The 114532-nt window shown below is 61.2% G+C and carries 108 protein-coding genes and 1 riboswitch (1 of these 109 cut by a window edge); of the genes, 53 read left to right on the top strand and 55 right to left on the bottom strand.

Features of this window, described 5'->3' with window-relative positions:
• The 8 genes from AWB64_RS07630 to AWB64_RS07595 all read right to left on the bottom strand — a co-directional run.
• Positions 1-608, bottom strand: partial view of an SDR family oxidoreductase gene (locus AWB64_RS07630; RefSeq protein WP_060818092.1) — the 5' portion only. The gene continues 97 nt to the left of window position 1, outside the view; the window shows 608 of its 705 coding nt (coding positions 1-608); its start codon is at positions 606-608; its stop codon lies beyond the left edge, outside the window.
• 69 nt (positions 609-677) lie between these two features.
• Positions 678-1109, bottom strand: a complete 432-nt coding sequence (locus tag AWB64_RS07625) for a MarR family winged helix-turn-helix transcriptional regulator (protein ID WP_060818091.1) — start codon at positions 1107-1109, stop codon at positions 678-680.
• A gap of 71 nt (positions 1110-1180) precedes the next feature.
• A complete protein-coding gene (locus AWB64_RS07620; protein WP_060818090.1) occupies positions 1181-2221 on the bottom strand; it encodes an ABC transporter ATP-binding protein in 1041 nt (346 codons plus the stop codon).
• A 9-nt stretch (positions 2222-2230) separates the two neighbouring features.
• On the bottom strand, positions 2231-3883 hold the full coding sequence (locus tag AWB64_RS07615; RefSeq protein ID WP_060818089.1) for an ABC transporter permease: 1653 nt from the start codon (positions 3881-3883) through the stop codon (positions 2231-2233).
• Positions 3884-3887: 4 nt separating this feature from the next.
• Positions 3888-4913: an iron ABC transporter substrate-binding protein gene (locus tag AWB64_RS07610; RefSeq protein WP_060818088.1), complete on the bottom strand. Its 1026-nt coding sequence runs from the start codon at positions 4911-4913 to the stop codon at positions 3888-3890.
• A gap of 72 nt (positions 4914-4985) precedes the next feature.
• A complete protein-coding gene (efeB, locus tag AWB64_RS07605; RefSeq protein ID WP_060818087.1) occupies positions 4986-6257 on the bottom strand; it encodes an iron uptake transporter deferrochelatase/peroxidase subunit in 1272 nt (423 codons plus the stop codon).
• A 38-nt stretch (positions 6258-6295) separates the two neighbouring features.
• A complete protein-coding gene (locus tag AWB64_RS07600) occupies positions 6296-7423 on the bottom strand; it encodes an NHL repeat-containing protein (protein WP_060818086.1) in 1128 nt (375 codons plus the stop codon).
• A gap of 51 nt (positions 7424-7474) precedes the next feature.
• Entirely contained in the window at positions 7475-8974 is a 1500-nt protein-coding gene (locus AWB64_RS07595; protein WP_060818085.1) for a carbohydrate porin, read from the bottom strand.
• A gap of 688 nt (positions 8975-9662) precedes the next feature.
• Between AWB64_RS07595 and AWB64_RS07590 the strand changes: the two genes are divergently transcribed.
• Entirely contained in the window at positions 9663-10820 is a 1158-nt protein-coding gene (locus tag AWB64_RS07590; RefSeq protein ID WP_060818084.1) for a branched-chain amino acid ABC transporter substrate-binding protein, read from the top strand.
• A gap of 44 nt (positions 10821-10864) precedes the next feature.
• On the opposite strand, the gene AWB64_RS07585 is transcribed toward AWB64_RS07590, so the two are convergent.
• Complete coding sequence (locus AWB64_RS07585) at positions 10865-11779, bottom strand: LysR substrate-binding domain-containing protein (RefSeq protein WP_060818083.1); 915 nt, start codon at positions 11777-11779, stop codon at positions 10865-10867.
• A gap of 126 nt (positions 11780-11905) precedes the next feature.
• Here AWB64_RS07585 and AWB64_RS07580 point away from each other — a divergent pair, with 126 nt between their 5' ends.
• The 3 genes from AWB64_RS07580 (at position 11906) to AWB64_RS07570 (ending at position 15631) form a co-directional block, all read left to right on the top strand.
• Entirely contained in the window at positions 11906-13060 is a 1155-nt protein-coding gene (locus tag AWB64_RS07580; protein WP_060818082.1) for a methionine aminotransferase, read from the top strand.
• 38 nt (positions 13061-13098) lie between these two features.
• Positions 13099-13896, top strand: a complete 798-nt coding sequence (locus tag AWB64_RS07575; RefSeq protein ID WP_060818081.1) for a transporter substrate-binding domain-containing protein — start codon at positions 13099-13101, stop codon at positions 13894-13896.
• A gap of 163 nt (positions 13897-14059) precedes the next feature.
• On the top strand, positions 14060-15631 hold the full coding sequence (locus tag AWB64_RS07570) for a DHA2 family efflux MFS transporter permease subunit (protein WP_060818080.1): 1572 nt from the start codon (positions 14060-14062) through the stop codon (positions 15629-15631).
• A 21-nt stretch (positions 15632-15652) separates the two neighbouring features.
• Here AWB64_RS07570 and AWB64_RS07565 read toward each other — a convergent pair whose 3' ends face one another.
• Positions 15653-17158, bottom strand: a complete 1506-nt coding sequence (locus AWB64_RS07565) for an MFS transporter (protein ID WP_060818402.1) — start codon at positions 17156-17158, stop codon at positions 15653-15655.
• Positions 17159-17400: 242 nt separating this feature from the next.
• Here AWB64_RS07565 and AWB64_RS07560 point away from each other — a divergent pair, with 242 nt between their 5' ends.
• The 3 genes from AWB64_RS07560 to AWB64_RS07550 all read left to right on the top strand — a co-directional run bounded on the left by AWB64_RS07560 (position 17401) and on the right by AWB64_RS07550 (position 20172).
• A complete protein-coding gene (locus AWB64_RS07560) occupies positions 17401-17868 on the top strand; it encodes a universal stress protein (protein ID WP_060818079.1) in 468 nt (155 codons plus the stop codon).
• A gap of 157 nt (positions 17869-18025) precedes the next feature.
• A complete protein-coding gene (locus AWB64_RS07555; protein ID WP_060818078.1) occupies positions 18026-18760 on the top strand; it encodes a helix-turn-helix domain-containing protein in 735 nt (244 codons plus the stop codon).
• A gap of 89 nt (positions 18761-18849) precedes the next feature.
• Positions 18850-20172: an SUMF1/EgtB/PvdO family nonheme iron enzyme gene (locus AWB64_RS07550; protein ID WP_060818077.1), complete on the top strand. Its 1323-nt coding sequence runs from the start codon at positions 18850-18852 to the stop codon at positions 20170-20172.
• Between the two features lie 85 nt (positions 20173-20257).
• Here AWB64_RS07550 and AWB64_RS07545 read toward each other — a convergent pair whose 3' ends face one another.
• Positions 20258-20800 (bottom strand): glycine zipper family protein, encoded by a 543-nt coding sequence (locus AWB64_RS07545; protein WP_060818076.1) that lies wholly within the window; start codon positions 20798-20800, stop codon positions 20258-20260.
• Between the two features lie 314 nt (positions 20801-21114).
• On the opposite strand from AWB64_RS07545, the gene AWB64_RS07540 reads away from it, so the two are divergent.
• The 6 genes from AWB64_RS07540 to AWB64_RS07515 all read left to right on the top strand — a co-directional run bounded on the left by AWB64_RS07540 (position 21115) and on the right by AWB64_RS07515 (position 28287).
• The gene (locus AWB64_RS07540; protein WP_060818075.1) at positions 21115-22704 is read left to right on the top strand and encodes a sugar ABC transporter ATP-binding protein; all 1590 of its coding nucleotides are present in this window, start codon (positions 21115-21117) and stop codon (positions 22702-22704) included.
• Positions 22701-23699 (top strand): ABC transporter permease, encoded by a 999-nt coding sequence (locus AWB64_RS07535; RefSeq protein ID WP_060818074.1) that lies wholly within the window; start codon positions 22701-22703, stop codon positions 23697-23699. The genes AWB64_RS07540 and AWB64_RS07535 overlap by 4 nt, the downstream gene beginning before the upstream one ends.
• Positions 23700-23814: 115 nt before the next feature.
• The gene (locus AWB64_RS07530) at positions 23815-24951 is read left to right on the top strand and encodes a substrate-binding domain-containing protein (RefSeq protein WP_060818073.1); all 1137 of its coding nucleotides are present in this window, start codon (positions 23815-23817) and stop codon (positions 24949-24951) included.
• 125 nt (positions 24952-25076) lie between these two features.
• Positions 25077-25814, top strand: a complete 738-nt coding sequence (locus AWB64_RS07525) for a DeoR/GlpR family DNA-binding transcription regulator (protein ID WP_060818072.1) — start codon at positions 25077-25079, stop codon at positions 25812-25814.
• A 121-nt stretch (positions 25815-25935) separates the two neighbouring features.
• The gene (locus AWB64_RS07520; RefSeq protein ID WP_060818071.1) at positions 25936-26613 is read left to right on the top strand and encodes an alpha/beta hydrolase; all 678 of its coding nucleotides are present in this window, start codon (positions 25936-25938) and stop codon (positions 26611-26613) included.
• Between the two features lie 51 nt (positions 26614-26664).
• Entirely contained in the window at positions 26665-28287 is a 1623-nt protein-coding gene (locus tag AWB64_RS07515; RefSeq protein WP_060818070.1) for an ATP-binding protein, read from the top strand.
• A gap of 25 nt (positions 28288-28312) precedes the next feature.
• Here the strand turns inward: AWB64_RS07515 and AWB64_RS07510 are convergent, their stop codons facing one another.
• The gene (locus tag AWB64_RS07510) at positions 28313-28879 is read right to left on the bottom strand and encodes a TetR/AcrR family transcriptional regulator (protein ID WP_060818401.1); all 567 of its coding nucleotides are present in this window, start codon (positions 28877-28879) and stop codon (positions 28313-28315) included.
• 179 nt (positions 28880-29058) lie between these two features.
• On the opposite strand from AWB64_RS07510, the gene AWB64_RS07505 reads away from it, so the two are divergent.
• Entirely contained in the window at positions 29059-29730 is a 672-nt protein-coding gene (locus tag AWB64_RS07505; protein WP_060818069.1) for a glutathione S-transferase family protein, read from the top strand.
• A gap of 80 nt (positions 29731-29810) precedes the next feature.
• Here AWB64_RS07505 and AWB64_RS07500 read toward each other — a convergent pair whose 3' ends face one another.
• Together AWB64_RS07500 and AWB64_RS07495 are read right to left on the bottom strand one after the other, a co-directional pair.
• Positions 29811-30119, bottom strand: coding sequence for a putative quinol monooxygenase (locus tag AWB64_RS07500; protein ID WP_060818068.1), 309 nt, complete (start codon positions 30117-30119; stop codon positions 29811-29813).
• Positions 30120-30208: 89 nt separating this feature from the next.
• Positions 30209-31159: an AraC family transcriptional regulator gene (locus AWB64_RS07495; protein WP_060818067.1), complete on the bottom strand. Its 951-nt coding sequence runs from the start codon at positions 31157-31159 to the stop codon at positions 30209-30211.
• Between the two features lie 232 nt (positions 31160-31391).
• Between AWB64_RS07495 and AWB64_RS07490 the strand changes: the two genes are divergently transcribed.
• A complete protein-coding gene (locus AWB64_RS07490) occupies positions 31392-32237 on the top strand; it encodes an oxidoreductase (protein ID WP_060818066.1) in 846 nt (281 codons plus the stop codon).
• A 57-nt stretch (positions 32238-32294) separates the two neighbouring features.
• Here the strand turns inward: AWB64_RS07490 and kynB are convergent, their stop codons facing one another.
• Positions 32295-32936, bottom strand: a complete 642-nt coding sequence (gene kynB / locus AWB64_RS07485) for an arylformamidase (protein WP_060818065.1) — start codon at positions 32934-32936, stop codon at positions 32295-32297.
• 279 nt (positions 32937-33215) lie between these two features.
• Between kynB and AWB64_RS07480 the strand changes: the two genes are divergently transcribed.
• Entirely contained in the window at positions 33216-33500 is a 285-nt protein-coding gene (locus AWB64_RS07480) for a hypothetical protein (protein ID WP_060818064.1), read from the top strand.
• Positions 33501-33515: 15 nt separating this feature from the next.
• The gene (locus AWB64_RS07475) at positions 33516-33986 is read left to right on the top strand and encodes an AraC family transcriptional regulator (RefSeq protein ID WP_060818063.1); all 471 of its coding nucleotides are present in this window, start codon (positions 33516-33518) and stop codon (positions 33984-33986) included.
• On the opposite strand, the gene AWB64_RS07470 is transcribed toward AWB64_RS07475, so the two are convergent.
• Positions 33983-34897, bottom strand: a complete 915-nt coding sequence (locus AWB64_RS07470; protein ID WP_060818062.1) for a LysR family transcriptional regulator — start codon at positions 34895-34897, stop codon at positions 33983-33985. The two genes, AWB64_RS07475 and AWB64_RS07470, sit on opposite strands and share 4 nt — an antisense overlap.
• Before the next feature lie 148 nt (positions 34898-35045).
• Here AWB64_RS07470 and AWB64_RS07465 point away from each other — a divergent pair, with 148 nt between their 5' ends.
• Together AWB64_RS07465 and AWB64_RS07460 are read left to right on the top strand one after the other, a co-directional pair.
• On the top strand, positions 35046-36140 hold the full coding sequence (locus tag AWB64_RS07465) for a tartrate dehydrogenase (protein ID WP_060818061.1): 1095 nt from the start codon (positions 35046-35048) through the stop codon (positions 36138-36140).
• Positions 36141-36289: 149 nt separating this feature from the next.
• Positions 36290-37075 carry a Crp/Fnr family transcriptional regulator gene (locus AWB64_RS07460; RefSeq protein WP_060818060.1) on the top strand — a complete coding sequence of 262 codons (786 nt, stop codon included), beginning with the start codon at positions 36290-36292 and terminating at the stop codon, positions 37073-37075.
• Here the strand turns inward: AWB64_RS07460 and AWB64_RS07455 are convergent.
• From AWB64_RS07455 to AWB64_RS07440, 4 genes are all read right to left on the bottom strand, one after another.
• On the bottom strand, positions 37050-37706 hold the full coding sequence (locus AWB64_RS07455; protein WP_060818059.1) for an aspartate/glutamate racemase family protein: 657 nt from the start codon (positions 37704-37706) through the stop codon (positions 37050-37052). The two genes, AWB64_RS07460 and AWB64_RS07455, sit on opposite strands and share 26 nt — an antisense overlap.
• A 28-nt stretch (positions 37707-37734) precedes the next feature.
• The gene (locus tag AWB64_RS07450; protein WP_060818058.1) at positions 37735-39243 is read right to left on the bottom strand and encodes a sugar ABC transporter ATP-binding protein; all 1509 of its coding nucleotides are present in this window, start codon (positions 39241-39243) and stop codon (positions 37735-37737) included.
• A 23-nt stretch (positions 39244-39266) separates the two neighbouring features.
• Positions 39267-40187 carry a sugar-binding protein gene (locus AWB64_RS07445; RefSeq protein WP_099050505.1) on the bottom strand — a complete coding sequence of 307 codons (921 nt, stop codon included), beginning with the start codon at positions 40185-40187 and terminating at the stop codon, positions 39267-39269.
• A gap of 80 nt (positions 40188-40267) precedes the next feature.
• On the bottom strand, positions 40268-41269 hold the full coding sequence (locus AWB64_RS07440) for an ABC transporter permease (protein WP_060818056.1): 1002 nt from the start codon (positions 41267-41269) through the stop codon (positions 40268-40270).
• Between the two features lie 211 nt (positions 41270-41480).
• Between AWB64_RS07440 and AWB64_RS07435 the strand changes: the two genes are divergently transcribed.
• Positions 41481-42374, top strand: coding sequence for an NAD-dependent epimerase/dehydratase family protein (locus tag AWB64_RS07435; RefSeq protein WP_060818055.1), 894 nt, complete (start codon positions 41481-41483; stop codon positions 42372-42374).
• Positions 42375-42419: 45 nt separating this feature from the next.
• Here AWB64_RS07435 and denD read toward each other — a convergent pair whose 3' ends face one another.
• Genes denD through AWB64_RS07400 form a run of 7 tightly spaced genes read right to left on the bottom strand, consistent with a single transcriptional unit; the run spans position 42420 to position 49140 of the window.
• Positions 42420-43370: a D-erythronate dehydrogenase gene (gene denD, locus AWB64_RS07430; RefSeq protein WP_060818054.1), complete on the bottom strand. Its 951-nt coding sequence runs from the start codon at positions 43368-43370 to the stop codon at positions 42420-42422.
• 8 nt (positions 43371-43378) lie between these two features.
• On the bottom strand, positions 43379-44176 hold the full coding sequence (gene otnI, locus AWB64_RS07425; RefSeq protein WP_060818053.1) for a 2-oxo-tetronate isomerase: 798 nt from the start codon (positions 44174-44176) through the stop codon (positions 43379-43381).
• Positions 44177-44196: 20 nt separating this feature from the next.
• A complete protein-coding gene (locus AWB64_RS07420) occupies positions 44197-45537 on the bottom strand; it encodes an MFS transporter (protein WP_060818052.1) in 1341 nt (446 codons plus the stop codon).
• Positions 45538-45578: 41 nt separating this feature from the next.
• Positions 45579-46232, bottom strand: coding sequence for a 3-oxo-tetronate 4-phosphate decarboxylase (gene otnC, locus AWB64_RS07415; RefSeq protein ID WP_060818051.1), 654 nt, complete (start codon positions 46230-46232; stop codon positions 45579-45581).
• A gap of 2 nt (positions 46233-46234) precedes the next feature.
• The gene (gene otnK / locus AWB64_RS07410; protein ID WP_060818050.1) at positions 46235-47509 is read right to left on the bottom strand and encodes a 3-oxo-tetronate kinase; all 1275 of its coding nucleotides are present in this window, start codon (positions 47507-47509) and stop codon (positions 46235-46237) included.
• Positions 47509-48411, bottom strand: a complete 903-nt coding sequence (ltnD, locus tag AWB64_RS07405; protein ID WP_060818049.1) for an L-threonate dehydrogenase — start codon at positions 48409-48411, stop codon at positions 47509-47511. Before ltnD ends, otnK begins: the two co-directional genes overlap by 1 nt.
• 24 nt (positions 48412-48435) lie before the next feature.
• Positions 48436-49140 (bottom strand): FadR/GntR family transcriptional regulator, encoded by a 705-nt coding sequence (locus AWB64_RS07400; RefSeq protein WP_060818048.1) that lies wholly within the window; start codon positions 49138-49140, stop codon positions 48436-48438.
• 318 nt (positions 49141-49458) lie between these two features.
• Here AWB64_RS07400 and AWB64_RS07395 point away from each other — a divergent pair, with 318 nt between their 5' ends.
• A complete protein-coding gene (locus tag AWB64_RS07395) occupies positions 49459-50289 on the top strand; it encodes an alpha/beta hydrolase (RefSeq protein ID WP_082850392.1) in 831 nt (276 codons plus the stop codon).
• 364 nt (positions 50290-50653) lie between these two features.
• Here AWB64_RS07395 and AWB64_RS07390 read toward each other — a convergent pair whose 3' ends face one another.
• Positions 50654-51103 (bottom strand): GNAT family N-acetyltransferase, encoded by a 450-nt coding sequence (locus AWB64_RS07390; RefSeq protein ID WP_060818047.1) that lies wholly within the window; start codon positions 51101-51103, stop codon positions 50654-50656.
• 55 nt (positions 51104-51158) lie between these two features.
• Between AWB64_RS07390 and AWB64_RS07385 the strand changes: the two genes are divergently transcribed.
• Positions 51159-52076, top strand: coding sequence for a recombination-associated protein RdgC (locus AWB64_RS07385; RefSeq protein WP_060818046.1), 918 nt, complete (start codon positions 51159-51161; stop codon positions 52074-52076).
• Positions 52077-52080: 4 nt separating this feature from the next.
• Here AWB64_RS07385 and AWB64_RS07380 read toward each other — a convergent pair whose 3' ends face one another.
• The 7 genes from AWB64_RS07380 to AWB64_RS07350 all read right to left on the bottom strand — a co-directional run bounded on the left by AWB64_RS07380 (position 52081) and on the right by AWB64_RS07350 (position 60119).
• Entirely contained in the window at positions 52081-53955 is a 1875-nt protein-coding gene (locus AWB64_RS07380; RefSeq protein WP_060818045.1) for a DUF3857 domain-containing transglutaminase family protein, read from the bottom strand.
• Between the two features lie 97 nt (positions 53956-54052).
• The gene (locus AWB64_RS07375) at positions 54053-54925 is read right to left on the bottom strand and encodes a DUF72 domain-containing protein (protein ID WP_075643255.1); all 873 of its coding nucleotides are present in this window, start codon (positions 54923-54925) and stop codon (positions 54053-54055) included.
• A 66-nt stretch (positions 54926-54991) separates the two neighbouring features.
• Complete coding sequence (locus tag AWB64_RS07370; protein WP_060818044.1) at positions 54992-55945, bottom strand: LysR family transcriptional regulator; 954 nt, start codon at positions 55943-55945, stop codon at positions 54992-54994.
• Between the two features lie 64 nt (positions 55946-56009).
• Positions 56010-56786 carry a hypothetical protein gene (locus AWB64_RS07365; protein ID WP_060818043.1) on the bottom strand — a complete coding sequence of 259 codons (777 nt, stop codon included), beginning with the start codon at positions 56784-56786 and terminating at the stop codon, positions 56010-56012.
• Positions 56783-57676, bottom strand: coding sequence for a substrate-binding domain-containing protein (locus AWB64_RS07360; RefSeq protein ID WP_060818042.1), 894 nt, complete (start codon positions 57674-57676; stop codon positions 56783-56785). The genes AWB64_RS07365 and AWB64_RS07360 overlap by 4 nt, the downstream gene beginning before the upstream one ends.
• Positions 57677-57711: 35 nt before the next feature.
• Entirely contained in the window at positions 57712-58125 is a 414-nt protein-coding gene (locus tag AWB64_RS07355) for a c-type cytochrome (RefSeq protein ID WP_060818041.1), read from the bottom strand.
• A gap of 185 nt (positions 58126-58310) precedes the next feature.
• Positions 58311-60119: a methanol/ethanol family PQQ-dependent dehydrogenase gene (locus tag AWB64_RS07350; RefSeq protein ID WP_060818040.1), complete on the bottom strand. Its 1809-nt coding sequence runs from the start codon at positions 60117-60119 to the stop codon at positions 58311-58313.
• A gap of 431 nt (positions 60120-60550) precedes the next feature.
• On the opposite strand from AWB64_RS07350, the gene AWB64_RS07345 reads away from it, so the two are divergent.
• The 9 genes from AWB64_RS07345 to AWB64_RS07305 all read left to right on the top strand — a co-directional run bounded on the left by AWB64_RS07345 (position 60551) and on the right by AWB64_RS07305 (position 68268).
• The gene (locus AWB64_RS07345) at positions 60551-60937 is read left to right on the top strand and encodes a 4a-hydroxytetrahydrobiopterin dehydratase (RefSeq protein ID WP_060818037.1); all 387 of its coding nucleotides are present in this window, start codon (positions 60551-60553) and stop codon (positions 60935-60937) included.
• A gap of 72 nt (positions 60938-61009) precedes the next feature.
• Positions 61010-62059 carry a beta-ribofuranosylaminobenzene 5'-phosphate synthase family protein gene (locus AWB64_RS07340; protein WP_060818035.1) on the top strand — a complete coding sequence of 350 codons (1050 nt, stop codon included), beginning with the start codon at positions 61010-61012 and terminating at the stop codon, positions 62057-62059.
• A gap of 69 nt (positions 62060-62128) precedes the next feature.
• Complete coding sequence (locus AWB64_RS07335) at positions 62129-63067, top strand: NAD(P)-dependent methylenetetrahydromethanopterin dehydrogenase (protein ID WP_060818034.1); 939 nt, start codon at positions 62129-62131, stop codon at positions 63065-63067.
• Positions 63064-64281 (top strand): ATP-grasp domain-containing protein, encoded by a 1218-nt coding sequence (locus AWB64_RS07330; protein ID WP_244163974.1) that lies wholly within the window; start codon positions 63064-63066, stop codon positions 64279-64281. Before AWB64_RS07335 ends, AWB64_RS07330 begins: the two co-directional genes overlap by 4 nt.
• Entirely contained in the window at positions 64256-65287 is a 1032-nt protein-coding gene (gene mch, locus AWB64_RS07325) for a methenyltetrahydromethanopterin cyclohydrolase (protein WP_244163973.1), read from the top strand. The genes AWB64_RS07330 and mch overlap by 26 nt, the downstream gene beginning before the upstream one ends.
• Positions 65284-66252, top strand: coding sequence for an ATP-grasp domain-containing protein (locus AWB64_RS07320; RefSeq protein ID WP_060818030.1), 969 nt, complete (start codon positions 65284-65286; stop codon positions 66250-66252). Before mch ends, AWB64_RS07320 begins: the two co-directional genes overlap by 4 nt.
• Positions 66236-67090, top strand: coding sequence for a triphosphoribosyl-dephospho-CoA synthase (locus AWB64_RS07315; protein ID WP_060818029.1), 855 nt, complete (start codon positions 66236-66238; stop codon positions 67088-67090). The genes AWB64_RS07320 and AWB64_RS07315 overlap by 17 nt, the downstream gene beginning before the upstream one ends.
• A 127-nt stretch (positions 67091-67217) precedes the next feature.
• Entirely contained in the window at positions 67218-67727 is a 510-nt protein-coding gene (gene fae, locus AWB64_RS07310; RefSeq protein WP_060818027.1) for a formaldehyde-activating enzyme, read from the top strand.
• Between the two features lie 133 nt (positions 67728-67860).
• On the top strand, positions 67861-68268 hold the full coding sequence (locus AWB64_RS07305) for a hypothetical protein (protein ID WP_060818025.1): 408 nt from the start codon (positions 67861-67863) through the stop codon (positions 68266-68268).
• Between the two features lie 30 nt (positions 68269-68298).
• On the opposite strand, the gene AWB64_RS07300 is transcribed toward AWB64_RS07305, so the two are convergent.
• The gene (locus AWB64_RS07300; protein WP_060818023.1) at positions 68299-68757 is read right to left on the bottom strand and encodes a dihydroneopterin aldolase; all 459 of its coding nucleotides are present in this window, start codon (positions 68755-68757) and stop codon (positions 68299-68301) included.
• Between the two features lie 309 nt (positions 68758-69066).
• Here AWB64_RS07300 and AWB64_RS07295 point away from each other — a divergent pair, with 309 nt between their 5' ends.
• The 3 genes from AWB64_RS07295 to AWB64_RS07285 are packed head-to-tail and all read left to right on the top strand — an operon-like array spanning position 69067 to position 73156.
• Entirely contained in the window at positions 69067-71169 is a 2103-nt protein-coding gene (locus AWB64_RS07295) for a sigma-54-dependent Fis family transcriptional regulator (RefSeq protein ID WP_060818397.1), read from the top strand.
• A 5-nt stretch (positions 71170-71174) separates the two neighbouring features.
• A complete protein-coding gene (locus tag AWB64_RS07290) occupies positions 71175-71792 on the top strand; it encodes a flavoprotein (RefSeq protein ID WP_060818021.1) in 618 nt (205 codons plus the stop codon).
• Positions 71771-73156, top strand: coding sequence for a DUF6513 domain-containing protein (locus AWB64_RS07285; RefSeq protein ID WP_060818019.1), 1386 nt, complete (start codon positions 71771-71773; stop codon positions 73154-73156). The genes AWB64_RS07290 and AWB64_RS07285 overlap by 22 nt, the downstream gene beginning before the upstream one ends.
• Before the next feature lie 11 nt (positions 73157-73167).
• Here the strand turns inward: AWB64_RS07285 and fba are convergent, their stop codons facing one another.
• Genes fba through AWB64_RS07250 form a run of 7 tightly spaced genes read right to left on the bottom strand, consistent with a single transcriptional unit; the run spans position 73168 to position 81285 of the window.
• On the bottom strand, positions 73168-74205 hold the full coding sequence (fba, locus tag AWB64_RS07280) for a class II fructose-bisphosphate aldolase (protein WP_060818017.1): 1038 nt from the start codon (positions 74203-74205) through the stop codon (positions 73168-73170).
• A gap of 53 nt (positions 74206-74258) precedes the next feature.
• Positions 74259-76313, bottom strand: coding sequence for a transketolase (gene tkt, locus AWB64_RS07275; protein ID WP_060818015.1), 2055 nt, complete (start codon positions 76311-76313; stop codon positions 74259-74261).
• 34 nt (positions 76314-76347) lie between these two features.
• Positions 76348-77220: a phosphoribulokinase gene (locus tag AWB64_RS07270; RefSeq protein ID WP_060818013.1), complete on the bottom strand. Its 873-nt coding sequence runs from the start codon at positions 77218-77220 to the stop codon at positions 76348-76350.
• 40 nt (positions 77221-77260) lie between these two features.
• Complete coding sequence (locus AWB64_RS07265; protein WP_060818011.1) at positions 77261-78358, bottom strand: class 1 fructose-bisphosphatase; 1098 nt, start codon at positions 78356-78358, stop codon at positions 77261-77263.
• 23 nt (positions 78359-78381) lie between these two features.
• The gene (cbbX, locus tag AWB64_RS07260) at positions 78382-79317 is read right to left on the bottom strand and encodes a CbbX protein (RefSeq protein ID WP_060818009.1); all 936 of its coding nucleotides are present in this window, start codon (positions 79315-79317) and stop codon (positions 78382-78384) included.
• Positions 79318-79332: 15 nt separating this feature from the next.
• Positions 79333-79746: a ribulose bisphosphate carboxylase small subunit gene (locus AWB64_RS07255; protein ID WP_060818007.1), complete on the bottom strand. Its 414-nt coding sequence runs from the start codon at positions 79744-79746 to the stop codon at positions 79333-79335.
• Positions 79747-79782: 36 nt separating this feature from the next.
• Positions 79783-81285: a ribulose-bisphosphate carboxylase large subunit gene (locus tag AWB64_RS07250; protein ID WP_060818005.1), complete on the bottom strand. Its 1503-nt coding sequence runs from the start codon at positions 81283-81285 to the stop codon at positions 79783-79785.
• A gap of 384 nt (positions 81286-81669) precedes the next feature.
• Between AWB64_RS07250 and pqqA the strand changes: the two genes are divergently transcribed.
• The 3 genes from pqqA to AWB64_RS07235 all read left to right on the top strand — a co-directional run bounded on the left by pqqA (position 81670) and on the right by AWB64_RS07235 (position 83226).
• Positions 81670-81744, top strand: a complete 75-nt coding sequence (gene pqqA, locus AWB64_RS32510) for a pyrroloquinoline quinone precursor peptide PqqA (protein WP_013342881.1) — start codon at positions 81670-81672, stop codon at positions 81742-81744.
• A 142-nt stretch (positions 81745-81886) separates the two neighbouring features.
• A complete protein-coding gene (locus AWB64_RS07240; RefSeq protein ID WP_060818003.1) occupies positions 81887-82510 on the top strand; it encodes a DUF447 domain-containing protein in 624 nt (207 codons plus the stop codon).
• A gap of 17 nt (positions 82511-82527) precedes the next feature.
• Positions 82528-83226 (top strand): (5-formylfuran-3-yl)methyl phosphate synthase, encoded by a 699-nt coding sequence (locus AWB64_RS07235; RefSeq protein ID WP_060818002.1) that lies wholly within the window; start codon positions 82528-82530, stop codon positions 83224-83226.
• Between the two features lie 9 nt (positions 83227-83235).
• On the opposite strand, the gene AWB64_RS07230 is transcribed toward AWB64_RS07235, so the two are convergent.
• Genes AWB64_RS07230 through AWB64_RS07220 form a run of 3 tightly spaced genes read right to left on the bottom strand, consistent with a single transcriptional unit; the run spans position 83236 to position 85953 of the window.
• Positions 83236-83826 carry an amino acid kinase family protein gene (locus AWB64_RS07230; protein WP_060818000.1) on the bottom strand — a complete coding sequence of 197 codons (591 nt, stop codon included), beginning with the start codon at positions 83824-83826 and terminating at the stop codon, positions 83236-83238.
• A gap of 31 nt (positions 83827-83857) precedes the next feature.
• Positions 83858-84940, bottom strand: coding sequence for a hydantoinase/oxoprolinase family protein (locus tag AWB64_RS07225; protein ID WP_060817998.1), 1083 nt, complete (start codon positions 84938-84940; stop codon positions 83858-83860).
• Complete coding sequence (locus tag AWB64_RS07220) at positions 84937-85953, bottom strand: ATP-grasp domain-containing protein (protein ID WP_060818396.1); 1017 nt, start codon at positions 85951-85953, stop codon at positions 84937-84939. The genes AWB64_RS07225 and AWB64_RS07220 overlap by 4 nt, the downstream gene beginning before the upstream one ends.
• 10 nt (positions 85954-85963) lie before the next feature.
• On the opposite strand from AWB64_RS07220, the gene AWB64_RS07215 reads away from it, so the two are divergent.
• From AWB64_RS07215 to AWB64_RS07165, 11 genes are all read left to right on the top strand, one after another.
• Entirely contained in the window at positions 85964-86695 is a 732-nt protein-coding gene (locus tag AWB64_RS07215) for a HisA/HisF-related TIM barrel protein (RefSeq protein WP_060817996.1), read from the top strand.
• A gap of 246 nt (positions 86696-86941) precedes the next feature.
• Positions 86942-88309: a molybdopterin-binding domain-containing protein gene (locus tag AWB64_RS07210; protein ID WP_060817995.1), complete on the top strand. Its 1368-nt coding sequence runs from the start codon at positions 86942-86944 to the stop codon at positions 88307-88309.
• Positions 88306-89994 carry a formylmethanofuran dehydrogenase subunit A gene (locus AWB64_RS07205; protein WP_060817992.1) on the top strand — a complete coding sequence of 563 codons (1689 nt, stop codon included), beginning with the start codon at positions 88306-88308 and terminating at the stop codon, positions 89992-89994. Before AWB64_RS07210 ends, AWB64_RS07205 begins: the two co-directional genes overlap by 4 nt.
• Before the next feature lie 12 nt (positions 89995-90006).
• Positions 90007-90948 carry a formylmethanofuran--tetrahydromethanopterin N-formyltransferase gene (gene fhcD / locus AWB64_RS07200; RefSeq protein WP_060817990.1) on the top strand — a complete coding sequence of 314 codons (942 nt, stop codon included), beginning with the start codon at positions 90007-90009 and terminating at the stop codon, positions 90946-90948.
• Positions 90945-91769, top strand: a complete 825-nt coding sequence (locus AWB64_RS07195) for a formylmethanofuran dehydrogenase subunit C (protein WP_060817989.1) — start codon at positions 90945-90947, stop codon at positions 91767-91769. Before fhcD ends, AWB64_RS07195 begins: the two co-directional genes overlap by 4 nt.
• A 48-nt stretch (positions 91770-91817) precedes the next feature.
• The gene (locus AWB64_RS07190) at positions 91818-92384 is read left to right on the top strand and encodes a cytochrome b (protein WP_060817987.1); all 567 of its coding nucleotides are present in this window, start codon (positions 91818-91820) and stop codon (positions 92382-92384) included.
• 25 nt (positions 92385-92409) lie between these two features.
• Positions 92410-93330: a pyrroloquinoline quinone biosynthesis protein PqqB gene (pqqB, locus tag AWB64_RS07185; protein WP_060817984.1), complete on the top strand. Its 921-nt coding sequence runs from the start codon at positions 92410-92412 to the stop codon at positions 93328-93330.
• A 30-nt stretch (positions 93331-93360) separates the two neighbouring features.
• Positions 93361-94101 carry a pyrroloquinoline-quinone synthase PqqC gene (gene pqqC / locus AWB64_RS07180; protein ID WP_060817982.1) on the top strand — a complete coding sequence of 247 codons (741 nt, stop codon included), beginning with the start codon at positions 93361-93363 and terminating at the stop codon, positions 94099-94101.
• Positions 94098-94376, top strand: coding sequence for a pyrroloquinoline quinone biosynthesis peptide chaperone PqqD (gene pqqD, locus AWB64_RS07175; protein ID WP_060817980.1), 279 nt, complete (start codon positions 94098-94100; stop codon positions 94374-94376). Before pqqC ends, pqqD begins: the two co-directional genes overlap by 4 nt.
• Complete coding sequence (gene pqqE, locus AWB64_RS07170) at positions 94373-95569, top strand: pyrroloquinoline quinone biosynthesis protein PqqE (protein WP_244163972.1); 1197 nt, start codon at positions 94373-94375, stop codon at positions 95567-95569. Before pqqD ends, pqqE begins: the two co-directional genes overlap by 4 nt.
• Positions 95566-96264, top strand: coding sequence for a response regulator (locus AWB64_RS07165; RefSeq protein WP_060817976.1), 699 nt, complete (start codon positions 95566-95568; stop codon positions 96262-96264). The genes pqqE and AWB64_RS07165 overlap by 4 nt, the downstream gene beginning before the upstream one ends.
• Here AWB64_RS07165 and AWB64_RS07160 read toward each other — a convergent pair.
• Positions 96198-97259, bottom strand: a complete 1062-nt coding sequence (locus AWB64_RS07160) for an ATP-binding protein (RefSeq protein ID WP_060817975.1) — start codon at positions 97257-97259, stop codon at positions 96198-96200. The genes AWB64_RS07165 and AWB64_RS07160 overlap by 67 nt on opposite strands.
• 175 nt (positions 97260-97434) lie before the next feature.
• On the opposite strand from AWB64_RS07160, the gene AWB64_RS07155 reads away from it, so the two are divergent.
• Positions 97435-99723 carry a TonB-dependent receptor gene (locus AWB64_RS07155; RefSeq protein WP_060817973.1) on the top strand — a complete coding sequence of 763 codons (2289 nt, stop codon included), beginning with the start codon at positions 97435-97437 and terminating at the stop codon, positions 99721-99723.
• Between the two features lie 49 nt (positions 99724-99772).
• Here AWB64_RS07155 and AWB64_RS07150 read toward each other — a convergent pair whose 3' ends face one another.
• From AWB64_RS07150 to mntP, 3 genes are all read right to left on the bottom strand, one after another.
• Positions 99773-100852: a YVTN family beta-propeller repeat protein gene (locus AWB64_RS07150; RefSeq protein ID WP_060817971.1), complete on the bottom strand. Its 1080-nt coding sequence runs from the start codon at positions 100850-100852 to the stop codon at positions 99773-99775.
• Positions 100853-100998: 146 nt separating this feature from the next.
• Complete coding sequence (locus tag AWB64_RS07145) at positions 100999-101532, bottom strand: DUF3280 domain-containing protein (RefSeq protein ID WP_075643262.1); 534 nt, start codon at positions 101530-101532, stop codon at positions 100999-101001.
• Positions 101533-101745: 213 nt separating this feature from the next.
• A complete protein-coding gene (mntP, locus tag AWB64_RS07140) occupies positions 101746-102315 on the bottom strand; it encodes a manganese efflux pump MntP (protein WP_060817970.1) in 570 nt (189 codons plus the stop codon).
• Between the two features lie 88 nt (positions 102316-102403).
• Positions 102404-102509, bottom strand: a riboswitch (yybP-ykoY riboswitch).
• 343 nt (positions 102510-102852) lie between these two features.
• On the opposite strand from mntP, the gene AWB64_RS07135 reads away from it, so the two are divergent.
• Positions 102853-104346 (top strand): sensor domain-containing diguanylate cyclase, encoded by a 1494-nt coding sequence (locus tag AWB64_RS07135; RefSeq protein ID WP_244163971.1) that lies wholly within the window; start codon positions 102853-102855, stop codon positions 104344-104346.
• 112 nt (positions 104347-104458) lie between these two features.
• A complete protein-coding gene (locus AWB64_RS07130; protein ID WP_060817968.1) occupies positions 104459-105055 on the top strand; it encodes a transglycosylase SLT domain-containing protein in 597 nt (198 codons plus the stop codon).
• An 18-nt stretch (positions 105056-105073) separates the two neighbouring features.
• Here AWB64_RS07130 and AWB64_RS07125 read toward each other — a convergent pair whose 3' ends face one another.
• The 4 genes from AWB64_RS07125 to AWB64_RS07110 form a co-directional block, all read right to left on the bottom strand.
• Entirely contained in the window at positions 105074-107239 is a 2166-nt protein-coding gene (locus AWB64_RS07125) for a hybrid sensor histidine kinase/response regulator family protein (protein WP_060817967.1), read from the bottom strand.
• Positions 107240-107575: 336 nt separating this feature from the next.
• Positions 107576-107929: a hypothetical protein gene (locus AWB64_RS32035; protein ID WP_060817966.1), complete on the bottom strand. Its 354-nt coding sequence runs from the start codon at positions 107927-107929 to the stop codon at positions 107576-107578.
• Between the two features lie 264 nt (positions 107930-108193).
• A complete protein-coding gene (locus AWB64_RS07115) occupies positions 108194-108526 on the bottom strand; it encodes a hypothetical protein (protein ID WP_060817964.1) in 333 nt (110 codons plus the stop codon).
• 127 nt (positions 108527-108653) lie between these two features.
• Complete coding sequence (locus tag AWB64_RS07110; RefSeq protein ID WP_060817961.1) at positions 108654-109403, bottom strand: response regulator; 750 nt, start codon at positions 109401-109403, stop codon at positions 108654-108656.
• Positions 109404-109652: 249 nt separating this feature from the next.
• On the opposite strand from AWB64_RS07110, the gene AWB64_RS07105 reads away from it, so the two are divergent.
• The gene (locus AWB64_RS07105) at positions 109653-110393 is read left to right on the top strand and encodes a response regulator (RefSeq protein WP_060817959.1); all 741 of its coding nucleotides are present in this window, start codon (positions 109653-109655) and stop codon (positions 110391-110393) included.
• A 47-nt stretch (positions 110394-110440) separates the two neighbouring features.
• Positions 110441-111799, top strand: coding sequence for an ATP-binding protein (locus tag AWB64_RS07100; RefSeq protein ID WP_082850409.1), 1359 nt, complete (start codon positions 110441-110443; stop codon positions 111797-111799).
• Here the strand turns inward: AWB64_RS07100 and AWB64_RS07095 are convergent.
• On the bottom strand, positions 111786-114029 hold the full coding sequence (locus tag AWB64_RS07095) for a hybrid sensor histidine kinase/response regulator (protein WP_060817958.1): 2244 nt from the start codon (positions 114027-114029) through the stop codon (positions 111786-111788). The genes AWB64_RS07100 and AWB64_RS07095 overlap by 14 nt on opposite strands.
• Positions 114030-114532 lie beyond the last annotated feature (503 nt).

Below are 114532 nucleotides of genomic sequence, written 5' to 3'. Positions count from 1 at the left end.
TCCAGCCCTTCCAGCACCTGACGCACGACTTCTTGCGGCGTGGTTTTCGGCGCATCGATGCCAGCGGTCATGTCGGTATCGATAAAAGCCGGATGCACGCCGACCACCAGCGTGTTCTGACCGCGCAATTCGGTGCGCAAACCGTTCGTGATCGCCCACGCGGCGGATTTGGACGCGCTGTAAGGCCCCGTTCCATCGATAGTCAGCCAGCTCAGCACGGACAAAATATTCACCACCGCGCCGCCGCCATTGCGCTTCAAAGCCGGCGCAAATGCCTGCGTGACGGCGAGCGGGCCGATTACATTGGTTTCGACAAGAGCGCGCACGGCATCGGCCGCGCCTGCGTCCAGCAGCGAACCGCCGACAATCACGCCTGCATTGTTGATGACGATCTGCACGTCGGTCAGCCGGTCGGCTGCCGCAGCAATGCTCGCTGCGTTGGTCACATCGAGTTGAACCGCTTCCACGCCGGGAATCTTGACGGCGGACTGATCCCGCGCAGTTGCATAGACCTTCGATGCGCCCGCTGCCAGCAGCGACTTCGCGAACTGCTCGCCCAGGCCGCGATTCGCGCCCGTTACAAGAACCACCTTGCCTTTGATTTCCATGTCAAACTCCGTTTGTGTATATGCACTATCTGGATTAAAAAAACACCCGGCGACATGCCGGGCGCGCCTTCATTCCATCGATGTCAGTTCCAGCAGCGACTTCCTCAGTTCGGCGGCGCGTTCTCGGCCAAACTTCTCTTCGAATTCCTTTTGCGCCTCGATCCACCGCAACGAGGCCTCATGAAGCGTTGTCCTGCCGGCATCCGACAGGTTAAGCGCAACCGCGCGCGTGCTCGCGTCTTGCTGTTCAGCCGTGACCAGACCGTCGCGCTGCAAAGGCTTCAACGCGCGAACGAGCGTGGTGCGTTCCATCACCATTGCGTCTGCGAGTTCGGCCATGGTCGTGCCGGGCCGCCGGTGAATTGCCGCGAGCAACGTGAATTGCGCGGCAGTCACGCCCGCCTGCCCGACGTGCCGCTCATACAGTTGCGAGACAAAACGCGCCGCCTGGCGAATGGCAAAACAGTTGCAGTCGAGATAGGTCGGTTCAGATGAAGTCATGTCCACAGGTTAATTTGTGCATATGCACTTTGTCAAGCTGGCACTATTTCAAATGGTGGTTCTGATCTCGGCTAAATCCCCGGATAAACCACCACATCGCCTTCTACCGAAAGCGCCACGCGCTCGCCCACGCGCGGATACGAATGCCCCGCCACGCGAATCTGCAGCACGTGCGAACCCGCGTCGGAACGCAGCATGACGCTGGCATCGTGTCCGTAGAACACGACTTTTTCGACGCTCGCATGGACCTCGCCATCGTCCGTGATACGGATTTGCTCCGGGCGAATCATCACGTCCACCGCGCCTGCGTCGATTGAGCACGCAATGGGCAACGTTCCGAATTGGCAGCGCACATGCGTCGAGTCGCCGGGAATGACCGATCCCGGCACGATCACCGCATCGCCGACAAAACTCGCCAGCTCCCGCGACACCGGCCGCCGATACACCGCTTCCGGCGTGTCCATCTGCACGAGCCGCCCCTGCCATAACACAGCGACCTCGCGCCCGAGCGACAACGCCTCGGACTGATCGTGCGTGACCAGCACGGCGGTTGCGCCGGTCGCGGCAAGCGCGGTTGCCACGGCCTCGCGTGTCTCGATACGCAACGCGGCGTCGAGCGAGGAAAACGGCTCGTCGAGCATCACAAGCGACGGCGACGGCGCCAATGCGCGCGCCAGCGCAACGCGCTGCTGCTGGCCACCCGACAAAGCCTGCGGCGCGCGCTCGCCATACGCGGCGGGCAGACCGACCAGCGCCAACAGCTCGTCCACGCGATACCGCGCCCGCCGCTGCGCACGCGGCAAACCGAAGACGATGTTATCGGCGACCGAAAGATGCGGAAAAAGCGCGCCTTCCTGTGGCACGTAGCCAATGCGGCGCGCTTCGGACGGTACATGCACGCCCGGCCCGGCGACGCGCACGCCATCGATTTCCACCGTGCCGCCATCGGCGCGTTCGAAACCGCACAGCACGCGCAGCAAGGTGGTTTTGCCGCTGCCCGAAGGTCCGAGCAGGGCCAGCAACGTCCCCTTTTCCACCGATAAATCCACGCCGTGGAGCACGGGTTGACCATCGAATGATTTGGTGAGGCTCGTGACGCGGAGTTCGCTCATGGAGTTTTACTAATCTGACGGCGAACCGGCCTGCGAATTGAACTGGACGCCTGCCTTGATGCCGGTGGCACGGCCCGCGACGGCGGATCGTCCGAGCAAGGCGAACAACGTTCCCGACGCCAGCAGCGAGATTCCGACCAGCAACGCGGCATACGGCGCGGCGGCGGCGAACGCGAGCGTGGAGGTATCGATCCAGACTTGCGTGGCGAGCGTGCGCGTGCCAATTGGCGATAACAGCAGCGTGGAGTTGAGTTCGGTGACGACCGAGATGAAGACCATCGTCGCGCCCGCGCCCAGGCCTGGACCGGCGAGCGGCAGCAGCACGCGCCGCACGGTTTCTCGCCAGTTCAGGCCAAGCGAGCGCGCAGTGTCTTCCAGCCGCGGCTGCGCCTGCGTGAACGCGGCGCGCACGCTCACCAGCGCCAGCGGCAAAAACAGGATGGCATACGCCACGACCAGCAAGGTCGCGCTTTGATACAGCGGCCGCAAAGCATGAACCGCCAGCGACACGATTGCCAACGCGACCACGAGGCTTGGCAAGCCTTGCGCGAGGAACACGGTGCGCTCGAACAGGGTTGCGAGACGACTCGGAAAGCGCACGAGCAAAAACGCCAGCGGCACGCACGCGAGCGTGGTGACGATAGCCGCAGCAAACCCGTAACTTAGCGACGCCAACGTCGACTCCAGCAACAATTCCGGAGAGACTTCGGCCGGCGTGATCGCGGCAGCGCCGCTTTGCGTCAGCCAGAATCCAATCATGCCGATAGGCACGCCCAGCGTGACCACGGCCAGCGCGGCGAAACCTGACGCGACAATCCATCGCCCGCGGCCAAGTTCGTAACGCAAGGCCGCGCGGCGAACCCCGCGATCCACCCGTTCATAACGCGCGCCGCCGCGCACGCGCATTTCGAGCGTGAGACAGAGCAGGCACATCGCTATGAGGATGCAGGCGAAAACCGAAGCGCCGCTGCTATCGAAGCTCGTGCGATATTCAGCGTAGATCTGCGTGGTGAAGGTACGAAAGCGCAGCAATGTGAACGCGCCGAATTCCGACAGCACGCCGAGCGCGACAAGCAGCATGCCGCCAAGCAGCGCGGGCCGCAATTGCGGCAGCACCACGCGCAAGAAAACGCCTGCACGTCCGCATCCGAGCGATCGCGCGCTTTCTTCGAGCGCCGGGTCCATGCCGCGCAGTGCCGCAGCAACGGGCAAATAAACCAAAGGAAAATATGCCGTCGATATCACGAGCAGCGCACCCGCAAAGTCCTGCAGATCCAGACTCAACGACACCCACGCATAACTTGTGATAAACGCGGGCATGGCAAGCGGAGCAACAGTGAGCACGGCCCAGATCCGTCTTCCAGGCACGCGCGTTCGTTCTATAAACCATGCCGCCGCCGTGCCAACAATCGCCGAGACCAGCGTCGCGCAAATTGTTATGGATAACGTATTGATCAGCAACTCGCCAACGAGCGGCCTGAAGATCAGTTCAAGCGCGTCGTCCCAGCCAAACGTCACCGCACGATAGACCGTGAACGCAAGCGGCATCAGCACGAGCAACGCGCAGGCTCCCGCCGCAACAAGCAAACCCCGTGGCGCACGTTTGCGGCCAAGGCGCGCGGGCAACGCCGGCATTGCAGCGGCGTTCACGGCATCGCTCATGCGCTTACAGCAAGCCGGCCTGACGCATCAGCTTTGCAGCCTTGCTGTCGTCGCCGAGTTGTTCAATGCTCAGCGACGGCGGGCTCAACTGCTCAAAAGGCTTGAGCATCGGGTCCGGCGCAACGCCTGCATGCAGCGGATATTCATAGGCAATCTTGCCCTTCGCAATCAGTTCCTGCGCCCGCTCGCTGACAAGATAAGCCAGAAACTGCTGCGCGGCCTGCTGGTTCTTGCTCGACTTCAACACCGCCGCGCCCGATACGTTCACGAGCGCGCCCACATCGCCATTGCCAAAGTGATAGATGGCGCTGCGCGTGGCGCTGTCGCCGAGTTGCGTGTGCAGGCGCGCCCAGTAGTAGTTGTTGACCACGCCCGTCGCCACGCCGCCGCGATTCACGGCCGCGACCACACCTTCGTCGTCATCGAAGATCTGCGCGTTTTTCTTCAGGCCCTTGAGCCATTGCAGCGCTTGTTCGTCACCCTTCATGGCGATGACCGCACTCACGACCGGCAGGAAATCGCCGTCGCTCGGCGCAATGCCGACCCGGCCCTTCCACTCGGGCTTGGCAAGATCCATCAGCGACGCCGGCAGTTGCGCCGCATCGACCTTCTTCGTGTTGTAGGCCAGCACGTTCTCACGCGCGAGCACGCCGACCCAGTCGCCCTGCGGCGAGTTGAAGCGTGAAGGGATCACGGCGAGCGTGGACGCATCCGTTTTCGCGAGCAAGCCCTTTTCGTCGAGCAGCACGAGTTCGGGCGAGTTCTCGGTGAAATAGACATCGGCGGGAGAAGCCGATCCTTCGGCAACGAGTTGCGCGGCCATTGCCGGGCCTTCGCCGTTGCGGATCTTCACAGACACGCCGCTTTGGGCCTCGAAGTCCCTGGCAAGCGCCGCCACGACCTGTTCGTGCTGCGCGTTGTACAAGGTCAGCGTGGCGGCGGCCGAACTGAGCGGCAGCGCGGCGGACGCGGACAGCACCGCGAGGCCGCATAGCGCACGCAGTGCGGTCATGGAGCGTGTGGTCTTCATTGCATTCGTTCCTGTTATGTTTTTTGACGTTGAGCGGCGTCGCATTCGAGCGGCATTGCCCGTTGCTGACGACTAGGCTTCAAACAATCCAGCACCAATAAACGATCCCGGCCGCGCGCCTGGCGGGCACGCGAACACGCCGCTGCCTACGTGTGTGGTGAACTGATTCATCATGTCGAACTTCGCGAGCCGGTCGTTGATCGGAATAAAGCCGGTGCGCGGATCGCTCTGGTGCGCGATGAAAATCAGCCCCGCGTCGTACTCGGTTTCCTGACGCCACGGCGGCCAGCGTTCTATATAAAAATCCGTACCGTCGTTGTACGAATACGAGCGGCGCAGGATCTGCGCACCCTTGTTCGTTGCCTGATTCGACAAGCGCACGTGCGAGTTGTCAGGGATCACGGGGTTGCCGTCCTTATCGGCGGCGTCGAGATCGAGCGCGTCGAATTCGTTCTTCTTGCCAATCGGCGCGCCGCTGTATTTCTCCCGGCCCATGACCTGCTCCTGAAACCCGCGCTCCATCTGGTCCCAGTGCTCGATGGTGATGCGGATACGCCGCACGACCGTGTACGTGCCGCCGTTCATCCATGGTGCGTCGGGCGCATTGGCCCAGACGAACTGGTTCATCAACGCGGGCTGCGCCGTCGACGGATTGTTCGTGCCATCCTTGAAACCCATCAGGTTGCGCGGCGTTTGTCCGCGCGGTCCCGAGAGAAAACCGGCCTGCCCCCAACGCATCGCGACCGCGCCGTAACCCATGCGTGCAAGTTGCCGCACCGCGTGGAACGCGACTTGTGCGTCGTTCGCGCAAGCCTGAATAAGAATGTCGCCGCCGGTTTTCTGCGGCAGCAACTGATCCCCGTTGAAGCGCGGCAGATCGACGAGCGCGGCCGGCCGATGCTTTGCAATGCCGTAGCGATCGCGGCCTTCGTGTTCGAACATGCCCGGGCCGAAGCCAAACGTGATTGTCAGGCCAGCCGCGCCGATGCCGAGGATATCGCCGGAATCGGGCGCGGATTTATCGTCGGCGGGCAGCGGTTTTGCCGTCTCGCCGCGCGACATGCGGGCCGCCGCATCGGTCCATTGCTTGAGTAGGTTGATGACGTCGTCGCGCTTGTCGGTCGTGAGATCGAGCGCGGCCACGTAAGTGTGGCTCTGCTGCGGCGTCACGATACCCGCCTGATGCTCGCCAAAAAACGGCTCGACCACGGTCATCGGGTCGATGGGTTGCCTGAACTGCGCCTTGGTCGCCGCGTGTGCGACCGAACCCGCGCCCAATGCCGCGCCCGCTGCAACGCCCGCTTTCAAGAAGCGCCGGCGTGGTGGATCCTGATCGTTTGCCATGATGTCGCCCTGCCTTGTTGCTTGTTACCCGTTGCTCGTTATTTCGCCAGAACCAGCGTGTTCACGTCGTCCTGCACGTAATAGAAACCGTCGCCCTCCGGTGTCAGCGCAATGCCGAACAAGTCACCGTTGCCCGGCGGCGATTGCGCTTTGTCGGTATCGATCCAGCGCGCGTACAGTTGCTTGCCCGTCGACGGATCGATCTCGACCACCTGCCCGTTCAACGCGTTCGTGACGAGCAAATGCCCGTTGGGCGCGGTCACCATGGCGAGCGGACGATGCAGGAAACCATCGGCGGTCAACTGGCGGCCAACGCCTGCGCTGGTATCGCGTGTCATGGGGTCATCTATTTCCGTCACGCGGTTGCCGATTGCGTCCGACGCGTACAACAACTTCTGATCCTGCGACAAGGCCAGTCCTGTCGGCCCGATCAGGAACACGCCTTTATCGGCCTGCGCGCCGAAGCCGCTTGCAATCACCGTTTCCTGCTTGACGACCGGCGCGCGGCCTTCGGGAATATCGAGGTCGAGACGCAGGATGGTCGCCTGCTTGAAGACCGGCGGCGGCGTGCCGTCCGCGCCGCCCACGCCGAAGCCCGCGTTGCTCACGAAGAGCGTGGCGTGGTCGCCGTTGTCGACGACCGCCATGTTGCCCCATGGATCGTTGATGTTAGGACTCACGATGGTCGATGCGACCTTGCCCTGGTTATCCAGCACGATCAGGCAGCCCGCGCCCTTGGTATTGGTCGTGCCGTCGTTGCTCGGCGTGCTGCCAACGATTACCCAGCCCGACTTCAGCATGGTCATTGCGGTGGACAGGCCGATTCCGCCCGGGCAACCCTTCAGGTCGCGCGGCACGGTCGCGAACAAGCTCAGTTCCTTGGTGTCCGGGTGATAGTTGACGATGGTGCTGCCGGTGCCCTGCAGGTTCGCGGCGTTATTGAAGTTGCCGACTAGCACGTCGCCCTGCTTCACGGTCCCGCTCGAGACCGGCGCGACCACGACCGCGTAGGGATTCTGGTCGCCGTTGGACGGCACCGTGTTGATGAGCGTGGTGTTCCTGTGCAGCGTTTCGAGAAATCCGATAGGCGCCGCATGCGCGACAGAGCCTGCAATCGAGCCAACAACCGCGCCCGCAAGCGCGATCGCGCCAATAAGTGTTTTCATGCGAGTGTTCCGGGTGCGTGCATTGAAGTTCATGTTCACGAGTCCCGTCGATCAGAAAGTAATGGTGGTGCGCACGCCGACCACGAAGGTATTGCGCAAGGGCGCGGTGGGGTCGTTCGGATTCTGGCCCGCGCCTGCATTGAAGGTGTATTGCAGGTCGCCCTGCAGAACCCACCACGGCGTGACCTGATACTGATAGGTGGCTTCGAGCGCCGTTTCGCTGGTGCGCACACCGTAGGGGCCGCCGCTGAAAGCCGCGCTCTGCGCGTCGAGGTCATGCACGTGATTGCCGACCTTGATATACGCGAGGCCAATGCCGACGCTGTCGTAATCACGGCCCTTGAACGGCGCTTTCGTCACGATGCCCGCGTTCGCGGAAAGACTCACGAGATTGCGGTCGCCGGGCGCGCCCATCACGCGCGCGAACACGCCAATGCTGCGTGGTTCGTCGGGGTCCGGACGCCAGATCATCTGGTCGGCGACGGCATAGAAGCTGTAGTTGCCTCGATGCGATTGCGCCGTCCCGCTGCTGGCTGGATCGGCGAGCGAGAGGCCGGTGTTGTCGATACCCTGATCGTCGAAACGTTCGTTGTTGTACCAGACGCCAATCTTGTACGTGCCCGGCAAACCGCTTTGCGGCACGCCGACCATTTCGCCATCGGACGGCTGGTTGATTGCATATTGCAATTCGCCTATGTACAGCGCGCCGTTATGCAGGTTGAAATTCGTGCCGCTGAGATTGTTCGGGTTGTTGCCGAGCGGATCGCCGTCGAACACGCCGGCCAGCGCAGTCAGGGACGGCGTGATCTGTCCGCGCACCCGCACGCCGAGCGCGGACAGCGGATACGCGGGACCGCCCGAAGGCATGTCGTAGGACGGCAAGCCGGGCCAGCCGAACATGGTGTTCACGAAGGTAGCTGCGTACGAACTGACCATGAATTCCTGGTCGATGCTCTGCTGCCCGATCTTCACGTCCACGCGCTTGTTCAAGAACGACTGCTGATACCAGAGTTCCCAGAGACGCGTGGTGTCCTGCGCTTCAATGCCGCTCGCCGTGTTGAGCGTTCCCAGGTTGTACTGGCTCAGGTTGCGGCCATGAATCTGCAGCGCGCTCGCGTTGAACGTGCCGCCTTCCCAGCCGATGGCCTTTTGGGTATCGAGGCCGAGCGTGACCGTGGTCAGGCCATCGTAGGTGCCTCCGGTCTTGAGCCCGCCGCGCACGTTCGCCAGGTATTCCGACGTTTCGGTCGCCTGCAGCGACACGCCGTATTTACCCAGAAACGAGCGGATGCCGCCCATGTCGCCAAGCAAGGTCGAACGGGTCCACACGCCCGTCCACTGCCCGGCCGGCTGCGCCTGGATGTTCAGGTCGGCCTCGGGCGCGTCCGTGGGCGTGGCATCCGGATTGACGGGCGCGCCAGCCGCCATTGCCGCCGATGAAGCCAGTGCAAGCCATGCGCCCAACAAGGCGCGCCGCAAAGGCGCGGGGCATCTGGAGGCCAAGCGCAGTGGCGCGTTGTAATCGCGCGTGTCGGGTTGGACGGGTTGCATCGGAATCCTCTTGCTTGTTGCGGACGCCGTTGCGACTCTTGACGGGCGCGGGCGCCGCATTGATTGTTCTCAGCCATACGGCGCCGGCGAGCAAATCGTATCGACCCCGCATGCTGTCGTCAACATAAACGAGAACGATTCTCATTGTAATTACATGCGGTCGATATGCACATTACAGAATCCGTTCTTCTCAAAATCCATGGCGGATGGGGTGAAATAAATCCGTAATGCTTTAGATAGATACGACGATTTTGCGCGGCGTTACGGATTCTTCAGCAACGCCACCACGTTGTGCCGCAATCTTCAATCATCGGCCAACCGCGCGCGTGTTCGCATTGACGTTGCGCAAGATCCCATCAACGCGGACGGGCATTTCATCCCAAACGTGACTTTCAGGCGGCCGAGCCATGCTGTGCCGAAATGCGCATCCCCAATGCGACGAACTGCCAAGACGCCGCTAATTTGGTTTCCTAAATTGCTGTTGGCGGCGATCCAGGCGGCCCGGAGGAACGCTCCGCTGGATCCGCCGTGATTGCACGGGGAAATCCGCCTTGTTGGCGTATATCGGCCATGTTTCAGTCGTGGTACTGAAAACGTTTCCCGTGTTTTCCGCCAATCCGCACGGAGCCTGTAAGCAACAACGAAAAGAACTGCTCGCTCGACCTGTCCAACCCGAAGGAGAAGAAAAATGCATCTTCGAACAAGCCTCAAACCGCTTGCCTGGATCATCGCGTGTGCTGCCGCCGTCGGCGCGTTGCCGCTGTCCGCGGCCGCTGACACCATCGATGTGAAAGTCGGTTTCGCCGCGCCGCTGACGGGAGCGAATGCGGGTTACGGAAAAGACCTGCAGAACGGCGTGCAGCTTGCACTCGATGAAGCCAATGCCAGGAAAATCCAGATTGGCGGCAAGACGGCCAACTTCACGATCCAGGCGGAAGACGATCAAGCCGATCCGCGCGTGGGCGTGCAAGCAGCGCAAAAACTCGTGGATGGCGGTGTCGCGGTGGTGGTTGGCCACTTCAATTCGGGCACCACGATTCCAGCGTCGCAGGTCTATCAGAACGCGGGCATTCCGGTGATCGATCCGGCAGCGACCAATCCGAGCATCACCGAGCGCGGTTTCGAAAATGTCTTCACCGTGATTTCCAGCGACGCCCAGAACGCCGGCAACGCGGGCACGTACGCGGTGAAGGTCACGAAGGCGAAGAAGATTGCGATCATCGATGACCGCACGGCTTTCGGCCAGGGCGAAGCCGACGAGTTCGAAAAGGCGGTGAAAGCGGCAGGCGGCTCGATCGTCGCGCGTCAGTACAGCGACAACCAGACCGTCGATTTCTCGGCGCAGCTAACGGCGCTCAAGGGCGCGGGCGCGGACCTGATCTTCTTCGGCGGCCTTGACCGGCAAGCCGCCGCCGTGGCCAAACGGATGAAGCAACTGGGCGTCAACGCGCAACTCGTAGGCGGCGGCGGCGTGATGGACGCCGACTTCCTGAAGCTCGCGGGCGACACGGCGGAAGGCGTGATGGCGTGGGAATACGGCAGTCCGCTTGAGAAGATGCCGCAGGGCAAGGCCTTCGCCGACAAGTTCCAGAAACGCTTTGGCGTCGCGATTCTTTCGTATGCGCCGTTTGGCTACGACGCGGCGTGGGCGGCGGTCAACGCCATGCAAAAGGCGGGTTCCATCGATCCGAAGGTGTATCGGCCGGTATTGAAGACCATCTCGTTTCCCGGAATTACCGGGACCATCGCCTTCGATGACAAGGGAGCCTTGAAGAACGCATCGTCGACGATGTACCAGGTCAAGAGCGGCGCCTGGGTGCCGATTGTCACGAAGAGCGGGACGTAAGAGGAAAACAACGGGCGCGGCGGCGAGGTATTCCAGCGAGCTATCTAAGCCTGTTCCAGATACCTCGAAAGCCCCGCCCGCGTCCGCGCGGCCTCGCCTTCCATCCAGTCGGCAAACTCGCTCAATACTTTCGAAGGCGCCGGCCGTTCCGGATAGATCAGGTAATACGAAGCGCCGCTCGGCACACAAAGCGAAAACGGCGTCACGATCCTGTGCGCCGCCAGATCTTCTTCGATCAGGGACAAATCGCCTATCGTCACGCCTAAACCCTGCATGGCCGAAGAAATTGCGAGATCCAGCGTATCGAAGTGCTGCGCTTTCGCGGACGGCAATCCGCGATATCCATAGGCCGCAAGCCATCTCAACCAGTCCCGCCGGTCGCGCGTGGGATGCAGCAAGGTCTGGTCGGCAAGATCGTCGGGCGTGATGTCGCGGGCCGAATCCGCAAGCAAGCCCGGCGCGCAAACCGGTGTCAGGACTTCATCGAAGAGATGGTGAACACTCACGCCTTTTAGCGATGGCTGGCCGAACACAACGGCGGCGTCGAATTGCTCGGCATTGAATTCGACGCCGTGCGACACCGCCGCCGTCACCTCGATCACGAGTTCCGGCCGCTCGTTTTGCAGGCGAATCACGCGCGGCAAGATCCAGCGCATGGCGCACGTCGGACATTTCACGCGCAAGGTGCCGGACTGCGCGTCGCTGCGCTCGAGCGCCTCGGCGATCTGCGCGAGCGCCTGCTGTACGGGCGCGAGCAGCATGGCGCCATTGGGCGTGAGCGCCAGCCCGCGCGGCTGACGCACGAACAGCGCATAACCCAGATGCGCTTCCAGTCCGGATATCTGCCGGCTGACAGCGCCTTGCGTGACGTTGAGCAACTCGGCGGCGCGGGTAAAGTTAAGGCGCTGCGCGACCACGGCGAAGGTCTTGAGCACATCAAGTGAAGGCAGCGGTTTCATCGGGTAACCTCGTTAGCCATGAGCGGCGTTCATGGCTAGTATGACAAACTTTCGATTGTCGGCGGTTAATGGCTGCGGTCGAATGACCTTCGATTACCCGAATTCAGTCTTGTGGAGACTCTTGTTGTGAAAAGTGCCTGGACCCCCGCGTCGAAGCTGCCGGATGTCGGCACGACTATTTTTACCGTGATCGGCCAGCTTGCCGAGGAACATCACGCGCTCAATCTCTCGCAAGGCGCGCCGAACTTCGCGCCCGACCCGAAACTCGTGGAAAGCGCCGCCCGAGCCATGCGCGCAGGGCATAACCAGTACGCGCCCATGTCGGGGGTCCACGCGCTGCGGGAAGCGCTGGCGCTAAAAACCCAAAAGCTCTACGGCGCGACCTACGACCCGGTGAGCGAGATCACGGTGGTCGCGAGCGCGAGCGAGGGTTTGTACGCGACCATCAGCGCGCTCGTCCATCCCGGCGACGAGGTGATCTACTTCGAACCGTCCTTCGACAGCTACGGCCCGATCGTCCAGTTGCAAGGCGCAACGCCGATCGCCATCAAGCTTTCGCCGGTGGATTTTCACATCGACTGGGACGAGGTTCAGGCCGCCGTCACGCCCCGCACGCGCATGATCATCGTGAATTCGCCGCACAATCCTTCGGGCAGCGCGTTCACGCGCGGCGATATCGACCGGCTCACGGCGCTCACACGCGATTCGAAGATCATCGTTTTGTCGGACGAAGTGTACGAGCACGTGGTCTTCGACGGCGCCCTGCATCACAGCATGGCGCGGTATCCGGCGCTGGCCGAGCGCAGCGTGATCGTGTCCTCGTTTGGCAAGTCGTATCACGTGACCGGCTGGCGTGTCGGCTTCACGCTCGCGCCAGCCGAGTTGACCAACGAGATCCGCAAGGTCCATCAGTTCATGACATTCTCCGCCGATACCCCCATGCAGATCGCATTCGCCGAAGCGCTCGGCGACGAGTCGAGCTATCTCGGCCTCGGCGCGTTCTATCAGGACAAGCGCGACCTGCTGGCCGCGGCGCTCGCCGGTTCGCGCTTCGAACTGCTGCCAAGCGCGGGCAGCTTCTTCATGCTGGCGCGCTTCGGCGCATTTTCGGGCGAAAGCGACAGCGATTTCGTGCTGCGGCTGATCCGTGAAACGCGGGTCGCTACAATCCCGCTGTCCGCGTTCTACACCGACGGCACCGACAACCGCATCATTCGCCTGAGCTTTGCGAAGGACGACGACACATTGCGCGAAGGTGCGCGCCGCCTGTGCGCGGTTTGAACCAACCGATATTCACCATGAGACACGAGATCCGCTCCATGAAAAAACCGTTCCACGCATTGACCGCCGCCGTGCTGCTGGCCGCATCGTTGTGCACGGCGACCGCCGCTTTCGCCGCCGACTCCGACACGCTGCGCTACGGTATCGAAGCGCAGTATCCGCCGTTTGAATCGAAGTCGGCATCGGGCGAATTGCAGGGCCTTGACATCGATATCGGCAACGCGGTTTGCGCCACGGCCAAAATGAAATGCGCGTGGGTCGAGACCTCGTTCGACGGCCTGATTCCCGCGCTGCAGGGCCGCAAGTTCGACGCGATCAACTCCGCGATGAACGCCACCGACCAGCGCCGCCAGGCTATCGACTTCACGAACGTCGTGTATCACGTGCCGACGCAACTGATCGCCAAAACCAGCAGCGGGCTCGCGCCTACGGCGACGTCGCTCAAGGGCAAGAACGTCGGCGTGCTGGCGGGTTCGGTGCAGGAGACTTTTGCAAAGGCGCACTGGGCCAACGCGGGCGTGAACGTGGTGGCGTATCAGGATCAGAACCAGGCTTATACCGACCTGAAAGCGGGACGTCTGGACGGCACGCTCGTGATGTCGGCGGCGGGACAATCGGGCTTTTTGTCGAAGCCCGATGGCGCGGGTTACGCGTTTGCCGGCGGTCCGGTCCACGATGACAAGATCCTCGGCAGCGGCATTGCATTCGGTATCCGCAAGGGTGACAACGCGCTGAAACAACGCCTGAACACAGCGATTGCCAAGCTTCAGGCGGACGGAACGATTGCCGGATTCGCAAAGAAACATCTCGGCGATATCGACGTGTCGGTTAAATGAAAGCGTTTCAGATTCGGATGAAGGCGAGTGCGGTCAGCGCGGAATTTTGAACGCTGGCACACTGTGAACTTTTGTTGCCACGACAGTCATTGTCGCGGCAGACATTATCTTCACTTCAATCGGCCGCTGAATTAACTACGCGGCCGGTTCATCCGGATCTTTCATGAGCACCGCGCCCGCCGCACCTGCCGCGCCAACGCCGCCCGCGCCCCTCAAAGGCGGGCAACTCGTTCTCGCGACCGTCGCCGTGGCGCTCGCCACGTTCATGAACGTGCTCGATTCATCGATTGCGAACGTCGCCATTCCGACCATTTCCGGCAATCTCGGCGTATCCGTCGACGAAGGCACGTGGGTCGTCACCGTGTTCGCCGCGGCCAACGCCGTGTCCATTCCGCTGACCGGCTGGCTGACGCAGCGGATCGGGCAGATCAAGTTGTTCGTTGGCGCGATTCTTTTGTTCGTGATTTCTTCGTGGCTGTGCGGCCTCGCGCCCACCTTGCCTGTGCTGCTCGCGGCGCGCGTGTTGCAAGGGGCGGTTGCCGGGCCGTTGATCCCGCTTTCACAAGCCATTTTGCTCGGTTCCTATCCGAAGGAGAAAGCGTCGATGGCGCTTTCCTTATGGGCGATGACCGCGGTCGTCGGGCCGATTGCGGGTCCGGCCCTGGGCGGCTGGATCACCGACAGCTATTCGTGGTCGTGGATCTTCTACATCAACATTCCGGTCGGATTATTCGCCGCGAGCGTGACGTGGTTCATCTACCGGAAACGGGAATCGGCTACACGCAAGGCGCCAATCGATACGGTCGGACTCATGTTGCTGATTGCGTGGGTGGCGTCGCTGCAGATCATGCTCGACAAAGGCCGCGACCTCGACTGGTTTTCGTCGCCGCTGATCGTGTGGCTCGGTATTATCGCGTTGATTGCCTTTGCGTTCTTCGTGGTCTGGGAACTGACCGAAAAGAATCCCGTGGTGGATTTGCGCCTGTTCGCGGGACGCAATTTCTTTGGCGGCACCGTCGCCATTTCCGTGGCGTATGGCGTGTTCTTCGGGAACCTCGTGCTGTTGCCGCAATGGATGCAGCAATACCTCAATTACCGTTCCGTCGATGCCGGCCTCGTGACCGCGCCGCTTGGCATCTTCGCGGTAATTCTCGCGCCGGTGATGGGCAAGGTATTGCCGCGCACGGACGCTCGCGTAGTCGCGACCCTGGCGTTTGTCGGCTTCGCGATCGTGTTCTACATGCGCTCGAAATACGTGATCGAAATCGATACATGGCATCTGGTCCTGCCCACGCTTTTGCAGGGCATTCCCATGGCGCTGTTCTTCGTGCCGCTGACGTCGATCATCCTGTCGGGATTGCCGCCCGCGAAGATTCCGGCGGCGGCGGGTCTGTCGAATTTCGCCCGGGTCTTTTGCGGCGCCGTGGGCACGTCGCTCTGCGGCAACGCGTGGACCGACCGGATTGCGCTTCATCATGAACGGCTGACGGAACAGGCGAACGCCAACAATCCGGCCTTCATGGCGTCGCTGCAGGCTTCGCAGAGTACCTTGCACGTCAACGAAGCCCAGGCGCGCGGCTTATTCGATTTCACCGTGAGCACGCAAGCCGCGATGATGGGACTCAACGATATTTTCTTCGCGTCCGCCGTGATCTTCATCCTGATCATTCCACTGATCTGGATCACCAAGCGCGCGAAAGGCGGCGGCGGCGGCGCGGCGGCGGGCGCGCATTGAGGTAGTTGGGCGCGGCGCGCATCACTTCCGGAACGTGATGTGCGACACGCGCCGCACCATCAGCACGGCCGACAGCGCCGCTACCGCCGTCAGCAACACGCCAATGTGGATCGATTGCACGAGCACCTCGCGCGCGCTTTCGATCAGCGCAGGACCGTCCAGTCCAACGGGCGCGAGATCGGCAAGCAGCTTCGAGCGCAAGGCGGAATCGATCAGGATGCGCGGATCGTCGAAGCGCGGCAGCCACGCGGTACTTGCGGGTTCGCCGAGTACGCGAAGCGTGCGCGTGATGACATCGCGATAATGATGCTGAACGATCGTCGCGACCACGCTGGTCCCGAGCATGCCGCCCACCATGCGCGTGGATTGCAACAATGCCGTGGTAATGCCGAAGCGCTCCCGCCCTGCAATCTCCTGCCCGAACACATTCAGGTTGTTCAAAATGAAGCCCAGGCCAATACCAATTCCGGCCATGGGTATCTCGATCCAGACATGCGGCGTCGACGCATTCGCGAACGAAAGCGCAATGCACGCGAACAGCAGCAGCGTGAATCCGATGGACAGGATCAGCGTCGGTTTGCGCAGATGAATCACGATCCGCGTATTGATAAAGCTGCCAATGGCGATAAACATCGCAATCGGCGTGGCGAGCAAACCGGCTTCCTGCGGCGACAATCCAAAGCCGCCCTGCAACAATAACGGCGCGAAGAAGATCAGCGAAAACATCACGAAGCCGGACAATACGGACAACGTGAACAGGGTCACAAGCTGCGGATCCTTGAACAGATCGAGCGGAATGATCGGGTGCGTGGCGCGACGCTCGCACATCAACAAGGCGACGGCCCCGATCGCCACGCACAGCGCAAGCACCACGTTGCCGGTCGTCAACCCGTGCTTGGGCACGCCTTCAATGAACGCCTGCAGGCCACCCAGAACCAGCGCGACCAGCGCCGCGCCCATCCAGTCGATTTTCACCGCGCCCTCGCGCGGCCGCCGATAGTTCGGCAAATGCGCCCAGATGAAATAAAACGCCGCAATACCCACCGGCAAGTTGATAAGAAACGTCGAGCGCCAGCCCCAGTGTTCGCTCATCCAGCCGCCAAGCGACGGACCCGCGGCGGTGCCAATGCCGTATGACGCGGCCATCACCACTTGCCAGCGCACGCGCAGCCGTGGATCAGGGAAGAGATCGGGAATCGATGCAAACGCGGTCCCCACCATCATTCCGCCGCCGACGCCCTGCAAGCCGCGCGCAATGACCAGGAACAGCATGTCGTTGGCCACGCCGCACAGTACGGACGCCACCGTGAACGTGATGACAGCGGCAATCACGAAACGCTTGCGGCCGAAATAATCGCCGAGACGTCCGAACACCGGCACCGTCACCACCGAAGCCAGCAAATATGCGCTCGCAATCCACGCGTAATACTCGAAGCCATGCAGTTCCGCGACGATGGACGGCAAGGCCGTGCTCACGACGGTCTGATCCAGTGCGACCAGCATGTTGACGAGGCCGATGCCGAGCATCGCCATGAGGGCGTGACGAAAGGGGAGCGGGGAAGCGATATGCGGATCGGTGCTGGCGGTGGCTTGAGACACGGGCTAAAGAATGGAAGATGAAAAGGCGGAAGCGCAATTGTATGACGCCATTAATTCATCGGCCGGCGTGCCCGCAACTTACGGAACGATCGGCAATTTATACAGTCGGACAATTGAAATCCGGCAATCACATCGCGGATCGCATGGCCTAACCGCTGAAGGAGAATCGCATGTTCAATCGAATCCTTGTCGCCATAGACGGTAGCCGCACGTCCGCCCGCGCATTCAACGCCGCGCTCGAACTCGCCGCCACGCATCACGCGGTGCTGCAGCCGTTCTACGTGATTGAAGAAGCGCCTATTTACTTCGACGTCCCAGGCTACGATCCGTCGATTCTGCGCACCCAGCTTGCAGACCAGGGTGCGACGCTCGCCGCCGAAACCAACGCGGCAATGAAACAGCGCGGCGTGGAAGGTCAGGTCGCGGTGAGCGAAGCGTCGTCGGTGGAAGACGTCGCGGAACTCGTGCTCAAGGCGGCGAGCGCGTTCAACGCCGACTTGCTCGTCATGGGCACGCACGGGCGCAAAGGCTTCCAGCGCGTGATTCTTGGCAGCGTCGCGGAGCGTTGCTTGAGGCATGCAACCTTGCCGGTACTGCTGATTCCATCGGCGGCGGGTGCTCAAGACGTAGCGGAATAGGTGTTACGGGTGGCCGCCATGCGGAAATCGGTGAACACGCACGAATGCAATAAATTGTCCGTGACCTTTTGACACCCGGTTTCCGTGGAGTATCAATGGGACAATTTCCTTGTTCCAGATCAAGGTTTTACACAGAAACCAGATAACCGAGCCCGCCATGCAGACCCTGCACGAGACTTCCGCCCTAGCCCCCTCCGCCTGCTCACGCCACGCCGGGCAGTGCTCGACCTGCGCGTTGCGGCAGTATTGCGTACCACAAGGCTTGTCCAATACCGACACCGACAAGCTGCAGTCCGTCATCGTCAATGCACGCGCGATCAGGCGCGGCGAGACCTTGTTCCGGGTCGGCGACACTTTCGACGCGCTCTACGCCATCCGTTCGGGCTCGATCAAGACCGTTGTGACAAGCGCAAATGGCCGCGATCAGGTCATGGGCCTGCATCTCGGCGGGGACGCGCTGGGCCTGGAGGGCTTCGACGACGGCACACACGCTTGCCGCGCTGTGGCGCTGGAAGACAGCTCGGTCTGCGTGATCCCCTTGTCCACCTTCGAGCGCGCTTGCCGCGAGACCATCGCGATTCATCGCCGCCTGCTGCAGTTGCTGAGCCGCGAAGTCGTCCGGAAATCGACACAAACCATGATTCTCGGCACCTTGCGCGCCGACGAGCGTGTCGCGGCGCTGCTGCTGGATATTTCTTCCCGGCTGACGTGCCGCGGCTATGCGGGCAACGAATTCAACCTGCGCTTCACGCGCGACGACATGGGCAGCTTTCTCGGCATCACGCTTGAAACCGTCAGCAGGACGCTGTCGCGTTTTCAGGCAAAAGGCCTGCTTCAGGCAGACGGCAAACTGATCCATATCCTTGATTTCGACGGCCTGCGCGCCGTCTGACCACAACGTTCCCAGCGGTTCAAGCGCGCTTGGCATGCCCTCTGCTACGATTTATCGTTTTGCACGGCCCCTGCCCGGAGAACAGAGCGATGAATCGCGAACCTACCCCGCTGCACCCGCTGCTCGCCCGCCTGCGCGAGGCGCGTCAAACAACGGACGCGCTGTTCGACATCGTCAAGCCTGAGTTCCTGTATGAGCGGCCGATTGCCGAGCGGCATCGGATCGTGTTTTACATCGGCCATCTGGAAGCGTTCGACCGTAATCTTTTCGATCAGCGGCTCTTCGACCTGCCCAGTCCCAATGTGGAATTCGACCAGTTGTTTGCGTTCGGTATCGATCCGGTGGATGGCGGCCTGCCGACCGATCAGCCGCATGACTGGCCAACGCTCGAAATAATTCGGGCGTACGTTCAGCGTATCCGCGATGACATCGACACGCGCTTCGACCCCGTCGAAATTACAAGCCGTGCTGATAGGAACGGCAATGCGGTCACGTCGGACGATAAACCCGAGACGCTGCTGGAGGTAGCCATCGAGCATCGGCTGATGCATGCCGAGACGCTCGCGTACATGCTGCATCAGTTGCCGCTACATCAGAAAACCGGGCCCGGCGTAACCGAGAAGGAAGCCCCGCATCCGCTCGATCCCCACGCGGCACGCGAAATGGTCCATGTGCCGGCGGGCGTGGCAACGCTCGGTCTCGCGCGCGAAAGTGAAACATTCGGCTGGGACAACGAATTTGGTGAACACAAGGTGGACGTGCCGGCCTTCGAGATGGATCGCTACATGGTCACGAATTCAGATTGGCTCGACTTCATGCAAGCTGGCGGTTATTCGAACCGCGATCTCTGGCGCGACGTCGACTGGGCGTGGTTAGAGCGTGAAGGCATCGACAAGCCCGCGTTCTGGGTACGCGATCCGTCCAACCCGGACGCGTGGAAACTGCGAACCATGTTCGACGAGATCGCGCTGCCGGCCGACTGGCCGGTGTATGTGAGCCACGCCGAAGCCAGCGCGTACGCGAAGTGGGCGGGTAAGTCGCTGCCGACCGAAGCGCAATGGCAACGTGCGTCCATTGGCGCGCCGCACGCGGAAGGAGGCAACTTCGACTTCCGCCGATGGGAACCCTCGCCCGTGCAGGGACATCCGGAAAATCGCAGTGCCGCAGGCGTCGCGGGCCAGTTTGGCAATGGCTGGGAATGGACATCGACCCCGTTCGGTCCGTTGCCAGGATTCGAGCCATTTCCGTTTTACCTCGGCTACTCGGCGAACTTCTACGACGACCAGCATTACGTGCTCAAGGGCGGTTCACCACGCACGGCCGCATGCATGCTCAGACCGAGCTTTCGCAACTGGTTCCAGGCGCATTATCAATACGTGTACGCCGGGTTCCGCTGCGCACGCGCATCCTGACCGATAAATCAAAAGCCGGCCTCCGAAGCCGGCTTTTTCCTTGCCAGGATCACGACCCGCTCCACGTGGGCCGCCACAACGCCAATCAATAATACGGATAAGGCGCGTAATAGACCGGAGGCGGCGGCGCGTAGTACTGCGGCGGCGGTGCGTAATACACCGGCTGCGGTGCATAGACTTGAGGCTGTTGAATCGTATTGCCCTTCGATGTCATGCATTGCGCATAAGCCGCGTCATATTGGCTTTGCAGACCCGCTGCCGAATACTGAGCGCCATTCGCGCCCGCCGCGCTGCCAAGCAGCAGACCGCTGCCTGCGCCAATAGCCGCACCCGCACCGGCATTTCCAGCCGCCGCCCCAATCAGGGCGCCCGCCGCCGCGCCACCCAGCGTCCCAAGCACGCTGCTATTGACACTGTTCGTGGTGGCCGCCTGCGCCGCGCCTTGCGGATTGCCCGCCTGAAACGCGTAGTTACGACATTCATAGTCGTCCGCCCGAAAAGTGGCAAGCGGTTCGCCAGAACGCGGCAACGCCACGATGCTCGGACCGCTTGGCGGCACGACCGCACATCCGCCGAGCAGGATCACGCCGCCGAGCGCGGCCACACTGAGTAACTTGCCTGAGTTCATATCGCGAAAATCCGAAGTGCTGAAGTTACGAAGTTAGAGCAATTCAGGCCTGAAATGGTTACTCAATGGTTACCAATCATTTCGCAATGCTCCGCCAACCGTTGCGCGGAGGGAGCTTTGCAAGCTAACAGGAAAGTCAGGATCTTCACATTAGAAGATGCACGTATTACATCGGAAGTGTCGGAAGCCCAAGATACGCATGAGAAATGTTACTGAACCACCATTTACACGATGGAAACGTAACAACAAAACGTGCATTTTCTCGCAACGCACAAAAATCGCCGACTTTAAATCGGGCGAAGGAGACATGCGACATGAGTGAGCCACGCGTGGCCGCTTCATCGCCCAACACCGTTGCGCCTTTGATTCGCGTAGCCGGCGTCACCAAGCGGTTTGGCGGCGTCCAGGCGCTTCGCGGCGTGAATCTCGACGTGCTTCCCGGCGAAGTGCATGCGCTGCTGGGCGAAAACGGCGCCGGAAAATCCACGCTCATCAAGATATTGAGCGGCGTGCACGCCTGCGACCAGGGCGTGATCGAAATCGACGGTGCGCGCGTGGCATTCGATTCCCCCGCCAAATCGCGCGATGCGGGCATTGCCGTGGTGTACCAGGATCTGAGCCTCGTCGAATCGATGTCGGTCGGCGCAAATTTGATGCTCGGCCGCGAACCGCGCACGCGCGTGGGCTTCGTCAAGAAGCGCGAACTCATGGCGCGCGTCGGCGAATTCCTCACCGCGCATGGCATTCCGCTCGACCCGCGCGCGATGGTCGGCTCGCTCCCGTTCGCGTATCGGCAAATGACGGAAATCTGCAAGGCGCTGATGGGCGACGTGCGCGTTCTCATCCTCGATGAACCCACGTCCGCGCTCACCGGCGGCGAGGGGGAAATCCTCTTCAAGGCGATCCGCACGGTGACCGACCGTGGTGTTGGCGTGATTTACGTGACACATCGGCTCAACGAGGTGTTCCGCATTTCACAGCGCGTCACGGTGTTTCGCGACGGCGCGAATGCGGGTTCCTACATCACCGCTGACACCAGCATGAAGGAATTGGTCGCCGCGATTGTCGGATCGGGACACGCCGCGCTGCATGCACGGGAAGTCGCGATGGGGACGCCGCGCGAGCTTGGTGGCGGCCTCGGTGCGAAGGATCAAAGCGCGCCCGTCCTTGCCATGTCCAATGTCAGCAACGACCGTCTGCGCGATGTCAGCCTGCAGGTGCGCAAAGGCGAAATCCACGGACTTGCCGGCCTGATCGGCAGCGGCCGCACCGAGATCCTGCAGACGCTGTTCGGGCTTAGGCAGGTCGACCACGGCACGCTCGCAATCAACGGGCACCGGGTCGAACGCCTGACGCCTGCCGCAGCCATAGGCCTTGGCGTTGCACTCGTCCCGGAAGACCGGCATGTGGAAGGTCTGGTGCTGGATCATTCGATTGAACGCAATCTGACGTTGCCGTGGCTCGCCCTCTTTTCACGCGCGGGCTGGCTGCAAAGCCGCGCCGCCGCGCAACAGGCGAGGAGCGCGATGAAAACGCTCGCCGTGAAAGCGCCCGGCCCCGCCACGCAGGTGAAATTTCTCTCGGGCGGCAATCAGCAGAAGGTCGTTTTCGCGAAGTGGAGTCATCCGAGGCCCTCGCTTCTTCTGCTCGACGAACCCACGGTCGGCGTAGATGTTGGCGCACGCGAGGAACTCTACGCCGTGGTCCACGACGCCGCGCGCGCGGGCACGGGCGTGCTCATTGTGTCGTCCGATCTGGACGAACTGCTGCGCCTGTGCGACCGCATTTCAATCGTTGTGGACGGCGCGGTCGTCAACACGGTCGATCGCGACAGCATAAGCAACGCGGAAGCACTGCATCACCTGATCCAACTCCCACGCTTTGAGGATGAGCACGCAACATGAACGACTCCGTTACACCGCTCGCGGCCGATCCGATCGCAAGCCAGCCGCCAAGCCGCGCGATGCGCCTCGCGCGGCTACTGCTGCAGGGCGAACGGCCGTACATGCTGTACGTGGCCTTTGCGATCCTGCTGGTCGTGTTCAGCTTCGCGTCGCCGTGGTTTCTCTCCATCGACAACTTTCTCAACATTGGCCGGCAGACCGCGCTCGTCTCGATCATCGCAATCGGCATGACGTTCGTGATCATCGCGCGGCAGATCGATCTGTCCGTGGGCTCAACGCTCGCGCTATCGGGCATGTCGGCCGCGCTCGCGATGGCGCATCTCGGCGACAACTGGATCATTGGCGCGATTGCAGGGATAGGGACCGGCGCGATAGTCGGAGCCATCAACGGCATTGTGGTCACGCGGCTGAACATTCCGTCGTTTCTCGTGACGCTCGGCACGCTCAGCGCCGCGCGCGGACTGGCGCTTCTCGTCACCACCACGAAGCCGGTCATCATCACGAACGACGCCTTCGTCGCGATCTTCGGTGAAGGCGATATCTTCGGCGTGCCCGTACCGATCCTGTGGACGCTGCTCGCGGTCGTCGGAGGCGTCCTGCTGCTGCACTACAGCGTCTTCGGGCGGCAGGTGTATGCCGCCGGCGGCAATCCGACCGCAGCGCTTTATTCAGGCATCAACATTCGGCGCGTGACGACGCTTGCGTTCATTCTCACCGGCGCACTCGCGGGGCTCGCCGCGCTCGTGCTCGCCGCGCGTTCGCACGCTGCGCGGCCCGACGTGGTGCAAGGACTCGAACTCGATGTGATCGCCTCCGTGACGCTCGGCGGCTGCAGCCTGTTCGGCGGGCGCGGGTTCGTGCTCGGGACGTTGCTGGGCAGCCTGATCATCGGCACACTCAACAACGGGCTCGTACTGCTTGGCGTCAGTTCGTCGCTTCAGCTCGTGATCAAGGGCGCGATCATCGTGGCGGCAGTGGCGTTCACCCGGAAATAACGAGGCGCACCGATGACTCGTGATGTGGGAATCATGCAAAGCGTGAGTGCACGTGACGCAAGGTTCCTTGGTGGTGTGGGTAATACTTAGTACACGAAATCAACGGAGACAAATCATGGATCATCGTCGTCATTCAACTTTCGCGACTGCGCTAACCGGTGTCGTCGCGGCGCTGTGTGCCACTTACGCGAGCGCGCAATGCGTAACCAGCCTGCCCGCGGGATCGATCGGGCCGGCGACTATCGTGGGCCAGGGACCGAATGGAGAAAAAGCCGCATCCGTCGATTCGGTGAAGCTGAGCGCCGCCGAAGCCGACAAGATCAAGGCGGGCAAATACAAGGTCGGCATTTCCATGCAGACCATGAACCTCGACTGGGCGCAACTGCAGGTGGCGGGCATCACGGACACGCTCAAGAAATACAACGTGGAAGTGATCGGCGTGGCGTCGGCTGAGTATCAGGTCGACAAGCAGATTGCGGATATCGAAAACACCATTCAACGTCATCCCGACGGCATCATTTCCATTCCCGTGGATGGCACCGCGACCGCCGCCACTTACAAAAAGGTCTCCCAGGCAGGCATCAAGCTGGTGTTCATGGACAACGTGCCCACGGGTCTCAAGCATCCCGAACAATATGCCGCCATGGTGTCGGCCGACAGCGAAGGCAACGGCCAGATCGCGGCCAAGGTACTGGCCTCGTGCGTGGCGAAGGGCGCGACTATCGGGCTGGTGAATTTCGGTGTCGACTATTTCAGCACGACGGAACGCACGAAAGCCGTCAACGACTGGATGAAGAAGAACCGTCCGGACATCAAGATCAAGCAGGTTGCGTTCACCGACCCGTCCAAGGTCGGGCAAGTTGCGGGCGACTTCCTGACCGGCAATCCGGACGTCAAGGGGCTGTTCGCCGTGTGGGACCAGCCGGCGCTCGACACGCTCACATCCATGCGCGCGCAGGGCGTGACCATTCCCATGACCACGGTCGATCTTGGTCTTGAATCGGCTATCGAAATTGCAAAGGGCGGCCCGCTCAAGGCAACTGGCTCGCAACGTCCCTACGATCAGGGCGTAGCCGAAGCCATGGCGATGATGAAGGCAATTCTCGGCCAGACACCGCCTGCGTGGATCGGTGTGCAATCCTTGCCGGTTGTCCAGTCGAATGTGCTCGAGTCCTACAAGACCGTCTTCAAGAAAGATCCGCCGGCGCCGCTCGCGGACGCATGCAAGAAGGCAGCGCCCGCGTGCGGCTGACGCACGCTTGACCCTTCCTGCAAGAGCGGCCCGACGGCACGTCTCGCGTGCTGCCGGGCACGATGGTCCAACCAGCCAGCGACTGACGCGTCTTCTTTCAGGCATGACTCACGCATGATCCACGCATGACCAAGAACGAACGACTGCGTATGCTTGCCGAGACGCTGCGCGAGCAAAGCGTGTTGCGTCTGCGCGAAGCGGCGACGCTGCTGGATGTGTCGGAGATGACAGTGCGTCGCGATATTGCCGCGAGCCCCGGCGTGTTCACGTACCTCGGTGGTTACATCGTGCGGACTTCGGACGTACCGAATCATACGATCAATCCGGGCTATACCATTGACGAGGAGAAGGACCACTTCGCTCAGGCGAAAGTGGAAGCTTCCGCAACGGCGGTTCGGCTTGTAACGGACAACGAAACAATTTTCATCGATTGCGGCACGACGCTGACCTCTTTCGCGCGCATGATCCCGGCCGAATTGCATCTCACCGTGGTCTGCTATTCACTCAACGTCGCCGAGATCCTGCGGCGAAAGTCCAATGTGCGGATGATCCTGCTTGGCGGCGTCTATGCCCCGTCGTCGGATTCGTTCGCGAGCGAGGAAAGCATCGAGACGGTCAGGCGCATGGGCATCAACAAGGCGTTCATGTCTGCGGGTGGCGTTGACGAAATGCGCGGTGTGACGTGCTGGAATTTTCACGAAGTGGCGATCAAGCAAGCCGCGATGGCGAGCGCGGTAGAAAAGCATCTGGTCATCGATACCAGCAAGATGGGCAAGGTCAAGGCCGTGCGTTTCTCACAACTCAGCGACTTCGATTCGCTGATCACGGAACGCGGCCAGGCGTTACGTCCACTCACTACCTGATCCGACAACTTCAGCACCGACCCTTTCCGGTGCGATGTCACGCTTGTCGATCGAAATGCATTGGTGATATATTACATATCAGTGCTTTCGATTTTTCATGAGGACGTCATCAGGTCTCGCAATGCTCGATCCTTCGTTGTTCGGCCGTCTCTCGTTCTCGCCTGCCGAGCCCGGCAAAGACCCGTTGCCGCCGGGCCGCAACCGGCTTCAGATATCCGGCGAGCGCGATGCCGTATTGTTCGTGCCAACCGGGCTCGACGCGCTTCAGGAAGTCCCGCTGTTCATCATGTTCCATGGAGCGGGCGGCTTCCCGGAGAAGGTGCTGCCTTTCATCGAAGAGCATGCCGAGCGCGACAAATTCCTGATCCTCGCACCTCATTCCATGTTTGCAACGTGGGACATCGTGATTGGCGGCAGCGGTCCGGACCTCGAGCGCCTGCAACAAGCACTCGAGGAAGTCGCGTCGCATTACCGGATCGATCGTCGTCATCTCGCCTTTGGGGGGTTTTCTGACGGCGCGAGTTACGCTTTGTCGATTGGCATTACGAATGGCGATATTGCGAGTCACGTGATCGCATTTTCCGGTGGCTTCATGTCGGTCTTCATGCAGGAAGGCGCGCCGGAAGTCTTTATAGCGCATGGCTTGAGCGACGAGCAATTGCCCATTGAAACCAGCGGCCGCGCGAATGCCGCCAAGCTAAGGGCGGCGGGCTACGACGTGCAGTACATCGAGTTCAACGGCTTGCACGCAATCCAGCCGGCAGTTGTGAACATGGCGATCCAAATCTTCCTCAAATAGCGAGCGCACCGGTGTTGGCCGGTTACGGACAAACGCAACGGGAGTGTACTGATGGACTTCGAAATACCCGAATCACTGGTTCACCCCTTGCTTGCAATGATCGAATCCGAGTCGCCGCTAGCAAGACAATTGAACGAGCACGGTGTATGTCATGGCAACATGCTTGTGTCGAGCAAGCTGTTCGATTCGAAGTCGCTGAATACGCTTTATTCTCTGAGCAAGGCGAATAACGAAAGCGCGCTGATGTTCCAGATGCTTGCGCTCGACAACATCTATAACGCGCCGCACGCTCGCACAATTCCCGCACTCGATCAAACCGTGCCGGGTCTTATCGCGTATCTTTCCCGCGACGTGATCGATGGCTGGTTATACCGTCGCGCCAAGGACGGCACGCTCTTGCCATGGCTCGTGCACCGCATGCGATATGTCGAACCCGAGCAGGGCGCCCCCTATGTGGTTGTCGACATGATGGCCAACACCATGCAGTCGGCCAACTCGGAACGTACCGATCCGCAGATGCGTCTTTCGGGCATGACAACTTCACTGGTTATCAACCGTCACGACATAGTCAACCGCACCATTCCGGAACTGCTGGCCGAGTTTGGATTTTATAAGGAATGCCCGGAATTCAAGCGTGAATACGAGCAACATGCGCAGCGCTTCCTTAAAATTCAGCCGCGTTTTGGCGCGCAGTTCGTCATTTCGAAGGCCGCGTTCACAGTCGATGCAAAGGGTGTTGCGCAACTCGCGCGTATTGTCGAAGGCGTCAGCGCGAAGTGCATCAATGACGAAGAAATGCTTGAACGCCGCTTCCAGATGATGGCCGACGCCGCCTTCTGGCGCAGCGCGAACGTCGAGACGGGATTCGAGAAAGTGCCGCTGCATTGCTACGTGTACCTGTTTCATCTCGAGTGGCATCGAAATATATGGGTACATGTGCAGCACATCACCGAATATCGGTATCAGCCTGAATTGCGCGACAAGCTGGTGCTGCCAAAACATCATCGCGATCTGATCGACATTCTGACTTCGAAAAATCGCGTGTTCGTACAGGACTTTGTGCCGGGCAAGTCGAGCGGCACGACGATTCTTTGCCAGGGAGCGCCAGGGCTTGGCAAGACGCTGACTGCGGAGGTCTATTCGGAAGTGGTGGGCAAGCCGCTGTACCGTGTGCATTCCGGGCAGTTGGGCACTTCGGCGGCGTCGGTCGGCGCGTCCTTGTCCGGCATTCTGCAGCGCGCGGTACGCTGGGATTCCATCCTGCTTCTGGATGAGGCCGACGTCTATATCCGGCGCCGGGACAACGATCTGGAACACAACGCTATCGTGGCGGAATTCCTGCGTACGCTCGAATATTTTAATGGTCTGCTTTTCATGACGACCAATCGTGTGGACGATGTAGACGACGCCATCCTGTCTCGTTGCATTGCGAAAATACAGTATGAAACGCCGTCGCCACCGGACGCGATTCTGCTTTGGAAATTGCTTGGCGAGCAGTTGGGCGCGGATCTCAATAACGATCTAATTGAAGCGCTGTCACGAACTTATCCGAACGCAAGCGGACGAGACGTCAAGGAACTCCTCAAGCTCACAACGCGCTATTGTCGCGCCAAAGAGATTCCGCTTTCCGAAGAGGCCTTCAGAATGTGCGCGTTATTTCGCGGACATGCCTGAAGCGCCTTGCGGTGCGACGCATTTCTCACGGAAACAGGCCGGCGGCCCGGTAGGCAGCCACCGCCTGATCAAACAAGGCGATATTTCCTCGCCCTCTCGCCACAAGCTGAGCACCTTCCATTGCCGCGAAAATCGCCAGCGCTTGTTGGCGGTTTGCTTCTTTCCCTGCCCTGGTTCTTCTACGCGAGAGCACTTCAACGAGCCATTCCACGTTGACATTGATGAAGCGATCCACCTCCGCGCGCACCTCCACAGGCAAGTCATCATGTTCGGCAGCCATCAGCCCGACAAGACACATTCTGTTGTCGTTCAATAACGCCGCCCGAAATATCCCCGCATAACTGTCGATGCAATCGCGGGCCGTCCTGGACGACGCGATTATTTGCCCAAGCGCCTCAATGCCGTCCTCCGTGTAGCGCTGTGCAAGCGCCGCGCCAAGATCGCCCTTGGTAGGAAAGTGATGGTGGATACTCGCACTGGACACACCGACTTCCTTGCCGATCTCCCGAAAGCTCAGCGCGTTATAGCCATGACCCTGCACCATGAGCCGGCCAACGCTCATGATTTTTTCCCGGGTGTCGGTAGTGACCATCAAGAATTTCCTCTTTCCATTAAACATGCGTTGTCAAGCAACTACCACGGAATTATAACCCTATCGATAGATAACTCGAATTGTCTCCTTATCTATCGATAGATTGTTGTTGACAGTTCTGCCGCCGCGTCCTAATCTTCGTTTCGCTCCATTAACCTATCGATAGATAAGGATCGGTCATGAAAATATACGACATTTCGGGTTTTCCCAATCCGGCGCGCATTCGCATTGTCCTGGCGGAGAAAGGCCTGGATGCACAAATTGAATTCGTCAAAGTGGATCTGTTTGCCGCCGAGCACAAGCAGGATGCCTTTCTCGCGATCAACCCGACCGGTACAGTCCCGGTCCTCGAACTCGACGACGGCACATTCATTTCGGAATGCGTTGCGATCACGGAATATCTCGACAACCTGGACGGCAATCCTACGCTTACCGGCAAGACGCCCAAGCAGAAGGCCGTCATTCATATGATGCAAAAGCGTGCTGACGATCAACTGATTGATGCCATCGGCATTTACTTTCACCACGCCACGCCGGGACTCGGCGCTCGCTTGGAGGCCTATAAAAGTCCAGAGTGGGCGCACAGGAAGGAATGGGGAGAACGCTATCTTGAGAAGTTCGTGCGCGGCATGCAGTACTTCGATAGCGTGCTGAAATCAAATGCCCACGTAGCAGGCAACGATTTTTCGATGGCCGACATCACAGTCTATGCGGCGCTCATGCACGCAGGTGCAGCAGGGGTTGTGATTCCCGACGATTGCACCGCACTCCTTGCGTGGCAGGCAAAGATGTCAGAGCGCCCCAGTGTAAAGAATCGAAGCGGACAAGTGATGGCGCTTCCGGCAGCGTAAAGCGCGGCAGCCTGGAACAGCCATACGCGCGTACAGGCTGCCAGACGAAAAGACCATAGCCGCCATGTGCAGTCGTTCGGCTAGACCGCCTGCAGTACGTTGATTGCACGCGCGGCGACCAGCGGCGCGGTCTGCTTGCCGTATTCCGCCATATGGGGAGATGCGGCGTGCGCTTTCAGGGCGTCAATGCTTTCCCATTGTTCGATGACCGCGAATGTATCGTCGCCAAGAGGCGTCTGGATTGCGCCAGCACCAGGCACATCGATCACGGCTTCGTAGCTGATGCATCCCGCTTCTGCCAGGACTGCGGGCCGGTTCTGACTGAACAATGCAAGCACCGTGCTACGTTGACCGGGTTTCGCAGTGATAGTGGCAATGACATGGATCATCCGATGCTCTCCAAATGAATTAAGGCAAGTGACGGCGAAAATGCCGCGCTAATCATAATCCCGATCTTGCACGGGCGTTCGATAGGCGTTCAGTGCGAGGACACATAGATTGAATCTGGCGCAGGCGCCGGCACCGCGAAATAACGCTGCATTCTTTGCACTTCTTCTATCGGGCTGCTGCCGAACAAACGCTTGAACTCGCGGCTGAACTGCGAGGAACTTTCATAACCTACATTAGCGGCCGCGGCGGCTGCAGTAAGACCGCTGCGCGCCATCAGCAGGCGCGCCTGATGTAGCCGCGTCGATTTGATGTACTGGATCGGCGATGTATCCGTCACGTCCTTGAAGTGAGCGTGGAATGTCGACACACTCATGTTGGCTTCCGCCGCCAGTTCTTCCACCGTCAGGGGTTGCGCAAACGCCTGATGAATCTTTCTAAGCGCCCGCGAGACGCTTCCGAAATGCCCCTGCCGGTTCAACGCCGCGCGCATCGACCCGCCCTGGTCGCCCATGAACACACGGAAGTATATTTCCCGCACCAGCGCCGGCCCGAGAATCTGCGCCTCAAGCGGATCGCTCACCGCCTGCAACAAGCGCAGCACCGTTTCGCTCAGGCGAACATCGAGTCGCGTTGTTGCCATGCCCCTCGGTTTTGCACGGCTCAGTGCATCGCGTTCATCGAGTTGCAGCATCAGATCAGCCGCTACATTGAAGTCGAGCCGTAAATAGATCGCGAGCATGGGTTCTCGTTCGGTCGCATCCGTTTCCATTGCAAACGGCAACGGCACGGACACAACCAGATAGTGATCGGCGTCGTACAGATAAACCTCTTCGCCAAGGTAACCGCGCTTGCGCCCCTGACAGACGATCACGATGCCAGGATCGTAGAGCACCGGCGTGCGTGTCAACGGACGATTCGAGCGCACGAAGCGCACATCCGGCAGTGCGGACAAGTTATAGCCTTCAATTGGCGCAAGCTCATATAGCAGCGCAACCGTCTCACGGCGAAGCCGTGTCAAGACTTTGAGGTCGGATTCCATGGCATCAACATGCTGTCTTCGATAACCGCCAGTGTCACATGAGACAGGAATCGGGCGAACACGATTTCTACTCGGCCAGAGGATTAGGCAACCATCGCGGACGAACCGACATTTCTGGAACAACGCTTCGCCTCTAGACTTCCCTCCGTGACGAAAAGAACGCCATCACAGTGTTCGATATTTCACACCATGCCGCGCATCGTCGCGGCCAACCGTCCAGGAGCCACGCGTCATGAGCGATTCCACCCGCAAGACTTTTTTGATCACCGGTGTCAGTTCCGGCTTTGGCCGTGCGTTTGCGCGCGCCGCACTCGATGCAGGCCACCTTGTATTTGGCACTGTCCGCAATGAACAGGCAGCCGCGGAGTTCCGGTCGCTCGATACGGCCCGCGCTCGCGCGGTCCAGCTGGATGTCACCGATTTCTCCGCGATCAGGCCGTGCATCGATAAGCTTGTTCAAGATAACAAACCGATTGACGTTCTGGTAAACAACGCTGGCTATGGCCACGAAGGGATCCTTGAAGAATCGCCGCTGGAGGAAATACAACGCCAATTCGACGTCAATGTATTCGGCGCGGTCGCCATGATCAAAGCAGTCTTGCCGGAAATGCGGCAACGGCGCAGTGGTCACATCATCAACGTCACATCAATGGGCGGCTTTGTCACCATGCCGGGTGTCGCCTATTATTGCGGCAGCAAGTTCGCGCTCGAAGGCATATCCGAGGCGCTTGCCAAAGAAGTGAAGGACCTTGGCGTCAAGGTGACGTCGATGGCACCGGGTTCGTTCCGCACAGACTGGGCAGGCCGTTCCATGACGCGCACAGACCGGACAATCGCTGATTACGACGCGCTTTTTGATCCCATTCGCCGGGCACGAGAAGAAAAAAGCGGCAATCAGCTGGGCGACCCCGCAAAGGCGGCGCAAGCGCTTTTGCGGATCGTTGAAGCACCTAATCCGCCGGTGCATTTGTTACTTGGAAGCGACGCAGTGCAGTTGGTCAAAAACAAGCTGGCGGCGCTGCAGGAAGAACTACAGCAGTGGGAAGCGCTGTCGCTTTCGACCGACTTCAGTGCGTGAAGATCGCTCGCCGCATTCATAGAAAAAGGCAACGGTCCGGCTCCTGGCAATCGGTCGTCAATACGTCCGCAAGACTGCCCGGACCGGACTGGCGTCGAGCGTGGTCAACTTCAATGGCAGCGCGATCAGCTCGTAGATTCCATCGGGCACGTCGTCGAGAATCAAGCCTTCGAGAATTGCCATGTTGTGCGCGCGCACGCGACGATGTGCGTCCATTGTTTTCGACTCCTGCGGATCGAGCGATGGTGTATCGACACCGATAAGCCCGACACCTCGCTCCGCGAGCCAGTCGATTGCATGGGCTGAGATAGCGGCAAACCCGCTATCCCATTCGGTGGTCGGCGCCTTGGCGTAAGTTCGAATCAGCACGCGCGCAGCCAGTGGCAATTGCGCGTGACGCAAAGCCGATTCGAGCTCTTCAACGCTGACATGCGAACCCGCGGGGCTGATCGAAACAACCACGCACTCGCCTATATAAACATTGAGATCGGCCGCGCCGATCGCGTCTCCCTGCTCGTCATAATGCAACGGCGCATCCGCATGAGTCCCCGTGTGCGGCGACAGCGTCATGCGCCCGACATTCACTGGGGAACCCGCCTCCATTTTCCAGACCCGTTCGAGCATAACGGGTGTATCGCCGGGCCAGACGGGCGTATTCGAGTCGATGGGGGCGCTGATGTCGAAAAGTTTTTGGGGCATGTTCTTAACCAAATTGAATTCAAACCAATCTTACGAGAAAGCCGACAATTTTGCCTCATTCCGGTGCGATTGAATGCCTTTCGCTGGTGCATAAAAAGCTTGGCACCGATCAGAACGTCTGGCATTCCATAGGACTATTACCTTTCTTGATCCCACCGGTTTACGCGAGAGATTGTGTGTTGCTACACTTGAGCTGACCGATGTCATCCATCGCGTTTCCTGATCCTGCTGACCCTTAAGACTTCCCACTCCGGTCTATTCACCCGAGGGTTCGACATCATGTCCTACATCAGCGTCGAGATCAGGGCCTACGACGAAGCACGCAAAGTAATCACTGTCGCGTTCAGCGAGAAGTGGCCGGTAGCATTGTCGTCGGCGGTGATCGCAGAATTGACGCTCGACGACTGCGACACTATTGTCCAAGATGGGGAACTCGAAGACTCCGGCCTGACAGAAGATGAAGCGTGTGTGCTGCGCATGCTGTTCGAGGACGAAGGAACAATCGAAGATTGCCTGACCGATCCCGCAAGGCTGATCGGGCGAGTGAACGAAATGGATGAATGACTTAGAGCCAATGAAATGACAGCACATGAGGTCGTCATTCGCGACATTGCGGCAATGACCGTGGCATGCGTCGATCACACCGGACCCTATATGCAGATTGGCAAGGCGTTCGACTTGCTCATCGGCGGGCTGGCAAGCCGCGGCCTGCTTTCGCCGGGGACCCGGATGGTGGGGATCTATTACGACGATCCGGGCATCGTTCCCGAAGCGGAATTACGATCGAAGGCAGGCGCAATGCTGCCGCGTGACATCGAAATCGTTCCGCCGCTGAGCCTGACGCAGATACGCGGCGGTGAATATGCGGTATTGCGCCACGCCGGCCCTTATAGCGACCTGCACGCGACTTATGAATGGCTTTATGGAACCTGGCTCGTGCAGTCGGGTCGCGAAGCCGCCGATGCACCGGCCTTCGAGGAATATCTGAACAACCCGAAAGAAACAGCGCCTGCTGATCTGCTCACGGAAATTTGCTTGCCGCTCGCTTAAGCGTCGTCGTGCAAGGCAAGTACCAGGAAATCAATAAACGCCTTCACTCGCGCCGTGGTTTGCAGGTGCTGCGGAATGACCGCATAAATGTCCGCACCCGGCGTGCGGTATTCCGGCAGCACGTGCACAAGCCGGCCATCGCGCAAGTATTCAGTAATATCCCATTCCGCACGCAGCAAGATGCCATGTCCGTCAAGCGCCCACTTCACTGCGATCTCTCCGTCGTTCGTGGTCAGGTTGCCGCGCACGCGAACGCTTTCGGTCTTCTCGGCCGCACCGTGTCCGCTTATCAGCCGCCAGATACCGTAGCCGTCGTCACCCTGGCGTATGCCGATGCAATTGTGCTGCGCCAGATCATCAGGCGTCAGCGGAAAAGGACGATCCGCGAAATAGGCGGGCGCGGCGCAAAGGAGCCGCCGGTTCGGCGCAACTTGCCGGGCAATGACGCGAGCGTCCGGCGGCTCGCCAAAACGCACGCAAACATCGAAGGAATTTTCGCTAAGCGGCGGCGGATCGACCGATAACTGCAATTGAACATCGACCTCGGGAAACTTCTTCACGAATCGCGATATTGCCGGCGCGATATGACTCCGGCCAAAACCCAGCGTTGCGTTCACACGTAAAAGACCACTTGGCGCAGCGCAAGCACCGCCTAGAAGTTGCGCAAGCTCGTCCAAGTCGCTCAGGATGCGCCGCGCTCGCGCAACATAGATTTCGCCCTCGGGTGTAAGGCTCATGCGCCGCGTGGTCCGGCTTACCAGCGCAACGCCCGCGCGAGCCTCCATTTGCGCGAGATGTTTACTGACGGCCGCAGTGCTCAGTCCCAATTCGCGGGCGGCCGCAGTCAAGCTGCCGCTACCCGCGAGGATCGAAAAAAAGCTTAGGTCTTCCGCCTGAATGGGAGATGTCATCGAGTCATTTATTTTGAGTCGCTTGGGCGCACTGCCAGGCGATCAGAATTCTTAACCTCAAGTTAAGAACGATTTAAGTCTAGCAGCGTTTGCCGGCACCATTTGCGCCTTAGGATGCGTTAGATGTTTAATCGCCAAGAGACTCGACATGAAGAATTACCGCATTGCAACCATTCCTGGAGATGGAATTGGCAAGGAAGTCGTTCCCGCTGGGCAAGAAGTGCTTGAAGTACTTGCAGCGCACACCAGCAAATTCAAATTCGAATTCGAGAACTTTGGATGGGGTGGAGATTACTATCGCGCGCATGGCGTAATGATGCCGGCCGACGGCCTTGATGCGCTGCGGGACAAGGATGCCATCCTCTTCGGTTCGGCTGGAGATCCGGATATACCCGACCATGTCACGCTCTGGGGTCTTCGTCTCAAGATTTGCCAGGGCTTCGATCAATATGCAAACGTGCGTCCCACCCGCATCCTTGCCGGCATCGATACACCACTTAAACGCTGCGGCGCGCGCGATCTCGACTGGGTGATCGTCAGGGAAAACTCCGAGGGCGAATACGCAGGCATTGGAGGGCGCGCGCATCAAGGGCATCCAATAGAAGTCGCCACTGATGTTTCCATGATGACGCGGGCCGGCGTAGAACGCATCCTGCGATTTGCGTTTCGACTTGCGGCGTCGCGTCCTCGCAAGCAATTGACCGTCATTACCAAGAGCAATGCGCAACGCCACGCCATGGTGATGTGGGACGAGATCGCGGTGCAGATCTCAGCGGAATTCCCGCAAGTAACGTGGGACAAGGAACTCGTCGATGCCGCCACCGCACGCATGGTGAATCGCCCGGCGACGCTCGACACCATCGTCGCCACCAATCTCCACGCGGATATCCTGAGCGACCTAGCTGCCGCGCTCGCCGGCAGTCTTGGTATTGCGCCGACCGCCAATCTCGATCCGGAACGCCGCTATCCGTCGATGTTCGAGCCAATCCATGGCTCCGCATTCGACATCATGGGATCAGGTCTTGCAAATCCCATCGGTACCTTCTGGTCTGTGGTGATGATGCTCGAACATCTCGGTGAAATGGACGCGGCCGGCACGCTGATGAACACAATCGAACGCGTCATGGCAGACCCTTCCTTGCATACCAGCGATCTCGGGGGCAAGGCCACGACGCGGCAAGTGACCGATGCCGTCTGTGCGTTGCTTGCATCGCATGAGGCGAATACGCCACAAACAATGTGAACTTGCGGATGCGCAGGCTTGAGCCCTTGCGCACAAGAATCGCAAGCCCTGTGTAGACTTGATGAGTCGATAAAATGACAGCGACCGCCTGCATACAAACACCTCATGACCGTCCACGGTTTTCGAGGCAAAGTTCAAGGAGACACCCAATGTGGTTTGTCGGAAAAAGCGAGCTGCTTTCGCTCATCGAACGTCATTGCCTCGATGAGGTCATGCCTGCATTCAGCGAACATCGGACCGTCAGGAAAAACACGACAATTTATCGGCCGGAAGATTCGAGCAATCATGTCTATTTGCTGAAGAGCGGCAGTGTACGCCTGTTCAGGTTGACTGAAGACGGGCAGGAAATCACGTTGTCGTTCATTAAAGCCGGCATGTTGTTCGGAGATGGCGACGTGCTGAACGAGGCCAATTATTCGCACAATGCGCAGACGCTTGCGCCAAGCATGATCTGCTATATCCGCAAGGCGGATTTCAAGCAGCTGCTCGAGCGCTATGACGTCATCAATCAGTTCGTCTTGAAGAGCCATTACCGCCGGTGGCAGGAAGCGCAACAACTCATAGAAAACCTTTCCCTGCACGACGTTCGCAAGCGGCTCACAAACATCCTGGTGATGTTCGCGAACCAGATTGGAGTGGAATTCGACTATGCGGATAGAGGCGACTCCGTACTGATCGACCTGTCGATCCCGCAAGACAAGCTTGCCGAATTCATTGGAACATCGCGCGAATCCGTCAACCGGCACTTCAACGACCTGAAGGCTGAAGGGTTGACTGCCATGCATGAACGCAAGATCGTGCTGACGCCCCTTTTCGTAACCCGCTACTTGCCGCACAAGACAGCGCCTGCGCAACGGATCTTGCCGGCGACGTTCACGGCGCCGCCTTCACCATTCAGCACCCACTATGTCAAAGCGCCTCTAGCGCGCGCTTGACCGCTGCCACGCCGCTGCGCGGACTGGACAGCACAGGTACGCGCAAGTCTCCAAGCGCGGGCACGAGACGCGCCATGGAAACCTGCGCGAGCACCACGACGTCGACTTCATCGGCAAGCGTGACGATCGTCTGCTTGAGTATGGCGTCGTGGCGCGTACCGTCTCCCGCCAGCAGTGCTTCGAACGCGCCTTCCGCGATCCGCTCCGTTACTTCCACTGTGCGCTCGAGTTCGGCGGCCTTGCGCCGGATCAGCCGCACGGTCGGGTCCAGCGTTGTCGATACCGTTGCGACCACGCCGATACGCCGCCCGATCGCGCTTGCTTCTTCGGCCATCGACTCGTCGATCTTTACTATAGGCGTGCGAATGAATGCCTTCAGCGAGTCGGATGCCTCGCCCACGGACGAACACGCGTTCAGGATGATGTCCGCGCCCATTGCCTGCGCGTTCAGCATATAGCTATAAATGCGGCTCGCGACTTCCGGCGTCAGATGGCCGGCTGCGCGCACGTCGTTCAGCAAGCTGTCGTCCATGATGTTGATCACGCGCGCGTCGGCGATCAATTCGTTGAGTTGCTCCTTGATTGGCAAAACGGTCACGGGTCCGGTGTGAATCACAGCTATCGTTGTCATGGTCTTGAGTTGGGTTTGTTGAAAAAATTCATGCGGTGGCTGCCGCCATCACGCGTTCCTGCGTGGCCTCGGCGCGCGTCATCTCGCCGTTCAATCGTCCTTCCCGAACCACCAGAATCCTGTCGCTGACTGCGAGCACTTCAAGCAGATCAGACGAGATGACAATGATCCCGATACCTTGCGAGGCCAGCCGCGCCAGCAGTGCATGCACTTCCGCTTTCGCACCGATATCGATACCGCGTGTGGGTTCATCGACAATCAGCACCTTCGGATTTCGCGCCACCCATTTGGCAATGACAATCTTCTGCTGATTGCCACCGCTCAAATTGACGACTTTCTGCTCCGTACCCGGCGTCTTGATCCCGAGACTTCGCACGAATTGCTTGCAGCTCTCTTCTTCCTTGGCGCGTTGCAAAAACTGAAAAGGCGAATAGCGTTTCAAATGCGTAAGGCTGAAGTTCTCGCGCACGCTCATTCCCAGTATCAGCCCTTGAGCCTTGCGGTCCTCAGTCACGAACCCAATGCCATGCTCAATGGCATCGTGAGGATTACGAATGCTCAGGCGTTTGCCATCGACGGCAATGCTTCCCGTGCATGGTCGAATGCCAAAAATCATTTCCATGATCTCCGTGCGCCCCGATCCAACCAGCCCCGCAACCCCGAGAATTTCTCCGCGATGCAGCGTGAAGTTGATATCCCTGATTCGCGCCTCGGCGCCCTTGGCCGCGCGCAGCGACAGATCGCGAACCTCAAGCACGGGAACCGTGCTTGCATGAGAACGGGTTGAGCCAGGATACAGGTCGCTCAGTTCACGATCGACCATCATGCGAACCAGCGAATCACGCGTAACCTCGGCTATGGGCGAGGTAGCGACGGTACGGCCGTCGCGCAAAACGCTTACGTAATCCGCCAGTTCGAATATCTCCTCGAGCCGGTGCGAGATATAGACCACCGCAATGTTGCGTTCGCGCAGCCGCTTGATCAGCCGCAGCAGCGTTCGTGTCTCGTGATGGCTGAGCGATGCAGTCGGTTCGTCCATGATGATGACCTTCGACTGATGCGCGAGCGCCTTCGCAATCTCGACCATTTGCTGCTGCCCCACGCTCAGTTCGCTGACACGCGTGGATGGATCGACATCCAGTTCGATGGTGTGGAGCATCGCGCGGGCCTCGTGCTCCATGCTTGGCCGGTCGAGCAAACCCAGGCGATTGAGCGGCTCTCGTGCAAGGAAAAGATTTTCCGCCACGCTGAGATTCTCTACGACAGACAGTTCCTGGTAAATGATGCCTATACCCAAAGCGCGCGCGTGATTGCCGTCGCGCATCTCGATCTCGTTGCCTTCTATCAGTATCTTTCCGCCCGGATCGGGCGCATAGATGCCCGTCAGGATTTTCATGAGCGTGCTCTTGCCTGCGCCGTTCTCCCCGGCGAGCGCGAGCACTTCGCCTTGCCGGATTTGAAGGTGCACGCCGTCCAGTGCTCTCACGCCGGGAAAGGTTTTGGAAATAGCGCGCATTTCCAGGAATGGCGTTGCCATGACGCTCCCTTGAGTAATGTTGCTTATTTCGTGTAGCTGCCAATATTGTCCTTGGTCACCACTGTCACGCCTGTGTCGATATCCTTGGGCGCTTCGCCCTTACCTTGAATTTGGGCGACCAGGTGATCGACCGCAAGCGAGCCCATGGTGACCGGCCGCTGGACCATGATCCCTTGAATGGAGCCGTCCTTGAGCGCCTTGAGTGTGTCGGGAAGATCGTCGAACGCGAGGACTTCCAGCTTGCCTTTCATCGCGCCAAACTCCTTCGTGTTCAGCACCTTCGATACCGCCGGGCCGCCAACCTGACTCACGCCAAAAATGCCCTTCAACTGCGGATGCGCGCGCAATGTCGTCTCGACGACCGACACACCTTTTGCAAGGTCGTCTTCCGTCCCCTGCGTTTCCACGATCTTGATGCCGGGGTACTTCGCCAAGCCCTTCTTGATGCCGGCAATGCGCTCGTTCAGGTTAACCGCGCCCAGTTGTCCGGTGATGATCGCGACCTCGCCGTTGCCACCCAGCGCTTTGCCCATGGTCTCGGCCATGGTTGCACCAGCCGATTCATTGTTCGTGCCGATATACATAGAGCGCCCGCTCTTGGGCGAATCAGAATCGAATGTCAGTACCTTGATGCCGCTTTGCTCCGCCCGTTTCATGACGCTCTCGACCGACTTGGGCTCATTCACCGAAATGGCGATACCGTCCACGTGCTTGGAAATCAGGTCCTCAATGATCTTGACCTGCGTGGACCCCTGCGTGTTTTGCGGCACGACCCATTGATATTTCACGCCGAGCTTGTCGGCAGATGTCTGCGCGCCCTTGTTGCAGTCATCGAAGAACGGAACGGCCACCTTTGGCACAACTGCAACGGAGATGTCCTTTGCGTCCTTGGCATGCGCCAACGTGCCGATACAAAGGGCAACCGTTGCCACGCCAATGCTCATTGCGCTGCGAATTGCTTGATCCATTTTCGTCTCCAAGGGTCTATTTTTAGTGGTGAAACAAAAGATCGGACGCAAGGCGCTCAACGTCCCTTTCGGCGCACGCGCCAGATATCGATACTGACCGCGAGCAGGATCACGCATCCTGTAATGGCCTGCTGCGCATAAGTATCGATATTCAAAAGAACCACACCGTTAGTGATGATCCCCGCAAGCGCCGCGCCGATAATGGCGCCCTCCACGCTGCCCGCGCCGCCGGAAAGACTCGCGCCGCCAATGGCAGCGGCCGCGATCACGTCGAGTTCGGCGCCAAACCCCGACGCAGGCTCCGCCGATACAAACCGCGAGAAGCTGACAATGCCCGCAATGGCCGCAATAAGGCCCGAGAGCGCATACACAATGAACTTGACGCGATACGTACGCACGCCGCTAAGACGCGCCGCCATTTCGTTGCCGCCTGTTGCGTAGACGTGCCGGCCGAAACGCGTTTGCCGCATCAGCACGGAGAAGCACAGGGTCATGACAATCATGATGATCACGGGGAACGGTACGAAGCCAACGTACCCCTGGCCAATGAACGTGAAACTGTCGGGAACATCCGGCGTAACCGGCACGCCCTTCGTAATCATGTACATCAGGCCGCGCCCGATGCTCAGCGTCCCCAGCGTGGCAATGAACGGCGGCAACTGAATCCATGTGATCAGCAAGCCGTTGAAGCATCCAACTGCAAGCCCGACCACGAGTCCCGCGATCACCGCGAGGACCGGACCCGCGCCATGCTGGAACGCCAACGCCGTCACAAGCGACGACAAGCCCATCACCGAACCCACCGACAAATCGATACCGCCCGTAATGATCACGAGCATCATGCCTATTGCCATGATGGCGATCAGCGAGAACGACCTGAAGACGCCCATCAAATTGTTGGTGGTGAGGAAATACGGCGAAAAGATACTGATCAGGATTCCGACCAGCAGCAATACCGAGAAGATATTCAGTTCGCGAATCTTGAGCAGGCCGCGCAAAGTGCCGGCGAATCCAGTCGCTTGCCGGTGCGGATTTTCTTTAGACGATATTGCGGCCACCGATGTCTCCTTGATCTGATTCTGGTTTGGAAGGATCGTAGGCGGCGGCGCCCGGCGCGTCTGTGACGAGCGTCATACATGTGGATCGGGGTTGTCCCTGATGCGTGACCTCGCGGGGACTATGAAGTTCGTCACAGAAGCGGCGCCCGGCCCTCTGTAACATGGTTCCTCACGATGAAACCGTCATAAAACCAGATCAGGAGCGCGAGACATGACGAAGCAAGTAATAGTGACCGGCGGCAGTGGACTGGCCGGCAAATGGGTCGTTGAAGATCTCGTGGCGCATGGCTACGAAGTATTGAATCTCGACCGCGTGCCAATGGCCAAGCCCATCGCACGCACATTGATTACCGACCTGACCGATGCAGGCCAAGTGTTCAACGCGTTGGCGTCGACGACCGTGCTCAAGGAGTTCGAAGACGATATCGAGCCCAAGCCTATCGACGCAATCGTCCATTTCGCGGCTATTCCGCGCATCCTGATCACACCCGACAATGAGGTCTTTCGCATCAACGTGATGGCGACCTATAACGTGCTCGACGCGGCATCCAAGCTTGGTATCAAGAAGGTGATCGTCGCTTCGAGTGAGACAACATATGGCGTGGTGTTCGCGCATCGGCACCGCAATCCCGAATATTTCCCTCTCGACGAAGAATATCCGGTCGACCCAATGGACAGCTACGCCATGTCCAAGGTGATCAACGAAGTCACCGCAAAAGCATTTCACGCGCGCACGGGCGCGGATATTTATTGCTTCCGGATTGGCAACGTACTGGATCCTGTCGACTATCAGAAATTCCCCGCGTGGCTGAAAGATCCGGGTCTGCGCAAGCGCATTGCATGGAGTTATATCGATGGCCGCGATCTGGCGACGGCATGCCGGCTCGGCATTGAAAAAGACGGGCTCGGATTCGAGGTCATGAACGTGGCGGCCGACGACGTTTCATCGGACCGGCCGACTGCGCAATTGCTGAACGAGTTTTATCCGGGCGTACCGGTGAAAAAGCAGATGGGCGAGTTCGAGACGCTGCTCAGCAACGAAAAGTTGAAGCGGCTGCTTGGCTGGCAGCAAAAATATAAATGGCGTGAGCAGGCAGCGCTCTAATGCGGGTGCCGGGGGTCACGCGTCATGTGCAAGCCCCGGCGTCCACTAGGACTCTTGTTTAAAGGCGCGAATGACATCGGCGAAACCGGAGTCCGCGCTCAAGCCCAGCTGCCTCCCGCGTGAAACGTCCCATGCGCCCGGCCAGCTCCCCACGATCTTCTCGATCTTCGGATCGGGCTTCCAGTCAATCAACGCAGCAACCTCTTCGCCCGCAACGTCCTTCAACGCAGCGACCATTTCCGTCACGCTGACCGACAACCCCGGCAGGTTGACCACGGGCCACAGACCTAACGCGGCTTGATCGAGCTCACAGCCGGCGATCAGCGATTCGATCGCCTTTTGCGGCGATAACAGCCACAAACGCGTGTCGCCATTGACCGGACAGATTGCACGTTCGCCGTTCAACGGCTCGCGAATGATGCCGCTTGCGAACGATGACGCAGCCGCGTTTGGCCGCCCCGGACGCACGCTGATCGTGGGCAAACGCAGCACACGTCCGTCTACAAAACCACGTCGAGAGTAATCGCACAGCAGCAGCTCGGCAATTGCCTTCTGCGTGCCATACGACGACTGCGGATTCAGCGCGGTATCGTCGCGAACCACATCCGGAAGCGTGCCGCCATACACCGCCACCGAGCTCGTGAACAGCACGCGCGGCGCATGCCCGAGCGTGCGGCATACATCGAGCAGCAAACGCGACGCGTCCAGGTTGATGCGCATGCCCAGATCGAAATCCGCTTCCGCCTGGCCGCTGACAATGGCTGCAAGGTGAAAGATCGCGTGCGTCCCGGTGCTGATGCATCGCTCGAGCACGCTTCGATCTGCTATATCGCCCGTCTCGACGCGCACGCGTTTGTCGTTCAAATCAGGCGGACGCACAACGTCGAGCAGCGTGAGCCCGGTGATTGGCTTGCCCATCAGCGTGCCGCGTTCAAGCAGGCCACGTGCGAGTCGCTGGCCAAGAAAACCGGCGCCGCCGGTAATGAGAATGTTCATGATCCCACTCACGCAGTTTGCAGATAAGGTTTAAGCCAGCCGAGGCCAGCCGAGGTCGACGCTTTCGGCCGGTACTCGCAGCCAATCCAGCCGTCATAGCCCAGCGAGTCAATCAGGTCGAAGAGATACGGATAATTCAGTTCGCCCACATCCGGTTCGTTGCGATCCGGCACGCCTGCAATCTGAATATGACCGATGCCAGCGTTCGGCCGCTTCATGTCGCGTTTGAGCTTGACTGCCAGATCGCCTTCCACGATCTGGCAGTGGTAACAATCGAATTGCACTTGCAGATTCGGCGCGCCCACTTCGTCGCAGATCGACTGCGCGTCGTCTTGCCGATTGAGGAAGAAACCAGGAATATCGCGCGTATTGATTGGCTCGATAACCACCGTGATTCCCACTGAACGCGCCGCTTTTGCGGCACGCTCCAGGTTCTTCAGATAAACCGCCCGATGCGCTTCGCGCGATTTCCCGGGACCGATCAGGCCGGCCATCACGTGCAGCGTCTTGTTACCTAGCACAGCGGTGTATTCCAGGGCTTTATCGAGCGCACGCGCAAACTCGTCCTCGCGTCCAGGCAGCGAGGCAATGCCGCGTTCCCCTGCAGCCCAGTCACCCGGCGGCGCATTGAACAGGGCCTGCGTGAGGCCATTTTCATCGAGACGGGTCCTGATGTCTGTCGCGGCGAAGTCGTACGGAAACAGGAATTCGACGCCCTTGAAGCCGTCCTTGGCAGCGGCGGCGAAACGGTCGAGGAACGCGTGCTCGGTGTACATCATCGTGAGGTTGGCGGCAAAACGAGGCATGACTATAGACTCCTTTTAGTTCAGCGATTCACGAGCTTGGCCGGCACAAGCCACGTAGCAATGGCGCCGATCACCAGCATGCCGGCGAGCACATACATGCCCGACGCAGTGCTGTGCGTCAGGTCCTTGAGATACCCGATCATGTACGGGCTCGCAAAGCCAGCAAGGTTTCCAATCGAATTGATCACCGCTATGCCGGCGGCGGCCGCCGCGCCGGACATGAAAGCCGTGGGCAGCGACCAGAAGAGCGGCGCGCAGGTCAGGACCCCGGCGGCGGCCACGGACAATGCAACAATCGATACCGCCGTGTTACCCGCGAACGACGCTGCAACCGAAAAGCCAACGGCGGCTGAAAGCGCCGGAACAATCAAATGCCAGCGGCGTTCACGGCGCTTATCAGCACTGTGACCGAGTACATTCATCACGACAATCGCAACCAGGAACGGAATTGCGCTTAACAAGCCGATATTAAACGCGCCCGTCACGCCCGTCGACTTGATGAAGGTGGGCATCCAGAACGTCAGTCCGTATTGACCCGTTACGAAGGCAAAATAAATCAGCGACATCCACCACATGCGGTTGTCGGAAAACAGCGCGCGCAGAGAATGCTTCGTGCTATCCCCTTCGTGTTTCGGCTGGGCGCTGATTTCGTGTTCCAGCAAACGCTTTTCCGGTTCCGTCAACCAAGTCGCGCTGCGGATGTTGTTGTCGAGATAAAGAATGGTCGCGACGCCGATCAGCAACGCGGGGATCGCTTCAATGAGAAACATCCACTGCCAGCCTTCGAAGTGCCGGCTATCCGAAAAGCTCTGCATGATCCAGCCGGACAGCGGATTGCCGAAGATGCCCGCGACCGGAATAGCCGACATGAATACCGCGACAATCTTCGCGCGCCGGTGCGACGGAAACCAGTAGGTCAGATACAGGATCACGCCCGGATAGAAACCGGCCTCTGCGAGACCCAGCAGAAAACGCAGGACATAGAATTGCGTGGGCGTCTTTACGAAAACGAAGAGTGCGGAAAGGATGCCCCATGTGATCATGATCCGTGCAATCCAGATCCGCGCGCCGATCTTGTGCATGAGAATATTGCTTGGCAGTTCGAACAGAAAATAACCAAGAAAAAATACGCCCGCACCGAGACCGAACACCGTTTCGCTGAACCCGAGATCCTGCGACATCTGCAGCTTGGCGAAACCTACATTCACTCGGTCAAGATAAGCGACCACATAACATAGCATGAGGAACGGCACGATGCGCCAAAAGACTTTCTTGTAGGTGCGCGCCAGATCTTTTTCGTCGTAGGGGGCAGCTACGGGCGTTCGCGCGCTGCCGGGCGGCACGGCGTGGTCAGGGGTCATGCTTGTCTCCAGGATTGAGGTGGGTGATCAGACCTGCTTCGCTACCATCGCGCGTTGAAGGTCTTGCGCAAGTCCTCGATAGCCGCTTCTGCGAGCGGCTCGGGAAGCGGTGCATCGGTCGAAAGCGCCAGCATCCAGAGCCGCGCGGTTTCCTCCAGTTCTTCCAGCGCGTAGGACGCATGGCTCACCGATTTTTCCCATACCACCGGCCCAAGCCGTTCCAGCAGCACGCCGCGCACCTTCGATGCAAGCGCCGCGACTTCTTCGGCGACGGCAGGGTCTCCTGGGCGCCGGTATGCAATCAGCGGCACATGACCGACCTTCATTACGTAGTACGGCGTAATGGGCGGCAGCACGTCCTCCTTGCGCCACACGCCCGCAAGAGTCAACGCGACGAGATGTGTGGAATGCGTGTGAACCACGCCGTGCGTTTCGCTGTTGTTCTCATAGATCCGTCGATGCAAGGCCAGCGTCTTGGAGGGCTTGCCGCCCGACACATGATTGCCCGCGCTATCGACCTTGGAGATATCGGCCGGATCGAGCCGCCCCAAGCATGCATCGGTGGGCGTGATGAGCCAGCCGTCGTCAATGCGTGCGCTGATGTTGCCTGCGCTGCCAACCGTGTACCGGCGTTCATAGAGGCTTGCGCCTGTCGTGCAGATTTCTTCGCGGATGCGGGTTTCGGTAGTCGTCACGATCAGGCCGCTCCGTCCAGCGCCTTCAACGCTTTCGCGAAGAAATCCTTCGCGCCGAAATTGCCGGACTTCAATGCAAGACCAACGGGTTCATCGCCAATGGATTGCGTCGCGGGCACGCCCGGATCGATCTGTGCGCCAATGCGCAACGACTTCACGCCCAGCGCCTGCACCACGGCGCCCGAGGTCTCGCCACCCGCAACCACGAACTTGCGCACGCCGGCATCGCGCAGCTTCCATGCGATCGATGCCAACGCCTGCTCGACCAGATGCCCCGCTTTTTCTACGCCGAGTTCCTTCTGCACGGCCTTCACTTCGTCGGGCGTCGACGTGGCATAGATCAGCACGGGTTGTGGGGAATGCTCCGCTGCAAATGCGAGCGCCTGTTCTACAACAGGCTCGCCGCGCGAAAGCGCGAGCGGATCGATGCGAAAGCCCGGCTTTGTCTCGCGCCACAATGCGACCTGTTCGTTGGTCGCCTTCGATGCACTGCCTGCCAGCACGACCGATCGTCCTTCCATCTTCGGCAAACCGGCTGCGTGTTCTGCCTCGGCCAAACCATTCGTCGCGCGGAAATTGCGCGGCAAGCCAAGCGCAATGCCCGACCCTCCCGTGATCAGTTTCAGTTCCGAACACGCTTCGCCGAGCACATGAAGATCAGCATCGGAAATGGCATCGGCGATGGCAAGCCGCACGCCATCGCGCTTCAATGCCGCGATCTTTTCGCGCACGGCTTGCGCGCCTTTCGCAATCACGTCATACGCTACGAGTCCGACCTTCGATTTTGTCTGCTGCTGCAACACGCGCACGAGATTCGCGTCGGTCATTGGTGTGAGCGGATGATTCTGCATACCGGACTCGTTCAACAGCACATCGCCGACAAACAAATATCCGCGATAAATCGTGCGCCCATTCTCAGGAAACGCGGGACATGCGATTGTGAAGTCGTCACCGAGTGCATCGAGCAATGCATCCGCGACCGGACCTATGTTGCCGTCAGCGGTGGAATCGAAAGTGGAGCAGTACTTGAACAGGAACTGCCGGCAACCTTGCGCGCGCAGCCATTCGAGCGCGGCCAGCGACTGCGCGATTGCGTCCGCTGCGGAAATTGTGCGTGACTTCAAGGCGACGATCAGCGCATCGGCTTCGATTGCCGTATCCGTCTGCGGCACGCCTATGGTCTGCACCGCGCGCATGCCGCCGCGCACGAGCATGTTGGCAAGGTCGGTCGCACCGGTGAAGTCGTCGGCAATGCAGCCTAGCAGGGCTTGGGTCATCACTTCGCTCCTTTCGGCACATCGATGCCTGGGAAAATCTTGATTACCGCCGAGTCGTCCTCGCCGCCGTGTCCGGCCGTGGACGCCATCATGAACATCTGATGCGCGGCCGCGGATAACGGCAGCGGAAATTTGGAAGCGCGCGCAGTATCGAGAACGAGGCCGAGATCCTTAACGAAGATATCGACGGCGGAAAGCGGCGTGTAGTCGCCAGCGAGAATATGCGGTACGCGGTTCTCGAACATCCATGAGTTGCCTGCGCTATGCGTGATGACGTCGTAGAGCGCGTCGGCGTCCACGCCCTCGCGCAGGCCAAGCGCCATGGCTTCGGCGGCCGCGGCAATATGCACGCCGGCAAGCAACTGGTTGATGATCTTGACCTTCGATCCCTTGCCGTGTGTTTCGCCCAATCTGTACACCTTGCCCGCAATCGCCCCGAGCACGTCCTCACATGCGGCATATGCGGCAGCGGGACCGGAGGTCATCATCGTCATTTCGCCCGATGCCGCACGGGCGGCGCCCCCCGACAAAGGCGCGTCCAGCATCTGGAGACCGGCCGCCTCCACGCGCTTTCCCAGTTCAATCGCAAACGCCGGAGACACCGTCGCGCATGCGAGCACAACGCCGCCACGCTTCATCGATGCAACCGCGCCCGGTTGTGTGTCAGTGCCGAACAGCACGGCCTCCGTCTGCGCCGCGTTGACCACAACCGTGACCACTGCGTCGCAGTGACTGCCCAATTCCGCAGACGTGGCACACGCGATTCCGCCCTCACTTGCAAAGGCTTCGAGCACTTGCGCGCGCACATCGCACGCGTGCACCTTGAAGCCCGCGCGCAATAGCGAGCGAGCGACGCCCAGACCCATGGCGCCCAGGCCGATCACCCCTACGTTTCTCGACATTTCGTCGTCCTCATAATAGCTCTGTCAGCAGATGCCGGCTTCCGCGAGGCGGCGAGCGGCGTTGTACAGGTGAGTCTGAGCGGCGCTGCGTGCGGCGAGCGGATCGCGTGCGCGAATGGCGGCGGCAATGCGTGCATGCTCCTCACGCACTTGCCGCGAAAAATCCTCGCGCAGCGCTTCATTGCGGCGCGTGACCAGCGTGCCGGCCTCAAGATACTGATTCAGGAAAGCGAGCGTGGTCAGGAAGTAGGGATTGCCCGTGGCGCTCGCGATCGCGCGATGAAACTCCACGTCCTCGGTAACACCGTCGTTGCCTTGCGCCACAGCGACATCGATTTGCGCCAGCTTGGCTTCAATGATGTCCATCTGTTCGTCGGTCCGGCGCATGGCCGCTTCGGCCGCCACTTCCGCCTCAATAGCGCGCCGCAGCGCCAATATCTGCACGACCGCGCCCGGCTCGACCGCCTGCGCGTAATCAATGCGCAGCGGCCGGATGCCCGCTCGCTCGACAATGAAAACGCCGCTGCCTTGCCGCGGCTCAACCATGCCTTCGTTCTTGAGCCGGGAAATCGCTTCGCGCACGACGGTCCGGCTGACGCCGAATTCCTGCGCCAGCACAGCTTCGGTCGGCAGTTTGCCGGTGCTGGCGAAACCACCCTTTTCGATTTGAAGCAAGAGCTGTTGCGCGACGGAATCGCTCAGCGCCCGTGCTGGAATTTTCTCGAACATGACCGCAACGAATCAGATTTGTTAGGTGATGTGGTCATCATACAAATTTTCAGCAAGACAGAGATACTGCGGAAAACCCTCGGTGAAGAGGCGCGAGATGCGACTGAGGAGCGTCATGACTAACTTACAGGTTAAAAAAGTGCCCTATTTACCTTTCGTCTCGCCGCCGCATGAAAACTGTGTGATCGATCCTTCAGCGCGAACGCGCGGCATTCTTTAACGCGGCGATCGTTTGAGAATTTTTTTCAATCGATGGGAATAGCCGGGAAGCGGCAGTGTTAGCACTTGCACGTACCACTTATATCCCGGAGTTTTAAAATGAAGGTTCCTGCAAAATTATTCTTGTCGCTGATCGCAAGCGCATTGGTTTCAACCGGCGCACTCGCGCAGCAAACACAGCAAGCGCAGGATCAGTCCGCTGCGCCCGCTGCCATGACCGCGTCCGCTGCCGCTCATGGGCCGATCAAGAACATCGTGCTCGTGCATGGCGCATTCGTGGGCGGAGCGGGATGGCGGCCTGTCTACGACATCCTGACCAAGGACGGTTATCACGTGAGCCTCGTTCAGGAGCCCTTGACATCGTTCGGGGAAGACGTCACCGCGGCCAGGCGAGTCCTCGACCGGCAGGACGGTCCGGCCGTGCTCGTGGGTCACAGCTATGGTGGCGCAATCATCACGGAAGCCGGCAACGATCCTCATGTGAAGGCGCTCGTCTACATCGCGGCGCATGCGCTCGACGTGGGTGAAACCGAAGTGAGCAACGGCAAGAAGTATCCGAACTCGACCAAGGCCGTGGTGAAGACGCCGGACGGTTTCCTGTTCCTGAACCCGGCCGATTACCCCGCTGACTTCGCCGCCGACCTTCCGCTCAAGCAAGCCCAGTTCGAAGCGAATGCGCAGATGCCCACGGCGGCGTCGGTCTTCACTGGCGAGATCGCCGACCCGGCATGGAAGACAAAGCCGAGCTGGTACATGGTCGCGAAGGCGGACAAGATCATCAACCCGGATCTGGAACGCATGTACGCCGCGCGCGCCCATAGCCATACCGTCGAAATTCCGGGGGCGAGCCACTCGGTTTATGAATCGCATCCGAAAGAAGTGGCAGCGTTGATCGAACAGGCTGCACAGCACGCGCAGGATCAGAGCTAGGCGTTCGCACGACGAACAACGAACACGCGATGCAAACATGTACAGGGCTTGCATCGCGTGATCCGGTCTTGTCAGAATTGCCCATAAAAATGCAAAACTGAATTGCCGTTTTCGGAGAGTCCTCCGCACGGCGCGGCTGCGCGCCATGGCGTGATGGTGCGCAGCCGGATAAAACGTAATTGGCGTTGAGCCACGCGCGCTTTTGAGATAAATTAAAAACAACTCGCGTTCTCCACGAAAGTTGTTGCCAAACATTTTCAGCGAGCCAGGGGTGGCAAGTACACTTGCAGCCCCGCTTCAAATACTTTCCCGTGATGGCATGCATGTTCAAGCCATCATTCGTACATCGCTTCACCTTGCGGCTTTATTGGCCGCCCAGCGCCAACGTCGCAATATCGTCGTTGCTCGCTTCGGTTTCAATTTCAGCAAACCCCATCCGCCTGTACCACCCGTATGCGACCTCGTTGCAGCGAAAGACGTGCAGGTAAAGCGGCCTCCCCAGCTTCTCCGATAACAACAGCACGTCGCCAAGCAACTGGCGGCCGATGGCTTGCCGCTGCATCGCGGGCACGATGCACAGCATGCGCAGCCACACCAGATCCGGTTCGACCTCCCAGTGAACGAACCCACAGCGCTCGCCACCCCGAAGCGCAATGCTGCATGATCCTTGCCGAAGGCTTTTCGCGAATCCGTTTCGTTGCGCATGCTCGTCCCAACCGGTCGTGCGCGTAACGAAACCAATCATGGTTTGCTTGTAGGTCTCGTACAACCACGCCGAGTCCGCCGATACAGCCTGCCGTATGTCAAGGTTCATTTGTTTAAAAGCAGGTTCACTGTCCTATAGAATAGTGCGTTTTGCCCGGATGCCTATGTGGTTCAAGAACCTTCAGATTCATCGCCTTCCGGCCCCTTGGGCCGTCACTCCCGAACAAATCGAAAAGTGGCTTACGCCTCATGCGTTCCAGCCCGGCGGCGGCGTGGAAATGCAAAGCCACGGCTGGGCGTCGCCGCGTGATGATGGCTCGCTTGTCTACGCCAACAACCGCCAGATGCTGCTCGTCGCGCGTGCGGAAAAGAAGCTGCTGCCGGCGTCGGTGGTGACGCAGTTCGTCAAGGAACGCGCCGCCGAACTCGAAGAGCAGCAGGGATTCAAGCCTGGCCGCAAGCAAATGCGCGAACTCAAGGAGCAAGTCACCGACGAACTTCTGCCGCGCGCTTTCAGCATTCGTCGCGACACGCGGGTGTGGATCGATACAGTGAACGGCTGGCTTGTCATCGATGCCGCGTCGCCCACGCTCGCGGACGACATCCTCGGCCTGCTCGTGAAATCCATCGATCAATTGCCGCTTGCAAGCGTGCGTGCAGCCATGGCGCCGGTCGCGGCAATGACCGACTGGCTGCTCTCCGGCGAAGCGCCGGGCGGCTTTTCGCTCGATCAGGACACGGAGCTGCGCGCAAGCGGCGAGGGTAACGCCACGGTGCGTTATGTCGGCCATGCGCTCGAGATCGACGACATGCGCCGCCACATAGAAGCGGGCAAACAATGCATGCGCCTCGCAATGACGTGGCGGGACAGGATCTCGTTCGTGCTGACGCCATCGCTCACCATCAAGCGCGTTACGCCGCTCGACGTCATCAAGGACGCAGCAGATCCGACCGCGCACAACGACGACGAAGTCTTCGATTCCGACTTCACGCTGATGACAGGTGAACTGGCGAAGATGCTCGCGGATATCATCGATGCGCTTGGCGGTGAGCAGGACACGCTATCCAAAGCCGCCGCGTGAACGCTTAGTCCGGTATTGAAACCGCCTTGACGACGACCTGCGATCTCGTGTCCCGTGCAATGCGTTTCAACACCGGCTGCATGGCGGCGAACTCGGCGGCCGAGCACACTTGCTTGCCGAAGTTCGCCTGCATATGACGCTCGGCCTGAAGCGTGCTGGTCGCGGGATCGAAGACATAGCGCGATGAGTATGTGAGGAACGTGTCGGCTATGCTGGTATCGGCGGGAAGGTCGGTCACGCGCACGGTCTTCGGAAGGCTGAGCTGCGCAACTTCGTTGAAGCTGCCGCCCGTGCATACGAACGGTTGGGTGCGAACGCGTTCGGCAAGCAGGTAATCGACCTGCGAGGCTATGCCGCCCGACAGGCTCGTCAACGCCGGCAACGCCGTGGTTCCGGTTGGCCATACCACATCGTCCAGCGTGCCGCGCAAGGTTGTTGTCACGGGCGTACCCGTGGCGTCCAGGTCGCTCGCCGTGAGGCTTGCCGTGCCGCGCAGCCCTGTTGCACGCAGGCGGGCATCGGCAATCTGCTGGCGGCGTTGAGGCGCGGCGTGCCGCAGGTTCGCGCGCTCGGGCCCGGCGCTCCATCCGCCATCTTCCACTTGCGACGAAAACAACGCCGATCCATCCGGCGCGACCGCGATCTGCAACCGCACATTGCGCGATAACGGCTGCGTGGACGGCGTGCGCGAGAGCGTGCCATCGCCAACAAGCAACACCGGACGATCCATTTCCGCAAGCGGCAAATATCCGAACTCGACCGTGGAAGCCGTGGCGTCGGCATACATCCCAAGACCCGGAAGCCACGTGATGATGTGATTGACCGCGGCCGCGCCATAACCGGGCACCGAGGGCAGCGTGTACACCGATCCGAGCGCAATCAGCGCGGGCTGGTTCTCGATACCCACCGCCGACAACAACGCGCCATACAGCGCAACATAGTCCTTGCAGTCCCCATAGCGGTTCGCGAGAATCTCCGTCGCCTTGTGCGGCACCGCCGGACTTTGCCCGATATAAAGCGATACGTAGCGGATATTGTGACGAACCCAGTCATAGAGTGTCGCGGCCTTTTCGCGCGGGCCGGCGTCGTTACGTGTCAGCGACTCGGCCAGGTTACGAATGGCGGGATCGTTTGCGCTCGGGTCAATCGCGGCATCGCGATAACTGGCCGCAAAGCTTTTGTAGTCGGCAAAGGTCGAGACCATCAAGCGGTCGCCATATTGCACATATCCAACCGCACCGGCTTCGACGCGGTCGTAATGCAGGTCGCTATAAGTGAATTCGTAGCGCGTGCGGCCGTTGCGCGTCACCGCGGGCAAGGCCGTGTAGCCGCGTGCATCGGCGTAAAGCGGCTTGCCTTCGGGCAGATCGAAGATCAGCGTCTGGCTTTGTACCGGGCCGCGGCTCGGTTCCACGAAATAGTCGAACTGGCCGGGAATGACGGACTTCGACAGCGTCTTGTGAAAGCGCAGATGCACGGTCGAGCCGGCATCGACGGCAGGAAAGATCACGGCTTTCAGGCGTGCATCGGCGAAGGTGGGCGCACCCGCCGAACGCGGCTCCTGGATTTCACGGATCTGGTCGGGCGCGACGTCGTGGCGGACGCCGTCCGCGCTGACGGAATACGCCTCGCTGATTTGAACCGTCGACGTGGATTTGTCGAACCAGATATAGCGCTGCGCAATATCGCCGATACCCGCCGCTGTGTTCGCCTTGAGCGTGGTTTCGTCGTCCTCGGTGAGCGAGCCATCTTCGGCCACGACGAAGACATGCACGTCGCGGATGGTGGTCGACGGCTGCTCGGTTTCCATGGCGTCGGCCGCGAAAGCGGGGCGAAGCATGCACGCGAGCAATGCGGCAAGCAGCAGATGGGAAGTCATGAACCTGGTAGCGCTCCGCCTCGGAATTGGACGCTCGAATCGTACCGTATGCCAGTGCGTAGATAAACGCGGCAAATTCAGCGATGCCCGGCCTGAATCATCCTTCGCTCAAGCGCTCGGTCAGCGCCATGGCCGCCGCCGGGTTATGCGCCTTGAACCCGCTGATCACGTAGAGATAGACGTCGCGGGCGGTATCTTCGGGGGCCGTCTTCGCGGCTGTTTCGAGTCCCTTCGGTGTAGCGCCCGATGACCATTCGCGTGCGCGTTTGGCCCACAAATCGAGCGCGGCTTTGTCGTAACCCTGCGCCTGATCTTCGGTCGTCCCCATGATGCGTGCATAGACGAACGGCGCTGTGACATCGGCGATCTGCGGGTAATGCGAATCGCCCGACATGACAATCGCAACACCGTATTTTCGAGCCAGCGCTATGAACGCTTCATCGCGGAAACTCTCGTGGCGCACTTCCACCGCATGACGGATCGCATGCCCCTCCACTTTCGCGGGCAAGAGCTTGAGAAAGCCCTCGAAGTCGTCGGCGTCGAATTGTTTGGTCGGGGCGAACTGCCAGTTGATTGGACCGAGTTTGTCCTGCAGTTCCAGCACGCCGCTCGACAGGAAACGCTCGACGGATTCGCCGGCTTCGGAAAGCACTCGCCGATGCGTGGAAAATCGCGGCGCCTTCAACGAGAACACAAAGCCGTCGGGCGTCTCGTCGCGCCACTTCGCAAACGTTGCCGGTTTCTGCGAGCCGTAGAACGTGCCGTTGATTTCAATGGAATTCAGCTTCCGGCTTGCATATTCGAGTTCACGCTTTTGCACGAGGTCTTTCGGGTAGAAAAGTCCGCGCCACGGTTCGAATGTCCAGCCGCCAATGCCGACCCGGATCACGCCTGCGTTCTTCTTCGGTGCTTTGACTGCGACCGTCTTCTTTGCCGCCGTGGTTTTCACCGCTGTCTTTCGCGTTGCCATGAACCCTCCTCACCGTGCCGTCGATGCGCTCCAGTGTATCGAATCGGCGGCCGACGCGTTCAGGCGTTATCGCGGGGAATTGGCGTGCACGGCGAATCCGGCGTATTCGCGTTCCAGAAATGGCGCGGCATGCTCCAGCAGGAAGCGCCGAAACGCAATGCATGTCGGCGATAAACGCTTCGAGCGCAAGTGCACGATCTGCCAGGTGCGCTCGACCGGCGTGCCGTTGACATCGAGCAATGCTAGCTCATTCGAACGCAGTTCGAGCGCAAGCGTATGCAGCGAAATAAGGCTCACGCCCATGCCTGCCATCACGGCCTGCTTGATGCTCTCGTTGCTGCCAAGCGTCACGCTGCGCGCCGGCATGAACAGATGCTGCCTGAACATCTGCTCGCTGACCGCGCGCGTGCCCGACCCCGGTTCGCGCAACAGGAACGTATCGCCCGCAAGTTCCTGCAGGTCGAACTGCCGCGCGTTGCAAAGCGGATGATCGACCGGGCAGATAAGCACATGCGGATGATAGGCAAGCGGCTCGGCGGTCGTGCCCAGTTCGGGAGGCGGCCTTCCCATGATGGCGATATCGGTGGCGTTATCCTGAAGCTGGCGCAGCAGCGTCTCGCGATTGCCCACGGAAAACCGTACATCGACTCGCGGATACTGGCGCGAATAGGCTGCGAGCAACTTCGGCGCAAAGTAAGTGGCAGAACTTACGATACTCACGGCAATCGATCCGCTATCCGCGAGCGACAACGAAGTCATTGCGTCTTCCGCGTCCTTGATCTCTCCAAGTATCCTGCTTGCGTGATGCGACAGCCGCTCTCCAGCTTCGGTCAACGTCAGCTTGCGTGCAACGCGCTCGAAAAGCGGCAGGCCGACCGCTTCTTCGAGCTGACGGATCTGCATTGAAATGGCCGGCTGCGTCAGATGCAACTCTTCCGCCGCGCGCGCGAAGCTCGGATACCGGCATGCGATCACGAATATCTGCAACTGCCGCAAGGTCAGCGAGCGAATGAAGTTCACATTAGGCGGCCGTCGTGCAGGACGGCAAGTTCAGACAAGCGCCGCAGCTTAAGCTCACGTGCGTTCAGTTGCTGGCGCGCGGCGCGTTCACGGACTTGTCGGGCATTTTCTTGCCCGGCGGCGGCGTCAAACTGCGCAACGCACCCTGATAGCTGAGCGTCTCGATCTGCACCGGATGTGAGAAATCATTGTTCGATCCCGGCACTTCCGTGCGAATCAGCAGGACCTGGCCCGGCACCGCGTCCGACATTACGAAGGTATAGCGCTTGCCCACGTACTGCGAAAAACGCGAACCGTTCGGGTCGTCGAGATAAGGCTGGATCACGATTTGCCGCGCGTTCACCTTCTTGCCCTGGGCGTCGCGCGTGACCGCTGTAATGGCAGGGTTCGCCGCCAGCGCAAGCCGTACGCGGCGTTGAAAATAGCGACGCTGGCCGCCGGTCAGTTGCTGCATTTCAGCGACATCGTGTTCGAGGAAATACAGGATCACCGGATTGCACGGCAAGCCTTCGCCGGACATCTCCACCGGCCCTCGATGATCGGTAATACGCGCGTCGCCGTTGGCGTTATCGGCGCTGACGACGAGCACCTTGACCGTGTCCTTCTCTTTCGCGGGCGGACCAGATCGATCAACCGAGTAGTCGAGTTCCGTTTGAGGCTGAACGCCCTTCAGGTGTGTCGATAAAAACAGCAGCCGCTCAGCCGGCGCAATGTCGGCGGCCGCAGCGCTCGCGGCATTGGGTGCATCGGTGGCGCGGGCGTAATCTAACGCAAGCCCCGCGAATGCGCTCAACGCCGCCACGCTGCATGCGCGCCGGAACCGGCTGTTCGATGACGTCATTTGGCGTTGGCCTGTGCCGGCGGCTTGTCGTTGATCGGCAGCAGCGGCACGTCGTAACTCGTGAGGATCTTGTCGATCTTCGCGTGATTCGCGCCAATCCAGTCGTCTATTTTTGTTTTCCATGGCGCTTCGCCATAACGCACGCCCATTGAAATCTCATAGTCGAAGCGCGGACCCGGCGCGGGCGGGAACGGCACGAGCCTGACCTTGTCGCCGGCCTGCTTCGCGAAGTATCCGGCTATGGGTCCCCACAGGAACACAACGTCCACGTTGCCCGCCGTGAGGTCGCGCTGGATCATTTCGCCCGGAAACTCGGCAGGGTCGCCGCTTTGCACCTTGTACGATACCGCTTGTTCGATCAGGTTATTGCCCAGCAGCCAGTCAACCGCGGGCGTGTTCGAGAAGATGCCAAGACGCAGTTTACTCAACTGGTCAGGCGGCAACCTGAGAAGATCCGCCGGTGTTGTGATGGACGCAAACTCGGGCCTGTTGGGGAAGACCATCGCGTAGGTGGAGTGCAGCCATGCGCGCGTGGTGGAAGTCATGTCGTAACCCTTCGGCACGCCTATCACAAGGTCGCATTTGTAGTCGTCGGTGTTGGGGATTTTCTCGCGCAACGTGCGGCGGATAAAACCCATGCGCTGCGGAAAGAACGTGTATTCGACCTTGTAGCCGAAGTCGCTGGCCATCTGCTCGGCGATCCTGTTTTCGAAACCCTCGCCCTTGCTGTTCGACAAAGGCATGTTGTTCGGGTCGGCGCAGACACGCAGCACGCCGTCGGCCCCGTCGTTATGCGGCAGTGCGGGTCCCTCCGCATGTGCGCCGCCCGCGCCGAGAAATGCCACGGTAAGTATCGTCAGAACCGCACGCCTTGTATTGCCATCAGACATCGAACCCTCCGGTAAAGCCCGAACCATGCGCACGGTCACTTGGCGTCGATCGCCTGCAGGTCGCCCGGCTTGATCTTGCCGTCGGAGCGCCCTTTCAGATACGCATACAGGTTCTGCCAATTCTTCTGCATCATGGGGCTCGAGCTGAAGTCGGGCATACCCTTGTCAAGGCGTCCACCGAACACGGTCCGATGAAACTCATTGGTATCGAGGGTCTTGAACGCATCGATCAGGGACGGTCCCACCATGCCTTGCTGCTGCGCGCCGTGGCACCGTTCGCATGCGAGCGCACGCCAGGTTCTCCAGCCTTGCAGCGTGTTGTTGTCGACCTTGTTGCCGTCGACCACCTGATACGCGACCGGCTTCATCTGCGCCGGATCGGTCTGGGCGTAGGAAGCGGGCAACGCGACAAGCGCTATCGCCAGCGGCAAGAGTGTTCGGCCTTTCATTGCAAATGTCTCCTTCGTTTGGAGCGTGCGCGCCCAAGCGTCGGTAAGCTCGAGCGCAGTGCGGGATTGATGGTTCGGGATGGGGGACGCGTGCGGCAAGACTTTCGGCCAGCACGCGTCTGCACTCTCAAATCTGGCGGACTGAAGCCGCCTCACGGCCTGCTACGGCAGGAATGAACTCGCGCTCAACTCGGGATGGCGAACACGAAGAGCGTGCCGCCAAGCGCGGTGTACTTCGCCAGTTCACGATACCCGCCGACCGCGCCCAGTCCTTCCGTGGACTTTTCAAGGCCCGCCGCCATGCCAATGCCCGCCCATCCGCCAATGCCCGAATAGACACCCACGAACTGCTTGCCCTGATACTGGTAGGTGAACACATTGCCAATGATTCCCGAAGGCGTCTTGAACTTCCACAGCTCCTTGCCATCCGAGATGCGCACGGCCTTAAGATAGCCTTCAAGCGTGCCGTAGAACGCAATGCCGCCAGCGGTCGCAAGCGCGCCCGACCACACCGAGAACTTCTCCGGCTTGGACCACGCAATCTTGCCCTTGCTCGCATCCCACGCAATGAAGTTGCCCATTGCACCCTTTTCGTTGGGACCGGGATACATGGACAGCGTCGCGCCAACGTAAGGCTGGCCGGACACGTATTCGACCTCGAACGGCTCGTAGTCCATGCATACGTGATTGGTCGGCACCAGGAACAGGTTGCTCTTTGGATCGAAGGCGGCAGGTTGCTGGTCTTTCGATCCCAGCGCCGCCGGGCAGATGCCCTTGACGTTGTGATCGGGACCCGCTGCCTGCGTGGAATACGCGACGTTGCGAACCGGCAAGCCGCTCTTGAGATCCACGCGGTCAGCCCAGTTCACCGCCGGATCGTACTTGTCGGCAACCAGCAACTGCCCTGTCTCGCGATTGAGCGTATAGCCGAACCCATTGCGATCAAAGTGGACGATGGCCGGCACCGTCTTGCCGTTCATGGGCAGGTCGGCAAGGATCATCTCGTTCACGCCGTCGTAGTCCCATTCGTCGTGCGGCGTCATCTGGTAGACCCATTTCGCCTTACCGGTATTCAGGTCGCGCGCGAAGATGGACATGGACCATTTGTTGTCGCCGGGACGTTGCGTCGGGTTCCATGTGCCGGGGTTCCCAGTGCCGTAGTACACCAGGTTCAGCTTCGGGTCCCACGCATACCAGCCCCAGGTCGTGCCGCCTCCCGACTTCCACTGATCGCCCTTCCAGCTCTTGAGCGACGAGTCCGCGCCGACCGGCGTCATCTTGCCGTCGGCCCAGGTCATGGTCTTGTCGGGGTCGAGCAGCATTTCGTTGTCGGGACCCGTGCTGTACGCTTTCCAGACTTCCTTGCCGGTCTTGATGTCGTACGCAATCAGGCGTCCGCGCACGCCGAATTCGCCGCCGGAAATACCCGTGAGCACCTTGTCGCCGAAGACGTGCGGCGCGTTGGTGTTGGTCTCTCCTGCCTTCGGATCGCCGTTTTGCGCGGTCCATTTCACTTCACCGGTCTTGGCGTCGAGCGCGACAAGTTTCGTGTCGGCCTGCTGCAGGAAGATCTTGCCGTCGCCATAAGCCAGCCCGCGGTTGACCGTGTCGCAGCACATCACCGATACCACCTGCGTGTCCTGCTTCGGTTCGTATTGCCACTGGAACGTCTGGTCCTTCAGACTGATCGCGATGACCTTGTTCGGGAATGGCGAGTGGATATACATGGTGTCGCCGATCACGAGCGGCGAACCTTCGTGACCGCGCAACACGCCGGTCGACATGGTCCAGGCAACCTGCATCTTCGCCACATTGCTTTCGTTGATCTGCTTGAGCGGGCTATAGCGGTGATTCGAATAGTCACCTGCTTGAGCGGCCCAGTTCGATGTGTTCTTCATCGAGGCGTCGAGTTGCGAATCTGCCTGCGCCACAAAAGAGCTAAAGGCCGTTCCCGCAACCACCGCCAGTCCGAGAACCAGGGTGCGTAGTTTCATGTCTCCTCCAGAATGTGTTGCCGTCCGACTCAGGGATGACCCCACCGCCACGCTCCGGGCGCGCCTTCACCAGTGCAGGCAGCGAGCTTAAGCTCTGCCCGTTCAATGACGGGCTTCTGTGTGAAGACGAATTGCATATTCCATGCCGGGCAGCGAAACACCGGCTGGCGTCGTAGCCGAATGCGGCGCGCATGCCAATGGATGGCCCGGGGCAATGCCCGGCGCCGATACGCTTCATTCGGATTACGACACATACTGTGTCAAATCCGCGATACAGCCGATGCTACTGCGGCCAGCGGTTATGGTTGGAAGTCTGTGCAGTGCACCATGAAAAGGACCTGAACGTTATCGCGCGGGAACCTCGTTTTCTGGCGCGTTGTTTGCACTTATCGAAGGATTGTTTTGCCCATTGGCCCTAAGGAGGGTATGCCATGACCAGCAAACAACCCGAGAAGACCTTCTCGGATGAAGAGATCCAGGCGCGCCTGAGCGGTCCGCTCAAGCACTGGTATATGGAAGACGGATGGCTGCGCCGCAAATACAAGACCGAAGGATGGAAAGGCACGTTGATGGTGGTGACAACGATCGGCCATCTTGCCGAGGCGGCGTGGCATCACCCGGACCTCACGGTGTCGTATGCATTCGTGGTCGTGAAGCTCAAGACGCATTCGGCCAAGGGCATCACAGACAAGGACTTCGCGCTCGCAATGAAGATCGAGGAAGTGATCCAGTGGCAGCCGGGACGCGAGGGCGGCGCGCTGGAAGGCACGCCATCGGACGATCAGCGCTTTCGCTATATCAAGTACGACGATGCCTGAAAGCACGTTGGTATGGCTCTTGCCTTGAAGCTCGACGGCTTTCGCCCACGACAACGAACCTGGGGACACGCAATGCAGTTGCCGTTCAATAGCTTGCGGGATCGCTTACCGCCGCTGTCGGCCGTCACCGTCGATGCTCCCGCGCGACTGCACCTCGGTTTTCTTGACCCGAACGCGTCGCTTGGGCGCGCGTTCGGGAGCATTGGCCTGGCCGTCGACGCGCCCGGCACCCGCATCACCGCGCGCCTTGCCGACGAAGATGGCGTGACCGGCGCGCGCAGCGAGGCGCAGCGCGCGCGCATCGAACAGTATTTGAATCTGTTGCATGCCGCGTACGGCGCGCCACCCGTCGCCGTGCAAGTGCATCACGCGCCGCGCGCGCACTCTGGTGTCGGCTCCGGCACGCAACTCGCGCTGGCGGTCGGCACCGCATTTGCGCGTCTGGCCGGGCGCACGCCGGCGAGCACCGAACTCGCGCGGCTGCTCGGACGCGGGGCGCGCTCGGGCATCGGCATGCTGGGCTTCGATCATGGCGGGCTGATTGTGGACGGCGGTCCCGGCGACCATAAACGTCCCCCGCCGATGCTTTCCCGCCAGGTGTTTCCGGACGCGTGGCGCGTACTGCTTATTGACGATACCCGCCGCGAAGGTCTTCACGGCGACGCCGAGCGGCACGCCCTCGCCGCGCTCGCGCCGTTCCCGCAAACGCTCGCCGCGCACCTCTGTCACCTGGTGCTGATGCGTGTCTTGCCCGGCATCGCGGAACACAATTTCGATGCGTTCGCCGAAGGTATCGGCGAAGTGCAGCAGACCATTGGCGAATACTTCGCGCCGGTCCAGGGCGGCGTGTTCTCGAGTCCCGCCGTGGCCGCCGCGCTCGATGCCGTCGATACACCCGGCATCGGGCAGACTTCGTGGGGTCCAACAGGCTTCGCGTTTTTCCGTAGCGTGCAAGACGCCCAGCAAGGCTTGAGCGCTGCCCTCGACGCAACCCGCGGCACGTCCGGCATTGCGTGCTCGGTGGTCGCGGCGGCGAACCGCGGCGGCGCAATTCATGCGACTCACGCAACCCACACGACCCGCACGCTCGGCATGCAGCGCTGCAAGACCGACTGCCCGTAGACGGATTCTCTTCATGGGCCGAGGCCCGCCGCTGATCAGACTACCCGAAACCTGAATGAGTCCATCGCCATGCCCGAAGCCACCGAAAGGCCGTACATCCTGCACATGTTGACGGCCACACCCCAGATGAGCCCTTTCGACGTCAACATGGCCGCCGACGCCGGCTATCAGGTGATCGTGCCGTACTGCAATGTCGGGTCCGAGCACGTTGTCACGCTGACACAGGACGCGATCTTCTCGCGCGGTCCGAAAGGCGTTTCGCGCACCGGCATTTTCATTGGCGGGCGCGACGTCATGCTCGCCGCCGACATGCTCGACACCGCGCGCCACGCGATGGTGCCGCCCTTCGAAGTGTCCGTATTCGCCGATCCAAGCGGTTCGTACACCACGGCAGCCGCGCTGGTTGCGCTGGTCGAAAAACATCTGAAGGGCGGGCACAACGCCGATCTCGGCGGCAAGCGCGTGCTGATTCTCGGCGGCACAGGCGCGGTCGGCCGGGTGGCGGCGGCAATGGCCGCGTCGCTCGGCGCGCAAGTCCTGATAGCGAGCCATTCGGACATCGCCCGCGCCACGCAGGTCAGCGACGAGGTCAACCGCCGCTTCGATATCGCGACGACGGGCGTGTCCGTGCGCACATCGGACGATCTTCACCACGCGCTTTCCACTGCCGAGGTCGTGATGGCGACCGCGGTGGCCGGCGTGCAGGTCATGAGCGCCGCCGACCTGTCCCATGCAAGACACTTGCTGATCGCCGCCGATGTCAACGCCGTGCCGCCCGAAGGCATCGCGGGCGTGCATGTCATGGACGACGGCAAACCGCTGGCCGGCGCCGTGCGCCAGGATGCGCTCGGTATTGGCGCGCTGGCTATCGGCAATGTGAAGTATCAGGTCGAGCATCGGCTGTTCGTGCGAATGCGCACTGGCGGCAAGCCGGTGTATCTGGGTTTTCCCGAAGCCTTCGACGAGGCCCGCGCAATCGTCGGCGTGAGCGGCGGCGGGCTCGGATGATGTGGCGCTTCACCACATCCGCGCGATCGTCACATGCGCCGTTTATCGCGGCCGTGGGGTTGTCGGCGCGCATGCTCGCGCAGTCTGCTTATCGGGCGGGATTGAATGTGGCGGCGCTCGATATCTTCGGCGACCGCGATACGCGCAGCTACGCGCCGCTCTGGTTCGACATTGGCGGCGGGGGGATATCGATTGACCGGCAACGACTGTTCGATGCGCTCGAACGCACCGCGCGCTTGCCGCGCATGCTGGGATTCGTGGCCGGCAGCGGGCTTGAACCGCTGATACAGCAATTGTGTGCCGCATCGCGATTGCCGCGTTTTATAGGCAACGGCGCGGCCGCGACGGCTGACGTTCGTGACCCGCGCCGGTTTTTCCCGTTACTGGATCGCCTGGGCATTGCGCATCCGGAGACCACGTTTATCCGTCCCGCGCACGACGCCGGCTGGCTCATCAAACACGCGAATGGCTGCGGTGGCACCCATATAAAAATATTGTCCGATTCGGATTGCGCGAACTCTGACGACGCCTATTTCCAGCGGCGCGCGTTCGGCCGCTCAATGTCGGCGCTCTTTATTGCGGCGCGCGGCGAGGCACGGCTGATTGGATTTGCAGAACAGTTCAGCATGGCCGCGGGTAGTTTTCCGTACCTTCATGCGGGTTCTGCAGGACCCCTGGATCCGCCGCGCGTTGTCAAAGACAAGGTCGTGGAAGCGGTCGAAGCGATCACCGCGCAAACCGGCCTCACGGGCCTGAACAGCATCGATTTCCTGCTCGACGGCGAACGTGTCGACGTATTGGAGATCAACGCGCGCCCTTCATCCACGATGACGCTTTACGAAACCGCCGCGCCCGACGCGTGGCCGCGTGGCTTGATCGCGTGTCATATCGATGCGTGTCTCGACGGCCGTCTGCCTTCCGTTTCTCAACGCGTGACCCGCTCGAACCAGACCGGCCAGCGCGTGCTGTTCGCGCCATATGATTTCGTCGTTTCGCGAGCCTTCAGCGAAACCTGTTTCACCGACCCCGCATGCCACGACGTCCCGCATCCGGGCGCGCGCATCGGCGCGGGCGAACCAGTCTGCACGCTGATTGTCACGCAAGCCTCCACGCGCGCCGTCATGGCAGAACTCGATCGCCGGGAAGCGCTTCTCTTGCAACGTATCGAAACATGTCATGAGGACGCCGATGCCGTCATCCCTTCCTCCGCCTGAAGTAAGCGTCAATGCGCTGAGCGAACGCCTAGCAAGCCGGCTCATCGAGCACGCTGGGCGCCTGCGCATAGCCGTGTCGCGGACGCCGGACGGCACCGCGATCGTGGATGCCGGCGTCGAGACAACCGGCGGCGTGGAAGCGGGCGTGCTGATCGCGCGGCTTTGCATGGGCGGCCTCGGACGCGTTGCCGTGCGCTCGAGCCTCGACGCGAATCCGCTCTGGCCCAGCATGATCGAGGTGCATACGTCCTCGCCCGTGCTGGCGTGCCTTGGCAGCCAGTACGCGGGCTGGAGTCTTTCCGCCACGAAAGAACAGACCGGCGGCAAGAAGTTCTTTTCGCTCGGTTCGGGTCCGGCGCGCGCGCTGGCCGCGAAGGAACCGCTCTTCGATGAACTCGGCTACCGCGACCGGCACGACCGCGGGGCGCTAGTAATGGAAGTGGACAGGCTGCCGCCGCAAGTCGTCATCGACAAGATACTGCGCGATTGCGCGCTGGCGCCCGACAAGCTCACTATCGCCGTCACGCCGACACACTCTGTCGCAGGAACGGTGCAGGTCGTCGCCCGCGTGGTGGAAGTTGCACTGCACAAGACGCACGTGCTCGGCGTGGACCTGAACGAGATTGTCGAGGGCAGCGGCTCGGCGCCGTTGCCCCCGCCCGCGCCCGATGCAATCCAGGCGATGGGCCGCACCAACGACGCTATCCTGTATGGCGGGCGCGTGCACCTGACCGTGAAAGGCGATGCGGTGGCGCAACGTCTCGCGGCGCAATTGCCGTCTTCGAATGCGCGCGACTACGGCCGCCCCTTCGCCGATATCTTCAAGGCGTTCAATTACGACTTCTACCAGATCGACGCCGCGTTGTTCGCGCCCGCGGAAGTATGGGTCAGCAGCCTGGAAAGCGGCATGACGTATCACGGCGGCGCGCTGAACATGGCATTGCTCGATACGCAATGGAGCGCCGCCTCGCCGGTTGTGGCGGGCGGTGAAAAGGCCGGGCCATGACCACGGGATTGCGCGTCGCGATCATGAGCGACGAAACCGGCTGGCATACCTCGCGCCTCAAAAAAGCATTTCGCGCGCGCGGCGTGGAGGCGCGTTGCGTGGACCTGGCGGATTGCCGTATCGATACGACCCTGCGCCCGTTCGGACTCGCAATACCCGGCTTCGGCGAGACTTTGCCCGACGCGGTATTCGTGCGCGGTATTGCTGGCGGAACCTTCGAGCAGGTCACCTTGCGCCTTGGCATTCTGCACGCGCTGCGCGAATGCGGCGTGCCCGTGTACAACGACGCACGCGCGATCGAGCGCAGCGTCGACAAGTCGATGACGAGCTTCCTGCTCAATCTGCACGGCGTCCCGACACCCGCAACGTGGGCGAGCGAATCGGCCGCATTCGCGCAGCGCGTGCTGATGCGCGAGGCGGCAGGCGGCCACCGCACGGTGCTCAAGCCGCTGTTCGGGTCGCAGGGCAAGGGCTTGCGACGTCTTGGCGCGAATCGCCGTGACGGATCGCTTGCGCCGTTGCCTTCGCTGCGCGCCTCGGGTCAGGTCGCGTATTTGCAGCGCTATGTGGAAAGCGCGGTCGAAAACCGCCAGCCGGGTTTCGACTGGCGGGTGCTCGTGATCGGAGACCGTGCCTCAGCCGCCATGAAGCGGGTCGGCGGCAAAGGCTGGATTCACAACTTTGCGCAAGGCGCGGCATGCGAGGCTGCGCCGCTCGAACCCAAACTCGCCGATATCGCCGTGCGCGCAAGCCGCGCGCTGGGCCTGGACTATGCCGGCGTGGACCTGATTCCCGGCGACGCCGGCGCGCTGGTGCTGGAGGTCAACGGCGTTGCCGCATGGCGCGGGTTACAGTCGGTCACGCAGTTCGATATTGCGGCGGCTCTGGTCGACGATCTGCTTGATCGCAAGCTCATGGCACGCGTCCTGACGCCCTTGAAGACCGGCGATGACCCCAATCACTGACTCTCTGTCCTCAAGGGCGCTGGCAGCCTTCCTGAACGCTTGCCGGCTGGACGTGGCGACAGTAAAACCCGGCAACGTCAGCTTCGCGAGTGAAGGTCACGGCATGACGGCCGCTCAGTTCATTGCGAGCGCGGACGCTGCCGCCATAGGATTGTTCGAAACCGGCGCGCCCGTTGGCGAGCGAATGCTGAATGCCGTGCGCCGTACGCGCGAAGTCGCTGGCTGCAACACCAACCTCGGCATCGTCCTGCTGGTGGCGCCGCTCGCAGCCGCGCTCGATGAATTCGCCAACGCTGACGTGACGCTCGATACCTGGCGCGACGCAACCGAAAACATGCTGGCGCGGCTCGGTATCGACGATGCCCGCGAAGCGTACCGCGCGATCGCGCTGGCGAATCCCGGCGGACTGGGCGACACGTCCGAACAATCGGTGCGCGATGCGCCCACTGTCGGCCTTCGCACCGCGATGACGCTGGCGGCGCAACGTGACAGCATCGCGCGGCAGTATGCAAACGGGTTTGCCGACGTCTTCGAACCGGCGCGCCGTCTTCACGCAATCGACGAAACCTCGACCCTCGCGCTGTTCCTGCATTTCCTGAGCGGCTGGCCCGATTCACACATTGTGCGCAAGCACGGCCTGCCGATGGCGCAGAGTGTCACGGACGACGCGCGGCACTGGCAGGACGCGCTGCATCGAAACGGCCCCGGCAGCGTGGCCGCGGGTCTCGCCGCGTGGGACGGCGAACTCAAGGCGCGCGGCATCAATCCGGGTACGAGCGCGGACCTGACGGTCGCGACATTGTTCGTGGGCGGCGTAGCGCATGGCCGCATGAGTTGACGTGCGGCGCATGCGCAGCCGATTGGCACGGAACATGATAGGAACAGCCATGGTTCTCAAAGAGTTCGCGCCGGGCGCGAGCTGACCGCAAGCGGGACATTCGTATCCAAATCACTGGAGGAACAGCATGGCCAAAATCAACCGCGTCATGGTAGGCGAGTCGCTAGTCGGCGACGGCAACGAGGTCGCGCATATCGACCTGCTGATCGGACCGCGCGGTTCAGCCGTCGAGACCGCGTTCTGCCACGCCCTGACCAATAACAAGGACGGTTTCACGTCGCTGCTCGCGGTCGTCGCGCCGAATCTCATCACCCGCCCGAATACGGTGATGTTCAACAAGGTCACCATCAAGGGTGCAAAGCAGGCTGTGCAGATGTTCGGCCCGGCGCAGCATGCGGTCGCGCTCGCGGTTGCCGACAGCGTGGAAGACGGCACCATTCCCGCGGACGAAGCCGACGACGTGTTCGTTTGCGTCGGCGTGTTCATCCACTGGGAAGCCGACGACGACAAGAAGATCCAGGAGTACAACTACAAGGCCACGCGCGAAGCGATCCAGCGAGCCGTTGCCGGGGAGCCGAGCGCGGCGGACGTGGTATCGAAGAAGGCGGCAGCCGCGCATCCGTTTGCCGCGGCCTGAATCCTGGGGCCACACGGATCCGGAAAGAGAAAGACGGGCCGCGGATCGTGCTTTGCATGACTTGATTCGCGGCCTGCTCAATGGCCGGTCCCCGTATTCAACCGATGAATAATGCTTTGGCAGAGGCACTGCAATGACTTATCGATATCGCGTGCGGCTGTTGCTTGCCGGTCTCGCGGTGGCTCCGGCGATTGCGCTCGCGGCAGGTTCCGGCGAAGCCGCACCTTCAGGCGGCAGTGCCGCGCACAGTTATGACTATCCCACGCAGGGCCGTGTGGAGTACGTACTTGGGTGCATGGATGACAACGGTCATGACTTTGCGAACGTGTACAAATGCTCATGCGCCATAGATCACATCGCAAAGGTTCTTCCCTACGATGACTACGTCGAGCAGATGACCTTTTCGAAGTATGCGACGCTTGGCGGGGAAGGCGGCAACGAGTTCCGGGTGGACCGGGCCCGGGCGCAGACAAAGAACTTCCGCTCTGTACAAACCGAGGCGTTCAGGGCATGTGGCGTGTCCAAGGCCGCAGCCAAGTGACGTCGCCAGCATTCAGGAGTGGCCCTTAGCTTAGCCTCTTCTTTCGATCACCACGCCGACTGAATCCACATCATCGAACTTGGCGGGCTTGGCTAGGGAAACCCGCACCCAGCGCGCGCCAAAGTCGGCTATTACCAACTGCGCGATTTTTTCGGCAAGCCGTTCGAGCAACTGAACCCCATGCGAAGCCATGAGCACACCGAGCGCATCGTGCACCGCCGCATAATTGACCGTGTCCTCGATCCGATCCGTCACGCAAGCGCGTATGGAAGGGACTCCGATTGCGAGATCCAGCAGCACGGGTTGTGGCTCGTGCAGTTCGACTGCATCAATACCGATTACGGTCTGCGCCGTAAAGCCGTTGATATAGACAATATCCATTGGCGCGCCGCTCACGGTTTGCGGTGCAGCATCGGCAATCGCGCGGCGCGCGGATTCTCTTGAACCGGCGGAACTGCGCGTGGCTCGGATTGCATCGAAAAGCTCCATGGAAACTCCATTGCTCGAAGGCGGGAAAAGAAAATGATTGATCGCCACGAGCGAATAAAGCAAATTCCGGGCTCGACACCCTGCCCTGACGCGACTACTTATTGAACCGGAACGTCATCGGATGTAAAGTTTTGTGAGTGGCGCCAGTTCATAAGCACTTCAGAATGAATGAACTGGTTCGGGCGCATGCGTGCTGAGAGCCGCATGCGAAAGACACGCCGCGCAGGGGAATACCATTAGATACGGCGCCGCGGCGCTTGCGAACCGTCGCAAGAACCAGCGGACGCCCCGGAGACTGGCCCCATGTCAATGTCGTCGCTTGCCGAGAACAACGTGCACGTTCGCGAAGTACTGAACATCGTCAACAACCAGTTGCCAACGCGTCCCACGAGCGACTCAGTCGCCCAGTCGTGGATGCGCTGCCTCAAGGAGTTCAGGCTCGACCCGGCCCGCTTTGTCATGCCGCCCGTGCTGACTCAGCATGAACTCGCCGCCCGGCGCGAAGCGGCAAGCGATCTCATTGCGTGCTCGAAACTCGAGATGACCACGCTCTATCAACAACTCGCGGATCCCGAACTCGCGGTCGTACTGGTGGATGCCGACGGCGTGATCGTGCATCAGGTAGCGTCGGTCCCGTTCGGCGAAGCAATTGCAGCGGACGGCCTGCGCGTCGGCGCGCTCTGGAGCGAGCGTGAAGCGGGAACGAACGGCATGGGCACGTGCCTCGCCGAACGCGACTGCATTGCGGTGTACCAGCACGAACATTTCTATCCGCGCTATACGTCCTTGACCTGTTCGGCCGCGCCGATCTTCAACGACCGCGGCGAGGTGGCCGGTGTGCTCGACGTCACGAGCCGCTCGAAACTGCTGCAGCAGCATTCGCTGGTACTGGTCGGCATGTCGCGGCAGATGATCGAAAACCGTTTGATCGACGCGCGGTATCGCCACGCGAACATGATCCATTTTCACAGCCGCCCGGAGTTTGTCGGCACGCTGCACGCCGGCAAGCTCGCGGTCAGCGACGACGGCGTGGTGCTCGCCGCCAGCCGCAGCGCGCTCTTTCAGCTCGACTTCCGCTCGCACGCGGAACTGTGCGGCAAACGCATCGAGGAAGCGTTCAACGTGCCGCTGGAGGACATGATCGCGCGCAGCATTCGCGGTTCGTTCCATCCGGTCACGGTCTACAGCGCGAACGCGAACAACCGCTTTTTTCTCGTCGCCCAGACGCCGCGCGACGCCGCAACGACCGCAACCCGCATCTTCATGACCGATCCGGCGAACCGCGCGGCAGCGGCCCCGTCGCCCACGGCGGCCGCGCGCGCCAAAGGCGTTCGCTTGACTCGCGATATCGCCGCACAGGACAGCCGGATGGAAAAACTCGCGCATCTGGAATTCGGCGATCCACGCATGGCGTCGCAGATACAACTCGCCGTGCGCGTCATCCAGCGCAAGATCCCGATCATCCTGAGAGGCCAGACCGGCACGGGTAAGGAAGTCTTCGCGAATGCGCTGCACAGCATCAGCCCGAACAGCGCGGGCAGCTTTGTGGCGGTGAATTGCGCGTCGCTGCCGGAGAACCTGATAGAGAGCGAGTTGTTCGGCTATCGCGCGGGGGCGTTCACCGGCGCGCAGCGCGAAGGACGCCGCGGCAAGATCGTGCAGGCGAATGGCGGCTCGCTGTTCCTCGATGAAATCGGCGACATGCCAATGGCGTTGCAAGCCCGCTTGCTACGGGTACTTGAAGAGCATGAAGTCACGCCGCTCGGCGCTGAAACCACGGTCAAGGTGGATTTCCAGTTGATCAGCGCGAGCCATCGCAACCTGCTCGAACTCGTGCAAAGCGGCGCTTTCCGCGAAGACCTGTACTACCGGCTCAACGGCATCGAAATCAATTTGCCGCCACTGAAAGAGCGTGCCGATGCACTTGCGCTGATGCAGCACCTGCTGGCAGCAGAGGCCGAAGATCCGCCCACGCTGACCCCCGAAGCCCGTCATGCGCTATTGAATTATCCATGGCCGGGCAACATCCGCCAGTTGCGCCATGTGCTGCAAATGGCCATTGCGTTGTGCGACGGCATGGAGATCGACTGCTCGCACCTGCCCGTCGAAATCGCCCAGTTCGCAGGCACGACCCAGGCCGCGCGGCTTGGCATGGGAATGGGTTATGGCGTGAACACCGCGCCTGCGATGAGCCCCTACACGCAGGCCGCCGATGACGCCGACACGTCCGAGCTCAACGCGATCCAGCTCAAGGAACGCGAGACCGTGCTGGAACTGCTCGACGAACATCGCTGGAATGTCAGCAGCGTCGCCAAGGGGCTCGGTATCAGCCGGAACACGCTGTACAGGAAGATGCATCGCCTGCATATCCGGCTGTCGCATGACGGATCGGCGCTGCCTCCCAACGCGTGAGCGGCATGAGCGAACCGTCTGCTTCCCGCACACCCACACCCGCCCGCAAGCTCGATCAGTTCAAGCCCGATGCGGGGTTTGCGTGGTGCGTGACCGGGTCGGGCCACATGATAGAGGAGTCGGTCGAACTCGCGCGGCGGTTGCCGGGCGTGAACCTGTTTTTATCGTCGGCAGGAGAGGAAGTGTTGCCTCTCTATGGCTGGCCTCTGCCAAAACTGCGCGAACATTTTCGGGTATTCCGCGACAACAGCGCGAGCGGCGTTCCCGTGGGCATGCTCTATGAAGGGAAATATCACACGGTCGTGATTGCCCCCGCGACCAGCAACACGGTTGCCAAATGCGCGCTGGGCATATCCGATACGTTACCGACCAACCTTTACGCGCAGGCCGGCAAGCAATGCATACCGGGCATTGTTTTCGCATGTGATACCGCGCCGAGCGTAATCACGCAGAGTCCGCACGAGTGGGTCGAGGTGCGTCCGCGCGACATCGAACTGCAACGTGTGGATCAACTGGCGCAGATCGAATATACGACGGTAGCGCGCTCGCTCGACGAGTTGAAAGCAGCGCTCGATCAACGGCTATCGACACTCGGGCTCGCATGGACCACATCGTCTTCCTGACAGGGCGGCTCGCTGAACGCAGTTTGCATCAGGTGCTCGAAGGCATGGCGCCCGCACCCTTCACATGGGAAGTCCGCGAGATCGGCCTGCAGGTCGCCGCCTTGATGACCGCCGACATGATCCGGCGTCGCGTCGCCTTGCCGCTTCTGGCAAGCAGGATGATCGTGCCGGGTAAGTGCCGTGGCGACCTCGACGCGCTGAGTCAACACTTCGGCGTAGCGGTCGAACGCGGTCCCGAGGAGGTCAAGGACCTGCCGCAGTTCTTCGGACGCGAGGCGAGGCACCTGGATTTATCGCGCTACGAGACGGAGATTTTCGCGGAGATTGTCGATGCCCCCCGGCTTTCGGTTGACGGTATCGTCGAGCGCGCTTCGGCCTATGCGTCTCAGGGCGCGGATGTAATCGATATCGGCTGCCTGCCTGAAACGCCGTTCGCGCATCTCGAAGATTCCGTGCTTGCGTTAAAAGAGCGTGGGTATCGCGTGAGCGTGGACTCCATGCGCACCGACGAACTTTTGCGTGGCGGCTGCGCTGGCGCCGATTACGTGATGAGCCTCAACGCCGATACGTTATGGATAGCTGATGAAGTGGCGTCAACACCTATCCTGGTCGCGCGTGAACCGGGCGATCCGGGTTCGCTAAATGCCGCTATCGATACCCTTTTGTCGCGCGGACGGCCGTTTCTCGCCGACCCCATTCTAGATCCGATCCCGTTTGGACTGGCCGCATCGATCGCGCGGTATGTCGCACTGCGCGAGCGTTATCCGGATATCGGCATCATGATGGGCATAGGCAATGTGACGGAACTCACCGAAGCCGATACGAGCGGGATCAACGCCGTGTTGCTTGGCATGGCGGCCGAGTTGCGGGTGAACGCGGTGCTGACGACCTCGGTGAGCCTGCATGCGCGGCGCGCGGTGAAAGAAGCCGATGTCGCGCGGCGAATGATGTTTGCCGCACGCGAGGCGCAGGTCTTGCCCAAGGGCATCTGCAGCGATCTTTCCACGCTGCACGACAAGCGGCCTTTCCCTTATGACGCGCAGGAGATCGCGCTTTTTGCAGGAGCGGTGCGTGATCCGAATTTTCGGGTACAGGTCGCAGCCGACGGAATTCACGTTTATAACCGCGACGGACATCAGGTCGAAGGCGATCCGTTCGCCTTGTATCCGGGATTGGGACTGGAAGCCGATGGCGGACATGCGTTTTATATGGGCGTGCAACTCGCCCGCGCGGAGATTGCATGGAAGCTGGGGAAGCGGTTCGATCAGGATCAGGCGCTGAACTGGGGAGCCGGGGTGGAGAAGGCCGCTCAGAATCTCGACGAATGGGAAGCGCCGGGAAATACCCGGCGAAAGAGTAAGTGAACACGGCCGCGCTACTGATATCGACGCGCCATGACATCCAGTCCCAAGGGCTTGATCCTGTCCGCTTGCCCCGCGCATCCGAACGCTTCGAAGCGCGCCATGCATAAGTCCCGCGCTGCGGCTGTGGCGGCCTTCAGCGCCTGACGCGGATCGAATTCGCCTCTCGACATTGCAAGCGACCTGCGCATGGCGCCGGTCATCGCCAGTCTGATGTCGGTATCGATATTCACCTTGCGCACGCCATTCGCAATCCCGCGCTGGATTTCCTCCACCGGCACGCCATAGGTCACCGGAATCTCACCGCCATGCTCGCGGATGATCGCCAGCCATTCCTGCGGCACCGAGGACGACCCGTGCATTACCAGATGCGTATCTGGAATCGTCCTGTGGATGGCCGCGATCCTGTCCATTGCCAATATTTCCCCGTCAGGCTGGCGGCTGAACTTGTACGCGCCGTGCGACGTGCCAATCGCAATGGCCAGCGCGTCCACACCCGTCGCTTCCACGAACGCCTTTGCCTGGCCGGGATCGGTCAGCAACTCGTCGCGCGATAACTTGCCCTCGGCGCCCACGCCATCTTCGTCGCCGGCATGGCCCGTTTCCAGGGAACCAAGACACCCCAGTTCGCCTTCCACCGATACCCCCACGGCATGCGCCGCTTCCGTCACACGCCGGCTCACCTCGACGTTGTACGCGTAATCCGCTGGCGTCTTCTGGTCGGGCAATAACGATCCATCCATCATCACCGACGTGAATCCCGAACGTATCGCCTGCTGACACACCGCCGGACTTGCGCCGTGATCCTGATGCAACACGACCGGCAGATCGGGATGCGCCTCGAGCGCCGCAAGCACGAGGTGACGCAGATAGGGTTCGCCAGCGTACTTGCGCGCGCCGGCCGACGCCTGAAGGATCACGGGGCTGCGTGTTGTCTCGGCTGCCTGCATGATCGACTGGATCTGCTCCATGTTGTTCACGTTGAAGGCCGGCACGCCATAACCGTATTCGGCTGCGTGATCCAGCAACTGGCGCAAGGCAATAAAAGGCATGTCGGACTCCGTAGTATTAGATCGTTCAAAAGATGGTGCGACCGCGCAGGGCTTCAGCGAGCCAACCTGCGTGCTTCGCTGAGCACGTGATCCACCGTCAGCCCGAAATGCTCGAACAATGCTTCGGCAGGTGCGGACTCCCCGAAACTATCGATACCAATCACACCGCCCGCAAGCCCTACGTACTGCCGCCAGAACGCGCTCACCCCCGCTTCTATCGCAACCCGCGGCACATTCGGCGGCAACACTCGGTCGCGCCAGACACTCGATTGCCGATCGAACACATTGGTGGAAGGCATCGACACCACCCGTGCAAGCACGCCGTCGGCACGCAATGGCTCGATAGCCGCGAGCGCAAGCGCCACCTCTGAACCAGTCGCGATCAACACAACGCGTTTTACGGCGCGGCCCACGGGTTCCGGCCAGTCGCGCAGCACATAGCCGCCATGTGCGATTGCATCGATTTGCCCTGCATCACGCGAGACGAACGGCAGGGGCTGGCGGCTCAGCAACAGGCACGACGCACGATTGCGATCGACCGCGCATACCCAGGCTTGCGCCGTTTCCACGGTGTCGCAAGGACGCCAGACATCGAGGCCGGGGATGAGTCTCAAGCTGGCCGCATGCTCGACCGATTGATGGGTCGGACCATCTTCTCCCAGGCCGATCGAGTCGTGCGTGAAAACGAACACGGTGCGCACTTTCATCAGCGCTGCCATGCGCAGTGCGTTCCTCGAATAGTCGGAGAACGTGAGGAACGTGCCGCCAAATGGCAGATAGCCGCGATGCAAGGCAATTCCATTTAATGCCGCGCTCATGCCGAACTCGCGCACGCCGAAGTGCACGTAGTTGCCGCCGTGCAAGCTTCCTCCCTCGGTATGCACGGTGACCGCTTCCTTCCACCGCGTGAGATTCGAACCCGTGAGATCCGCCGATCCTCCCAGCAGTTCCGGTAACGCGCGCGCCAGTCCTTCTATGGCCTGTTGTGAGGCTTTGCGTGTTGCTATAGTTTGAGCGGCACGGTCCGCATCCTGCACGAGCGCGCTCGCCGCCGTGCGCCAATGCGCAGGCAGGGCGCCACGCATGCGGCGCTCGAACTCGGACGCCTCGCGCGGATAATGCCGACGATACGCATTGAAGCGAATGTTCCAGTCCGACTCGGCCTTCCTGCCACGTTCGCGCGCGTCCCAGCGGCTTCTTATTTCAGCGGGGATATCGAAGGGTGCGTAAGGCCAGTCGAGCGCGCGCCGCGTCGCCGCGACCTCATCCGCGGCCAGCGGCGCACCGTGCACGTCATGCGTGCCTGCCATCGACGGCGCGCCTTTTCCTATGACCGTCCTGCAGCAGATCAACGTCGGTTTTTCACTGGCGCGTGCGCAGGCAATGGCACGGTCGACAGCCTCCACGTCATGACCATCCACCTCGCGCACGACGTGCCACCCGTACGCTTCGAAACGCGCGGGAGTATCGTCGGCAAACCAGTTCGCCACATGGCCGTCGATAGAAATGCCGTTGTCGTCGTAAAGCATCGTGAGCTTGCTCAGTCCCAGCGTTCCTGCAAGAGACGCCGCCTCGTGCGAGATGCCCTCCATCAGGCATCCATCGCCGGCAAAAACATAGGTTCGATGATCGACAATCGCATGCCCCGGACGGTTGAACTCCTGCGCGAGCAGCGCCTCTGCGAGCGCCATTCCAACCGCGTTGGCCAATCCTTGCCCCAATGGTCCAGTCGTCGTTTCCACGCCAGGCGTGAGACCGGTTTCGGGATGCCCCGGCGTCTTGCTGTGAAGTTGCCGGAAGCGCTTCAACTCATCAAGCGGCAAGTCGTATCCGGTCAAATGAAGCACGCCGTATAACAACATGGAGCCGTGTCCGTTAGACAACACGAAGCGATCCCTGTCCGGCCAGTCCGGATCAAGCGGGTTGTGTTTCAGATGCCGGTCCCATAATGCAACGGCAATTTCGGCCATGCCCATCGGCATGCCGGGATGACCGGACTTCGCCCGGCCGACCGCATCCACCGCCAGCATGCGAAGCGCGTTCGCCATCAGACGCGTGTCGTCGTGAATGGCGGGCGGTGAGTGCTGCTCAATGATGACTGCATCCATGGAAACCTCCTTTACTTAACGATGAACGGAGTGCTTACGCCCGGGCGCGGCGATCCAGCAATTGCAGGATCATGGGCGTGAAGATGAGTTGCATGGCAATGCCCATCTTTCCGCCCGGCACGACGATCACATTGGGACGCGACATGAACGAGTCGTGCAGCATGGTGAGCAGATACGGGAAGTCGATGCCCTTCGGGCGCGCAAAGCGGATAACGACGAAGCTCTCGTCGGGCTGCGGAATCTCGCGAGCGGTGAACGGATTCGACGTGTCCACTGTCGGCACGCGCTGGAAGTTGACATGCGTGCGCGAGAACTGCGGGCAAATATAGTTCACGTAATCAGGCATGCGGCGCAGGATGGTGTCGACCACGGCTTCGTGCGAATAACCGCGCAGGTTCTGATCGCGATGCAGCTTCTGGATCCACTCGAGGTTGATGATCGGCACCACGCCCACAAGCAGGTCCGCGTGCTTTGCAATATCGACCTTGTCCGTTACAGCGCCGCCGTGCAGACCTTCGTAGAACATCAGATCCGTGCCGGGAGCAATGTCTTTCCACGGTGTGAACGTACCCGAATCCTGCTGGTGAATCATGGCTTCGTTGTCGTCGTGAACGTAATGACGGATTTGTCCGCCGCCGCTTTCGCCATAGGTTTGAAACAGTTGCGCGAGCTCTTCCAGCAGGTTGGCCTCGGGGCCAAAGTGACTGAAGTCTCGCACTCCATCGCGTTCGCTTTGCTTGAGCGCCTCGCGCATGCCAGTGCGGTCGTACCTGTGAAACGCGTCGCCTTCCACAATCTGCGCGTTGATCTTTTCGCGCCTGAAAATATGCGTGAAACTCTTCATGACAGTAGTCGTGCCCGCGCCGCTGGAGCCGGTCACCGCGATGATCGGATGCTTGACTGACATAAGGCCTCTCCTGGATTTTCGTGTCCGGCTTCAGGTTCGCTCAGACCGGCGCTTCGGGCAGGAACAAGGACCGGGTGTTGAATAGTGGCGACGTAAAGGGCTTGTCCTCGCCGCGATCGTAGTCAGCGTGATAGCGCGCAATACGCTCGACTTCATTCTTCGATCCCAGGATGACGGGCACGCGTTCATGCAACGCGCAAGGCTGCACGTCGAGTATGCGTTCGCGTCCCGTGATCGACATGCCGCCCGCCTGCTCGACCAGGAAACTCATCGGGCTGGCCTCGTACAGCAGCCGCAATCGACCTTGCATTGCAGGCGTCTTGAAGTCGCGCGGATACATGAAGACGCCCCCGCGCATCAGGATGCGATGGACTTCCGCCACCATGGAAGCAATCCAGCGCATGTTGAAATCCCGTTCGCGGCAACCGCTGCGGCCATCCTTGCATTCCTGCACATAACGCCGCACGGGCGGCTCCCAGAAACGTTCGTTCGATGCATTGATAGCGAACTCGCCCGTGTCGTCGGGAATGCGGATGCCGGAATGCGTCAGCACGAAATTACCGACCTCACGATCAAGCGTGAAGCCATGCGTGCCGGTGCCGACTGAAATGACCAGCATGGTAGCGGGACCATAAACCGCGTAGCCCGCTGCAACCTGCTCATGGCCGGGGCGAAGGAATGCAGCATCGACGCCAGCGCTCGCCTTCGTCCCTTCGGAAATGCGCAGTACCGAAAAGATGGAACCGACCACACCGTTGATATCGATATTCGACGAGCCGTCCAGCGGATCGAACGCCAGCAGATATTCGCCGCGCGGATAGGCGGGCGGTATCGCATACACGTCCTCCATTTCCTCGGACACCATGCCGGCCAGCAATCCGTCCCACTCGCAGTGCTGAAGAAAGATGTCATTGGTCGCGAGGTCGAGCTTCTTTTGCTCTTCGCCATGTGTGTTGCTACTCGATGCCGACCCGTAATTGCCGCCCAGTGCGCCCTTGGTCAATTGCGCCGAGATGGTCTTGATCGACGCCGCTACATCGATCAAGAGGGCAGACAAGCCGCTCGCCTGAACCGGCGATGGACTGCGATCAAGCGTATCGATCAGGAACTTTGAAAGCGTGGTCCGTCCGTCCAGCATGGCGCACTCCTGAAGGGTTGTGATCAAGCGGGTCTCGACGGCGGCGTGTTGAACACGCGGCTCGCGCGGATATCGGCGGCGGACAACAACGTCAACGCCTCAGAACTCGATGGGCCAGCGCCTTGCATTGCTTCGGCGAAAATGCGGTTCGCCTGACGCAGGCGCGCGCGATCGAGCGCGTTGCGCACCGAGCGCGCGTTCGCAAAATTCGGCTGACGAATACGCAGCGCGAGATAGTCCTCGAATGCGGCGCGTGCTTCCGGGTCGAGCCTGTAATGCATGCGCGCAAGCATGCCTTCGGAAATCGCGAGCAACTCGGCGGCGTCGTAATCGGGGAAGGCAATGTGATGGGCGATTCGTGAACGAAAGCCTGGATTGCTCTGGAAAAACGTTTCCATCCGCTGCTCGTAGCCGGCGAGGATCACGACCAGATCGGCGCGCTGGTTTTCCATGACCTGCAGGAGGATCTCAATGGCTTCCTGCCCGTAGTCGCGCTCGTTCTCGGGGCGATACAGGTAATACGCTTCATCGATGAACAACACGCCGCCCATCGCACGCTTGAGCACGTCTCGCGTCTTTGGCGCTGTATGGCCGATGTATTGCCCGACAAGATCGTCGCGCGTAACCGACACGAGATGCCTGCGGCGAATGTAGCCGAGCCTGAACAGCACGTCGGCCATGCGCATCGCGACAGTGGTCTTGCCCGTGCCCGGATTGCCGGAAAAACACATGTGCAAGGTCGGTGCGCCGCTCGCAATGCCGAGCGTTTCGCGGGCGCGTTCCACGAGCAACTGCGCCGCGACTTCCCTGATGCGTGTCTTCACCGGCGTCAGTCCGACCAGATCGCGATCCAGCTCGGCCAGCACCTCGCCAACCGTCGATTCGCGAAACAGCGCAACGAGATCGACGGTTTGCGCGGCTGGCTCAGGCACCCGCAGCTCAGCGACGGCTAACGACATGTCTGCCTCCCTTGCCTAGTGATTTGAAGGCGGTTGATCCAGCGAATAGGCCTTGATTGCGTAGTGCTGCACGCGACCCTGAACGTCTTGCCGTTCGAGCCTGAATCCCAGCTCATGATCGGGACGATTCACGATGAACGAAAGACGCATGGTCTCGAAGCCGCGCACCGAATCGAACGCGTTGACCTTGATGTAGTGCTGCGGGCAAGCATTGCGGCATGCGGTGACTTCCAGCATCACGCCGGCCGCGTCCTTCAGATCGAACATCGGCAAGCCCCACATTTCCCAATACGTGTTGCGCGGATGCGGGTCGTCGGTGTACTCGACCGAACACGCCCAGCCCTGCTGCAATGCATAGTCGATCTGCTGGCCGATCTCTTCGTCGTTGAGCTCGGGGAGAAATGAAAACGTACCTTGCGTAATACGCATGGTGTACCTCTCATTCAATGATTGCTTCGGCTGGTGTCAAGCCGGCGTCGGCGTGGCAGCGAAATCGGGTGTATCCGTCGACGCATAATTGAAGCTCACGTCGCGCCATGTATCCAGCGCCTGTTTCAGCGGCGTGCACCAGCGCGCCGCGGCTTCCAGGATTTCCGGTCCTTCGTTTGCAATGTCGCGGCCCTCGTTGCGCGCCTTCACCATGCTTTCCAGCGCCACGCGATTCGCCACTGCTCCGGCCTGAATACCGCCCGGATGTCCGATGGTCCCGCCTCCGAACTGGAGAATGCAGTCGTCGCCGAACAGGTCGAGCAACTGATGCATCTGCCCGGCGTGGATACCGCCCGAAGCAACCGGCATGACCTTGCGCAAGCCCGCCCATGATTGTTCGAAGAAGATGCCGCGCGACAGGTCCACTGCATTGCCCGATTCGCGCAACACGTTGTAATAGCCCTGTACCGAAAGCGGATCACCTTCGAGCTTGCCGACCGCCGTGCCAGCATGTGCATGATCCACGCCCGCCATGCGCAGCCACTTCGCGATCACGCGAAACGAAATCCCGTGATTGCGCTGGCGCGTGTACGTGCCGTGACCCGCGCGATGCAGATGCAGGATCATGTCGTTCCTGCGCGCCCATTTACCCATTGACTGGATCGCAGTCCATCCGACCACCAGATCGATCATGACGATGCACGACCCCAGTTCCTTCGCGAACTCGGCGCGTTCGTACATGTCTTCCATGGTCGCGGCCGTGACGTTCAGATAGTGGCCCTTCACTTCGCCGGTCGCGGCTTGCGCACGGGCCACGGCTTCCATGGAAAAGAGGTAGCGGTCGCGCCAGTGCATGAACGCCTGCGAGTTGATGTTCTCGTCGTCCTTGAGAAAGTCGAGACCGCCTTTCAGCCCTTCATAGACCACGCGGCCGTAGTTCTTGCCCGAGAGCCCGAGCTTCGGCTTGACGGTCGCGCCGAGCAGCGGACGGCCGTATTTATCGAGCCGTTCGCGCTCGACCACGATTCCGGTCGGCGGCCCCTGGAAGGTCTTGAGGTAAGCCACCGGCATGCGCATGTCTTCCAGCCGCAGCGCTTTCAACGGCTTGAAGCCGAACACATTGCCAATGATCGAGGCCGTCAGGTTCGCGACCGATCCCTCTTCGAAGAGATCGAGCTCATAGGCGATATAAGCAAAGAATTGCGGCTCGTCACTGCTGGACGAGGGCACGGGATCCACGCGATACGCCTTTGCCCGATACATGTCGCACGCCGTAAGGCGGTCGGTCCACACCACGGTCCAGGTCGCCGTCGACGACTCGCCCGCCACCGCAGCCGCCGCTTCCTCGGGCTCGACACCCGCTTGCGGCGTGATCCGGAACAGCGCGATGACGTCGGTATCTTTCGGTACGTAATCCGGCTGCCAGTAACCCATCTCGCGATACTTCATGACGCCCGCCGAATAGCGGGAACGGGGCGCGGCCGCTGGTTGCGGCGTCGCGGATGCCGGCGCGACCGCGGCCTTGGTGAAGTCGTTCATGGCGTTTCCTTAAGGATTGTGAGCGGGATGGACCCGGCGCGTGTGCCGTGAATGCAATGTAGGCGCGACCTGCGGCGAGGGGAATTCACGATTTTCTTCGGCAGGCTTAAGCGATCCGTTAACGTGGGGAACACCCTAAGGTCACAACCAATGGGGACGTGGGACACTTTGCTGCAGAACCGCGACAGTCAAGCGCGCGCCCGGCGCGGCACATTCCGCCGGCAAAATCAGCCCCTACCCGCCGCGATGTTCGGTACGTGCTTCAAACAAGCGGCGCAGCCCCTTTCGCTGCGTAGGCACGCTGTTTGCAAGGACGTACCTGCCGGTACGCGCGTGAAAGCGTCGTCGCGCCGGTTTCCGTTGGTCAACTTGATGGAGACGACTATGCAGTGGACGACCCCGAGCTACACCGATATGCGTTTTGGTTTCGAAATCACGATGTATATCGCAACGCGTTAAAGCGCTGCCGCCGCCGTCGGCCGCAACTACTGACGCGCGGCTTTAGTGGCGCCTGCGTTGACCGTAAGCTTATTTTTTCAGATTCATTTCAAAGTCATAACCGCCGGACCATAGTGCGCTGCGTTGACCAGCGTTCCTCGCCATGATCCACGAGACGATCGTCACGACCGCGGCGCACGATGGCCGGCCTCACATCGCGCCCATGGGCGTGCGTTTCGACGACGGGCTGGCGATTCTCGCGCCGTTTCGTCCCTCGGCGACGCTCGACAACATCATCGCGACGCAGGCGGCCGTCATCAATTTCACGACCGATGCGCGCGTGTTCGCAGGTTGCGTGACCGGATATGCGAACGACTGGCCAACGCTCCCGGCCACTGTCGTCAACAGCGTGCGCCTTGCGGATTCGCTCGCGCACACCGAACTCGAACTCCATTCGCTTCAGGATGACCCGCAGCGCCCGATACTGCGCATGAAGAGCGTGTATCGCGAGACGCATGGGCCATTCGAAGGGTTTAATCGTGCGCAGAACGCAGTTGTGGAAGGTGCGATCCTCGTGAGCCGCCTCTTCATGTTGCCCGCGGAAAAAGTCGACAGCGAGATGGCGTACCTTCAGATTGCCATCGATAAAACCGCCGGCGAGCGCGAACGCGTTGCATGGAACTGGATCACGGCGGCGGTCAAGCGTCATCGCGCGAATGCCCGGACGTCCGGTGAATCGCCGCAACCTGATACAGCGTTGAACACCTCCGCGCCCGAGCGGCGCTGAATCTTCCGGAGTCTGACATGACCGCATTGCTCGCGAGCGTCCGCTCGGCTGAAGAAGCGCTCGACGCGGCACGCGCAGGCGCCGATCTGATCGATTTGAAAGAGCCTGGCGCGGGTGCGCTGGGCGGCGTGGCGATCAATGAAATCACGCTGATCGTGAACCTGCTGCGCGCGCGTTATCCGGTCAAGCCGATCAGTGCAACCATAGGCGACGTGCCCACGGACGCGTCCGACGCCATCACCCGGCAAGTCATCGAAGTGAACACTACGGGCGTGGATTATGTGAAGGTTGGCGTGACCCCCGGAGCGTCCGCGCACCATTGCCTTGCCGTGCTGGCGAGCTTGCCCGCCGCTGTTGTGCCTGTACTGCTCTGCGATGCGGGTATCGATCTGGAACTCATCCGCTTCGCCGCCGGGTTGGGCTTTGCGGGAATCGTCTTCGATACCGCCACGAAGAACGGCCAGAGCATCTTCGACTGCGTGGACGTGGGCACACTCAAGGCTTGTCTGCATGCAGCCAGCGCGCGCGGCGGAATGACAGGACTTGCCGGTTCCATGAACTGGGCGCACTTGCCGATGATTCATGAACTCCGGCCGGACATAGCGGGATTTCGCACCGCGTTATGCAATAACGGCCGCGTGTCCCGGCTCGATCCCGCGCGGGTCGCGCAATGGGCGGAGGCGCTTCATCATCAGGCCGTGGCTCAGCCTCATTAAATCCAAAGACTACGCCACGGGAATATGCAGCAAGCGTTCGCGCATCAACGCGACATCGCCCTTGTTGAACAACTCGACCACGTAGTTCGCGTCCTTCACGTATCGGGCGAAGCCCGCATCGACCACGCCTTTGGCCGATAACGTTTCCATTGGCGTGCCTGCTTCCACCGCGCACGACTTGACCACCATCAGACGCTCGGCGTTGAGCGTGGTCGAAAGCCATGCCGCAAGACTATCCGATGTCGTGTTCCAGTTCGTCATTTCGTCGGGCTTGTCGCGCATCAGGTCGGTGGGAACCCACACCGCCACGCGGCCATCGCGCAATGCACGCCGGATCCGCATTTCGTTCGACGCCAGCACCAGTTCCGGCATCACGCCCTGCATGAGGATTGCGTACTGCGCCATGGCAAGCAAACACATGTTGTGCGCCGCGAGGTCGCCGAACTGCCACTCGCTCTGATACTGGCGAACCGTATCGGCGAAATCTCCGCCGCCGGGAACGATCACGACCCGCCCGCCGCCCACTTCCCAAAGCTGGGTAAGCCATTCGCGCAGCGACGGGTCGTGACTCAGGCTTCCCCCGATCTTCACCACCCACATGACATGTCCCCCGCTTTGAGTTTCACTGCTGTCACCCGCCCTGAAGCGCGACCGTGTTTTCGTCCTGCGCGAGGAGCGCAACTGCCACACTCGGCGCGCACGTCGCGATCCACTCGCGGCGCTCGCGCTCGTTGGCGGGGGTATCGACGAGATCGGAGAAATCGATGAACGCCCGTTTCTCCCGTCGCGCAATTGCCTCGACGAGGAAGCGCCCGCACCCCGCGCCAACCAGCGGCGCACGCTGCAACGAAGGATGCACCGCTATCACATCGCCAAGGTTCGCCATCAGGATTTGCATCTGCCTTTCTCGCCAGCACCCGGCAAAATCACGCCACTCGTTTTCGTTGGCGTCGCGGGCATCGTGTCCTATGGTTCGCGCAATTCGCGCACGGCTCGCGGCTTGCGTCTTCGGTCCGTTGTCGGCACTCGCATGCTGATCGTGCGCCGCCCAGAGTTCGCCCGTCAATCGATAAACATCGGCGGTGGTGGCAAACCACTCATTCATGACGTTGGTCTCTTCGCCGCGAAATCCGATCCGGTGCGCAATACCGCACAAGGGCGTGCGCACCACGCCCTGATAAACAAGCTCGCCGCTCACGAGCCGGGTCGCGTCGTTGCAGCCGCGCGCCGCGACCCGGGCCGCGACGACCGGCACAATATCAGTCGTGGTACTACCTATATCGATCAGAACGGCTTCGTTCATGCGGCGCGCGACCCATTGCGCGGTCGCCAGCCAGTTCGCCGATGCAACCTCGCGCCATTGCCCGCAAGCACCCTGCGCGTTCAGCCAACCGGCCGCGCCCGCGAAAAACCGCGTCTGTGCTCCGAGCCGCCGCACCAATGTATCGGCGAGAACACGCACGCCTTCCTCGCGATCCGCGAAGAGATCGACCATCTCGCCCGTCATGGTGACAACGTGACTTGCATGCGGGTCGCAAGCAAGCGGCCAGCGCTGGAATGCGGAATCGATGACCTGTTCAAGATGCCCGAGTCCTTGCCATAGCGGACATGCCCATTGCGCGATATCGCGCAGCGCCCCCGAACCTGTCGCCACCGATACCTTGACGTGCGCGCCGCCCACGTCCCAGCCGAAGATTTCCGTGCCGGCATTCATGCGCGCACTCCCGCCGCACACGCGACCCCGTGCGCCCTGAGCAGATCGCCCGCGAGATTGCGCCCGAGTTGCGCCGACAAACCCGCATACGCCGCCGTCAGCCGCGGATTGACCTCGATGACAACCGGCCCTCGGTGCGCATGCCAGACGACATCGATGCCAACGAAACCGCGCAACCCCGGTATCGCCGATACAACCCTGCGCGCGAGCGCCTCAAGCTCCACGCCTTGCTTGCTTCGCTTGTCGATCTGGTTGATCTGCACGCCGCTGAACTCGAGCACATGCGCGCTTTTTCCAGGCGCGGCTGCGTCTGGCAGCCCGATCAACTGCCGGTTGATGCTGACGAGTTCGACGTCGTGCGCGCCGCATACGAGCGAGAGGCTAAGCGGCTCGCCGTCGACCCATTGCTGCATCACGGGGTTGCGGCCCGCCGCCGCACGGGCTTTGTATTCAGCGCCAGCGTCTTCAATCCGGTCATAAACGAAAGTGTCGAGCCCGCCTGCGCCATCATCTGGCTTGACCACCCAGCGAGCGGCCGCGCCGGTCTGCGGAACGACCGCATCGAGCTTGAGCGATGCCGTCACGGGTATGCCGTGCGCTTCAAGGCACGCAGCCGTCGCGCTCTTGCTCGATGCCGTCCTGATGGCTTCCTTCGAACATCCCAGCCAGCGCGCCGCGCCTACCGAGTCGTGCAGATGCAGCAAGAGACCATCGCATTCCGGCGCGATAATCCATGCGTGGTCATGCTGGCGCGCCACGCGTGCAACAAAGCCCGGGATCGACTCGCCGGGCATTGCCATGCAGTGCGAACGCGTGGGCGCCACGGTCTCGAAGCGCGAAGTGGCGAAGGTGACCTGCACGCCGCCGAGATCGAGCAGATCCGCGACCAGTGCATCGCGCATGGCGCGTCCTTCGACAATCAGCGCGCCAAGATCGAGCAAGCTGGCCTCGCCGGCCAATGCCGGATCAATGCCGCCGCCAGTGAGATACTCGTAGACGAATAACTTGGTCAAGGTTCCTTCCATGCAAGTGATACCCGTACTCGATCTTCTCGATGGCCACGCGGTGCGCGCCGTGCGCGGCGAGCGGGAACGCTACCGGCCCATCGAGTCCTCGCTGTGCGCATCCAGCGAACCACTGGCTGTCGCGCAGGCACTGCTGGCCGCGAGCGGCGCGCGCACGCTCTACATTGCCGACCTGGGCGCAATCCTCAAGCAGAACGATCACGCCACCCCAATTGCCACACTGCTCGATGCGCTCGACATCGAAATCTGGCTCGATGCGGGCTTTACCGATTTCGCTTCCATGCGTACGCTCTTCGATCGCATTTGCACTGCCTCCTTCCCTCGCGGCAAACTCGTTCCGGTCTTCGGCACCGAGACGCTTGTCAGCACCGATGCACTGCAAGAAGCGCAGGCCGCCGGCTTCGCGCCCGTGCTGTCGCTCGATCATCGCGCGGGCCGGCTCATGACGGACGCTTCGGACCCGGCTGCCGCACATGCCGATACCTCATGGTGGCCGGCGCGCGTGATCGTGATGACGCTCGATCAGGTCGGCGCTTACCAAGGTCCCGACCTCGCCACATTCGAAGCCATACGCGCTCACGCAGGCGAGCGCGAACTGATCGGCGCTGGCGGCATCCGCAACGATTCGGATCTTTCCGCCGCGGCGCAAAGCCGCGCCGTTGCGTGGCTCGTGGCATCGGCTATCCACGACCGGCGAATCGATCTGCGGCACATGTTGCGGCACATATAGCGCCATATGTCGCAGCCCCGATGCGACTACACAATATCCATGCCAACCGGCGATACTGGCGCATGCCTGTAAGTGTTTGGCAAGACTGCCGCAAAGCAGCCAGCAAGGTGACACACTGTTCCAGCAACGCACAACCTGTGTTGCCCGGACAGGGAAGCATCCGTTCCCATCCTGCACTACACGTAAGCCGCGGCCATCCTTGATTGCGGGTTACCTAACCGGCATGGACCTTGCAAACGGGGCTTCATGCCTCTTTCGTCCGCCCCCACGTCGAACACAGGAACGCTGGCCGCCAGGACGCCCGTCACAGCGGGCGTGCGCGATTGGACGTGCCCGTTCTGCCCGCTGCTGTGCGATGACATCACCATCATCGTCCAGGACGACGGCGCACCTGCCACTCCCGGCACCGATTGCCCACGGCTTGCCCACGCACTGACGTGGTTTGCCGGAAGCCCGGCGCCGGCGCCCGCAATCGATAACGTGGACACCGACCTCGACTCGGCGCTCAATCGGGCCGCGGATATCCTGCGCGCCACAAAACGCCCACTCTTCGGCGGCCTTGCCACCGATGTCGCCGGCGCACGCGCCCTCTATCCGCTCGCAGCCGGCTGCGGCGCGATCCTCGACCATCTGCACGGCGATGCGATGGCGGCATCGAACGCGGCATTGCAGGATCGTGGCGCATTCTTCACCACGCTCTCCGAAGTGCGCGCGCGCGCCGATTTGCTGATCGTGTTCTGCAGCACGCCATCGGCGAAATACCCGCGCTTCTATGAGCGCGTGCTTGGCGGCACGGAACAGCCGCGCGAGCTGGTTTTTCTCGGCTGCCCTATCGATCCCGCAGCGCAGAAAACCGGCAATGCGCGCCTGCAAGGCGTCCTTGAAGAAGCCGATCCATTCGATCTTCTTGCCATCTGGTCCGCACTGGCGGAAGGCCGCGGCGCAGCGTCCTTTAGCGACAATCCAGGCATGGCGCAAGCGCTTGCCGTGTTGCTGGAACGCGTGAGCGCGGCACGTTATACGGTCGTGGTCTACGAACCCGCAGCGTTGCCCGGGCCGCACGCGGCGCTGCTGATAGAAGCGCTGCACCGCATCGTGAAGGCGATCAACCGGACAACGCGCGCGGGCGCGCTGGCGCTTGGCGGCGACGATGGCGCGTTGACCGTCAATCAGGCCGTGACGTGGCTGTCGGGCTTTCCGCTGCGCACCCGCGTATCGAAGCCAACGCGTCTTTCCGGCGAAACTTCGCTCGATCACGATGCAACGCGTTATGCAACACGCCGGCTGCTGGAAGCGCGTGAAGTGGATGCCTTGCTGTGGGTATCGAGTTATCAACCCGAGCCCTTGCCTCAAGCACTTTTCAGCGATATCCCGGTCATCGTGCTGGGGCATCCCGCGCTGCGAACGATGCTCGGCAAGCGAGGCGCTTCCACCGTTTTTATTCCTGTCGCCACGCCCGCGATCGACAGCGCCGGTCATGTTTTTCGTATCGACGGTTCCGTGGTTGCGTCGCTCGCGGCCACGCGGGCGAGCACACTGCCAACGCTCGCCGACATTGTCGAACGTCTGCACGGCGCACTCGCCAGCACACCAGCCGCGAGGAGCCAGCCATGAGCCTGACGCGGCTTAAAGGCGGCACGCTCTACGATCCGGCAAACGGCGTCAATGGCGAACGCCGCGACCTGTATATGCGCGACGGCCGCATTGTCGCCGAAGAACCCAATGCATCCATCGCGCACGACTTCGATGCGCACGGCATGGTTGTGATGGCGGGCGGTATCGACCTGCATTCGCATATTGGCGGCGGCAAGACCAATCTCTCGCGCCTGCTGCTGCCGGAAGATCATCGCAACACGAGCGCCGCCGATGAACCGGTGAGCGCCGACGGCCGTTATCTGAAGCTGCCTTCGTGCGGCGTCTGCACACCCGGCACGCTCGCCACCGGCTACCGTTACGCGGAGATGGGATACACCGCCGCGTTCGAGCCCGCCATGATGCCCTCCAACGCGCGCCATACGCATCTGGAAATGGGCGACACGCCGATCATCGATCACGGCGCATACGTCATGCTCGGCAACGACGAACTGTTCCTGCAACTGCTCGCCGGACAGGACAACTATGAGCGCTTGCGCGACTACGTTGGCTGGACGCTGCATGCTAGCAAGGCGCTCGGCGTGAAGGTGGTCAATCCCGGCGGCATCTCGGCGTTCAAGTTCAACCAGCGCTCGTTGAACGTGGACGAACCGCACATTCATTACGGCATCACGCCGCGCGACGTGCTGCATACCTTGACCCGCGCACTGAACGAATTGCGCGTGCCGCATCCGCTTCACGTGCATGCGAGCAATCTCGGCGTGCCGGGCAATATCGATTCGACAATCGCAACCATGGACGCCGCCGGCGGCTTGCCAATCCATCTGACGCACATCCAGTTTCACAGCTATGGCGTGGAGGGTCCGCGCAAGTTTTCATCGGGCGCATTGGCGATTGCGGACGCTGTGAACGCACGGCCGAATGTGTCCATCGATGTCGGGCAGATCATTTTCGGGCAGACCGTCACCGCTTCCGGCGACACCATGATGCAGTTCAGAAACGCGCCGCTCGGCAACCCGAAGAAGTGGATAGCCGGCGACATTGAATGCGACGCGGGCTGCGGCGTCGTGCCATTCAAATATCGCGAGCAGAGTTATGTGAACGCGTTGCAATGGATCATCGGACTGGAGATCTTCCTGCTGGTCGAAGATCCCTGGCGCGTGTCGATGACAACCGATCACCCCAACGGCGGCCCATTCACGAGCTACCCGCATTTGATCCGCCTGCTGATGGACAAAGGCTTTCGCGACGAACAACTCGCGACGCTCAATCCCGAAGCGCAGGTTGCAAGCACCTTGCCGGAGTTGAAACGCGAGTTCTCGCTCTACGACATTGCGATCATCACGCGCGCCGGGCCGGCACGTTTGCTCGGGCTCCGGGATCGGGGCCATCTCGGCGTGGGCGCGGCGGCGGATATCGCGGTGTATCGCGAGGAAGCAGACAAGGAGCGCATGTTCACGTCGCCGGCGTATGTGTTCAAGGACGGTCAACTGGTCGCGCGCGACGGCACGCTCGTTGCCACGCCAACGGGCGGAATCCATTATTTATCGCCGGAATTCGATTCCGGCATCGAGAAGACCTTGAAAGCTTACGCCGCCGGAAATCTCGTGGGCAATCCAGCGCACGCCGCGATCAGCGACGACGAAATCTGCGCGTGCTGCCGCGGCGGCCGACTGCTTCCCGTCGCGTGCCTGAGCGGGACCTGACAGGTGGCCGCCATGCAGATCAACGACACCGTCATAGACGACACCTTTGCCGAAGCCTTCCCAATGAAGGCGACGCGTCTCGTCATCACGGCGCACACGCCGGCCTGGGCGCAGCACGCGGCGCAATCGCTCACGGGATTCGCAACCTCGGTGATCGGCTGCGGCTGCGAAGCGGGCATCGAGAGGGTGCTGACGGCGGATGAAACACCCGACGGACGGCCTGGAATCGCGGTTCTGATGTTCGCGGTATCGACGAAAGAACTGGCGAAGCAAGTCGAGCGGCGCGTCGGGCAATGCGTGCTGACCTGCCCGACGACCGCCGTCTATAGCGGCATCGATCCCGCCACGAGCCGAGCGCCGCTCTCGGACAACGCCCCCATTGGCCGCAGCCTGCGTTTTTTCGGCGACGGCTGGCAGATCTCGAAGATGATCGGCGAGACGCGGTATTGGCGCGTGCCGGTCATGGACGGCGAGTTTGTCTGCCAGGAAAGCGCGGTCACGGTGAAGGCGGTTGGCGGCGGCAACCTGCTGTTCCTCGCCCGCGATACGGACAGCGCGTTGCACGTCGCCGAAACCGCGGTGGCCGCCATGCGCCGCCTGCCGAACGTGATCGCACCCTTTCCGGGCGGCGTGGTGCGCTCGGGTTCGAAAGTAGGCTCGAAATATGCTGCAGTGCCTGCGTCGACCAATGACGCGTTTTGTCCCACGCTGATCGGCTTGTCCAGAAAAAGCGAGCTTGACGCCGACGTGGGCTGCGTGCTGGAAATCGTGATCGACGGCCTGACCGACAGCGACGTAGGCGCTGCGATGACCGCGGGTATCGCGGCGGCTGTGGAACTGGGCCGCGCGGCGGGCGTGTTGCGGATATCGGCGGGAAATTACGGCGGGAAGCTGGGGCCCTATCACTTCCACCTGCATCGGCTTGCAGCGGACGTGACCGGGAGGCGCGCATGACCACGACCACGCTGCGTGTCAGGAATGCGCCCGGATTTCGCGTCAACGCAGACCGGTTATTGCCTGCGGCGCTTGCCGCTTTATCGCTGGATGAGGTCGCGCGGCTCGCGTTGCCAGCGGGCAATGAGACCTGTTCCGTCGGCGATATCTTCGACGTCTCGCGCGCGGAAAGCGCAAACGCGGCGGCGCTTGTCATGGAAGGCGACGCGCGCTGGCTCGACCGGCTGGGCGCGAAGATGACGCAGGGATGCATTGATGTCCACGGCGCTGCCGGCGATTACGCGGGCTTTCAAATGGCGGGCGGCGCATTGCGAATCGACGGCGACGCGGGACATTTCACCGGCTGCCAGATGCAGGGCGGCCGCCTCACGCTCAGCGGCAACGCTGGCGACTTTACGGCGGGCGCGTTACCGGGCGACATGGAAGGCATGACCGGCGGCACGCTGACCATTCATGGCAACACCGGCGCGCGCCTGGGCGACCGCATGCGCCGAGGCCTCGTGCTGGTGGGCGGCAACGCCGGCGACTGCGCGGCGTCGCGGCTCGTTGCCGGAACGATCGGCATAGCGGGGACCACCGGCGCCAACCTGGGTTACGGCATGCGGCGCGGCACGTTGCTGCTGGCCCGGACGCCCGCCCGGATACCCCCGACATTCGCCGAAGGCGGCCGGGGCTTCGACGTGTTCTGGCGCCTTCTGACGCGTTCGCTCGCGGGTGAACTGACGCTGTTCGCGAACTTGAGGGCCGACGCGCTGCCGCGTCGCTACGCGGGCGATCTTGCGGTCGACGGACGCGGAGAAGTGCTGATCGTCGGATCGTGACATTCGGCGTAATGTAAGTCGAGGTAACCCGAGCGAAAGGAGACGCCCATGAACACTGCGAATCCGCACGCGGCAACGCTTGAAGCAAGCGCCGCCGCGCAACGCTACACTCATACGCAGATCGTCCTGCACTGGCTCATTGCGCTTACGATCATCGCAATGCTCGGCATCGGTCTCTACATGGTCGGATTGCCCAAGGGCCTTCCTTTCAAGTCGAACCTTATCAACTTCCACAAGTCGCTCGGAATGACCGTTTTCCTGCTTGTGCTGATTCGCATCGTGGTACGTCTGGTCAAAGGTCGGCCGCCGCTTCCGCCGATGCAAGCGTGGCAACGCGCCGCCGCGGGCATGACGCAGGGTCTTTTATACGTCGCCATGATCGGGATGCCCTTGACCGGCTATCTCGGTTCGTCGTTCAACAAGTTCGGCACGCGCTTCTGGGGCATTGCATTGCCGATGTGGGGCTGGGACGATCCCGGCTTGCGAAAAATCTTCTTCACCATTCATGAAGTCTGCGCATGGGTGCTGATCGCACTGATCGCGCTGCATGTGGCGGGCGCGCTGAAACATCAGTTGATCGATCGCGACGGACTGATGTCGAGAATGCTGCCATGAGTTTTTTTATCGAGGAACGCGGTTAATGAAGATCAAGGTGCTGGGTTCATCGGCGGGTGGCGGATTTCCGCAGTGGAATTGCAACTGCCGCAATTGCGACGGAGTGCGTAACGGCAGCGTTGATGCGAAGCGGCGCACGCAGTCGTCGATCATTGTCAGCGCGACGGGCGAGGACTGGCTCCTCGTGAACGCATCGCCTGACTTGCTCGCGCAGATCGCGGCGAATCCGGAGTTGCAGCCCGCGCGCCGCAAACGCGACAGCGGGATTGCGGCGGTCATCGCCATCGACGCGCAAATCGATCACGTCACGGGCCTGCTGATGCTCCGTGAACGCGATACACCGTTGCCGCTTTACGTGACCGACGCCGTGCTGCAAGACTTGAGTACGGGCTTGCCGATAGTGCCGATACTCGCGCATTACTGCGGCGTTGAAAGGCATGCAATCCCGCTCGACGGATCGCCGTTCGACATTCCCGCATTGCCAGGCATACGCATCGAGGCGCTGCCGCTATCGAGCAAGGCGCCGCCCTACTCGCCGCATCGCGCAGCGCCGGAACGCGGCGACAACATCGGCCTCACGTTTACAAACGAAGCCACGGGCAAGCGGGCGTTCTATGCGCCCGGCCTTGGCGCGCTCGAGCCGCACGTGCTCGAGGCAATGAACGGTGCGGACCTTTTGCTGGTCGACGGCACGCTCTGGACGCCGGATGAAATGATCGAACTCGGCCTGTCGAAAAAGACCGCGGCCGACATGGGCCACCTCGCGCAAACAGGCCCGGGAGGAATGATCGACGTGCTCGATTCCATCGAACGCGCAGGTGTGCGAAAGGTGCTCATTCATATCAACAATACGAATCCCATCCTGATTGAAGACGGCCCTGAGCGGCGGCGGCTCGCGGAACACGGCATAGAAGTCGCCTTCGACGGCATGGCATTCGATCTCTGAATATGCGCTAACGGATTACAGGAGAAACATGTGAACGGACCGACTCAAGCAGTAACGAATCAGGCAGCAACCCGGAATTCAGGCGCGACCGCCTGGACCCGCGAAGAATTCGAAGCCCAGCTTCGCGCGAAGGGCGCGGCGTACCATATCCATCATCCGTTCAACGTGAAAATGAACGCAGGCGGTTGCTCGCGCGAGCAGATTCGCGGCTGGGTCGCGAACCGCTTTTACTATCAGATCAACATTCCGCTGAAGGACGCGGCGGTCATGTCGAACTGTCCTGATCGCGAAACACGGCGGCGCTGGGTACTGCGCATTCTCGATCACGACGGCTACGGCGACGACGAGGGCGGCATAGAAACATGGGCGCGGCTGGGCGATGCAGTCGGCCTCACGCGCGATGAACTCTGGTCGCTGGAACACGTCGCGCCGGGCGTGAAATTCGCCGTCGATGCCTACGTCAACTTTGCCCGGCGCGCGCCGTGGCAAGAGGCCGTGTGTTCTTCGCTTACGGAAATTTTCGCGCCGCAGATCCACAAGGACAGGCTCGCGACATGGCCGACGTTTTATCCGTGGATAGAAGCCGATGGCCTCACGTACTTCCGCTCGCGCATCTCGCTGGCGCAGCGCGACGTCGAACACGGCCTGCAAGTCACGCTCGATTACTTCAAGACGCGCGAGCAGCAGGAACGCGCGCTCGACATTTTGCAATTCAAACTCGACATCTTGTGGTCGATGCTCGACGCAATCGAAAAGGCCTTTCCGCAATGACAACGCCCACGTCCACGCAGAACCTCAAGCTCAAGGGCATCTTCCGGCTGCAATGGGAGCCCGCCCAGGACGCGCACGTGCTGCTTTATCCCGAAGGCATGGTGAAGCTCAATCAAAGCGCCGGCGAAATCCTGAAGCGTTGCGATGGCACGCGCGATATTGACGCGTTGATCGCCGACCTGCAGCAGGCCTTCAATGCGCAGGACATTGGCGGTGAAGTGCGTCTGTTCATAGCCGAAGCCGAACGGCGCGGATGGCTGGAGGAAGCGTCATGACCGCCCGCGATCAAGGCGTGATCGCTCCGCCACTGTGGCTGCTCGCAGAGCTTACCTACCGGTGCCCGCTGCATTGCGCGTTCTGCTACAACCCGGTCAACTATACGGACCACAGCAGCGAACTCACCACGGAGCAATGGATAGGCGTGCTGCGCGAAGCGCGCGCGCTGGGCGCGGCGCAACTGGGATTCTCGGGCGGCGAACCCTTGTTGCGCGATGACCTTGAAGTGCTGGTTCGCGAAGGACGGCAACTCGGTTTTTATACCAACCTGATTACGTCGGGCATCGGTTTGACGGACAAGCGGCTCGACGCGTTGAAGGACGCCGGACTCGATCACATCCAGTTGTCGTTCCAGGATTCAACGCAGGAACTCAACGACTTTCTCAGCAGCACCCGCACGTTCGACCTGAAAAACCGCGTCGCCAAGTCGATCAAGGCGCATGGCTTCCCAATGGTCCTGAACTGCGTGCTGCATCGATACAACCTGCCGCACGTAGACAAGATCATCGACATGGCGCTTGCAATGGGCGCGGAATATCTCGAACTCGCGAACACGCAGTATTACGGTTGGGCGCATGCGAACCGCGCGCAACTCATGCCGACCGCCGGGCAGTTGAGGGAGGCCGAGGCGGTGGTCGAGCGGTATAGAGAGAAGATCGGGCATCGCTGCAAGATCTACTTTGTGGTGCCCGACTACTTCGAGACACGGCCCAAGAAATGCATGAACGGCTGGGGTTCCGTGTTCCTTGGCGTGGCGCCCGATGGCGCGGCGCTCCCTTGCCACACCGCGCGCTCGCTTCCGGGCCTGAGCTTTCCCAACGTCAAGGACACGTCAGTGCGCGACATCTGGTACGAGAGCGACGCGTTCAACCGATTTCGCGGCTTCGACTGGATGAAGGAGCCATGCCGCAGTTGCGAAGAAAAAACCATCGATGCAGGCGGTTGCCGCTGCCAGGCGTATTTGCTGACGGGCGACCCGGCCAACGCCGACCCTGTCTGCGATAAATCGCCCCATCACGAGACCGTGATCAACGTGGTTAAAAGAGCAGCAGGCGCGGCGGTACAGCGCGAGCCTGAAGAGCATCCGATTGTGTTTCGCAACGACACCAATTCACGCCGGCTGGCGGCATTGAAAACGCGCGGGGAGCCGGACCATCACAATGTCGCCGATCTTGCGGGAGCGCGCAAATGACCATCGCGGATATCAGTGTTCTTCTCGTCGATGACCACGCTGTTGTGCGCGAGGGGTATCGGCGCCTGCTGGAACTCAGCCCGGACATCAGCGTGGCAGGCGAAGCCGCCGATGCTGCCCAGGCCTACCAGCGCTTCTGTACGTTGAAACCCGACGTTGTGGTCATGGACCTTGCGCTGCCGGGCGCAAGCGGCATTGAAGCGATGCGGCGCATGCTCGCGCGCGAACCCGACGCCCACGTGCTGATCTTCAGCGTGCATGAGGAAACAATCTTCGTCCGGCGCGCGCTCGACGCGGGCGCGCGCGGCTATGTGACCAAGGCAAGCGCCCCCGACGTACTGGTGGAAGGCGTGCGCGCCGTCGCGGGCCGCGCCCGTTATCTGAGCCCCGACATCTCGCAGGCGCTCGCGCTGCGCGCCACTTTCCAGGACGGGCCGCCGGGACGCCAGTTATCGGCGCGCGAGTTCGAAGTGCTGCGGCTGCTGGTACAAGGCTATACGCTGCCGAGCATCGCGGAACGGCTGGGCTTGAGCCAGAAGACCGTGGCCAATCATCAGTCAGTGATCCGGCAAAAATTCGGCGCGGACAATGGCGTGCAACTCGCGCAGATGGCGAATCGCCTCGGCCTTCATTTCTCCGATTTCGCCAGTTCCGCAAGCGCGCTTGGATCCGTGGGATCAGGCAACCCGGCCTGAACCGGCACGCGCGCGCAAAACAGGAACCCGCCGTCCGGCTGGCTCGCAACATGGAATTCGCCGCCCAGCGCCTCGACACGCTCACGCATGCCAATCAGGCCCAGGCCCGCGCGTGGTTTTGTCAGATCGACACCCGGACCGTCGTCGGTCATGGTCACGACAATTTCACCGCGACTCGCGCGCGTGTTGTTCGTATTGTCTGAAGTCCGAACCAGATAGATTTCCACGCGCGAGTTCTGCGCGAACTTCGACACGTTCGTCAGTCCCTCCTGCACCAGCCTGTACAGCGTGATGTTCACCACATCCGCGAGATTGGAAAAGTCGCCGTCCACGGTCAGCGTAAACGACGCCTGCGGCAAGCGCTCGCGCCAGCTTTCCACGCAATGTTCGAGCGCGCTCGGCAAGCCGAATTCATCGAGACCGATCGGGCGCAAGCGCCGGATCATCCCGCCAATCTGCCTGTACACGGTGCTCGCGCTTTGCATGACCGCAAGCGCGAGCCTATGAACCTCGGGTTCACTCCTCGCCTGATCGTGCGCCGATAAATCCCGGATACGTCCCGCGTCCAGCGCGATGGCGTTGAGATACTGGCCGAGTTCATCGTGCAGTTCGCGCGCGAGGTGACGACGCTCGTTTTCCTGCGCGCCGATGCTCTCGCTTGCAAGCCGCCGGTTTTCCGCAAGCAGGCTCGCGGCCTTCGCTTCAAGCGCGCGGCGATGCAGCAATTCACGCTGCGACTCGCGGTATCGCCGCCATGCAAACCACGCGAGCCCGGTTGCCAGGACAACAAGCGTGGGCGGAATTTCATCGAGTTGAAAACGCTCGAAGCGGCGCGTCAGGGAATACGTCAACTCGCCGGCTTCGAAGCGCATGCATACCAGCGCCGCCAGCACCGTGAGCGCGAGCACGCAGACAAGATCGCGCCACGCCGTGGAACGGGACGAGCGCGCGCTGGCAACAAAGGCCGGGGAATCAGCTTGGGGTTCGGGTCGCATGGCGCTCTCATTCTACTCAGCGCGCGCGTTCGCGTCGCGTCCGCAAAACAAGGGCAGGGAAAGCTTCCTCGTGTAATCGGGAGGTCTTCCCGACCGCACCGCACGCGTCTTGTGGGACGCTTTCAGTACTGCAATAAAGAAGCAAACCGATAACGATAAACGGCAGGAGACAACCATGACCAAGCTTCCCTTCAGGCGGCGCCACGCGCTGCGTGTGTACTTCGGCGGCGCGCTGGCCGGCTTGAGCGTCACAAGCTGGGCGCAGGAAGCGGCCGCGCCCGCTTCAGATGCCGCGGTGACGCAACTCGCGCCGATCATCGTGATCGGGACAACACCGCTGCTGGGTATCGGCACGCCGCTGGAACACGTGCCAGCCAACGTGCAGACTATTCGCGGACGCGATATCGACCAGCAGCATCGCGCCACGCTCACGGACTACTTCGCGAGCAACCTCACGAGCGTCGATATCAACGAGGCGCAAGGCAACCCATCCCAAGTCGATATCAACTACCGCGGCTTTACGGCCTCGCCGCTGCTTGGCACGCCGCAAGGGTTATCGGTTTTCCTCGACGGCGTGCGCGTGAACGAGCCCTTCGGCGATGTCGTCAACTGGGACCTGATACCGCAAGCGGCCATCAACACAATCCAGTTGATCCCCGGTTCCAATCCGACCTTCGGCCTGAACACGCTCGGCGGCGCGCTCGCCATCACGACAAAAAACGGCCGCAGCAACCCGGGCGGCGAAGCGGAAATCTCGGCGGGATCATGGGGACGAAAAACAGCGCAGATCCAGCAAGGCGGTGTGATTGGCAGCAACCTCGATTATTACTTCACCGCCAACACGACCAACGACGACGGCTGGGCCGACCACAACTCAAGCCGCCTTCGCCAGGCGTTCGGCAAGCTGCGCTACACCGACGCCAATACCACGCTTTCCCTTTCCATGGGCGGCGCGGACAACACCTTGCAAGGCTCGCAGACCATCCCGCGCTCGTTCCTCGACAACCGCAAGCAGGCCTATACATTTCCGGACCAGAACCACAATAGCGTCGGCTACCTGACCTTCTCCGGCGAGCATTACTTCTCGCCCAACCTGGAACTGAGCGGCAACGTGTACTACCGGCATTATCGGAACACGAATGTCAGCAGCAACGTGAACGACGACTTCGGCACGGTCGAAGACGACGGCGACATCAACACACTGCAGGCGACCAACGATCAATCCGTGATCGTCACCGACAGCTACGGTGCAAGCCTGCAGATGACCTTGCTCGGCAAGCTCGCTGGCTACGACAACCAGTTCGTCGCGGGCGTGGCGGCGGACTTCGCCAACTCGCATTTCACACAGTCGTCGCAGGACGCCTTTTTCACGGATTCGCGCGCAACGATTGGCATTGGCGGATTCGAGCCTCAGACCGACGCCGCCACGCGCAACGCAAACTATGGCGTCTACTTCGAGAACACATTGTCGATCACGCAGCAGTGGTCGCTGACGCTGGCGGGGCGTTACAACTGGTCGAAGTCCGTGGTCGGCGACGAAAGCGGCGTGCAGCCCCTGCTCGACGGCAACCATACGTTCTCGCGCTTCAATCCGGCGGTCGGCGTCAACTGGAATCCGACATCGACCTTCACTGCCTACGCCACATACAACGAAGGCATGCGCTCGCCGACGGCCATCGAACTCGCTTGCGCCGATCCCGCTTCGCCATGCTCGTTGCCCAACGACTTCATTGCGGACCCGACGCTGCAGCCAGTGATATCGAAGACATTTGAAATTGGCGCGCGCGGGCAGCTTGGACGCGCGACCACGTGGAGCGCCGCCATCTACCGGACCACGCTCGACAACGACATCCAGTTTGTCAGCAGCAACGGCGCGGCAAGCACGCTCGGTTTTTTCCAGAACGTGGGAAAGACCCAGCGCCAAGGCTTCGAACTTGCAGGGCGCACGCAGTACGGGCCGGTCGGCGTGAGCGCGAGCTACAGCTACGTGGACGCCACGTATCGCTCGACCTGGACCGAAAGCAGCGGCAGCAATTCCAGCGCGGACGACGACGGCAACATCACCGTGCACAAGGGCGACCGCATTCCAGGCATTCCGCAGAATACGGTGAAGCTGCGGCTCGATTACGCGGCTACGCCGAAGTGGAACGTGGGCAGCAACCTGACCTACAGGGGCAGCATTTTTGCGCGCGGCGACGAGGACAATCAGGACGCGAACGGAAAGATCGCGGGCTATTTCCTGATCGACCTGGACACGACCTACAACGTGACGAAGCAGCTTCAGGTGTTCGCGAGCGTAACGAACCTGCTCAACAAGCACTATGCAAGCTTCGCCATCCTTGGGCAGAATTTCTTCAATGGACCGAACCATACCTTCGATGGCGCCAACCCGGTCAACGAACAATTCCTGGGGATCGGTGCGCCGCGTGGCGCGTGGGTTGGATTGCGGTATGCGTGGAAATAAGCCTTGAGAGAGAGCGGGTTCTTTTGAAAAGAACCCGCTTGCGCCCGCGTTATTCAATCGATCCCGCGCTGCGCGGATACGTGACGATGCCCCAGGGCAACGACAATCCTTCGATCTGTTTGACGGTCTGATAGCTGGTGGCATCCAGCACGTACACCGCATTCGAACGACCGCATGCAAGCAGGACCTTCGACCCGTCCGGTGTGAAGCTGAAGTGCCAGCAGCGCTGGCCAACGGGGATATCGCTGATGTGGCCGTAAGTGCCGGAATCGAACACCTGAAGCGTCTTGCCGCGCGCCGCCGCCACCAGTAACCGCTTGCCCGATGGATCGAACGCGACGCCGTAAGGGCCCATTTTTGTATCGACGGTCTTGACCGGCTGGAGGCTATGCGCGTCGAGCACCACGAACTTGTTGGTGTTTTCAAGCGTCACCACATACTGCCGGCCGTCCGGCGAACGCTTGATGCCGCGCGGCCGCGAGCCATGATCGAGCTTGATGCTGCGCAGCGGCTTGCCCGTGCCCACGTGATAGACCGACACCGTGTCGTCACCCTCATTGGTGACCAGCAACTCCTTGCCGTCGGCGGAAAATTCGACGCCTTCCGTTTCATGGCCGCTCTTCACCGAACGTACGACCCGCAGCGTCTTCAAGTCGACAATCGCGATCTCGGCGGGCGGGCTGTTTGCGTCGTCATCGTCCTTGCTTGCGTCCTTATTTTCAACCTTGCCGCCGCCCGATGCACCCGCCGCCTGCGGCGGCCCGCCGTCCTCGCCGGGTTCGTACGTCACATATGCATACCCGCGATACACCCGCACGAACTCCGGATTCTGGCCAATCTTCGCGCGGCGCACGACCTTGCCGGTCGCGGTATCGATTTCGGAAAGATCGGCCGTCTTCTTGTTGGCGACCAGCAGGTGCTTGCCGTCGTCGGTGAGGCTCAGGCCGCGCGGGCCATCGTCGCCCACGGCGAAGGTTCTGGCGAGCGTCATCTGGTCCAGGTCAATAACCCCCACGCCCATGGTCTCGCTCGTCACATAAGCGACCGGCGCCGCAGCCAGCGCGAACCCCGCGCTCAACGTTGTCACCGATGCAAGCGCCAGATACGCCGCTGCTTTCTTCAATTGCATGATCGTCTCCGCTTGTTTTTATTGGTTCGCCGCCTGACCCGGCACTGCGCGCCCGCATTCGCAATGCCATTGGCGACATGGTCAACTTAGCCCATCGCGCGGCCGCTTGACAATGGATGGAGGCGGGAGAATTTCCCGAAAGCGGTTTATCGGACTGCTTCCGCGTCTTCAGCGAGACGATCGACCAGTCCCTTCATGCCGCGGCTCCACGACAAATCCGTATTGCCGCGTATATCGACAGAGCGCTGGAATAGCGCGTGGCCGGTTGCCACGTCTTCCACGCGCAGATTGATATTGATGATCAGGTTGCTGACTTTCTGCACCCAGCACACGCCGACGCGCTCCACGTTAAGCGTGCGTCCTATCTGCAGTTCGCAGCCATTGCATGCGTTCAAGTCCTGCCCGCGCGCAAACTGGGCGATCATGGCGCTTGCCGCGGCGTTATTGGCTACGCGAAAAAGCTGGCGCTCGCTCAACTGCGTGCGCAAGTCCTTGCTGACGAGTTCCAGGCGCGCTTGCTGCGTGCGGTTGGTATCGGCGTCGTTATAGGACGCGTTGTCGTCGATCAGCGTGCAATCCATCACCGCGATAGACCGCTGCGCCACCGCTGCCTGCGAGAACACAGCCACGGAAATGACACACAGTGCTACACGATAAAATCCTCTTCGCAACTGCGGCATGATTGCAGGCCTCCATGTGCCGGCGCGGCGGACGCCGTGATCCAGGCATGCAAATAACACGCCCGCCACGCGCTTCTTGACGGAGTACCGCAACCTCTCGATTTCCACATCGACCGGTAAAACTTCGGAACCCTTATCAAATTCGACAAGGCCATCATCACAAATGGCTGGCGCCCGAGGCTGCGCTCGAAGCGCGCGCACCGCTCATAAGCATCAAACCATATACCCCAGATGCTCGGCCAGAATCACCGAGCCGATCGCAACCAGGATCAGACCGCCCGCCACTTCCGCGCGCTGTCCGACCGCGCGGCCCAGAAAGCGTCCCACCATCACGCCAATGGTCACCATGATCAGTGTCGCTAGTCCAATGGTCGCGGCAGTCGAAAAAATATTTACATCGATAAAAGCCAGCCCCGCGCCCACCGCCATGGCGTCGATACTGGTCGCCAAGCCTGTCGCGGCCAGCAGCCAGAAACTGTGGCGCACGGGCTTCTCGGCCTCCGGCGTGGGCGAGCTGAATCCCGAGCGGATCATGCGAAGTCCGAGCACGAGCAGCAGGCCGAAGGCAATCCAGTGGTCCCACGAAGTGACATAAGGCGCGGCAGCCTTGCCAAGCGCCCAGCCAACGAGCGGCGTGATCGCTTCAATGACGCCGAAGATGAGGCCCGTGCGCAGCGCCTCGCGCATGCGCGGACGCTGCAGCGTTGCGCCCTTGCCCACGGCGGCGGCGAAGGCGTCCGTCGACATGGCGAAGGCGAGCAGGAGAGTGGAAGCGATATTCATGAGGGAAGATAATCATTCTGGCCGGGACAGGAACATGCGATGCTGCGCCGAGCCCGACCGGTCCCGGCGTTGCATCGATGGTCTTGCCAACCAGAATTCGGACTGGTTGCTCATGCCATGGTTCGATTGAACCAAGCGTGTTGACATGAGCGCTTCCAATGACTGGAAGCCGGCTACTCCCCAAAGACCGGCAAAGGCTACCACGTTAGAAATGATTTTGTAATCTTGGATGAGCTTTTCGGGCACGTTTTCTCGCACCCAGCCGATGGGACTCGCCTTATTGATCGACTGGGCAATTCGTAAGCTTCAGGCCGATACAATGCGGGCAGCACACCAGATTGGCGCCTTGACCCAACACTGCCGCGCGATGCCAAATCAGATTTCCATGCCGCCGCCCGATGCCTCCCGGTCGCCCATGTCACAACGCAGCGGAAAAATCCTTGCGCGACCGTCAAGGCGTTCGCCATGAGAAACCGCCTGTCGCCTGGTTCAAGCGTGCGAAAGCGCCGTGGCCGATACAGATGGACAGCGCTTGGCATGGCAACCTCGCTGTCGCGCTATCCGCTCCTGGCGGGTCTTGCCGGCACCGCGGTCGCTGTACTGATGGCCAGCTTGTCCATTGCGACGCTGTATCAGGGCCGCGAAGAGGCGCTCAGCCACGCGCGCGAGACATCGGAGAATCTGGTGTCAATCATTGGGGGCGATATTGCCCGGAATGTCGAAATCTATGATCTCTCACTGCGCGCGATAGTCGACGGCGCGCGCGACCCCTCCGTCATGGCGCTGGCGCCCGATCTGCGGCGCAGGATCCTTTTCGACCGCGCGACCACGGCGGCCTACATAGGCGGCGGCTACGTCATCGACGCGAACGGGCGGGTGATCGTGAAAGGCAACAACGCGGCGGCGCCACCGGAAACCTTCGCCGAGCGCGAATACTTCCGCGCGCACCAGCACAACCCATCGGTTGGATTGTTTTTCTCCCATCCTTACCTGACGTATGCGCACGGCATGGCGATCGGCATGAGCCGGCGCATCGACATGTCCGACGGCTCGTTTGGCGGCATTGCGCTGCTGACCGTGAACGTCGCGTATTTCCGCTCGCTCGTGAACAAGGTCGACGTCGGCCCGCAAGGATCGATCTTCATCGTCCAGAACGATGGCGCAATGGTCGTGCGCAAACCCTTCGTGGACGACGATATCAACCGCAACGTCGCCGGTTCCGCCACGTTCGGGCGCATGACGAGCGCGAGCTCGGGTTCGTATGTGGCCAAATCGCCGGTCGACGGCGTGGTGCGCATCTACACCTTCGCGCGCGTGACGGGTACGCCGTTCATTGTGGGCGTGGCGCCTGCGCAGGACGACGTGCTGGCCACGTGGCGCGCGCGCAGCACGGTCGTTGGCGTGCTGACGCTGCTGTTCGGACTGAGTTTCATCGCGTTGTCGTGGCTTTTGGCGCTTTCGCTTCGGGAACGGGCGCGGGCGCAGGAAGAACTCGTACGGCTCGCGGGCACCGACGCGCTGACCGGCCTGCCGAACCGGCGCGCCTTCGACGAACGCATGGACGAGGAATGGCGGCGCGCTCGGCGCAGCAACGCGGCGGTGTCGGTCTTGTTTATCGACGTGGATTACTTCAAGGCCTACAACGACAACTACGGCCACGCACTCGGCGACGACGCGCTGGCGGCGGTCGCGGAATGCATCGCGCTGGCGGTGCGGCGTCCCGGCGACATTCCGGCGCGCTATGGCGGCGAGGAATTCGTCGTCCTCCTTCCCGATACCCGGATGGATGGCGCGCTTCATATTGCCGAGACCATCCGAGCCGGCATCAAGACCCGTTCGATCGCCCACCGGGGCAGCCTGATCGGGCGCCTGACGGTCAGTATTGGCTGCGCCAGCGCCGCGCCACCGGGCCTGGGCGGTGCATATGGGCTATTGAGCGCCGCCGACCAGCAACTCTACGAAGCCAAGGCTGCGGGCCGCGACTGCGTGCGTCCCATGGCGCTGCAGGACATCGAAGTCACGCAGTCCTGAGCCAGGCTAGCGATCCGGTTCATCAGCGTAATGGGCCATTTCAACCAAGCGCATGATTTGCAAGGATTTTTTCCATCGGTATAATGCGACCTTCTCTTCGATGGCCCCATTCATGAGCCGACTACTCTTCTTGCTGACGCTGACGTTCGGTCTGTCGCTAGGCGCGATGCAAGGCGCCGCGGCTCAGGAGCGCGCCACCGAAATGGCTGCTACGGCCCCCGCCGCCGTTGAAAATCTCTCCGCAAGCGAAGCCGAAGCCGACCTTCAGGCGAGGCATCAGGTGTCACGCCTGATCTCGCAGAAATTCGGTGTTGCACGCGCGAAGGCCGAGCAGATCTCGGCGGCGGTCATGTCGGCGGCATCGAAATACTCCCTTCCTCCGGCGCTGCTGCTCGCGATCATCTCGATCGAATCCCGTTTCAAGGAAAACGCCCGCGGCGCAAACGGCGCAACCGGACTGATGCAGGTCGTGCCGTCGGCGCACAAGAAACTGGTGCGCAATATCGACCTGACCGAAGCCGATGCCAACATAGAAGCCGGCTCCGCGATTCTTCACGGTTACGTGCAATCCGCACGTGGCGACGTGGGCGCGGCGCTGAAAAGCTACGGCGGATCGAAAGCGTACGCCGAGAAAGTCAGCCTTCAGGTCCAGAAATTCTCGACGCAATTCGAGCCCAGCGAATTTTTCTCGGCATCTCCGCCACGCTGACGCGCAAAGCTGCTTCAGTCACCCTTGAACCAGTTCACGCAATTCGTTGATGTTGAACGGCTTGGCGAGAATGGTCACGCCCGTATGCCGCGCACGCTCGAATTCATCGGCGTAACCGGTCATCAGCACGATCCGCTGCGCGGGCCACGTGCCGCGCACCTTTTCCGCCAGGTCGATACCGTTGAGCCGCCCAGGCATCTGTATATCCGATAACACCAGGTCGAAGCGCCCGCCTTCGTTGAGCACGTCGAAGGCTTTGTCGGCGGTGAGTTCGTGGCGGACGTCGCAGCCAAACGTGGCGAGCACTGCCGCGACGCCCGCGGCAACCTCCTCGTTGTCCTCGACCAGCAGGATGGAACCCGGGCTTTGCGCCTCGGCAGGCATACCGTGCGCCGGGCCTGCGTTGCCGGTTTCAGCGGCATCCGGCGGCATTGGCCGTGCGCTGTGCCAGCGCGGCAAATACAGCCGCACGGTCGTACCCCGCCCGGGCACGCTGTCGAGCCGCGCGGTCCCGCCGGCCTGTTCGCAAGCCGCCAGCACTTGCGCCAGCCCGAGACCCGTGCCCGCCCCGCTCAGCTTGGTCGTAAAAAGCGGTTCGAACGCGCGGCGCGCGGTGACTTCGTTCATGCCCTCGCCGCTGTCGGTGAACGCCAGGAGCGCATATTCGCCATCGGCAAGGACGTTATCGGCGGTGACACGCACGTTCTGGCAGCGAATCGCAAAACGGCCGCCATGCGGCATGGCATCGCGGGCATTGACGGCAATGTTGATGATCGCAAACTCGAGTTCCGTGGTGTCGGCCCGCACCCACCACATGTCGGGCGAGACCTGCACCTTGACCTGAATCTTCTCGCCCACCGCAGTTTCAATCAGTCCGGCAACAGCAGGCAGCCACGTCGTGAAATCGATGGGTTCCTGCTTGAGCGGCTGCTTGCGCGCGACGCTGAGCAAGCGCCGGGCAAGGGCTTCGGCGCCGGTGGTCGCGCGCTCCACCGCCAGCACTTCTCTTTCAAGCCCGTTGAAATTCTTGCGCCGCGCAAGCTCCATATTCGCCGATACCACCATCAGCAGGTTATTGAAGTCGTGCGCCACGTTTGCAACCAGGTTGCCGAGCGCGCCCATGCGCCGCAGTTGGCGGCTCGACGCCTCTGCCGAAAGCCGCATAGCGACTTCCGCCTGCCAGCGTTCCCAGGCGGATTGCTGCGCGCGCAACTGGCGCAGCGAAAACAGCACCAGCAGCCACACCGCAATGCACGGCACGGCCGTGATCGCCATGATCAACGCAAAATGCCTCCACCAATTCGCAAAGATAACGGCGGTCGGAAAACCGCTTGCCACGTAAAGCGGGTAATCGCTCACGCGGCGAAACGCCAGAATGCGTTCCACGCCATCCACGCTCGAATGCACCCGCACGCGGCCGAACAGTTCGTTGCTGCGCATGGCGGATGTGAACTCGGAGTTTCGAGCATGAGATATCCTCGCTGGGGCCGGCGGTTCGCGCACGAGAATGCCGCCGTCGCGCCGGTAAAGGCCCACGGTCACGCCCGGATCGCCGTTCGATAAATCGCTGTAGAAGCTTGCGAAGTAGTCGCGTTTGAGCGCGATCGAGACCAGGCCGAGAAAGTGCCCGTCACTCGCGCTGCGGCCGACGCTGGTCGTGAAGACATCGCTTTTGGCGACCTTGCCGATCAACGGCAGCGAAAAATACGGCTCCGGACGCATGGCTTGCCCGGCGAGGAAGTCCTCGCGCGTCGCGACCGAAACCGCTGGAACCGGGTAGAAGCGATTGCTTGCGAGCATGTCGCCCGTGGAGCCGAACACCGCGATGCCGGCGACATGGGCGAAAGATTCGCCGATCTCGCTCAGGCGTTCGTGAATAGGTTTTTGATTCGCGCGAATTCGGGCGTCGTCGCTGTTGCCGAGCAGATCGACCACGCGCATCGACATCTGGCGGTTCAGGTCGAGGACCTTGCTCGCGTGCTCGTCCGCTACGCGTGTGATGCGATCGGCAATATCGTTCGCGTCAGACATGCGGCGCTGGTAATCGTAATAACCGTAGCCAAGTAGAAATGCGACCGGAAACATAATCGATGCAGCTAGCACCATCAGCAAGATCCGCCGCGTTCCGGCGAAATTGCGCAAGGGCAGAGGCAAATCAAGGGCCGCGGAATCCGACGAATGCAAGGCGTAAGGTCTCCAATCGGGGTGGCAATGGTAAGCAGCGGACGGCACACGGGCCGCGGGCCGCGCTTCGGGCACAAAGGCCAGCTGGCTACGCGGATCGCGGTCCACGCAAGGTTGGCCGGACGGCTCGCCGTGCAGGGCAAGGCGCTCGTGTGCGGTGCATTATGTGCCGGAAATAAGAAGGACGTGCGTAGGCGAGCGCATCGGATTCGGTCTTCGCGGCTTTGGCCAAACGCTTCAACTTCCTCCTGATTGCCGCGAACAAAAAAATAGCCGGCAGCATCCATCGATGCAACCGGCTGCTTCAAGCCTCGTTTCGCAGGCCCACCCTCCGCATTACTGCGGTTTCGACATAGCGCCGCCGGTTCCATTAGGCGCCGCCGCGTTCGAGTTGTTGTTCGTGCTCGAACCGTTGCTCTTCATGTTCGGCGTTGAGCCCGTTCCCGTGCCCATGCCGCCGCCCGTCGCCGTCGAGCCGGGCGCGGCGCTCATGCCAGCGCCGTTGGAGCCGCTCATGCCGCCGCCTCCGCCCACGCCCGCGCCATTGCCGCCAGCGCCTCCCGCAGCGCCGCCGCCACCGGCTCCGCCTCCACCGCCCGCTCCCGCACCGCCGCCCGCCTGCGCATACACGCCGCCCGACAAACCAAGGACAATCGCCGATATCAGGATTTTCTTCGATACATGTTTCATTGCAGCCTCCTGGAAATTCGTTATTTGCGTTGCGTAGGACAAAGTCGCAACGCCCGCCTTTCCTTTACTGCAAACGGCGTGCCGCTCAAGCGGATTTCGAATGGCCGGTAAGCCTTGCCAGACGGGCCCTCGGGCGATACAGCCCGCACGGAACTTGTGACCTTGCGCATCATGGACAAACCATGATCAATGCACGTTGCCGCGCTCGAAAACAAAAAACCGGGCGTATAGCCCGGTTCTTGGTCCCTGCACCGATAACCCGTATTACCAGCTCTGTTGCTGGTAATACCCGCGTGGCGGCGGCGGAGCGCACGGCACATAAGCGCCGCGATAACTGTCGTAGCACGATCCCGGCGGCGGGCCCGGCTGGGCGTAAACCGGCTGATATGCGGGTTGCGCGTACACCGGCGGGGCGTAGACAGGCGCCGCATATACCGGCTGCGCACTGACCGCCGAGCCGACCAGCGCCCCAATCACCGCTCCGCCCAGCAAGGCTCCGACCACCGCGCCGCCATCCCCGCCGCGTCCGTGCGCGGACGCCTGACCTGCCATGGTGAGAGTACCGGCCATCAACAACACTGCTGCTACGCGTTTCATTTAAGTTCTCCAGATCCCGTGCTCGGGACTATGGAAACGATCTTATGCGGGCAGCGAAGAAATAACTGATGCAGTTGGTAACGGATCATTTCAGCGGATACATATGAGTCCGCGCGTTTTGATCGCGTCAGGCTCCCGTCGATCCACGCCGCAGCGCGCGCTCGACCGCGCCGGTCTCGCCCTGCGGCACGAAAATATAGCCTTGGCCCCAGACTGTCTGGACGTATCGTGGATCGGAGGGATCGGCTTCGAGCAACCGCCGCAGCCGCCAGATGGACACATCGAGGCTACGGTCCCGGTATGTGCCGGCCTGTCCGCGCAGCTTCTCGTTCAATTGCGCGCGCGTCAGCACGACCATCTCATTCTTGACGAAGATCTTGAGCGTCGCGAATTCACCCGAACGCAGCGGCACACGCTGGCCGTTATGACGCAATTCGCGCGCGGCGAAATCCACTTCATATGGACCGAACCGGTAGGGTGGCCGGTCTTCCGGCGCACCCGGCGACGCCGCGTCGCGCCGCCGCAAGACTGTACGAATGCGTGCGAGCAGTTCGCGCGGATCGAAGGGTTTGGCCAGGTAGTCGTCGGCGCCGAGTTCCAGGCCGATCACGCGATCGATCACGTCGGAGCGCGCGGTCAGGAAAATGACGGGAATGTCGTCGCCGGATGCGCGCAGTTCGCGCAGCGCGCTGATGCCGTCCTGCTCGGGCATCATGACGTCGAGCACGACAATGGAAGGCCGTTCGGCATCGAGCCGGCGCTTGAGGCCCAGACCATCGTGCATCACCGATACCGCCAGGCCGTGGCCTTGCAGATATTCGCGCACCAGATCGCGCACCACGGGGTCGTCGTCGACGAGAAGAACATGTTGGGTCATGCGTTTGATTCTAAAACGCGCAACCTGACTTCTGCGACAGGGATTCCTTTCCGCGCCTTTCATCGAATTGCATGCTGGCCGAACGGTCGCCTTGCCCGGATCGATTCATCCGGCCGCGCCGCCACTCGCTCGGCGGCATGCGACGGGCACAAGGCGGCCGTTTTTCTGGCAGTGTCGCGTAAGAATCCGTAACCATGCAGCGGACACGGAAAAGCCGCATCCTTACCCCGCACAGCTAAAATTTCCAGCATGACTACATCGGTATTGATCGTCGACGACGACCCGGCAGTGTGCGACCTGCTGAGCCGCTTCCTGACCACGCGCGGGCTGGAAGTCAGCGTCCTGCATGACGGCACCGCCTTGCGCCGGAGGCTGGAAGTCGAACGGCCGTCCATTGTGGTCCTCGACATCATGATGCCCGGCGTGGACGGCCTCGCCGCGCTGCGCCAGGTGCGCGCCGCCGGCGACGACATTCCGGTGATCTTCGTCACCGCGCGCGACAGCGTGACGGAGAAAGTCGAAGGCCTCGAACTCGGTGCCGACGATTACCTTTCCAAACCCTTCGATCCTCGCGAACTGCTTGCCCGCATCGATACCGTGCTGCGACGGCGCGCGCCAGCTTCCACGGCGCGTCCCGAAACCCGCGCGAGCGAGCGCTTCGGCCGCTTCGAACTCGACTTCGTCACGCGCGCGCTGGTCAGCGGCACCGAGCGCGTAGCCTTGCGCGACAGCGAATTCGCGTTGCTCAAGGTACTGGTCAAACATCCGTACAAGGTGTTGTCGCGCGTGCTGATTCACGATCTGGTGCATCGGGACGACGCAAGCTTCAGTGAGCGCAGCCTCGACGTGCCCATCTGGCGCTTGCGAAGAATCATCGAAGAGGACCCGGCCAGCCCGCGTCACGTGCAGACCGTGCGTGGCCAGGGCTACGTATTCATTCCCGATCCCGACGGAGTCCGCGACCATCCCGATCGTGCAGCGCCGGTATGAAGATCTTCCATTGGTTCAAGCGCGGTACGGGCAACTCAGCCCGAGGCATGTCCACCCGAAACAACCCTTTCAACTCGCTGTTCGGGCGCATGGCGCTGATTTCGCTCGTCGTGCTGTTCGCCGTGCAGGCATGCTGGTTCGCGGTGCTGACCGTGCAGCGTCCGCATCACGATGCCGAAGGCTACGCGCGCGGCCTGATGCTCGTCCTGGCCGCCGCGAATGACGACGCTCGCCAGGGCGTGCGGATCGCACCCGCGCTGAACGCGCAACTCGTGCTCGCCGCGAATCTTCCGGAAGGCGTGGCCTTGAGAGAACCGGATCATGGTCAGATCGTGCATCTGCTGCGGGCGCTGAGAAACCTGTTGCCGCGCGGCGCGCAGATTGCCATCGATGGTCCGAATCGTTCGCCGCGCCTGTGGGTGCGCTATCCCGACAATCCGAACTGGATCGTGACGCCGGTGGATTTGCCGGCGGCTCCGCCAATCCTTGTCGAATCGGTGGGCATGCTGCTGGCGGCCGTGATCCTCTCGCTGGCTGCGGCGTGGCAGTTGCAGCGGCCGCTGTCGCGCGTGGCGCAAAGCGCGCGACAGTTCGGCACGGGCGAGCGGCCAGTGCCCGTTGAGGAGCGCGGACCGCGTGAATTGCGCGACCTGATCCGCGCGTTCAACCAGATGATGCGGCAGATCAACGACGCCGACGATGAAAAAGCCGTGATGCTGGCGGGTATCGCGCACGATCTGAAAGCGCCGCTTACGCGCCTGAAACTGCGTGCGAGCGTGCTGGTGGAAGACGACGCCGAGCGCGCGCATTTTATCCGCGATATCGATTCGCTTACGCGCATCGTGCAGCAGTTCCTGGAATTCGCGGCAAGCACGCCATCAACGGGGCCGGCGGTGAACGTCGACGGTTTTCTCGCGGAACAGTTCGCGCACGACGAGGCGGGCGAGGACGCGTTGTTCCGGCTTGAACTGCTCGCGGGAGACGGGTTCAGGTTGCCGCGTACGTCGCTTGACCGGCTGGTGACCAATCTCGTCGATAACGCGCTGGAACACGGCGCGCCGCCCGTGGATATCGGCACGGCCCGGCACGGCAGCGAGTGGGTGATCACGGTGCGCGATCATGGCGAAGGCATTGCGCCAGAGCGTCTGAGCGACGCCCGCAAACCGTTCGTGCGCCTCGATCCGGCACGCGCCGGAGACGGCCATTGCGGACTCGGCCTGGCGATAGTCGGGCGGCTCGCACGCGAACTCGGCGGCCGCTGCGAGATCGACAACGCGCCGGAACACGGTTTGATTGTGAGGATCGTGGTGCCGGTGGGTGCGGATTATCCAGGCGCGGACGCAGGCGCGAACAACGGCACGGCGTCGCAAGGCACGCGCGCGCCGCAACCTGTCATGGCTTCCTGAACACAGCTTCTTCGAGTTGTTCGAAGCTGAAGGGTTTCGGCAGCAACGTGGCGGAACTCAGTTCCACGTCGAGTTCGCTCCCGATACCGGCGCCATATCCCGACGCAAGCACCACCCGCAAGCGCGGCCGCAGGCGCCTCGCCGCCCGCGCGAGGTCAAGACCCGACATGCCGGCCATGCGGACGTCGGTGAGGAGGACATCGAATTCCTGAGCTTCGATCAGGTCCAGCGCGGCTTGCGCGCTATTTACCGCGTGGACTTGCGCGTCGAGCAGTTCGAGCAACTCGCGCGTGGCTTCGCGCGTATTGATGTCGTCCTCCACGACCAGCACGCGCAAAGGCCGAGGCGTTTCAGGCTCGTGCGGCGGCGAATGTGATTGCGATTGCGGCTCACCTGCGCGTGCGTGCAACATTGAACGCACCTTGCGCGCGAGCGCGTCGCGCCTGTACGGCTTGCTGATCAGCGCCACGCCTGCATCAAGCCTGCCGCCGTGCACGATCGCGTTTTCCGAGTAGCCGGAGGTGAACAGCACTTCCAGCGAAGGCAGCATCTCGCGCGCGCGGCGCGCCATGTCGACACTGCGCAGCGGCCCCGGCATGACCACGTCGCTAAAAAGAAGGTCGACGTGAACCCCGCTTTCGAGCACATTCAGCGCGCTTTGGGCGTCACTGGCTTTCAGCACGTTGTAGCCGAGTTCGGTCAGCGTGTCGACGACGGTCGCGCGCACATTCGGATCGTCTTCCACGACCAGGATCGTTTCCGAGCCGCCCGTTACGGGCTCATGCGATGTCTCGACGCGCTGGGTTTCATCTTCCATCGATCGCGGGAGGTAGAGCTTGACCGTGGTGCCCTCGCCGGGCTCGCTGTAGAGCTTGATATGGCCGCCGGTCTGCTTCATGAAGCCGTATGCCATGCTCAGGCCCAGTCCCGTGCCGCGGCCGTCGGGCTTGGTGGTGTAGAACGGCTCGAACGCGCGCCCCATCACGTCGGGCGTCATGCCGGAACCCGTATCGGATACGGCGATCATCACGTACTGGCCGCTCTTCAAGTCGTCGTAGTAGCGCGTGTATTCGTCGTCCAGCATTGCATTGCCGGCTTCTATGGTCAGGCGGCCCTCGCCGTCCATTGCGTCGCGCGCGTTGATGGCCAGATTCACAATCACGTTCTGCAGATGATTGGGATCGGCGAACGTGTTCCACAGGCCGCCCGACACCACCGTTTCCAGCTCGATAGTCTCGCCCAGCACACGCCGCAACATGTCGTCGGAGTTGCGCAACAACCGTGCGAGGTCGAGCGGCACCGGTTCGAGCGGTTGGCGGCGCGCAAATGCAAGCAACTGCGACGCGAGCTTCGCGCCCCGTTCGACCGCTTCATGCGCGCTCGCCAGTCGGCGAGCGAGCGTCTCGTGGCCGCCAGCGTCCTGCGCGGCAAGCTGCAGGTTGCCGCCGATCACTTGCAGCACGTTGTTGAAATCGTGCGCCACGCCGCCGGTCAGCTTGCCGACCGCCTCCATTTTCTGCGACTGCGCGAGCACCGCCGCCGTCTCGCGGCGCTCCTCTTCGCTTGCGCGCAGCGCGGCCATGGCTTCATTAATACGTTGTTCCAGCGTTTCCCGGTGCCGCTCGAGCGCCTCGCTCAGGCGCTTTTGCTCCTGCAGCGCCGTGTCGAGCGAGCGCAGGTTGAGCACGCGTTCGGTGATATCGCGGGAGATCGATACGAGCCATTCCACGCCCGTTGGCCCATTCACCGGGGAAACCGTGACTTCCCAGTATTTCGGCGTACCTTTCGCGGTGGGACAGAGCGCCTCGAAGCGCGAATGGCGGCCTTGCCGCGCGTTATCGATGGCGTCGTCCAGCAGCACGCGCGACTCCACCGGCCATAGCGACACCCATGACTTGCCTTTGAACGGCGCGAAGTCGTCGATCTCCATCAGGCAGATGCCGTTCGCGTTCATGAATTCGAGCGTGCCGTCGGGCTTCAGCACCTTGATGCAATCCGTGCTGCCGTTCAGCACGCTCAAGAAAAACGGATTGGAGTCGGGAACGGCATCGGGCGGCGTGGCGCTTGTCGGGCCTGCTTCCGGCTCCGAGGGCTGAGGGCCAAGGGGGAAACCAAAGGGTATGTCGGCGCGGGCTGCAGGTTCGGTTTGCCCGGCCGGCTTCGGGAGGCAGTGCGCACCCGTTTCGTCGAGACGTGCAATCGCGGGATCGGGGCTAACTGGGTCGGTCATGAATCTGGCACAGGAGGGGAGACGGCGATGACAGCGCGAAGCAAAGATTAGATGGATGCGCTGGACGTGTTGGGAAGTTGCAAGCAAGCATTGCGCCAGTCGGCGTTATGTATGAGCTATGTGTCGGTGCTTCGCTTTCAGCATGCGTGGCAACGGCCGCTTCACCACGCCGCCGTCTCCGGAATTTCACATCTCCCGTGTAAAAGCGTGCCCATGGACTGTAGTTCTTGCGCGTCTGATCGAGCAAGCGCACACGACCGTGACGCCACCACCCCTCGATTCGAGAAAATTCGCGCGGAAGATGTCGTGCACTTCCCTGATGGCGCCTGATGTTCACGTTCAATCCGCCGCAACGATCAGGAGAACTTCGATCGAAACACCCTGCCGCGCGCGCTTCTTGCTCGCCGTATTGCTCCCTGCGCTCCCTGCGAAGCATGGCAACCTCGCCGCGATGCTGCCGTCACACGCCGGGCTTACTCTCATGACGGCACGTCACTGTGTAC

The sequence above is a fragment of the Caballeronia sordidicola genome, from assembly GCF_001544455.2.
GTDB classification, from domain to species: domain Bacteria; phylum Pseudomonadota; class Gammaproteobacteria; order Burkholderiales; family Burkholderiaceae; genus Caballeronia; species Caballeronia sordidicola.
Note: the sequence above shows the minus strand (reverse complement) of the source record. Positions and strands in the feature narration are given on the sequence as shown.

Bases quoted from the DNA above. Each gene is read 5' to 3' on its own strand.
- AWB64_RS07240 (WP_060818003.1), top strand. From the start codon at position 81,887: ATGATCCACGAGACGATCGTCACGACCGCGGCGCACGATGGCCGGCCT.
- AWB64_RS07495 (WP_060818067.1), bottom strand. From the start codon at position 31,159: ATGGAATCCGACCTCAAAGTCTTGACACGGCTTCGCCGTGAGACGGTT.
- denD (WP_060818054.1), bottom strand. From the start codon at position 43,370: ATGAACATTCTCATTACCGGCGGCGCCGGTTTTCTTGGCCAGCGACTC.
- AWB64_RS07355 (WP_060818041.1), bottom strand. From the start codon at position 58,125: ATGAAAGGCCGAACACTCTTGCCGCTGGCGATAGCGCTTGTCGCGTTG.
- AWB64_RS07575 (WP_060818081.1), top strand. From the start codon at position 13,099: ATGAAAAAACCGTTCCACGCATTGACCGCCGCCGTGCTGCTGGCCGCA.
- AWB64_RS07190 (WP_060817987.1), top strand. From the start codon at position 91,818: ATGAACACTGCGAATCCGCACGCGGCAACGCTTGAAGCAAGCGCCGCC.
- AWB64_RS07500 (WP_060818068.1), bottom strand. From the start codon at position 30,119: ATGATCCATGTCATTGCCACTATCACTGCGAAACCCGGTCAACGTAGC.
- AWB64_RS07215 (WP_060817996.1), top strand. From the start codon at position 85,964: ATGCAAGTGATACCCGTACTCGATCTTCTCGATGGCCACGCGGTGCGC.
- AWB64_RS07395 (WP_082850392.1), top strand. From the start codon at position 49,459: ATGAAGGTTCCTGCAAAATTATTCTTGTCGCTGATCGCAAGCGCATTG.
- AWB64_RS07195 (WP_060817989.1), top strand. From the start codon at position 90,945: ATGACCACGACCACGCTGCGTGTCAGGAATGCGCCCGGATTTCGCGTC.
- AWB64_RS07490 (WP_060818066.1), top strand. From the start codon at position 31,392: ATGAGCGATTCCACCCGCAAGACTTTTTTGATCACCGGTGTCAGTTCC.
- AWB64_RS07620 (WP_060818090.1), bottom strand. From the start codon at position 2,221: ATGAGCGAACTCCGCGTCACGAGCCTCACCAAATCATTCGATGGTCAA.
- AWB64_RS07135 (WP_244163971.1), top strand. From the start codon at position 102,853: ATGGCAACCTCGCTGTCGCGCTATCCGCTCCTGGCGGGTCTTGCCGGC.
- AWB64_RS07330 (WP_244163974.1), top strand. From the start codon at position 63,064: ATGATGTGGCGCTTCACCACATCCGCGCGATCGTCACATGCGCCGTTT.
- AWB64_RS07285 (WP_060818019.1), top strand. From the start codon at position 71,771: ATGGACCACATCGTCTTCCTGACAGGGCGGCTCGCTGAACGCAGTTTG.
- AWB64_RS07510 (WP_060818401.1), bottom strand. From the start codon at position 28,879: ATGGTCACTACCGACACCCGGGAAAAAATCATGAGCGTTGGCCGGCTC.
- mch (WP_244163973.1), top strand. From the start codon at position 64,256: ATGCCGTCATCCCTTCCTCCGCCTGAAGTAAGCGTCAATGCGCTGAGC.
- AWB64_RS07545 (WP_060818076.1), bottom strand. From the start codon at position 20,800: ATGAACTCAGGCAAGTTACTCAGTGTGGCCGCGCTCGGCGGCGTGATC.
- pqqE (WP_244163972.1), top strand. From the start codon at position 94,373: ATGACCGCCCGCGATCAAGGCGTGATCGCTCCGCCACTGTGGCTGCTC.
- AWB64_RS07345 (WP_060818037.1), top strand. From the start codon at position 60,551: ATGACCAGCAAACAACCCGAGAAGACCTTCTCGGATGAAGAGATCCAG.
- AWB64_RS07585 (WP_060818083.1), bottom strand. From the start codon at position 11,779: ATGAAACCGCTGCCTTCACTTGATGTGCTCAAGACCTTCGCCGTGGTC.
- AWB64_RS07600 (WP_060818086.1), bottom strand. From the start codon at position 7,423: ATGAAAACACTTATTGGCGCGATCGCGCTTGCGGGCGCGGTTGTTGGC.
- AWB64_RS07475 (WP_060818063.1), top strand. From the start codon at position 33,516: ATGACAGCACATGAGGTCGTCATTCGCGACATTGCGGCAATGACCGTG.
- AWB64_RS07235 (WP_060818002.1), top strand. From the start codon at position 82,528: ATGACCGCATTGCTCGCGAGCGTCCGCTCGGCTGAAGAAGCGCTCGAC.
- AWB64_RS07590 (WP_060818084.1), top strand. From the start codon at position 9,663: ATGCATCTTCGAACAAGCCTCAAACCGCTTGCCTGGATCATCGCGTGT.
- AWB64_RS07400 (WP_060818048.1), bottom strand. From the start codon at position 49,140: ATGTTCGAGAAAATTCCAGCACGGGCGCTGAGCGATTCCGTCGCGCAA.
- AWB64_RS07375 (WP_075643255.1), bottom strand. From the start codon at position 54,925: ATGGCAACGCGAAAGACAGCGGTGAAAACCACGGCGGCAAAGAAGACG.
- AWB64_RS07290 (WP_060818021.1), top strand. From the start codon at position 71,175: ATGAGCGAACCGTCTGCTTCCCGCACACCCACACCCGCCCGCAAGCTC.
- pqqD (WP_060817980.1), top strand. From the start codon at position 94,098: ATGACAACGCCCACGTCCACGCAGAACCTCAAGCTCAAGGGCATCTTC.
- AWB64_RS07130 (WP_060817968.1), top strand. From the start codon at position 104,459: ATGAGCCGACTACTCTTCTTGCTGACGCTGACGTTCGGTCTGTCGCTA.
- AWB64_RS07145 (WP_075643262.1), bottom strand. From the start codon at position 101,532: ATGCCGCAGTTGCGAAGAGGATTTTATCGTGTAGCACTGTGTGTCATT.
- AWB64_RS07155 (WP_060817973.1), top strand. From the start codon at position 97,435: ATGACCAAGCTTCCCTTCAGGCGGCGCCACGCGCTGCGTGTGTACTTC.
- AWB64_RS07465 (WP_060818061.1), top strand. From the start codon at position 35,046: ATGAAGAATTACCGCATTGCAACCATTCCTGGAGATGGAATTGGCAAG.
- AWB64_RS07105 (WP_060817959.1), top strand. From the start codon at position 109,653: ATGACTACATCGGTATTGATCGTCGACGACGACCCGGCAGTGTGCGAC.
- AWB64_RS07515 (WP_060818070.1), top strand. From the start codon at position 26,665: ATGGACTTCGAAATACCCGAATCACTGGTTCACCCCTTGCTTGCAATG.
- ltnD (WP_060818049.1), bottom strand. From the start codon at position 48,411: ATGTCGAGAAACGTAGGGGTGATCGGCCTGGGCGCCATGGGTCTGGGC.
- fba (WP_060818017.1), bottom strand. From the start codon at position 74,205: ATGCCTTTTATTGCCTTGCGCCAGTTGCTGGATCACGCAGCCGAATAC.
- AWB64_RS07455 (WP_060818059.1), bottom strand. From the start codon at position 37,706: ATGACAACGATAGCTGTGATTCACACCGGACCCGTGACCGTTTTGCCA.
- kynB (WP_060818065.1), bottom strand. From the start codon at position 32,936: ATGCCCCAAAAACTTTTCGACATCAGCGCCCCCATCGACTCGAATACG.
- AWB64_RS07390 (WP_060818047.1), bottom strand. From the start codon at position 51,103: ATGAACCTTGACATACGGCAGGCTGTATCGGCGGACTCGGCGTGGTTG.
- AWB64_RS07150 (WP_060817971.1), bottom strand. From the start codon at position 100,852: ATGCAATTGAAGAAAGCAGCGGCGTATCTGGCGCTTGCATCGGTGACA.
- AWB64_RS07265 (WP_060818011.1), bottom strand. From the start codon at position 78,358: ATGCTGGACGGACGGACCACGCTTTCAAAGTTCCTGATCGATACGCTT.
- fhcD (WP_060817990.1), top strand. From the start codon at position 90,007: ATGCAGATCAACGACACCGTCATAGACGACACCTTTGCCGAAGCCTTC.
- AWB64_RS07435 (WP_060818055.1), top strand. From the start codon at position 41,481: ATGACGAAGCAAGTAATAGTGACCGGCGGCAGTGGACTGGCCGGCAAA.
- AWB64_RS07530 (WP_060818073.1), top strand. From the start codon at position 23,815: ATGGATCATCGTCGTCATTCAACTTTCGCGACTGCGCTAACCGGTGTC.
- AWB64_RS07535 (WP_060818074.1), top strand. From the start codon at position 22,701: ATGAACGACTCCGTTACACCGCTCGCGGCCGATCCGATCGCAAGCCAG.
- AWB64_RS07420 (WP_060818052.1), bottom strand. From the start codon at position 45,537: ATGACCCCTGACCACGCCGTGCCGCCCGGCAGCGCGCGAACGCCCGTA.
- otnI (WP_060818053.1), bottom strand. From the start codon at position 44,176: ATGCCTCGTTTTGCCGCCAACCTCACGATGATGTACACCGAGCACGCG.
- otnK (WP_060818050.1), bottom strand. From the start codon at position 47,509: ATGACCCAAGCCCTGCTAGGCTGCATTGCCGACGACTTCACCGGTGCG.
- AWB64_RS07210 (WP_060817995.1), top strand. From the start codon at position 86,942: ATGCCTCTTTCGTCCGCCCCCACGTCGAACACAGGAACGCTGGCCGCC.
- AWB64_RS07560 (WP_060818079.1), top strand. From the start codon at position 17,401: ATGTTCAATCGAATCCTTGTCGCCATAGACGGTAGCCGCACGTCCGCC.
- AWB64_RS07340 (WP_060818035.1), top strand. From the start codon at position 61,010: ATGCAGTTGCCGTTCAATAGCTTGCGGGATCGCTTACCGCCGCTGTCG.
- AWB64_RS07505 (WP_060818069.1), top strand. From the start codon at position 29,059: ATGAAAATATACGACATTTCGGGTTTTCCCAATCCGGCGCGCATTCGC.
- AWB64_RS07230 (WP_060818000.1), bottom strand. From the start codon at position 83,826: ATGTGGGTGGTGAAGATCGGGGGAAGCCTGAGTCACGACCCGTCGCTG.
- AWB64_RS07225 (WP_060817998.1), bottom strand. From the start codon at position 84,940: ATGAATGCCGGCACGGAAATCTTCGGCTGGGACGTGGGCGGCGCGCAC.
- AWB64_RS07315 (WP_060818029.1), top strand. From the start codon at position 66,236: ATGACCCCAATCACTGACTCTCTGTCCTCAAGGGCGCTGGCAGCCTTC.
- AWB64_RS07520 (WP_060818071.1), top strand. From the start codon at position 25,936: ATGCTCGATCCTTCGTTGTTCGGCCGTCTCTCGTTCTCGCCTGCCGAG.
- AWB64_RS07095 (WP_060817958.1), bottom strand. From the start codon at position 114,029: ATGACCGACCCAGTTAGCCCCGATCCCGCGATTGCACGTCTCGACGAA.
- AWB64_RS07525 (WP_060818072.1), top strand. From the start codon at position 25,077: ATGACCAAGAACGAACGACTGCGTATGCTTGCCGAGACGCTGCGCGAG.
- AWB64_RS07550 (WP_060818077.1), top strand. From the start codon at position 18,850: ATGAATCGCGAACCTACCCCGCTGCACCCGCTGCTCGCCCGCCTGCGC.
- AWB64_RS07555 (WP_060818078.1), top strand. From the start codon at position 18,026: ATGCAGACCCTGCACGAGACTTCCGCCCTAGCCCCCTCCGCCTGCTCA.
- AWB64_RS07295 (WP_060818397.1), top strand. From the start codon at position 69,067: ATGTCGTCGCTTGCCGAGAACAACGTGCACGTTCGCGAAGTACTGAAC.
- AWB64_RS07335 (WP_060818034.1), top strand. From the start codon at position 62,129: ATGCCCGAAGCCACCGAAAGGCCGTACATCCTGCACATGTTGACGGCC.
- AWB64_RS07570 (WP_060818080.1), top strand. From the start codon at position 14,060: ATGAGCACCGCGCCCGCCGCACCTGCCGCGCCAACGCCGCCCGCGCCC.
- AWB64_RS07480 (WP_060818064.1), top strand. From the start codon at position 33,216: ATGTCCTACATCAGCGTCGAGATCAGGGCCTACGACGAAGCACGCAAA.
- AWB64_RS07360 (WP_060818042.1), bottom strand. From the start codon at position 57,676: ATGTCTGATGGCAATACAAGGCGTGCGGTTCTGACGATACTTACCGTG.
- AWB64_RS07445 (WP_099050505.1), bottom strand. From the start codon at position 40,187: ATGAGCATTGGCGTGGCAACGGTTGCCCTTTGTATCGGCACGTTGGCG.
- AWB64_RS07595 (WP_060818085.1), bottom strand. From the start codon at position 8,974: ATGCAACCCGTCCAACCCGACACGCGCGATTACAACGCGCCACTGCGC.
- AWB64_RS07365 (WP_060818043.1), bottom strand. From the start codon at position 56,786: ATGACGTCATCGAACAGCCGGTTCCGGCGCGCATGCAGCGTGGCGGCG.
- AWB64_RS07610 (WP_060818088.1), bottom strand. From the start codon at position 4,913: ATGAAGACCACACGCTCCATGACCGCACTGCGTGCGCTATGCGGCCTC.
- tkt (WP_060818015.1), bottom strand. From the start codon at position 76,313: ATGGATGCAGTCATCATTGAGCAGCACTCACCGCCCGCCATTCACGAC.
- mntP (WP_060817970.1), bottom strand. From the start codon at position 102,315: ATGAATATCGCTTCCACTCTCCTGCTCGCCTTCGCCATGTCGACGGAC.
- AWB64_RS07270 (WP_060818013.1), bottom strand. From the start codon at position 77,220: ATGTCAGTCAAGCATCCGATCATCGCGGTGACCGGCTCCAGCGGCGCG.
- AWB64_RS07305 (WP_060818025.1), top strand. From the start codon at position 67,861: ATGACTTATCGATATCGCGTGCGGCTGTTGCTTGCCGGTCTCGCGGTG.
- AWB64_RS07625 (WP_060818091.1), bottom strand. From the start codon at position 1,109: ATGACTTCATCTGAACCGACCTATCTCGACTGCAACTGTTTTGCCATT.
- AWB64_RS07350 (WP_060818040.1), bottom strand. From the start codon at position 60,119: ATGAAACTACGCACCCTGGTTCTCGGACTGGCGGTGGTTGCGGGAACG.
- AWB64_RS07380 (WP_060818045.1), bottom strand. From the start codon at position 53,955: ATGACTTCCCATCTGCTGCTTGCCGCATTGCTCGCGTGCATGCTTCGC.
- efeB (WP_060818087.1), bottom strand. From the start codon at position 6,257: ATGGCAAACGATCAGGATCCACCACGCCGGCGCTTCTTGAAAGCGGGC.
- AWB64_RS07615 (WP_060818089.1), bottom strand. From the start codon at position 3,883: ATGAGCGATGCCGTGAACGCCGCTGCAATGCCGGCGTTGCCCGCGCGC.
- AWB64_RS07115 (WP_060817964.1), bottom strand. From the start codon at position 108,526: ATGAAACGCGTAGCAGCAGTGTTGTTGATGGCCGGTACTCTCACCATG.
- AWB64_RS07460 (WP_060818060.1), top strand. From the start codon at position 36,290: ATGTGGTTTGTCGGAAAAAGCGAGCTGCTTTCGCTCATCGAACGTCAT.
- AWB64_RS32035 (WP_060817966.1), bottom strand. From the start codon at position 107,929: ATGAAACATGTATCGAAGAAAATCCTGATATCGGCGATTGTCCTTGGT.
- AWB64_RS07110 (WP_060817961.1), bottom strand. From the start codon at position 109,403: ATGACCCAACATGTTCTTCTCGTCGACGACGACCCCGTGGTGCGCGAT.
- AWB64_RS07205 (WP_060817992.1), top strand. From the start codon at position 88,306: ATGAGCCTGACGCGGCTTAAAGGCGGCACGCTCTACGATCCGGCAAAC.
- cbbX (WP_060818009.1), bottom strand. From the start codon at position 79,317: ATGTCGTTAGCCGTCGCTGAGCTGCGGGTGCCTGAGCCAGCCGCGCAA.
- AWB64_RS07385 (WP_060818046.1), top strand. From the start codon at position 51,159: ATGTGGTTCAAGAACCTTCAGATTCATCGCCTTCCGGCCCCTTGGGCC.
- AWB64_RS07300 (WP_060818023.1), bottom strand. From the start codon at position 68,757: ATGGAGCTTTTCGATGCAATCCGAGCCACGCGCAGTTCCGCCGGTTCA.
- pqqB (WP_060817984.1), top strand. From the start codon at position 92,410: ATGAAGATCAAGGTGCTGGGTTCATCGGCGGGTGGCGGATTTCCGCAG.
- AWB64_RS07320 (WP_060818030.1), top strand. From the start codon at position 65,284: ATGACCACGGGATTGCGCGTCGCGATCATGAGCGACGAAACCGGCTGG.
- AWB64_RS07255 (WP_060818007.1), bottom strand. From the start codon at position 79,746: ATGCGTATTACGCAAGGTACGTTTTCATTTCTCCCCGAGCTCAACGAC.
- AWB64_RS07470 (WP_060818062.1), bottom strand. From the start codon at position 34,897: ATGACATCTCCCATTCAGGCGGAAGACCTAAGCTTTTTTTCGATCCTC.
- AWB64_RS07450 (WP_060818058.1), bottom strand. From the start codon at position 39,243: ATGGCAACGCCATTCCTGGAAATGCGCGCTATTTCCAAAACCTTTCCC.
- AWB64_RS07160 (WP_060817975.1), bottom strand. From the start codon at position 97,259: ATGCGACCCGAACCCCAAGCTGATTCCCCGGCCTTTGTTGCCAGCGCG.
- AWB64_RS07540 (WP_060818075.1), top strand. From the start codon at position 21,115: ATGAGTGAGCCACGCGTGGCCGCTTCATCGCCCAACACCGTTGCGCCT.
- AWB64_RS07250 (WP_060818005.1), bottom strand. From the start codon at position 81,285: ATGAACGACTTCACCAAGGCCGCGGTCGCGCCGGCATCCGCGACGCCG.
- AWB64_RS07165 (WP_060817976.1), top strand. From the start codon at position 95,566: ATGACCATCGCGGATATCAGTGTTCTTCTCGTCGATGACCACGCTGTT.
- fae (WP_060818027.1), top strand. From the start codon at position 67,218: ATGGCCAAAATCAACCGCGTCATGGTAGGCGAGTCGCTAGTCGGCGAC.
- AWB64_RS07565 (WP_060818402.1), bottom strand. From the start codon at position 17,158: ATGCTCGGCATCGGCCTCGTCAACATGCTGGTCGCACTGGATCAGACC.
- AWB64_RS07100 (WP_082850409.1), top strand. From the start codon at position 110,441: ATGTCCACCCGAAACAACCCTTTCAACTCGCTGTTCGGGCGCATGGCG.